Origin of the sequence: Herbaspirillum robiniae (assembly GCF_002213415.1) — a bacterium.
GTDB classification, from domain to species: Bacteria; Pseudomonadota; Gammaproteobacteria; order Burkholderiales; family Burkholderiaceae_D; genus Herbaspirillum; species Herbaspirillum robiniae.
Genome location: NZ_NJGU01000017.1, coordinates 1 through 93,956, shown reverse-complemented (window position 1 = coordinate 93,956; position 93,956 = coordinate 1). Strand labels below are relative to the sequence as shown.

The window sequence follows — 93,956 nt, the reverse complement described above, 5'->3', positions numbered from 1 at the left end:
GCGTAAGCAGCAGGAGAAAAAGACATGACACAGACACTGCTCAAGATCCGCGACGTCAGCAAGCGCTTCGGCGGGCTGCAAGCCCTGAACGGCGTGGGCATCACGATCGAACGCGGCCAAATTTATGGCCTGATCGGCCCCAACGGCGCGGGCAAGACCACCTTCTTCAACGTCATCACCGGGCTGTACCAGCCCGACACCGGCAGCTTCGAGCTGGACGGCAAACCGTACAGCCCGAGCGCGCCGCATGAAGTGGCCAAGGCCGGCATCGCCCGCACCTTCCAGAACATCCGCCTGTTCGGCGAGATGACGGTGCTGGAGAACGTGATGGTGGGTTGCCATGTGCGCACCAAACAGAACGTCTTCGGCGCGGTGTTCCGCCACAAGGCGGCGCGCGAGGAAGAAGCGCAGATCCGCGCCAAGTCGCAGCAGCTGCTGGACTTCGTGGGCATCGGCCAGTTCGCCAAGCGCACCGCGCGCCACCTGTCGTACGGCGACCAGCGCCGCCTGGAAATCGCCCGCGCGCTGGCGACCGACCCGCAACTGCTGGCGCTGGACGAACCGGCGGCGGGCATGAACGCGACCGAGAAGCTCGGACTCAGAGAACTGCTGGTGAAGATCCAGGCCGAAGGCAAGACCATCCTGCTGATCGAACACGATGTCAAACTGATGATGGGCCTGTGCAATCGGATCACGGTGCTGGACTACGGCAAGCCGATTGCCGAGGGCGTGCCGGCGGATGTGCAGAAGAACCCCGCAGTGATTGAAGCCTATTTAGGTGCAGGACACTAAGAACATGACAACGAACATCTTAAAAGTAGACGGCCTGTCGGTGGCCTACGGCGGCATCCAGGCCGTGAAAGGCATCAGCCTGGAAGTCAACGACGGCGAACTGGTGACGCTGATCGGCGCCAACGGCGCGGGCAAGACCACGACACTGAAGGCGATCACCGGCACGCTGCCCAGCAGTAAGGTGGACGGCCACATCGAGTACCTGGGCCATGGTTTGAAGGGCAAGAAATCCTTCGAGCTGGTCAAGGACAAGCTGGCGATGGTGCCGGAAGGGCGCGGCGTCTTCACGCGCATGAGCATCCAGGAAAACCTGCTCATGGGCGCCTACACCAGCAATGACAAAGGCCAGATCGCCGCCGACATCGACAAATGGTTCGAGGTCTTCCCGCGGCTGAAGGAACGCGCGGCGCAGATGGCGGGCACGCTCTCGGGCGGCGAGCAGCAGATGCTGGCGATGGCGCGCGCGCTGATGAGCCATCCCAAGTTGCTGCTGCTGGACGAGCCCTCGATGGGCCTGTCGCCGATCATGGTGGAGAAGATTTTTGAAGTGATCCGCAATGTGTCGGCGCAGGGCATCACGATCCTGCTGGTGGAACAGAACGCCAAGCTGGCGCTGGAGGCGGCGCATCGCGGCTACGTGATGGAATCCGGCCTGATCACCATGAACGGCAACGCCAAGGACATGCTGAACGATCCGCGCGTGAAGGCGGCGTATCTGGGCGAGGGTTGAGTTCTTGCCGCGCACGGCATAGCCACAGGGCCGCATCTTCGGATGCGGCTTTTTTTATTGCCGGTCGGGTGCGACGAAAAACCTTGAGTCCCGGCCTGCACCGGGACGACAGGGAAGAGGGTACTTGAACCCACCGTTGTTCGAATCCATCCCCTGCTTGTCGTCCCGGCGTCGTCAAACCACCTGACAAACACAGGCGAACTCCTCAGCCCCCAACACTGTCCCTTGGATATCAAGCCATCCGGCATGCCGCCAGGCAATGCCGCCACGCCAGGGACAGCCCATGCAAAGAGAACGCTGGATCGACGTCTACCGCGGCATCGGCATCACGCTGGTGGTGTGGGGCCACGTCTATGGCGGCTACAGCTTCGATGTGATCTTCCTGTTCCACATGCCGCTGTTTTTCTTCATCAGCGGCTATCTGTTTCGCCCGGTTGCGGCGCCGGGCGCGTTCTGCCGGCGCAAGGCGGCGCAGCTGCTGATTCCCTACGCGGTATTTCTTGCGATCATCGGCACGCCGCTGGCGGTCCATCTGGCGCTCAGCCAGCCGCGCGGCGCCGGCGCCTTGCCGGCGTTCATCGCCGGCCTGCTGCTGGGCGGCAATCGCTTGTCGGCGTGGCTGGCGGCGTTCTGGTTCGTGACGTCCTTCTACACCGTGCTGGTCATCGAATCGCTGCTGGTGGGCCGTTGTTCGCGCGCGCGCCTGCTGTGGCTGCATGCGGCGATGCTGGCGCTGGCCTATGCCAACGCCTTCTTCGCGCCGGGCCTGCAGGTGCCGTTGGCCGCCAACGTGGCGCTGGCGGCGGCGCCGTTGTTCCATGCCGGTTACCTGTTCGGCCAGTTGCCCGAGGCGCGCCGTCCCTATCGCCTGGCGGCGGCCATCGCCGCGCCGGCGATCGCGGCGGTGCTGGCCAACCATTACTTCGGCTGGCGCCTCAGCCTGGGTGTTGACATGAAGGTCACGCGGTATGGCGTGCCGGTGATCAGCTTCGCCGCGGCGCTGGCGTGCTGCGTCTGCATGGTGCGCATCGCGCGCCTGGTCGATGCGCGCCTGCCTTCGGCCGCGGCCTGGCTGGCCGAACTGGGACGCGCCGCCATCGTCATCATGTTCATGCACATGGTGTTCACCATGGGCGTGGCGGCGCTGGCCGGCGAGCAATATCGCCTGGCGCGGGTGGCCGCCGGACTGCTGGGCAGCTGGCTGCTGTATCGCGCCAGCCTCAACTGGATCTGGAGCCGGGCGCTGCTGCTGGGTTCGGCGCGCGATTTGCTCACGCTGGCCGGGCGTCGGGAGCTAATGCACGGCTGAGCTGGAAAAGCGCGCGGTCCGGGGAAAAGTCATTGAATTTAATTCTGTGTATTAAATATTTAACAAATTAAATATTGGGTATAGGCATTAAATACAGAATTAATATTGGTTATTCGCACATAGAATCCGGATGCGAAAAATCCTTCCCATTACCGCGTTTTCCTAGCGATCCTTACCGACACCCAGGCCCACCATGACTACCGCCGCCCCGACTCCAGTTTCCGCCGCTTCCTCCGGCCTGCCTTTCGGCGCCTTTCACGCCGAGGTGATGCATGCGCCCGACCCGCTGCGCGCGGCCATCACCGCGGCCTATCGCCGCGACGAGCCCGAGGCCGTGCAATGGCTGCTCGGCCAGGTCAAGAGCGAGGCCGCCTGGCAGGAGCAGACCCAGCAGCTGGCCAGGAAGCTGGTGCAGCAGGTGCGCGAGAAGCGCACGCGTTCCTCGGGCGTGGATGCGCTGATGCACGAGTTCTCGCTGTCCTCGGAAGAGGGCGTGGCGCTGATGTGCCTGGCCGAGGCGCTGCTGCGCATTCCTGACCGCCAGACCGCGGACCGCCTGATCGCCGACAAGATCAGCAAGGGCGACTGGCGCAAACACCTGGGCGAGTCGCCGTCGTTGTTCGTCAATGCCGCCACCTGGGGCCTGCTGATCACCGGCAAGCTGGTTTCCACCAGCAGCGAGAGCAGCCTGGGCTCGGCCATCACGCGCCTGATCGGCCGCGGCGGCGAGCCGCTGATCCGCAAGGGCGTGGACCTGGCCATGCGCATGCTGGGCAACCAGTTCGTGACCGGCCAGACCATCGAAGAGGCGCTGGACAACAGCCGCGAAAATGAAAAGCGCGGCTACCGCTACTCCTACGACATGCTGGGCGAGGCGGCGCTGACCATGCACGACGCCGACGCCTATTACAAGTCCTACGAGGATGCGATCCATGCCATCGGTCGCGCCTCCAACGGCCGCGGCATCAAGGACGGCCCGGGTATCTCGGTCAAGCTCTCGGCGTTGCACCCGCGCTATTCGCGCGCCCAGCAGTCGCGCGTGATGAGCGAGCTGCTGCCGCGCCTGAAGCAACTGCTGCTGCTGGCCAAGCAATACAACATCGGCCTGAACATCGACGCCGAGGAAGCCGACCGCCTGGAGCTGTCGCTGGACATGATGGAAGTGCTGGTGGCCGATCCCGACCTGGCCGGCTTCGAAGGCATCGGCTTCGTGGTGCAGGGCTACCAGAAGCGTTGCCCCTTCGTGATCGACTACCTGGTCGACCTGGCCCGTCGCAACAAGCGCCGCCTGATGATCCGCCTGGTCAAGGGCGCCTATTGGGACAGCGAGATCAAGCGCGCCCAGGTCGACGGCCTGGAAGGTTATCCGGTCTACACCCGCAAGGTGCACACCGACCTCTCCTACCTGACCTGCGCGCAGAAGCTGCTGGCCTCGACCGACGTCATCTACCCGCAGTTCGCCACACACAACGCGCACACGCTGGCGGCGATCTGGAACTGGGCGCGGCTGCACAACATCGACGACTACGAGTTCCAGTGCCTGCACGGTATGGGTGAGACCCTGTACGACCAGGTGGTCGGCAAGGAGAACCTGGGCAAGGCCTGCCGCGTGTACGCGCCGGTCGGTTCGCACCAGACCCTGTTGGCTTACCTGGTGCGCCGCCTGCTGGAGAACGGCGCCAACTCTTCCTTCGTCAACCAGATCGTCGACGAAGCGGTGGCGCTGGACAAGCTGGTGGCCGATCCCATCGAGACCGTGCGCGCCCAGGGCGGCCAGCCGCATCCGTCGATCGCCTTGCCGCACAAGCTGTACGGGCAGGAGCGCAAGAATTCTGCCGGCATCGACCTCTCCAACGAAGACCGCCTGCGCCAGCTGGACCAGTTGTTCGCCCGCATGGCCGATCGCCGCTGGCAGGCCGCGCCGCTGATCGCCGGCGCCGTTGCCGCCGCCGACAGGCAGGCCGTGCACAACCCGGCCGACCGGCGCGAGCTGGTGGGCGAGGTGATCGAGGCGACGTTGCCGGACGTGGAAACCGCGCTGGCCGCCGCCACCGACTATGCCCCGCAATGGCAGGCCACGCCGGCTGCCCAGCGCGCCGCGATGCTGGAGCGCGGGGCCGACCTGCTGGAAGACAACATCGCCGAACTGATGGCGCTGGCCGTGCGCGAGGCCGGCAAGTCGCTGCCTAATGCGATCGCCGAAGTGCGCGAGGCGGTCGACTTCCTGCGTTACTACGCCATCGCCTCGCGCCACGACGGCAATGCGCTGGCCTATGGTCCGGTGGTCTGCATCAGCCCGTGGAACTTCCCGCTGGCGATCTTCATCGGCGAGGTCAGCGCCTCGCTGGCCGCCGGCAACGTGGTGCTGGCCAAGCCGGCCGAGCAGACCGCGCTGATCGCGCACCGCGCCGTGCAATTGCTGCACGAGGCCGGCGTGCCGCTGGCCGCGCTGCAATTGCTGCCGGGCCGCGGCGAGACCGTCGGCGCTGCGCTGACCTCGGACGAGCGCGTCAAGGGCGTGATCTTCACCGGTTCGACCGAAGTCGCCCAACTGATCAACCGCACGCTGGCCAAGCGCAATCATGGTGAAAACGGCGAACACGGCGAAGTGCCGCTGATCGCCGAGACCGGCGGCCAGAACGCGCTGATCGTCGACTCCAGCGCCCTGGCCGAGCAGGTGGTGGTGGACGTGCTGTCCTCGGCCTTCGACAGCGCCGGCCAGCGCTGCTCGGCGCTGCGCATCCTGTGCCTGCAGGAAGACATCGCCGAGCGCACCCTCGAGATGCTCAAGGGCGCCATGGCCGAACTGCGCGTGGGTCGCCCCGACCGCCTGGCTACCGACATCGGCCCGGTGATCGACGCCGAGGCGCAGCAGAACCTGCTGAACCACATCGAACGCATGCGCGGCAGCGCGAAATCCGTGCACCAGCTGACGCTGGACGCGGCCTGCGAACACGGCACCTTCGTGCCGCCCACCGTGATCGAGATCGCCGACCTGTCGCAGCTGCAGCGCGAAGTGTTCGGCCCGGTGCTGCACGTGCTGCGCTACCGCCGCGACCAGCTGTCGCAGCTGGTGGACGCGATCAACGCCACCGGCTACGGCCTGACGCTGGGCGTGCATTCGCGCATCGACGAGACCATCGACTTCGTGGCCAGCCGCGCGCATGTGGGCAACATCTACGTCAACCGCAACATCGTCGGCGCCGTGGTGGGCGTGCAGCCCTTCGGCGGCGAAGGCAAGTCCGGCACCGGCCCCAAGGCCGGCGGCCCGCTCTACCTGAAGCGCCTGCAGCGCAATCCGCAACTGCAGGAGGAGCTGACCCGCGCCCAGCCGGCGGCGGTCCCCAACACGCTGCTCGACAGCCTGCTCGACTGGGCCCGCACCCACGGCCATGAGCGCCTGGCCGTCACCGGCCAGCGCTACCACGGCGACAGCCTGTTGCAGCGCAGCCTGCTGCTGCCCGGTCCCACCGGCGAGCGCAACACCCTGGCCTTCGCCCCGCGCGGCCTGGTGCTGTGCGTGGCCGCCAGCGTGGGCACGCTGCTCAACCAGCTGGCCGCGGCCTTCGCCACCGGCAACACCGTGGTGGTCGACGGCGCCAGCGCCGTCTATATCCCGGCCGGCCTGCCGCAGCAGGTGCGCGCGGCGATCCGCCAGTCCGACCGGCTGGAGGGCGAGCCGTTGCAGGCCGCGCTGGTGGACAGCCATTCGGCCCAGGCCTGGCGCGCGAAGCTGGCCGCCCGCGAAGGCGCGCTGGTGCCGCTGGTGGTGTGCAGCGAAGACACCGCGATTGCGCTGTGGCGCCTGCTGGCCGAGCGCGCGCTGTGCGTCAACACCACCGCCGCCGGCGGCAACGCCAGCCTGATGACGATTTCGGTGTAATCCGACGGTATTGTTGCCCTCCTTCGGGCGCCCCGGCAGCGATGCCGCGGCGCCCGTTTTTATTGCGGGCGTAAAATACCGGCCTCCGCGGCGGCAAGCGGCCGTTTCGGCATGGCATTCCGACAATGCCTTGCAATCGGCCCGACCAGCCCCATCTCGACAAAACGCGGGCAGAAGACGCGCCCCGCAGCGGGACGGCGCGGTGCCCGCAGGCAGTACACAACGCACATATTGAACAGAGGCAAGCATGGAACAATTTCACGGCACCACCATCCTTTCGGTCCGTCGCGGCAACCAGGTCGCGCTGGGCGGCGACGGCCAGGTGACGCTGGGCAACATCGTCATGAAGGGCACCGCGCGCAAGGTGCGCAAGCTTTACCACGGCAAGGTGCTGGTCGGCTTCGCCGGCGGCACGGCCGATGCCTTCACGCTGCTCGACCTGTTCGAGGCCAAGCTGGAAAAGCACCAGGGCAACCTGATGCGCGCCTCGGTCGAGCTGGCCAAGGACTGGCGCACCGACCGCATGCTGCGCCGCCTGGAGGCGATGCTGTTGTGCGCCGACAAGGATGCGACGCTGGTCATCACCGGCAACGGCGACGTGCTGGAGCCCAACGACGGCATCGGCGCCATCGGCTCGGGCGGCAGCTATGCGCAGTCGGCCGCCAAGGCGCTGCAGGAGAACACCGACCTGTCGCCGGCCGAGATCGTCAAGAAGTCGCTGACCATCGCCGGCGAGCTGTGCATCTACACCAACCTGAACCACATCATCGAGACGCTGGAGTAAGTGGTGAGAGCTTGAGCCGGCGATCCGCAGTACGGACCCGGCTCTTTTTTCATCCCTCCGACCGCAACGCCAAAAGAACACTGGAACACAGCCATGAACATGACCCCCAAAGAGATCGTCTCGGAACTCGACAAGCACGTCGTCGGCCAGGGCCGCGCCAAGCGCGCGGTGGCCATCGCGCTGCGCAACCGCTGGCGCCGCCAGCAGATCGACGAGCCGTTGCGTCATGAGATCACGCCCAAGAACATCCTGATGATCGGCCCCACCGGCGTGGGCAAGACCGAGATCGCACGCCGCCTGGCCAAGCTGGCCGACGCGCCCTTCATCAAGATCGAAGCGACCAAGTTCACCGAAGTCGGCTATGTCGGCCGCGATGTGGACACCATCATCCGCGACCTGATCGACATCGGCGTCAAGCAGACCCGCGAGCAGGAAACGCGCAAGGTGCGCGCCCGCGCCGAGGACGCCGCCGAAGACCGCATCCTCGACATCCTGCTGCCGCCGGCGCGCGACTTCGGCTTCACGCCGGGCAATGATGCCGGCCCTTCCGGCGAGAAGGACGACAAGAACACCACCCGCCAGACCTTCCGCAAGCGCCTGCGCGAAGGCGCGCTGGACGACCGCGAGATCGAGCTGGAACTGGCCGAAGGCTCGGCCGCCATGGAAATCATGGCGCCGCCGGGCATGGAAGAAATGACCGAGCAGATCAAGTCGATGTTCTCGGGCCTGGGCAACCAGCGCAAGAAGGCGCGCAAGGTCAAGATCAAGGAGGCGATGAAGCTGCTGATCGAGGAAGAAGCCGGCAAGCTGGTCAACGAGGAAGAGCTGAAGCAGAAGGCCATTGCCAATGTCGAACAGAATGGCATCGTGTTCCTGGACGAGATCGACAAGATCGCCACCCGTTCGCAGAACGGCGGCGCCGACGTCTCGCGCGCCGGCGTGCAGCGCGACCTGCTGCCGCTGGTGGAAGGCACGACCGTCAACACCAAGTACGGCATGATCAAGACCGACCACATCCTGTTCATCGCTTCGGGCGCGTTCCACCTGTCCAAGCCGTCGGACCTGATTCCGGAATTGCAGGGCCGCTTCCCGATCCGCGTGGAGCTGGATTCGCTGTCGATCGCCGACTTCGAGCGCATCCTGACCGGCACCGACGCCTGCCTGACCAAGCAGTACGAGGCGCTGCTGGCCACCGAAGGCGTGAAGATCGAGTTCGCCGACAGCGGCATCAAGCGCCTGGCGGAGATCTCCTACTCGGTCAACGAGAAGACCGAGAACATCGGCGCCCGCCGCCTGTACACGGTGATGGAAAAGCTGCTGGAAGAGATCTCCTTCACCGCCGGCGAATCCGGCGCCAGCAATACGCTGAGCATCGACGACGCCTACGTCAACGAGCGTCTGGGCGAGCTGGCCGTCAACGAAGACCTGTCGCGCTACGTGCTGTAAGGCACTCGCGCGAAGCGGCAAGGCGACAAAGGGGCACGGCGATGGCCAACAAGGGACTGGCGACGCGGCAGAAGATGAGTTTTCGCGTCGAGCCTTCGCAGCGCACGGCGCCGCGCAATCCGGTGGCCGTCGCCGCGCAGCAGCGTGCCGGCGGCGCCGGGTCGCATCGCAAGAGCGAAGCCGCAGAGCGGCAGCGTTTGAAATCCGACTTGCTGAAGAAGCTGGTCGGCGGCGAGGGGAAGTAGCCAGGCGTCCTCGGTACCGACCAGGCAAGAAAAAACCTCCGCGGGAGCAATTCCGCGGAGGTTTTTTTTATTGCCGGCCGGACATGACGAACGACGCCGGGGCCCGGCCCCGATACCAGCCGCAGGCTCTCGATTACATGTGATAGCGCAGCGTCAGCGCCACGTTGCGCGGCGCGCCCGGCAGGCTCAGGTTGGGGCTGGAACCGTGGCCGGAGATGATGTAGTTGGTATTGAAGATGTTGCCGATATTGAGCTGGATATCGTACTTGGCGGTGCGATAGGCAGCCATCGCATCGGCCGTTACGTAGCCCGGCAGGGTGACGGTGTTGCCCGGGTTGGCGAAGCGCGCCGCGATGGCGTTGGCGCCGCCGCCCACCGTGAAGCCGCTGCCCAGGTCCTTGGTGACCCACAGGTTGGCGCTGTGCTTGGGCGTGAGGGTGGCGTTCTTGCCCTTGACCGGCACGTTGCCGGTACCCGGCGCGCTGGTGTCGAAGGCGGTGGAGTCGGTGATGACGGCATCCAGGTAGGCATAGCCGGCCATGACCTTCCAGCCGCCCTTGAGGTCCGCGCTCAGGGTGAACTCGGCGCCGTCGGTGCGCTGCGTGCCCACGGGGATCAGGCGGTTGTTGTTGGTCGGGTCGGTGGTCTTGATGTTGTTGCGCTCCAGGCGGAACAAGGACACCGTGGCGCTGGCGCGGCCTTCGAGCAGGTCATACTTGGCGCCCACTTCGGTGTTGCGGGTGGTCTCGGGCGACAGGTCGGCGTTGTTGACGGCCAGCGCAAAGTTTTCGCCGGACGGCTGGAAGGACTTGCTCAGCGAGACATAGTAGGACTGGGTCTCCGTCGGTTGCCACACCAGGCCGACGCGCGGGCTGAAGGCGGTATCGGTGCGCGCCAGGCTGCCCGGCGAGGTGCCGCCGACGATGCGCGACTTCTGCTCGAAGCTGTCGTAGCGCAGGCCGACCAGCGCCTTCCATTGTTCGCTGAAAGCGATGTTGTCCTGCAGGTAGGCGCCGAAGGTGTTGTAGGTGCCGTAGGTCGTGGTCAGGGCGCCCAGCGTGTTGGGGTTCACCACCGGCAGCACGGGATTGAAGATGTTGACGCCGGTCGCTACCGCCACGCCGTTGTAGGTGTAGGCGTCCTTGCTCTGGCTGCCGAACTCGACGCCGTACAGGAACTCGTGCTTCATGCTGCCCAGTTGCAGCTTCTGCGTCAGTTCGCTCTGGTTGAACCAGCCATTCTCGTCGCGCACCAGCTTGGAATGGTTCAGGGTCATCGTCTGGGCGGTTTCATTGACGTTGCCGCTGATGTTGGTCGGATTGCGGTTGAGGTGGTAGTCGTAATAACGGAAGTTGTTCTTGAAGGACAGCGAGTCGTCGATGCGATGCGAGAACACGGCCGAGGTCGAGACCACGCGCGACTGCACGAAATCGGCATCGCGCGCATTGCGCGCACCGTAGTAAGTGCCCGGATCCACGCTCACCGGACGCCCCTTGTACGAGGGAATGCCGAAGTCCATCACGCGGCGGTCTTCCAGGTAGTCGGCCTGCAGCAGCAGCTTGGTGTCGGGCGAGAACTTCAGCTCCATCGACGGCGCGAAGGCGGCGCGGTCGATGAATTGCTGGGCGCGGAAGCTGTCGCCGCGCTCCACGGCGCCGGTCAGGCGCCAGGACACCACGCCGTCGCCGGCGCCGCGTCCCAGGTCCAGTTCGGCGCGGCGGCCGGCGGTGCTGTTGGCGGTGAAGCTGACGTCGGAAACGTCGATGCCCGGCTTCTTGGTCACGCGGTTGATCAGGCCGCCCGAGGAGCCGCGGCCGTACAGCACGGCGGCGGGGCCCTTGATCACTTCTATCGTCTCGACGTTGGAGAGGTCGCGGAAGTACAGCGCATCGTCGCGGAAGCCGTCCACGAACTGGTCGCCGATGGCGGTGAAGCCGCGGATGAAGACCTGGTCGCGCTGGCCGTCGCCGGTCGACAGGCCCAGGCCGGGCACGTTCTTGAGCACGTCCTGCAGCGAGGTGGCGTTCTGGTCGCGGATGACCTGCGCCGGCACCACGTTGATGGTCTGCGGAATGTCGCGCAGCGGCGCTTCGGTCTTGGTGCCGGACACCGCGGTGGGCGCGACGTAGTTGTCATTGACGCGCGAGCCGCTGACCTGCACCTGGGGCAGGCTTTCGGCGCTCTGGGCAAAGGCGGTGGAAACGGCGGCGGGAGCTACGGAAAAGGCGGTCAGCACAGCCAGGCAACCCGGCTTGAGGCGGAACTTCATGAGAGGGCTTTCGTTTTTATTTAAGTTAATGGGAATTGTTTTTATTTATATTTAACCATTAACTGTAAATAAATGTAAGGATTTTGCGAGCCGTTGTCTCGCAAGCGCATCGCTGCCACGCCAGGCTGGCTCCGCTGGTTGTAAATCCCGGTTTGGAAAGATGCGAGTAAAACCCTGTCATTTTCCTGGCGGATAAGAAGATTGCGCGCAGGCATCGCCGCACCCGCTACGCGGGTGTGCTGGAACAAAGCGGGGGAGAGGGGGGCGCCCGGCACGGGCGCCGGTGCACGTCAGTGCAGGCGGATCACGTGCGGGTCGTCTTCGCCGCCGTCAGGGCCGGCCTGGCCGAAGGAGAACAGCTGGAAGCTGCCGCCGTCGTCATCGGCGCCGTATTGGTAAGGGTTGCCCCAAGGGTCGCGCGGCAGGCGTTCGACGTAGCCGCCGACCTGCCAGGCCGGCGCCAGCGGCGCGCGCGTCGGGCGGATCACCAGCGCCAGCAGGCCTTGCTGGGTGCTGGGATAGCGGCCGTTGTCCTTGCGGTATTGTTCCAGCCCGGCGGCGATGGCGCGCAGGTCGGCGTCGACCGCCTGCGCCTGCGGGCCGTGATCATGGGCGATGCGCTCGGCCACGCGCGGCACGCCGATCGCGGCCGCCACCGCCAGCACCGTCAGCACGATGATCCAGCGCAGGCGCGCCAGTCCGCGTTGCAGGAACAGGAAGGCGGGATGTCGCCTGGAGGGCAAAAGGGAACGACGCATGGATGCTGCCGGCTTCAGATCGGCTGATGTAAATAGATGGAAACGGAAAACACGCAAGTATAAGCGGCGCATCGCCCAAAAGGCGACCCGCGCCGCATCATATCCGGATCAGGAGGCGGCCGGCGCAGCGGCGGCGTGCACGCGCACGCCGTGCTTCAGGGCTGCAGGCTGACCTGCACGCCGCCCTGGGCGCTGACGATTTCCGACAGGGCCGCATACAGCTCGGAGCCGTCGCGGGTGTTCTTCCAGTGGGCGCCGTCGTAGCGGTAGTGAAAGCCGCCGGAGCGCGCGGCCACCCACATTTCCTTCATGGGCGCCTGGCTGTTGATGATGATCTTGGAGCCGTCGTTGATGCACTCGACCTCCAGGACATTGCCGCTGCGGCTGCATTCGACGTCCAGGTCGCCCTCGTCGCAGGCCTTTTCCAGCACGGCTTCAATGGTCGACAAGGTCGCGTCCGCCAGGTCCAGGAATTCCGATTCCGTCATGCTAAACTCCAAGTCATTCTAAGATTTCGATGTAATCCGCCATTTTATCGTGAAGTCACACTATTCTCTTGCCCGCCGCGCAGCCGCACTGGCGACGTTCTCGTCGCTCCTGATCCTTGCCGGCTGCGGCCAGAAGGGGCCGCTGTACATGCCCAGGATCCCGCCCGATCCGCTGGTGCAGACCACGCCCAAACCGGCCGATGCGCAGGCCGGCGGCGCCGTCTCGAAACCGGACGCGGCCGACAGCGCCGTCAAGTAAGCCGGCGCCGCCAGGCAAGAGCTTCACGCCGGCGCCCCCATGGCAGGCAAAGGGCGCGCCGGACCCCACAACAGATTTCGCATCAACGACTCCCATGTCCCATTTCAGCTATCGCAACGGCGTGCTGCACGCCGAACAAGTGTCCCTGCAGGCCCTGGCCGCCCAGTTCGGCACGCCGCTCTATGTCTATTCCAAGGCCGCCCTGGTCGAGAACTTCTCGGCCTACGCCGACGCCTGCCGCAAGGCCGGCCGCGGCGATGAAGGCGCGCTGGTGTGCTATTCGGTCAAGTCCAACTCCAACCTGGCGGTGCTGAACCTGCTGGGCCAGCTGGGTTCGGGCTTCGACATCGTCTCCGGCGGCGAGCTGCTGCGCGTGGTGGCCGCCGGCGGCGACGCGCGCAAGGTCATCTTCTCCGGCGTGGGCAAGGGCCGCGACGAGATGAAGCTGGCGCTGGAGCACGACATCCTGTGCTTCAACGTCGAGTCCATCCCCGAGGTGGCGCGCCTGAACGAAGTGGCCGGCGAAATGGGCAAGCGCGCGCGCATCTCGCTGCGCGTGAACCCCAACGTCGACGCCAAGACCCATCCCTACATCTCCACCGGCCTGAAGGAAAACAAGTTCGGCGTGGCCTATGAAGACGCGCTGAACTGCTACCGCACCGCCGCCGCGCTGCCCAACATCGAAGTGGTCGGCATCGACTGCCACATCGGTTCGCAGCTGCTGGACGACTCGCCGCTGCTGGAAGCGCTGGACAAGGTGATCGACATGGTCGACGCGCTGGAAGCCGAAGGCATCCACATCCATCACCTCGACATCGGCGGCGGCATCGGCATCCGCTACGACGACGAGCAGCCGGTCGCCGTCGGCGACTACCTGGCGCGCGTGTTCGCCCGCGTGGACGCCTGGCGCAAGCAAAAGTACGGCGGCCGCCAGATCCAGGTGATGTTCGAGCCGGGCCGCTCCATCGTCGGCAACGCCGGCGTGCTGCTGACCGAAGTGCAGTACCTCAAGCACGGCGAGAGCAAGAACTTCGCCGTGGTCGACGCCGCCATGAACGACCTGATGCGCCCGGCCATGTACGAAGCCTGGCACGGCGTGAAGGCGGTCAAGGAAGACGCCGCCGGCGCCCAGGTCTACGACGTGGTCGGCCCGGTGTGCGAGTCCGGCGACTGGCTGGCGCGCGGCCGCGAGCTGGCCATCGAACAGGGCGACCTGCTGGCCTTCGCCTCGGCCGGCGCCTACGGCATGACCATGGCGTCCAACTACAACACCCGCGGCCGCGCCGCCGAGGTGCTGGTCGACGGCGTGCGTGCACATCTGATCCGCAAGCGTGAGAATCCGTCCGACCTGTTTGCGCTGGAAAGCATCGTCAGCTGATGTGATCTGTTGACGCTCAGTCATGACGGCAGCCGCGGCGACGCGGCTGCCGTTTTGCTTTTGTTGGCCGCCCGGCAACACGCGCCGGTGCTGGGCTGTGGAAATTTCACGGCAAGCGCAAACTTTGATTTGCCTTTCGGAAATTTGGGAGCAAAATAGCCTTCCGTCGAAAAAAATACGCCCGAAGAAAAAACGCTGAACACAGCGACCACGGAGACCGGGCAGAAACACAATCAGACGCAGAAACCCATCCCGCGAAACAGCGTGGGCTTTGCCTTTTCGCGCATCGCCCGGAGGGCGGGTTTCGTGGGGGCGCAACCATTTCCGTCGGGACGGCGGTCGTAGCGAAACACAGGGGAAGGAAATGCAGGTCCTGCATCGCAAAGGGGAAGAGGGCGACAAACCGGCGGCATCGCCAGATGCCGGCCTGGACACGCTCGTGCAACCCGCTCCGGAAGAAAACATCATCGCCGACGACGAGCTGGAAATCCGCGCGTCGCACATCACCGCCGCCGCCGTCGCCGCCGCCTCCGTGACGGCCGCCGTCGTGACCGAGGCGGCCGCGGCAGAAGCCCGCCTGGAATCTGCGCCGTCCGCCGCTCCCGTGAGCACGCGGGAGGCGCCTGTCCTGCCGGACGCGGTGGCCCCGCTGGTCGGCTCCCAGGCGTTCCCGGCGGCCGTGCCGCTGCCGCAACCCCAACGCCAACCCCAGCTCCAGCCGCAACCCGAGACCGCAAGCCCGGCCAGCCGGCCCGCACCGCATGAAGTCGCCGGTTCGGCGCGCGCGGCGTGGCCGGTGTCGCTGCTGACGCTGGCGGCCATCGGCCTGGCCTTGTGGTGGACGTCGCAGGCCTCGTGGCCGCAGCGCGGACTCAAGCCCATGGCGCCGGAGCTGCCCTCGCTGAGGAAGGCGGCGCCGGCCCCGGCCGCCGCAGCGCCCGCTGCCGCCGTCATCGACGAGCCGGCCGAGCAGATGCCGGTGCGCGACGCCATCGCCATCCTCCAGCAGGAATCCGAAGAAAAGGCGCACCTGCTGGCGCAGAAGCGCGCCACCGCCGAGGCGCGCCATCGCCGCGAAGACGCCGCGCAGGCCCTGCGCGAGCAGCGCCGTCGCGAGGCCGAGGCGCAGCTGGCCGCCGCCCGCGCCAAGGCCGAACGCAGCCAGGCCGCGATACCGGAACCCGACGTGGTCGAGGTGGCGCCGCCTTCAGTGGGCGAGCAGGTCCAGCAGTGCAGCGCGCTGTCGCTGTTCGCGCGCGAGAGCTGCCTGTGGAAGCTGTGCAACGGCAAATGGGGCAAGGACGGTTGCCCCGCCTACGAACGCAGCGCCGGCGGCGCCTGAGCCGCGGCTGCGCTTCCGGTTTCCTGATTTCCTGGCTCCCTGAGCCTGCGATCCCGCCCGGGCCGCGGCGCCTTCGTCGCGGCGGCCGCAGCAGCGATATTTCCTCCTGGCACCTCTCCTCGCATTCCCTCCCATTTTCGCTCCGCTGGCGGGAGCGCTTCTTGCTTGCCGACAAGGCCCGCCGCGGCCGACTGTGGCCTGTTGCGGACAGGCGCGTAAATGTCACGCCCAAGCGGCTTGGCGCGCCGAAGTTGCCGCTATAATGCGCGTTTTTCTACCATCCCCCAGGCCTCAGAACAGGTTCTGATTGCAAGGAATAAGGCATGAATGCACTCCTCTGGTTCGTCGTCCTCTATTGGGTCATCTCGGTCGGCATCGGCTTGTACGCCACCAAGTTCGTGAAGAGTTCGAAGGACTACGCCGTGGCCGGCCGCGCGCTGCCGATGTCGGTGGTGACGGCGACGGTGTTCGCCACCTGGTTCGGTTCGGAGGCGGTGCTGGGAGTGTCGTCGACCTTCCTGAAGGAAGGCCTGGGCGGCATCGTGGCCGACCCCTTCGGCTCCTCGCTGTGCCTGATCCTGGTCGGCGTGTTCTTCGCCAAGAAGCTGTACCGCATGAACCTGCTGACCATCGGCGACTACTACAAGAAGCGCTATGGCCGCGCCGCCGAAATGCTGGTCACCATCTGCATCGTGATCTCTTACCTGGGCTGGGTGGCGGCGCAGATCAAGGCGCTGGGCCTGGTGTTCAACGTCGTTTCCGGCGGCTACATCCCCATGCACTGGGGCATGATCATCGGCGCCGGCAGCGTGCTGATCTACACCCTGATGGGCGGCATGTGGGCGGTGGCCATCACCGACTTCCTGCAGATGATCATCGTGGTGGTCGGCATGATCTACATCGGCTGGGAAGTCTCGGGCATGGTCGGCGGCCCCGGCGTGGTGATCCAGCATGCGGCCGAGGCCGGCAAGTTCGACTTCTGGCCTTCGCCCAACGTCAAGGACGTGCTGTGGTTCTTCGCCGCGTGGATCACCATGATGCTGGGCTCCATCCCGCAGCAGGACGTGTTCCAGCGTGTGATGTCGTCCAAGAATGAAAACGTTGCCCGCAACGCCTCGGTGCTGGGCGGCGTGATCTACTTCTGCTTCGTGTTCATCCCCATCTTCCTGGCCTACTCGGCCACGCTGATCGACCCGGCCATGGTGTCGCGCCTGCTGGAGACCGACTCCCAGCTGGTGCTGCCCACGCTGATCATGGAAAAGATGCCGGTGTTCGCCCAGGTGATGTTCTTCGGCGCGCTGCTGTCGGCCATCAAGAGCTGCGCCAGCGCCACGCTGCTGGCGCCGTCGGTGACCTTCACCGAGAACGTGCTCAAGGAAATCCGCCCCTGGAAGAACGACCGCGAGTTCCTCTTCTCGATGCGCGCGGTGGTGCTGATCTTTACCGTCGGCGTGACCTCGCTGGCGCTCAACAGCCAGTCCAGCATCTATGAAATGGTCGAGAACGCGTACAAGGTGACCCTGGTCGCCGCCTTCGTGCCGCTGGCCTTCGGCGTCTACTGGAAGCGCGCCACCCGCCAGGGCGCGCTCATGGCGATGGTGCTGGGCCTGCTGTCGTGGATCACGCTGGAATACGTCGCGCCGGAAGGCCTGTGGCCGCCGCAACTGGCCGGCCTGCTGTTCTCCATCGGCGGCATGGTGGTGGGTTCGCTGATGCCGCAGCTGCTGGCGCCGATGCCGCCCATCCTGGCCGCTGCGCCCGAGGGCAGCGCGCAGTCCTGATCCCCTGCGCCCATCGAACGGCCGCCCGGCATTGCCGCGCGGCCGTTTTCTTTTGTCCGCCGGCCTGGCCATGGGCTAACGCGCACGATGCGTGAAAGGACGGGCAGGATTCTTGTACCTCATCAGAAACTGCGGCGGCGAACGCTGTCAAAGCCTGTTCCGGGCCGTGTTTTTGTGCGGCTATTCGCGTTAATTCGATAGTAAAACGATAAGTTGTTTGATAGGCAATAGGAACTTATTTGCTTTTCATCAACCTGACAGACCATGACAGAGCAAACTCGACATTACGATTTTGCTGCCGATGCGTTATTTCTGGACTTCGACGGAACCCTGGTCGATCTCGCGCCGCAACCCGAAGATATTGTGGTGCCGCCGGAACTGATCACGCTCCTGCAGCGGATACAACAAGAATCGGACGGCGCGCTGGCCATCGTCAGCGGCCGCCCCCTGGACCAGCTCGATTTCTTCCTCGCGCCGCTGCGCCTGCCCATGGCCGGCGTGCACGGCGCCGAGCGGCGCACCGCCGACGGCCGCATCATCCAGCTGCCGGTGGCCGACGTGCATCACCTGCGCGAGCGCCTGTTGCCGCTGGTCACCGCCCATCCCGACCTGCAGCTGGAGTTGAAGCGCGGCGCGCTGGCGCTGCACTACCGCCACGCGCCCCACCTCGAGCAGCGCTGCATCGAGACCATGATGGACGCGCTGAAGCACGAGCCCGGGTTTTCCATGCTCAACGGGAAGATGGTGGTCGAGGCCAAGCCGCATACCAACAAGGGCGACGCCGTGGCCGCGTTCATGAATGAGTCGCCGTTTCGCGGCCGCCGTCCGGTGTTCGTCGGCGACGACGTCACCGACGAGGCCGGTTTCGCCGTGGCGCAGGCCGAGGCCCCTGGTCAGACCGGGCGCGGCCTTGGCATCAAGGTCGGCGCCGGCCCCAGCCAGGCCCGCGTGCGCGTGGGCGACCCGGCTGCCGTGCGCGCGCTGCTGCGCGCAGCGCTGGAGGCCGGCTCGGCCGGCCGCCCCCGGCAGGAAGAAACCGCCGGCTAGCGCCGCAGCAATGCCTTCGCCGTACCCGTCTTTACGCCGTACCGTCTTTAGCAGCACATCGTACTCCGCCAAGAAATCTGCCCAACAGAACACGAGGGAACCATGAGCCAGCCCAGCACCGACCCGCACAAGGAACCGCAGCCGCAGCCGCACTCCCAGACGCAACAGTCCGAGCAGCCGCACCTCGCCGCCCAGGCGCACGACAATCCATCCACCTCTTCGCTGGAGCTTGGGGTGATCGGCAATTGCGCCTTCTCGGCGCTGGTCGACAAGATGGGACGCATCGTCTGGTGCTGCCTGCCGCGCTTCGACGGCGACCCCGTCTTCAATGCCTTGCTCGATCCCAGCGACAACGGCAGCCTGTGGGCCTTCCAGCTGGAGAACTTCTCGCACAGCGAGCAGTGGTACGAGCCCAATACGGCGGTGCTGCGCACCCGCCTGTACGACACGCTGGGGCAGGGCGTGGAGATCACCGACTTCGCGCCGCGCTTCGCCAGCCGCGGACGCTTCTTCCGCCCGCTGCAGCTGGTGCGCCGCATCCACCCGCTGTCGGGCGCGCCGCGCATGCGCGTGATCCTGCGTCCCAAGTTCAACTGGGGCCGCGAGGAGCCGCTGGAGACGCGCGGCAGCAACCACATCCGTTTCGTGGGCGACGAGCAGACGCTGCGCCTGAACACCGACGCCCCGATCAGCTACATCGTCGGCGAGACCGCCTTCGTGGTCAGCCGGCCGTACAACTTCATCCTCGGCCCCGACGAGACGCTGCACGCCGGCATCAACGACACCGCGCGCGACTTCGAACAGGAAACCCTAGCCTACTGGCGCAACTGGAGCCGCGCGCTGGCCACGCCGCTGGAATGGCAGGACGCCGTGATCCGCGCCGCCATCACGCTCAAGCTGTCGGTGTTCGAAGACACCGGCGCCATCATCGCGGCGATGACCACCAGCGTGCCCGAGGCGCCGGGCAGCCAGCGCAACTGGGACTACCGGTACTGCTGGCTGCGCGACGCCTTCTTCGTGGTGCGCGCGCTCAACAGCCTGTCCGAGCTGGGCACCATGGAAGACTACCTGCGCTGGATGACCAACGTGGTGGTGCGCTCCGGCGGCGGCCATGTGCAGCCGCTGTACGGCATCGGCCTGGAAGAGGCCTTGCCGGAGCAGATCCTCGACCATTTGCCGGGCTACCAGAATTTCGGCCCGGTGCGCGTGGGCAACCAGGCCTATGAACACTTCCAGCACGACGTCTACGGCAACATCGTGCTGGGCGCGGCCCAGGCCTTCCACGACATGCGCCTGCACCATCGCGCCGGGGCCGAGCATTTCCAGCATCTGGAGGCGGTGGGCGAGCGCGCCTACGAGGTCTACGACCAGCCCGACGCCGGCATGTGGGAGCTGCGCACCCGCTCGCGCATCCATACCTCGTCGGCGCTGATGAGCTGGGCCGCCTGCGACCGCCTGGCCAAGATCGCCGCGCGGGTCGACCTGCCCGAGCGCGCCGCCTACTGGGGCGCGCGCGCCAAGGAGATCGGCGAGCGCATCCTGACCGAGGCCTGGAACGAGCAGCGCCAGGCCTATGCCGAGAGCTTCGGCGGACGCGACCTCGACGCCAGCGTGCTGCTGATGGTGGAGGTCGGCCTGATCGCGCCGACCGACAAGCGTTTCATCGCCACCGTCGACGCGCTGGAAAAATCCTTGTGCGACGGCCCCTACATGCGCCGCTACGAGGCGCCGGACGACTTCGGCCGGCCCGAGACGGCATTCAACATCTGCACCTTCTGGCGCATCGACGCGCTGGCGCGCATCGGCCGCAAGGAGCAGGCGCGCGAAATCTTCAAGGCGATGCTCGACGCGCGCAACCACCTCGGCCTGCTGTCCGAAGACACGCATCCGGTCACGCGCCAGATGTGGGGCAACTTCCCGCAGACCTATTCGATGGTGGGCATTATCAACTGTGCGATGCGCTTGTCCGCATCATGGGAGGCGGTGATCTGATGGGTAGACTGGTAGTGGTATCCAACCGTTTGGCCGACCCGCGCAAGCCCGCGGCGGGCGGACTTGCGGTGGCGTTGGGCGAGACATTGAGAAGGACCGGAGGCCTGTGGTTCGGCTGGAGCGGCAAGGTGGTCGAAGGCGGTACGCCCGGCGAGGGCGAACTGCACGTGCACCAGGCCGGCAGCGTGACCCTGGCCGAGCTCGACCTGTGCCAGGACGACCACGACGCCTACTACCGCGGCTACGCCAACGGCGTGCTGTGGCCGGTGTTCCATTACCGGCTGGACCTGGCGCACTTCGAGTCGGGCCACCTGGGCGGCTACCGCCGCGTGAACCAGCTGTTCGCCCGCAAGCTGTTCCCGCTGTTGAAGCGCGACGACATCGTCTGGATCCACGACTACCACCTGATCCCGCTGGCGGCCGAGCTGCGCGCCATGGGCTGCGAGGCGCGCATCGGCTTCTTCCTGCACATCCCGCTGCCGCCGCCGCCGATCCTGACCGCGATTCCCTCGCACGAATGGCTGATGCGCGCGCTGTTCGCCTACGACCTGGTGGGCTTCCAGAACCACGCCGACCTGCAGCACTTCGCGCAGTACGTGCAGGCCGAGGCGACCGCCGAGCCGGTCGGCGCCAACCAGTTCCGCGCTTTCAACAGCACCGTGCACGCGGGGGCCTTCCCGATCGGCATCGACGTGGCCGATTTCCAGCGCCTGGGTCGCGCCAAGGAGGCGCGCGACACCTATGAAAGCACCAAGGCCGAATACTCGCGCCGGCGCCTGCTGATCGGCGTCGACCGGCTGGATTATTCCAAGGGCCTGCCGCAGCGCATCCGCGCCTTCCGCGAGCTGCTGCGCCTGTATCCGGAAAACCGCCACAGCGCCACGCTGCTGCAGATCGCCTCCCCCAGCCGCGAGGACGTGGAGGCCTACGGCGACATCCAGCGCGAGCTGGAAAGCCTGTGCGGCTCCATCAACGGCGACTTCGGCGACTTCGACTGGATGCCGATCCGCTACATCCACCGCACCGTGGCGCGCAAGCGCCTGCCGGGTTTGTACCGCGCCTGCGCGGTCGCGCTGGTGACGCCGCTGCGCGACGGCATGAACCTGGTGGCCAAGGAGTTCGTCGCCGCCCAGGACGAGGAAGACCCCGGCGTGCTGGTGCTGTCGCGCTTCGCCGGCGCGGCCGAGCAGATGAAGCAGGCCCTCATCATCAACCCCTACGACACCCACGGCGCCGCCCAGGTGATCCAGCAGGCGTTGCAGATGTCGCTGTCGGAGCGGCGCGAGCGCCATGCCGTGCTGATGGAGAACATCCGCGAGTTCGACGTGCACTGGTGGTGCAGGGAATTTCTCGACACCCTGCGCGCCACCCGCGCCGCGCCGGTGGCGGCCTGAGCTTGCCAGGGGGCGCCTGAGTCGCCTGCCCGGGCGACGGATTTTCCACCGGGAAAGCCGCCTTCGGGCGGCTTGTCAACATATCCACACCCCACCCGTGATGCGCCGCCGCAGGCGGGAAACCACAGCTTGTGGACAAGTCGCCGCAGGGTTCGCAAAAAACACGCCAAAAGCCTTTATAATTCAGGGTTTTGGAAGTTTTTTGCGGAGTTAGTCATGCCGATTTACGCGTATCGCTGCGAAGCGTGTGGTTTTGCCAAGGATGTCTTGCAGAAGATCTCCGACGATGCGTTGACCGTTTGCCCGTCCTGCAGCAAGGACAGTTTCAGGAAGCAGCTGACAGCCGCCGGCTTCCAGTTGAAGGGTTCGGGCTGGTACGTGACCGATTTCCGCGGCAACGGCAGCGGCACGGCCAACAGCGTGGGCGCCACCGGCACCGGCCTGGCCTCGTCCGACGCCGCCGCCACCACTACGCCGCCCGCCAGCGCGCCGGCCGCCGCCGCGCCTGCGGCTGCCCCGGCTCCCGCTGCCGCTCCTGCAGCTCCCGCCGCTTCGACCACTCCGGCTTCCAGCGCCAGCTGAAGAGCCATCAAGGACCCATGCGCAAATACTTCATTACCGGCCTGCTGATTCTCGTCCCCCTGGCGATCACGCTGTGGGTGCTGAACCTGATCATCAGCACCATGGACCAGTCGCTGCTGCTGTTGCCGCCGAGCTGGCGGCCGGAGGCGCTGCTGGGCTTCTACATTCCCGGCCTGGGCACCATCCTCACGCTGCTGATCATCTTCCTGACCGGCCTGGCCGCGCGCAACTTCATCGGCCGCCAGATCGTCTCGGTGTGGGAAGGGCTGCTGACCCGCATCCCGGTGGTGAAGTCGATCTACTCCAGCGTCAAGCAGGTGTCGGATACGCTGTTCTCGTCCTCCGGCAATGCCTTCCGCAAGGCCGTGCTGATCCAGTACCCGCGCCAGGGTTCGTGGACCATCGCCTTCCTGACCGGCACCCCCGGCGGCGAGGTGAAGAACCACCTGCAGGGCGATTTCATCAGCGTCTACGTGCCGACCACGCCCAACCCCACATCCGGTTTCTTCCTGATGCTGCCGCGCGCGGACTCCATCGAACTCGACATGTCGGTCGACGAGGCCCTGAAGTACATCGTCTCGATGGGCGTCGTGGCCCCCGAGATGGCGGCCGACAAGAAAATCATCACCGAACCGGCGGCGCCGCACAATTGACGGGGCGGACGGCGTGACCCACGCCGCCCAGCCCCGCCTCCGCCCGATACCACCCCATTCGAATCAAACAAGAACACTGTCAACGGAATCAGAACCATGTCCATGCGAACCCAATACTGTGGCCTCACTACCGAGGCACTGCTCGGCCAAACCGTCAGCCTGTGCGGCTGGGTGCACCGTCGCCGCGATCACGGCGGCGTGATCTTCATCGACCTGCGCGACCGCGAAGGCCTGGTGCAGGTGGTGTGCGACCCGGACCGCGCCGAAGTCTTCAAGAACGCCGAATCGGTGCGCAACGAGTTCTGCCTGCGCATCACCGGCGTGGTGCGCAGCCGCCCCGAGGGCACCGGCAACGCCAACCTGAAGTCGGGCAAGATCGAAGTGCTGTGCCATGAGCTGGAAGTGCTGAACCCGTCGGTCACGCCGCCGTTCCAGCTGGACGACGACAACCTGTCGGAAACCACCCGCCTGACCCACCGCGTGCTGGACCTGCGCCGTCCGCAGATGCAGAACAACCTGCGCCTGCGCTACAAGGTGGCCATGGAAGTGCGCAAGTTCCTGGACGAGAACGGCTTCATCGACATCGAAACCCCGATGCTGACCAAGTCGACCCCGGAAGGCGCGCGCGACTACCTGGTGCCGTCGCGCGTGAACGCCGGCGAATTCTTCGCCCTGCCGCAGTCGCCGCAGCTGTTCAAGCAGCTGCTGATGGTGGCCAACTTCGACCGCTACTACCAGATCACCAAGTGCTTCCGCGACGAAGACCTGCGTGCCGACCGCCAGCCCGAATTCACCCAGATCGACTGCGAGACCTCGTTCCTGAACGAGCAGGAGATCCGCGACCTGTTCGAAGGCATGATCCGCCTGGTGTTCAAGAAGGCGCTGGACATCGACCTGCCGAACCCGTTCCCGGTGATGGACTTCGCCACCGCCATGGGCATGTACGGCTCCGACAAGCCGGACATGCGCGTCAAGCTGGAATTCACCGAGCTGACCGAGGTGATGAAGGACGTGGACTTCAAGGTCTTCTCGGGCGCCGCCAACAGCGAAGGCGGCCGCGTGGTCGGCCTGCGCGTGCCGGGCGGCGCCGAAATGCCGCGTTCGGAAATCGACGCCTACACCCAGTTCGTCGCCATCTACGGCGCCAAGGGCCTGGCCTACATCAAGGTCAACGAGAAGGCCAAGGGTCGCGACGGCCTGCAATCGCCTATCGTCAAGAACATCCATGACGCGGCCCTGAACGCCATCATCGAGAAGACCGGCGCCCAGGACGGCGACCTGATCTTCTTCGGCGCCGACAAGGCCAAGGTGGTCAACGACGCCATCGGCGCGCTGCGCGTGAAGATCGGCCACAGCGAGTTCGGCAAGAAGAGCGGCCTGTTCGACGACCAATGGCGTCCGCTGTGGGTGGTCGACTTCCCGATGTTCGAGTACGACGAAGACAACCAGCGCTGGGTCGCGCTGCACCACCCGTTCACCTCGCCCAAGGATGGCCACGAGGACTTCATCTCGACCAACCCGGGCGCCGCCATCGCCAAGGCCTACGACATGGTCCTGAACGGCTGGGAACTGGGCGGCGGTTCGGTGCGTATCCACCGCGCCGACGTGCAGAGCAAGGTGTTCCGCGCGCTGAAGATCGACGACGAGGAAGCGCGCCTGAAGTTCGGCTTCCTGCTGGACGCGCTGCAATACGGCGCGCCCCCGCACGGCGGCATCGCCTTCGGCCTGGACCGCCTGGTCACCATGATGGCCGGCGCCGAGTCGATCCGCGACGTGATCGCCTTCCCCAAGACCCAGCGCGCGCAGGATCTGCTGACGCAGGCGCCGTCGGCGGTCGACGAGAAGCAGCTGCGCGAACTGCACATCCGCCTGCGCAATGCGGAACCGGCCGTGAAGGCCTGATCGCCGCAGCGGAGCGGCAAATGAAGAAGGGCGCATGCAGCGATGCATGCGCCTTTTTTCATGCCTGCGCGCGGCGTAAATCATTTCGCACGCATGCATACCCGTCATGGCCGCATGCGCAGATATCATTTCCGGCTCGCTTGCCGCTCCCCCTATCATCGGCGCGTATTCAACATGAGGGGAGATCATGCAAGCCAACACCGTACCGGCCAGCGGGATGCCGCTGGTCAGCAGCAACCAGCGCCGCCGCGCCATCGTCGCCACCGTCATCGGCAACGGCCTCGAGTGGTTCGACTTCACCGTCTACAGCTTCTTCGCGGTCATCATCGCCAAGCTGTTCTTCCCGACCGGCAACGAGCTGACCTCGCTGCTGCTGGCGGTGGCCACCTTCGGCGTGGGCTTCTTCATGCGTCCGGTGGGCGGCATCCTCCTCGGCATCTACGCCGACCGCGTCGGCCGCAAGGCGGCGCTGTCGGTCACCATCCTGCTGATGGCGCTTGGCACCACCATCATCGGTCTGGCGCCGACCTATGAGCAGATCGGCTTGTTCGCGCCGATGCTGATCGTCGTCGCGCGCCTGCTGCAAGGCTTCTCGGCCGGCGGCGAGATGGGCAGCGCGACCGCCTTCCTGACCGAGTACGCGCCGGAAAAGGAACGCGCCTATTACTCCAGCTGGATCCAGGCCAGCATCGGCGTGGCCGTGCTGCTGGGCGCCGCGGTCGGCACCTTCGTCACCTCCAGCCTGGACGCCGAATCGCTGGCCAGCTGGGGCTGGCGCCTGCCGTTCCTGCTGGGCATCGTGATCGGCCCGGTGGGCTACTACATCCGCAATCACCTCGACGAGACCCCGGCCTTCCTCGAAGAAAAGGACAAGACCGACTCGCCGCTCAAGGAAGTGATCCGCAACTTCCCGCGCGAGACCACCGCCAGCTTCTCGATGGTGATCCTGTGGACGGTGTGCACGTATGTGCTGCTGTTCTACATGCCGACCTATTCGATCAAGGTGCTGAAGCTGCCGCAGTCGACCGGCTTCATCGCCGGCATGGTGGGCGGCCTGTGCATCATGGTGTTCGCGCCCATCGTCGGCCGCCTGGCCGACCGTCGCGGTCGCCGCCTGTTCCTGTCCGGCTCGGCCTTCCTGATCCTGGTGCTGGCCTACCCCATGTTCGCCTACATCAACACGGCGCCGTCGCTGGCTTCGCTGCTGCTGTTCCAGCTGGTGTTCGGCGTGCTGATCGCGGCCTACACCGGCCCCATCCTGGCCGCGTTCTCGGAACTGTTCCCGGCCAAGGTGCTGTCGACCGGCTTGTCGGTGGCCTACAACCTGGCCGTGACCATCTTCGGCGGCTTCGCCTCGTTCTTCATCACCTGGCTCATCGCCGCCACCGGCAGCACCATGGCGCCGGCCTTCTACGTGATGATCGCCGCCGCCATCAGCTTCATCGGCACACGCTTCGTGCGCGAGCCGCATTACCTGCAACAAGCTTAATTTCTGCCATGACCAAGATTCTCCTGCAGGGCGGCAACGTCCTCGACCCCGCGCTGGGCAGCCTGTTCCCGCGCCACGACGTCCTGATCGAAAAGGACCGCATCATCGACGTCTCGGCCACGCCGCTGGATGTGCCCGGCGCGCGCGTCATCAACGTCGCCGGCAAGACCGTCATGCCCGGCCTGATCGACTGCCACGTGCACGTGCTGGCCTCGCTGGCCAACCTCGGCCTGAACGCGATCCAGCCCGGTTCGCTGACTTCGATCCGCGCCTTGCCCATCGTCGAGGCGATGCTCAGCCGCGGCTTCACCTCGGTGCGCGACGCCGGCGGCGCCGACTGGGGCCTGGCGCAGGCGATCGCCATCGGCCTGGTGCCGGGGCCGCGCATCTTCCCGTCCGGCAAGGCGCTGTCGCAGACCGGCGGGCACGGCGACTTCCGTCCGCGCTCAGACGTGCTGGAGCCGTGCTCCTGCGCCTTCCGCGCCGGCGCGATTGCGCGCGTGGCCGACGGCGTGGACGCGGTGCGCCTGGCCGCCCGCGAAGAACTGCAGAAGGGCGCCACCCAGATCAAGATCATGGCCTCCGGCGGCGTGGCTTCGCCGACCGACCCGATCGGCAACACCCAGTACAGCGAAGACGAGATCCGCGCCATCGTGGCCGAGGCCGAAGCGGCGCAGACCTATGTGATGGCGCACGCCTATACCGGCCGCGCCATCTCGCGCGCAGTACGTTGCGGCGTGCGCACCATCGAACACGGCAACCTGGTCGACGCCGAGGCCGCCAAGGTAATGCGCGAGCACGGCGCCTTCGTGGTGCCCACGCTGGTCACCTACGATTCGCTGGCGCGCGACGGCGCGCGCCTGGGCCTGCCGGCCGACTCCGTGGCCAAGATCGAGTCGGTGCGCCAGGCCGGCCGCGATTCCCTGCGCATCTACGCCGACGCCGGCGTGCCGATGGGCTTCGGCTCCGACCTGCTGGGCGAGATGCACCAGGACCAGTCGCACGAGTTCATCATCCGCGCCGAGATCCTTGGCAACCTGGAAACCATCCGCTCGGCCACCTCGATCGCCGCCGCCATCCTGCAGCGCGAAGGCGTGCTGGGCACGGTGCGCGCCGGCGCCCAGGCCGACCTGATCGTGGTCGACGGCAACCCGCTGCAAGACATCACGTTGCTGACCGGCCAGGGCGAGCATCTCTCGCTGGTCATGCAGGCCGGCTACATCCACCGCAGCCGCGCGTGATTCCTGCCCGCCGGGACGATGTCAACATCGTTCCCGGCGGGCATGCTTTTCGCTCTAACATTCGGCTTGTTACCGAGACATGTTGGAGCGTCATCCATGCGTATTTCCCCGCTTCCCCCGCTGCCGTCGCTGATCGCCTTCGAGGCTGTCGCGCGACACGGCAGCTTCACGCGCGCCGCCGCCGAACTGCACCTCACGCAAAGCGCGGTCAGTCGCCAGATCGCGCAGCTGGAGCGTTTCCTCGGCAAGAAGCTGTTCCTGCGCGAACCGCGCGCCCTGCGCCTGACCGTCAGCGGCCAGCGCTACGCCGCGTTGGTGCAGCGCCTGCTGGTCGACTGCGCCGAGGCCACCGAAGACGTGATGAAGCGCAAGGGCCACCAGGAGCTGACGGTGGCCTGTTCCTCGGGCGTGGCGGTGCTGTGGCTCACGCCGCGCCTGGCGCGTTTTCGCGCGCTGCATCCGGATTGCCACCTGCGCCTGATCGTCAACGACAGCCTGGCTTTCCTGTCGGAGACCGACTTCGACATGGGCATCTATTTCCTGCGCGACGGACCGCCTTCGGGCATGGCGGCGCGCCGGCTGTATGACGAGGAGGTGTTCCCGGTCTGCTCGCCGTCCTACCTGGCCGGCCGCAAGCTGTCGCCGCAGGACCTGCGCAACGAGACCCTGCTGTTGCTGGAGGACGGCCAGCGCCAGTGGATGTCATGGCAGAACTGGCTGGCGCACAACGGCATGCCGGACGCGCGCATCGAGCACCAGATCCTGTCCAACCAATATCCCATCCTGTTGCAGCTGGCCATGGAAGGGCACGGCATCGTGCTGGCCTGGCGTCACATGATCGACGCCTGCATGCAGGCCGGCCTGCTGGTGCGCGCCTGCGAGGCCAGCGCCAGCCTGGGCGGCGGCTACTACGCGGTATGGCCGCGCGACCGCATCGAGCATGCCGCCGCGCGCAGCTTCCGCAGCTGGCTGGTGGCCGAGAGCGAGCAGGCGGCCTGAGCGCGAAGCGGCTTGCTGCCGATACAATGTGGCTTTCCCGGCGCGGCCGGGTGACCGCATGACGGACACGCAGATGACGCAGACCAAGCCCTACAAGATCCCCGAATCGGTGCTGGTGGTGATCCACACCGCCCAGCGCGAGGTATTGCTGATAGAACGCGCCGACAAGGCCGGATTCTGGCAATCGGTGACCGGTTCCAAGGACGCGCCCGACGAGGTCCTGTCGGAGACCGCCCGACGCGAAGTGCAGGAAGAGACCGGCATTGCCGTTCGCGCCGCAGGCGTAGAATTTGACGGTGATGAGGGAAGATCCGTGCCCGCCGCCAACTTGCGCGACTGGCAACTTTCCAACATCTACGAGATCTATCCGGTCTGGCGGCACCGCTATGCGCCGGGCGTGACGAAGAACACCGAACACGTCTTCGGCCTCTTGGTGCCGCGCGACATTCCGGTCACGCTGGCGCCGCGCGAGCATACGCGCTACCAGTGGCTGCCTTACCGCGAAGCGGCCGACCGCTGCTTCTCGCCGTCCAACGCCGAGGCCATCCTGCAGCTGCCGAGCTACATGGCCGGCGCAAGCTGAGGGCAGGGCGCGGCGCACCGGAAAAGAACAACAGAAAGGTTGCAAAGATGAAGCTGCGCGTGGCGACATACAACATCCACAAGGGCGTGACCTCCTTCGGCGGACGGCCGCGCATCCTGGCGCTGAAGCAGGCCCTGGCCCAGCTCGACGCCGACATCCTGTTCCTGCAGGAGGTGCAGGGCCGGCACGACCTCAACGCGCTGCGCCATGCCTCCAACTGGCCGCAGCAGGGCCAGCACGAATACCTGGCCGGCGACACCCACCATTCCGCCTACGGCATGAACGCCGTCTACGACCACGGCCACCACGGCAATGCGCTGATCTCGCGTTTCGCGATCTCTTCCTTCCGCAACCAGGACGTGTCCGACCATTCCTACGAGTCGCGCGGCATCCTGCATTGCGTGGTGCCGGTGGAAGGCGTCGAGGTGCATTGCTACGTGGTGCACCTGGGATTGTTCGCCGGCGGCCGGCGCCGCCAGACCGAGGCGCTGATCGAGGCGGTGCGCAACTCTTCGCCGCCCGATGCGCCGCTGCTGATCGCGGGCGACTTCAACGACTGGACCAACCAGCTCAGCCGGACCCTGTACCAGAGCCTGGGCGTGGTGGAGGTGTTCGACCAGCCGCTGGGCAACGCCAAGGGCCTGATGAACGGCCTGCGCCGCATGGGCGGGCTGTCGGCGCCGATCCGCCCGGCCCGCACCTTCCCGGCGATGATGCCGTGGCTGCGGCTGGACCGTATTTACCTGCGCGGCTTCAAGGTCAATACCGCGCAGGTGCTCTCCGACGGACCCTGGGCGCGCCTGTCCGACCACGCGCCCATCGTCAGCGAGCTGCACCTGGCGTAGACTGCGGTCTGCCACGCGCCGACACCGGCCCATCCCGACTGAGCGATAACACCATAACAAGTCCTGCATGCGCCATGTCCATTTCACAGACGGCAACGAAATCGCCCTGCTGCACAGCGGCGCGGCCTTCTATCCGGCCCTGATCGCCGCGCTCGACGCGGCGCGGGTGGAGATCTATCTCGAGACCTACATCTTCGCCATCGACGACACCGGCATCCTGGTGCGCGACGCCTTGCAGCGCGCCGCCGCGCGCGGGGTGGTGGTGTATGTGATCAACGACTGGCTGGGCACCGGGCGGGTGCAGACCCGGCAGCTCAAGCAGACGCTGGGCGCAGCCGGCGTGCAGCATCGCGCCTTCAACCCCTGGTTCCGGCGCGGCGTGGCGCGCAGCCACCGCAAGCTGTGCGTGGTGGACCGCCAGGTGGCCTTCGTGGGCGGGCTCAACATCAACGACGACTTCATTTCCGACAGCGGCCACGCGATCCCGCTGCCGGCGCCGCGCTGGGATTTCGCCGTGCGCATCACCGGTCCGCTGGTGCACGACATCTACCGCGAGATGGATGCGCAATGGCTGCGCGTGGGCCACATGAAGCTCAAGGCGCGCTGGGAGAACTTCAAGCGCCTGCGCCATCGCCCGCCGGTGCCGGTGCACGGCGAGACCCAGGCCGCGCTGGTGGTGCGCGACAACTTCCGCAACCGCCGCACCATCCAGCGCGCCTACCTGCAGGCGCTGGGCCGGGCGCGCGAGAGCGCCTTCCTGGCCAATCCGTATTTCGCCCCGGGACGCAAGATGCGCCGCGCGCTGGAAGAAGCCGCCTCGCGCGGCGTGAAGGTGACGCTGCTGTTGGGCGTGGGCCAGTTCGCGATGCAGGATGCGGTGGCGCATTCCTTCTACCCCAAGCTGCTGCGCGCGGGAGTACGCATCGTCGAATACACCAAGACCCAGCTGCACGCCAAGGTGGCGGTGGTGGATGACAAATGGTCGACCGTGGGTTCCAGCAACTACGACGGCCTGTCGCTGTTCGTGAACCAGGAAGCCAACGTGGTGGTGCAGGATCTCGCCTTCTCGCAATACCTGCGCGAGGAGATCGAAGCGGGCGCGGCCACCGGGCGCGTGGTGCACCTGTCGGACTTCCAGCACGTGCGCTGGTACAAGCGCGCCGCCTACGGCGCGGCCTTCCTGCTCTACCGCACGGTGATCCACATCATCACGCTGGGCCAGGACGCCTGAGCCGCACGCCGCATTTGCGGGTAGGTGGCGGCAGTTGAAGACCGATCCGGGCGGGCTGGCCGGTGAAGGCGGAAGTGCCGAAATACCGAAAATCCACCGTATCGCATTCCATGATGAAATGCACTAAGATGGCCGTCCGGGTTTCTGATGGAAGGCCGCGTGCAAAGGCCTTCCTGCCATTTCAATAAAAGGAGCGCATTATGGATGACGTCGTCATTGTTGCAGCACAGAGAACAGCAATCGGCAAATTTGGTGGATCGCTGTCGAAGATCGCCGCCGCCGATCTCGGTGCGCAAGTCATCAAGGCCTTGCTGGCCAAGACCGGCATCAAGCCGGAAGCCATCAGCGAAGTCATCCTGGGCCAGGTGCTGACCGCGGGCCTGGGCCAGAACCCGGCGCGCCAGTCGGTGATCAAGTCCGGCCTGCCCGACATGGTGCCGGCCTTCGTGGTCGGCAAGGTCTGCGGCAGCGGCCTGAAGGCGGTGCAGCTGGCGGCCCAGGCCATCAAGTGCGGCGACGCCCAGATCGTCATCGCCGGCGGCCAGGAAAACATGAGCGCCTCGCCGCACGTGCTCAACAATTCGCGCGACGGCTTCCGCATGGGCGACGCCAAGCTGACCGACACCATGATCGTCGACGGCCTGTGGGACGTCTACAACCAGTACCACATGGGCATCACCGCCGAGAACGTGGCCAAGAAGTTCGAGATCTCGCGCGAAGAGCAGGACGCCTTCGCCGCCGCCTCGCAGAACAAGGCCGAAGCCGCGCAAAAGGCCGGCAGGTTCAAGGATGAGATCGTGCCCATCGAGATCAAGGGCAAGAAGGAAACCGTGGTCTTCGACACCGACGAGTTCGTCAAGCACGGCGTCACCGCCGAGGCCCTGGCCGGCCTGCGCCCCGCCTTCGACAAGGCCGGCAGCGTGACCGCAGGCAACGCCTCGGGCATCAACGACGGCGCCGCCGCGGTGGTGGTGACTTCGGCCAAACTGGCCGCCGAGCTGGGCCTGCCGGTGCTGGCCAGGATCAAGTCCTACTCCTCGGCCGGCCTGGATCCGAGCATCATGGGCATGGGCCCGGTGCCGGCCTCGCAGCTGACCCTGAAGAAGGCCGGCTGGACTCCGCAGGACCTGGACCTGATGGAAATCAACGAAGCCTTCGCGGCCCAGGCGATTGCCGTCAACAAGCAGATGGGCTGGGACACCAGCAAGATCAACGTCAACGGCGGCGCCATCGCGCTGGGCCACCCGATCGGCGCCTCCGGCTGCCGCGTGCTGGTGACCCTGCTGCACGAAATGGTCCGTCGCGACGCCAAGAAGGGCCTGGCCAGCCTGTGTATCGGCGGCGGCATGGGCGTGGCGCTGGCGGTTGAGCGCTGATCGCCTGTTCAGCTTCGCAGCAGTAGTGAAAACGCCGGCGCTTGCCGGCGTTTTTCCTGGGGCTGACAAAACGTGCCGTCATCCCGGCGCGGGTCACTTTCCGGTGACTTTCGTCGTGCTTCGACGGTAGTTTGAACGACGCTGGGTTCTCGCCTTCGCGGGACGATACCGAGGTGTTGCTGATACTTCCGGCTGGTCGAGCTCATCGTCCATTCGTCGTTCCCGCGAAGGCGGGAACCCGGTGTCGTTTGTCGCGCCTGGCCATCGTGGGCAACAGCGCACGCACCATGTGGCGAATCCGTACAATCAAACCTTCACCAACAGCCACAGAACCACCATGGACACCACCCGCATCGACAAATGGTGCTGGGCCGCGCGTTTCTTCAAGACGCGCTCGCTGGCCACTGAGGCCATCGACCGCGGCCGCGTCAGGCTCAACGGCGACGCCACCAAGCCCTCGCACAACGTGAGGGTGGGCGACCGGCTGAAGATCGACAACGGCTCGACCGAATGGGAGGTGCTGGTCACCGGCATCGCCGACAAGCGCGGTTCGGCCGCGATCGCCGCCACGCTCTACGGCGAGACCGAGGACAGCGTGCGTCGCCGCGAAGCCGAGGCCGAGCGTCATCGGTTGTTTCGCGAACCGTCGGCCCAGATCAAGGGGCGTCCCACCAAGCGCGACCGCCGCCTGCTGGACCGTTCCTCGTCCTGAGCCGCGCGTCGCCGCCGGGCTGCAGCGCGGCGGCGCCTCGTTGTAAGATGGCGAAAGATTTCCCCGGCCCGTCTTCTTTCACGCGCGAAGGTGCAGATGTCCCAGGCAGTCCTGTTCCAGCCGTCCATCCGCAAGGAATGCCCGCCCGGCGCGTGCGCGTGCGAGCGTGAGCTGCTGCTGGACAAGCTCGGCTCGGAGTCCGCGCGCATCCTGTTCCTGACGCGCGAGGAAGAAAAACGCCTGATCGAGCGCATCGGCCGCATCGATTCCTATGCCGACCTGCTGCATGTGGGCAAGCTGCTGCAAAAGAACCTGGGCATCGTCCTGCACATCAGTCCGGCGACCGAAGAGGTCCGCACCGTGCGCGGCGGCCTCGACATCCGCCTGGGCGAGCAGCCGGGCCTGTGCAAGAAGACCCGCGAAACCATTCCGGCCGCGATCCGCAAGTGCCTGGAAAACCATCCTTCCATCGTCTACGCCATCCTCGACGCCCACGACCTGCTGGGCGCCGCCGGCCCGGCTGCGCCGCAGCCTCCCGAGGCCTCCTGAACGCTTGCTCGGCGGCAAGCTTCCCGGGCGTTCCCGCGCGCCGATTTTTTGTTTGACATTTGCGGCGCGATGAATAATAGTACGATCGTTCGAATAAATTCCGAGAACAATCTAAACTTCTCAGAAAAGCCGTCCCGGCACAAGAGGGCGCGTATTTATCCGGACCGACCCGCCGTCGGCCAATGCGGCGGATACCAAAGAGACAACGATGACTGAGACAAGCAAGGTGACTACCGCCGCCCGCCCCAAATTCCTGCGCAAAGGCGAACAGACCCGCGCCGCCATCCTCGATGTGGCGCTGGAGCTGGCCAGCCGCGACGGCCTGGAAGGGCTCACCATCGGCCTGCTGGCCGAGAAGATGAAGATGAGCAAGTCCGGCGTGTTCGCCCATTTCGGCTCGCGCGAAGACCTGCAGATCGAAGTCGTGCGCCTGTACCACACCCGTTTCGAGCAGGACGTGTTCTATCCGTCCATCAAGGAGCCGCGCGGCCTGCCGCGACTGGAAGCCATGTTCGCGCGCTGGGTCAAGCAGGTCACCGTCGAAATCGCGCTGGGCTGCATCTACATCAGCGGCGCGGTCGAGTACGACGATCGCCCCGGCGCCATCCGCGACCACCTGGTGGCGATGGTCCAGGCCTGGCGCGATGCGCTGGAGCGCTGCATCAAACAGGCCATGGAAGCCGGCCACATGCGTCCCGACATCGACGTGAGCCAGATGGTCTACGAAATGTACGGCCTGATCCTGGCGCTGCACCACGACGCGCGCTTCCTGCACATCCCCGGCAGCGTCGAGCGCGCCGAGGCGAGCTTTCGCCGCCTGATCGAGAGCTACCGCCCGCAAGGCAGCGACAGCGCCGCATCCGCCCCGAAGAATTCCAAATCGGCTGCAAAAAAAGCAGCGTAACTTGTCCCGGAGACACACATGCCCCAATACAACGCCCCCCTGCGCGACATGCAATTCGTGCTGCACGAACTGCTGAAGGTCGAAGAGGTCTTCAAGGACCTGCCGCCGCACGCCGAGACCAACCGCGAACTGATCGACCAGGTGCTGGAAGAGGGCGGCAAGTTCACCTCGCAGGTGCTGTTCCCGCTGAACCATTCGGGCGACCTCGAAGGCTGCCACTTCGACCGCGAGACCAAGGCCGTGACCACGCCCAAGGGTTTCAAGGAAGCCTACAAGCAGTACGTGGAAGCCGGCTGGGCGGCGTTGTCCTGTGATACCGAATTCGGCGGCCAGGGCCTGCCGCTGACGCTGAACAACTCGTTCTACGAGATGCTCAACTCGTCCAACCAGGCCTGGACCATGTACCCCGGCCTGTCGCACGGCGCCTACGAGTGCCTGCACGCGCACGGCTCCGACGAGCAGAAGGCGCTGTACCTGCCCAAGCTGGTCTCGGGCGAGTGGACCGGCACCATGTGCCTGACCGAAGCGCACTGCGGCACCGACCTGGGCCTCTTGCGCAGCAAGGCCGAGCCGCAAGGCGATGGTTCCTACAAGATCACCGGCAACAAGATCTTCATCTCGGCCGGCGAAAACGACGTCTCCGACAACATCGTGCACCTGGTGCTGGCGCGCCTGCCGGATGCGCCGCAAGGCTCCAAGGGCATCTCGCTGTTCATCGTGCCCAAGTTCCTGCCCAACGCCGACGGTTCGCTGGGCGCGCGCAACCCGATCTTCTGCGGCGCCATCGAAGAGAAGATGGGCATCCACGGCAACGCCACCTGCCAGATGAACCTGGACGGCGCCACCGGCTGGCTGATCGGCCAGCCGCACAAGGGCCTGCAGGCGATGTTCGTGTTCATGAACGCGGCCCGCCTGGGCGTGGGCATGCAAGGCCTGGGCCTGACCGAAGTGGCTTACCAGAACGCGCTGGTGTACGCCAAGGACCGTTTGCAGATGCGCAGCCTGTCCGGCATCAAGGCCGCCGACAAGCCGGCCGACCCGATCATCGTGCACCCCGACGTGCGCCGCATGCTGCTGACTGCCAAGGCCTACGCCGAAGGCGGCCGCGCCTTCACCTCCTACGTCGCGCTGGAACTGGACAAGGAGCTGTCGCACCCCGACGAAGAAGTGCGCAAGGACTCGGCCGACCTGGTCGCGCTGCTGACCCCGGTGGTGAAGGCCTTCCTGACCGACAACGCCTGGACCGCCACTTCCGAGTGCCTGCAGGTCTACGGCGGCCACGGCTACATCAGCGAGTGGGGCATGGAGCAATACGTGCGCGACGCCCGCATCAACATGATCTACGAAGGCACCAACACCATCCAGTCGCTGGACCTGCTGGGCCGCAAGATCCTGATGGACAACGGCGCCAAGCTGAAGAAGTTCGGCGCGCTGATCCAGGCCTTCGTGGAAGAGCACGGCACCGACGAATCCATGTCCGAGTTCATCACTCCGCTGGCCGACATCGGCGACAAGGTCAGCAAGCTGACCATGGAAATCGGCATGAAGTCCTTCGCCAACCAGGACGAAGCCGGCGCCGCCGCCGTGCCCTACCTGCGCGTGGTGGGCCACCTGGTGTTCTCCTACCTGTTCGCCCGCATGGCCAAGATCGCGCTGGAGAAGCAGGATTCCGGCGACAGCTTCTACACCGCCAAGCTGGCCACCGCGCGCTTCTACTTCGCGCGCCTGCTGCCGGAAACCGCGATGCTGATCCGCCAGGCGCGTTCCGGCGCGGGCAACCTGATGGCGCTGGACGCGGACCTGTTCTGAGCGTCACGGCAATTCCGCACTACCCGTAACATCAAAGCATCACCGCGCCGCCGGCCCTGCGCCGGCGGCGGCGTCAAGAAAGAAGCAAACCGCCGGGGAGCGAGTTTCCCGGGCGCAAGACGACGGCAGGCGCGCAAGGGCGTACAGTGTCATCTCGCTGTATTGGTGCCTTGCTACCTTGTCCTGACCGCGCCGCCGTGCCGTCGCCTGCAATCGAACTGTTATCCGATCCGTTTTTGCTTTGCTACCAGGCTTACCTAGAAGGAGACTTGCGTGTCCAATTTCATCGTCAAAAAAGTGGCCGTGCTCGGCGCCGGCGTCATGGGCGCCCAGATTGCCGCCCACTGCATCAACGCCCGCGTGCCGGTCGTGCTGTTCGACCTGCCGGCCAAGGAAGGCCCGAAGAACGGCATCGTGCTGCGCGCCATCGAGAACCTGAAGAAACTCAGCCCCGCGCCGCTGGGCAACAAGGATGACGCCGCCCTGATCGAGGTCGCCAACTACGAGGACGACCTGGCGAAGCTCTCCGGCTGCGACCTGATCATCGAGGCCATCGCCGAGCGCATGGACTGGAAGCACGACCTGTACAAGAAGGTCGCGCCGCACATCGGCGCCAACACCATCTTCGCCTCCAACACCTCGGGCCTGTCGATCAATGCGCTGTCCGAAGGTTTCGACGCCGAGCTGAAGGCGCGCTTCTGCGGCGTGCACTTCTTCAACCCGCCGCGCTACATGCACCTGGTCGAGCTGATCCCGACCAAGTCCACCCAGTCGGAAATCCTGGACAAGCTGGAAGCCTTCCTCACCACCACCCTGGGCAAGGGCGTGGTGCGCGCCTTCGACACCCCGAACTTCGTGGCCAACCGCGTCGGCGTGTTCGGCATCCTGGCCACCGTGATCGAGGCTGAAAAATACGGCCTGTCGGTGGACGTGGTGGACGATCTGACCGGCGCCAAGCTGGGCCGCGCCAAGTCCGGCACCTTCCGTACCGCCGACGTGGTGGGCCTGGACACCATGGGCCACGTCATCAAGACCATGCAGGACAACCTGAAGGACGACCCGTTCTTCTCGTCGTACGCCACGCCGCCGCTCCTGGCCAAGCTGGTTGAGCAAGGCGCGCTGGGCCAGAAGAGCGGCGCCGGTTTCTACAAGAAGGTGGGCAAGGACATCCTGCGCATCGACCCGGCCAAGGGCGACTACGTGCCCGGCGGCGCCAAGGCCGACGACATCATCGCCCGCATCCTGAAGGAAAAGGATCCGGTCAAGCGCATGAAGGCGCTGCACGACTCGACCAACCCCCAAGGCCAGTTCCTGTGGGCCATCTTCCGCGACGCCTTCCACTACATCGCGGTGCACCTGGAGGCCATCGCCGACAACGCGCGCGACCTCGACTTCGCGATGCGCTGGGGCTTCGGCTGGAGCGTCGGTCCGTTCGAGACCTGGCAGGCCGCCGGCTGGAAGCAGATCGCCGAGTGGGTCAAGGAAGACATCGACGCCGGCCGCGCTCTGTCCAGCGCGCCGCTGCCGGCCTGGGTGTTCGACGGCCGCGAAGGCGTGCACAGCGCCAAGGGTTCCTGGTCGCCTTCCAAGAAGGCCGACGTGGCCCGTTCGGAGCTGCCGGTGTACCAGCGCCAGGCCTTCCGCGCGCCGCTGGTCGGCGAAGGCGCGGCCGACGGCAAGACCGCCGGCACCACCGTCTTCGAAGACGAATCGGTGCGCGTCTGGCACCAGAACGACGACGTGCTGATCCTGTCCTTCAAGACCAAGATGCACGTGATCGGTCAGGGCGTGATCGACGGCATGAACAAGGCCGTGGCTGAAGCCGAGAAGAACTTCAAGGGCCTGGTGATCTGGCATCCGGACGCGGCCGAAGGCGGCGCCTTCTCGGCCGGCGCCGACCTGCAGTCGATGCTGCCGCTGTTCATGTCGGGCGGCGTCAAGGCCATCGAGCCGGTGGTGCACCAGCTGCAGCAGGCGCACCAGCGCCTGAAGTACGCCAACGTGCCGGTGATCGCCGCGGTGGCCGGCCTGGCCCTGGGCGGCGGCTGCGAACTGCTGCTGCATGCCGCCAAGCGGGTGGTCTCGATCGAGTCCTACATCGGCCTGGTGGAAGTGGGCGTGGGCCTGATCCCGGCCGGCGGCGGCCTGAAGGAAGCAGCGGTGCGCGCGGCCAAGGAAGCCAAGGGTAACGACATCCTGCAGTTCCTGAAGGACTACATGCTGGCCGCGGCTACCGCCAACGTCTCCAAGTCGGCGCTGGAAGCGAAGAAGCTGGGCTACCTGAAGGACAACGACGTGGTCGTCTTCAACCCGTACGAATTGCTGCACGTGGCCAAGGTCGAGGCGCGCGCGCTGTTCGACGCCGGCTACCGCGCGCCGCTGCCGCCGCAAGTGCCGGTGGTGGGCCGCAACGGCCTGGCCACCATCATGGCGCAGCTGGTCAACATGCGCGACGGCGGCTTCATCTCGGCCCACGACTTCAAGCTGGGCAAGATGATCGCCGAGACCGTGGCCGGCGGCGAAGTGGAAGAGGGCAGCATCGTCAACGAACAGTGGCTGCTCGATATCGAGCGCAAGTTCTTCATGGAATTGCTCAACCACCCCAAGACGCAAGAGCGGATCATGGGGATGATGCAAACCGGCAAGCCGGTGCGCAATTAAGCAAACGAGCAACGACAAAGAGACAAGCCCCAATTCAGGAGCAATAGAATGAGCAAACAACTGCAAGACGCCTACATCGTCGCCGCCACCCGCACCCCGATCGGCAAGGCCCCGCGCGGCATGTTCAAGAACACGCGCCCGGACGACCTGCTGGTGCGCGCCATCCAGTCCGCCGTGGCGCAGGTGCCCGGCCTGGATCCGAAACTGATCGAGGACGCCATCGTCGGCTGTTCCTTCCCCGAAGGCGCGCAAGGCCTGAACATGGCGCGTAACGCCGTGCTGCTGGCCGGCCTGCCCAATACCATCGGCGGCGTCACCATCAACCGCTACTGCGCCTCGGGCATCACAGCGATTGCCATGGCGGCCGACCGCATCCGCGTCGGTGAAGCCGACGTCATGATCGCCGCCGGCGCCGAGTCGATGTCGATGGTGCCGATGATGGGTTTCCACCCGTCCATCAACATCAACGCCTTCAAGGACGAGAACGTCGGCATGGCCTACGGCATGGGCCTGACCGCCGAGAAGGTGGCGCAGCAGTGGAAGGTCTCGCGCGAAGCGCAGGACGAATTCGCGCTGGCGTCGCACCAGAAGGCGATCGCCGCCCAGCAGGCCGGCGAGTTCAACGACGAGATGACGCCGTTCGAGATCGTCGAGCGCTTCCCCAACCTCGGCACCGGCGAGATCGACCTCAAGACCCGCACCGTGAGCCTGGACGAAGGCCCGCGCGCTGACTCCAACATCGCCGCGCTGGCCAAGTTGAAGCCGGTGTTCGCGGCCAAGGGCAGCGTCACCGCCGGCAACAGTTCGCAGACCTCGGACGGCGCCGGCGCGCTGATCATCGTTTCCGAAAAGATCCTGAAGCAGTTCAACCTGACCCCGCTGGCGCGCTTCGTCTCCTTCGCGGTGCGCGGCGTGCCGCCGGAGATCATGGGCATCGGCCCCAAGGAAGCGATCCCCGCGGCGCTGAAGGCCGGCGGCCTGACGCAGGACCAGGTCGACTGGATCGAGCTCAACGAAGCCTTCGCGGCGCAGGCGCTGGCCGTGATCGGCGACCTCGGCCTGGACGCGAGCAAGGTCAACCCGATGGGCGGCGCCATCGCGCTGGGCCACCCGCTGGGCGCCACCGGCGCCATCCGCGCGGCCACCACCATTCATGCGCTGCGCCGCAAGAACCTGAAGTACGGCATGGTGACCATGTGCGTGGGCACCGGCATGGGCGCAGCAGGCATCTTCGAGCGCGTGTAAGCGTCGCCGGAGCAGGCACTTTCAAAGCCGCACTGCAGACGCCGTGCGGCTTTTTTATCGCCATCGATGAACAACAAAGACACAGCAGGAGACCCATGGATATCCAACTGAGCAAGGACAACGGCATCCTCACGATCCACTTTGATCGCGAGGCCAAAAAGAACGCGCTGACCGCCGCCATGTACCAGCAGCTGGCCGACGCCCTCAAGGACGCCGAGGCCGACAGCGCGGTGCGCGCCATCCTCTTCACCGGCAAGGCGCAGGCCTTCTCCGCCGGCAACGACCTGGAAGACTTCCTGAAGAACCCGCCCAACAGCAAGGACGCGCCGGTGTTCCAGTTCCTGTGGCAGATCAGCCATGCCGCCAAGCCGATCGTGGCTGCCGTCTCGGGCGTGGCGGTGGGCATCGGCACCACGCTGCTGCTGCATTGCGACCTGGTCTACGCGGCCGACAACGCCAGGTTCTCGATGCCGTTCACGCAGCTGGGCTTGTGCCCGGAAGCGGCGTCGTCGCTGTTGCTGCCGCACGTGGCCGGCTACCAGCGCGCGGCCGAGAAGCTGCTGCTGGGAGAGGCCTTCGGCCCCGATGAGGCCCTGCAGATGGGCATCGTCAACCGCGTGGTGAGTCTGGACGAGCTGCTGCCGCTGGCGCAGAAGCAGGCCGCCAGGCTGGCCGCGCTGCCGGCGGCGTCCATCCGCGTCACCAAGCAGCTGATGAAGAAGAACCGCGTCGCCGCCACCGAGCAGCAGATGGCGGCCGAGATCGAGCACTTCGCGCAGATGCTGACGGCGCCGGAGGCCAAGGAAGCCTTCACCGCCTTCTTCGAGAAGCGCAAGCCGGATTTCAGCCAGTTCGCCTGACGCATCCGGGCCGTTTGCCCGGCCACGAAAAAGCCCGCCATGCGGGCTTTTTTCATTTCCGCCCGTCATTGTTTTCGACCGGTTTTCCGCTGGAGGAATACAACAAAGTTTTCATTCTGACATCAGTCAATTCCTGAACCGGGACCCGCGCCATGAAAGTCGGCGCACAATCAGCCCATCAACAAGCCAGATTGCGCGCGGGCCGGCCGTGGGGCGCCGGTAGCCGCAACGGGTATCATCCTTACGATTTTTGCAAGAGGAAGACAAATGTCCGGTTTCTTCGTCGACTCGGCAAGCGCAGGCAACCTGATCCAGGGCACGTACAACAGCGGACTGGTGGTGCTGTCGCTGCTGGTGGCCATCTTCTCGTCGACCATGGCGCTGCAGACCGCGTCGGTGGCGCGCCACACCAACCAGCCCTGGCATCGTCACGTGGCGGTGGCCACCGGCGCGCTGGCGCTGGGCGGCGGCATCTGGACCATGCACTTCATCGGCATGCTGTCCTTCGAGCTTTGCACCTCGGTCGACTACACGCTGGGCATGACGGCGCTGTCCTTCCTGCCCGGCCTGGGCGCATCCTGGATCGCGCTGCGCATGCTCTCGCGCATGACGGTGAGCAACACCCAGCTGATCGCCGGCGGCGTGCTGGTCGGCGCCGGCGTGGGCGCGATGCACTATTGCGGCATGGCCGCCATGCGCATGTCGGCTGTGCTCAGCTACGACCCGTTGCTGTTTGCGCTCTCCATCCTGGTGGCGGTGGTGCTGGCCACGATTTCGCTGGGCGTCAGGTTCAAGCTGCGCGGCGTGCGCATGCACAAGGTGACCCGCCTGGTCGTGGCGGGCGCCATCATGGGCCTGGCCATTGCCGGCATGCACTACACCGGCATGGCGGCGGCGCGCTTCATCGGCGAGGCCACGCCGCGCCAGGGTTCCTTCTTCATCGACAGCACCGTGGCTTCGCTGGCGCTGTCCATGTTCACCATCACGATCACGGTGCTGGTCACGGCCACCAACGGCCTGGTGCGCTATCGCCAGACCTTCCGCCAGGTGCGCGAGAGCGAGTCGCGCATCCGCGCCATCGTCGAGACCGCGGTCGACGGCATCATCACCATCAACGGCAAGGGCATCGTGCAGGAGATGAACCGTTCGGCCGAGCGCATGTTCGGCTGGTCGGCGCACGAGGTGGTGGGCAAGAACATCAAGATGCTCATGCCCGAGCCGGACCGTTCGCAGCATGACGAATACCTGAGCAATTTCCTCTCCAGCGGCGTGCCCAAGGTGATCGGCCAGGGCCGCGAGGTCAACGCGATGCACAAGAGCGGCCGCCTGATCCCGGTGCGCCTGGCCGTGGGCCGCGTGGACCTGCCGCGCTCGCAACTGTTCGTGGGTTTCGTCACCGACATCAGCGAGCGCCGCGCGCTGGAAGCGTCGCTGCGCGACTCGGTCCATAACGCCGAACAGGCGGCCGAGGCCAAGACCGCCTTCCTGGCCAACATGAGCCACGAGATCCGCACGCCGATGAACGCCATCATCGGCTTCACCGAGCTGCTGCTCAAGAACGACCTGGCGCCGCAACAGCGCAGCCACCTGTCCATCGTGCACCAGTCGGCGCGCTCGCTGCTGGGCTTGCTCAACGACGTGCTGGACACCACCAAGCTGGAGAAAGGCGCGGTGGCGCTGGAGAGCATCGACTTCTCGCTGCACGAGCTGGCCCAGCAGGTCATCTCGTCGCTGCGCCTGAGCGCGGAAAACAAGAACCTCGATCTCTACCTGGACTACAAGGATGACGCGCTCCAGTACTTCAAGGGCGACCCGCTGCGCATCCAGCAGGTGCTCACCAACCTCCTGGGCAACGCGATCAAGTTCACCCACGCCGGCCATGTCGGGCTGACCATCTTCGTCGACAACGGCATGGTGCGCATGGAAGTCTCCGACACCGGCATCGGCATGAGCGAGGAGCAGCTGCAACGCATCTTCGATCCCTTCTCGCAGGCCGACGCCAGCATCAGCCGCCGTTTCGGCGGCACCGGCCTGGGCACCACCATCGCGCGCCAGCTGATCGAGCTGATGGGCGGCTTCATCCGCGTGCAGAGCAGCCTGGGGCAGGGCAGCCTGTTCATGGTGTCGCTGCCGCTGGAGACCGGCAGCAAGCCGGAGGCGGAGTCGACCTCGATGTCCGACGGCAGGCTGCCGCCGATGCGCGTGCTGATCGCCGACGACGTGCCGCAGAACCTGGAGTTGCTGTCCCATCTGCTCAAGGACGCCGGCCACGAAGTGGTGTGCGCCAACGACGGCGAGGAGGCCGTGGCGCGCTTCGCCGACGGCACGCGCTACGACCTGGTGCTGATGGATGTCCACATGCCGCGCACCGACGGCCTGACCGCCTCGCGCCGCATCCGCGAATTCGAGGCCGGCTCCGGCCGCAAGGCCACGCCCATCATCGCGCTGACGGCCAGCGTCATGGAGTCGGACCGCCAGGCCGCGCGCGCTGCCGGCATGGACGGGTTTGCCAGCAAGCCGCTGGATGTGCCGCGCCTGCGCGGCGAGATCAGGCGCGTGCTTGGTGTGGAAAGCGCCGCGGCGCAAGCCGCCGCCGCTGTGCCGGCGCCGGACGCCGTGATCGACTGGCAGGCCGGCGGCGCATTGTGGGGCAGCAAGCAGCGCATGGTCGGCGCCATCCGCAGCTTCCTGGCCGACCAGCCGCAGCGCCATCCGCTGCCGCCGTCCGGTTCCACGCTGGCGTCGATTGACTGGCATGTCGCCATCCGCAGCCTGCATGGCATCCGCGGCGCGGCCGCCAATCTGGCGCTGACCAAGGTCGCCAAGCTCAGCGCCAGGCTGGAGGCGGCGGCCAAGCGGCGCGACGTCGATTTCCTCACGCCGCTGGCGCAGTTGAAGCTGGAGCTGACGCTGGTGCAGGCGGCGCTGGCGGTGGTCGAGGATGAACTGCCGGACGAGTCGGCGCAGGACCAGATCACCCGCCAGCTGCAGCCGGAGGAGGTGGCGCGGTTGGTGAAGTCGCTCGACGCGCACTTCTCCCGCAGCGAGCTCGATGAAAAGAGCTTCGAACAGTTCTCGGAATGGCTGGGCGCGACCGGGCGGGCCGACCTGCGGCACGCGCTGCAGGGCGCCATTGACATGTTTGATTTTGAATGCGCGCGCGAGCTCCTCGCGCAGTTCGATGCAACCCTGGAAGAAGGCAAGGAAGAAGCATGAAATCGTACCGCGAGACCCGCCATACCATCCTGCTCGTCGACGACGAACCGACCAACCTCCAGGTGCTCAAGCACACGCTGCAGGACCACTACCGGCTGCTGTTCGCCCGTGACGGCGCCAAGGCGATCGAACTGGCCGGGCGCGAGAAGATCGACCTGGTGCTGCTGGACATCATGATGCCGGGCATGTCCGGCTACGACGTGTGCCGGCGCCTCAAGGCCGATCCCGTCACCAGCGGCCTGCCGGTCATCTTCATCACCGCGCTCAGCGACATCGCCGACGAGCAGCTGGGTTTCGAGATCGGCGCGGTCGACTACATCACCAAGCCGTTCAGCCCGGTGATCGTCAGCGCCCGCGTGCGCAACCATCTGTCGCTGGTGCAGGCCGACACGCTGCGCCAGACGCGGCTGCAGATCGTGCAGTGCCTGGGCATGGCGGCCGAGTACAAGGACAACGAGACCGGCATGCACGTGGTGCGCATGAGCCACTACACCAAGGTGCTGGCGCGCGCGGCCGGCTACAGCGAGGCCGACGCCGAGGAGCTGCTCAACGCCGCGCCCATGCATGACGTGGGCAAGATCGGCATTCCCGACGCCATCCTGCGCAAGCCGGGCAAGCTGGAGGGCGAGGAATGGGATGTCATGCGCAGCCATGCCGAGATCGGCGCGCAGATCATCGGCGAGCATGAGGGGGGCCTCCTGCGCATCGCCTCGGTGATCGCCATCCAGCACCATGAGAAATGGGACGGCAGCGGTTATCCCAACGGCCTCGCCGGCGACCAGATCGACCTGGCCGCGCGCATCGTGGCCATCGCCGATGTGTTCGACGCGCTGACCAGCGTGCGTCCCTACAAGAAGGCCTGGGAAGTCGACGACGCGCTCGCGCTGCTCAAGCGCGATGCCGGTTCGCACTTCGATCCCGAACTGGTGCCGCTGTTCATGTCCTGCATGCCGCAGGTGCTGGAGATCAAGGAGCGCTGGTCGGACAAGCCGGGCATGGCGCGTTCGCTGGCGCCGCTGCCGACACCGGTGTTGTCGGCAACGGCGGCCTAGGAATCGTCCTTCGACGCAGCTGGCACAGCCTGCTCGCGATCGGTTTCGGTGACCTGAAGATCGGCCGGCGCGCCCGCTAGCGAAGGCAGCCTGGTGTTGATCAGCGGCAGGTTGGTGCGCAGTGTGCCGTCCGGCAGTACGGCCTGTTCGGCCGACAGCCAGCCGCCCGTGTCCTTGGTCATGCTTGCTCCTTTGCTGGGATGATGGACACAGCTTGGACCTGTCGGCGGGCGGGCTTGTTGATGCATCTCAAACCGGCCGCATTCGCGCCATCGCAACCGGGCCGGGCAAAAAAATGCCGCTGTCGTCGCAGCGGCATTTTTCATGGCGCCGGGAGCGGCGCCGACGTCAGGCGTTGTGCAGGGTGCGACCGTGCTTGCGCAGGTACATCGCCTTGTCGGCCGCCTGCAGCAGCGCGTGGAAGTCGCACATCTCGGACGGCGTCACCGTCGCCGCGCCCAGGCTGATCTCGATGTCGGTGTGCGGCCACTTCACCATGGCCACCGCGCGCTTGATGCGCTCGGCCACCTGATGGGCGCCGATCTCGTCGGTGTCGGGCAGGATCAGCGAGAACTCGTCGCCGCCGTAGCGCGCCAGGAAATCGCTGGCGCGCAGCGGCGAGCGCAGCACGCGCGCCAGTCGTACCAGCAGGGCATCGCCGGCGGGGTGGCCGTAGGTGTCGTTGTATTGCTTGAAATAATCGACGTCCACCATCAGCATCGACAACGGCCGCGCGTTGCGCAGGTGGCGCGTCCATTCTTCGCGCAGGCGCTGGTCGAAGCTGCGGCGGTTGCCGATGCCGGTGAGCGCGTCGGTGAGGGTTTGCTGCTCCAGCTTCTGCATGGTGCGGCGGCTTTCCAGCTGGCTCTCCAGTTGCCGGCCGAGCTTCTGGAAGGCGTCGCGCTGCTTGGCGTCGAGCGTCTTCGGTTGATGGTCCATCACGCACAGCGTGCCCATGATGTCGCCGTTGGACGACACCAGCGGCACCGCCGCGTAGAAGCGGACGTGCGGATTGCCGTTGGCCAGCGCGCTGCCGGAGAAGCGCGGGTCTGCGCGCAGGTCCGCGACTTCGGTCAGCTCGCGCGGACGGCGCGCGGCGAATTCGCACAGCGAGAAATCCACCGCCGTGCGCGACACGCCGGTCTGGCCGGGGAAGCGCCACCACTGGTTGCGCGTATCGCCGCGGCCTTTCACCACCGACACGAAGGGATGCTGCAGGCCGATGTCGGCATGCAGCTGCGTCATGGCGCCAATCTGCGTATTGCAGAGGTTGGCCGCCAGCGAGAGGAAGTCGGCCAGCATGGGCTCCAGCCAGGCGTCGGCTTCGCCGCCGAAATTGGCCAGCTGGATGCGCGATCCCGAGGCGCCGCGGGTGCTCGCCTTGGCGTCCGGCTTGTATGGATTGTGCAGGTCTCGAATAGTCATGTTGGCGCTGTATCGATAGTTGATCTTGGTACGCCGCCGGCACACTTTTTCGTGTGAGGGGGGAGGGCGGCTGTGGGACTTTCAACACAGGTCTGGTTTTTGTTTTTCTTCTTTTCGCAAACGCGTGTTTGTTGCCCTGCGACACCAAATTAGCAGATCGGGTTCCGAAGTAAACGTGTTTGGAACATCCTCTTACAATTTAAACCGCGCTGTAGCAGAAACGATGCCATTCAGATCACAATAAAAGACATTGGCTGATCATCGTGACAATTGACGCTTTGCTACCGCGCGTTCTCGGTGTCGTGACAAGCTCGACGATAAGGCCGCAGGCCATGATCGGGACATCGGACATCGCCGTGACGGCATGTCGGCCAAACGCCGATATTGCGGTGCAGCGACACGCTGATTTTCGTCGCCTGACGGCGACATCGAACTGTCGCCGGCGGGCGACGAGATTAGCGCTTGCCAAGCGGCGCAAGCAAAAATAAACTCTGCCGTTTCGTGTTGTCGAACGAGCCCGCGTCTCGCTGCCACGGCGAGACAAGTTCTAACGTTTTTGAAAGCAGAGATGTCGACCCAGCCCAAAGCAGGCGCAGTCCTGTTCGCCAAAGATGTAGCCCGCCTTGCCGCTTTCTATGCGCAGGTGCTGGCGGTGGTTCCCAAACATGCAGAAGCCGAGAAGGTGGTGATCGAAGCGGAGCAATTCCTGCTGGTCATCCACGCCATTCCCCCGGCCGTGGCTGCCAACGTGCAGATCGTCTCGCCGCCGGTGCTGCGCGAGAACGTGCCGGTCAAGCTGTTCCTGCCGGTGCGTTCGCTGGCGCAGGCGCGCATCCGCGCGCAGAGCCAGGGCGGCGGCCTCAAGCCGGTCGAGGCGGAGTGGAGCGGCCCGGATTTCCGCGCCTGCGACGGCTTCGATCCCGAAGGCAACGTGGTGCAGTTCCGCGAAGCGCAGCCGGCGGACGCGCTGGCCTCCTGAACTTCATTTCCTGATTCGCCCTGCGAAGGTCTGCGCGCAGTCGTTGCGGCTGCGCGTAGGCGCACGTCCCGGTTCGGGCATGCGCGTCGCCGATCGCGCATGAAAAAAGCGGCCCTTGTGGCCGCTTTTTTCATTGGCGCCGATGCGCTTCAGAGCACCTCCTTGCCGTAGATCTCGCGCTGCATGTCGATCACCTCGGCGGTGATCTGCACCTGCGTGCCTTCCGGCCAGCTCTGGCCCTTTTGCACGGTGGCCACCAGCAGGTCGGCGACCTGCTTTTTCACTTCCGGCGTGCGTCCCGAGAGTATGGTCAGGCGCATGTGCAGGAACGCGCGCCTGGCTTGCGGCTGGGTGCCGACCACGTAGTCGTCCAGCCTGATGGCGCGCGCCTTGATCGCGTTCTCGTCGAAGTGGCCGCTGCCGACCAGCGCTTCGTTCAGGTTCAGCAGCGTCTGCCGGGTGTCGACCTTGAGGTTGTCGGTGTATTCGAAGAAGAGATGGGGCATGTCGTTTCCGTTGCGGTTGGGTGAAGGGACGGTAATCAGCCTGCCAGATAGCCGGACAGCTTGCCGAGGTCGACGTTGCCGCCGCTGATGATCACGCCCACGCGCTTGCCCTGCAGTTGCGCGCGCTGCTTGCGGGCGGCGGCGAAGGCCAGGCAGCCGGTCGGCTCGACCACCATCTTCATGCGCTCGGCGAAGAAGCGCATGCAGGCCACCAGTTCCTCGTCGGTGACGGTCAGGATATCGTCGACATCGCGCTTGATCACCCCGAAGGTGAACTTGCCCAGGTGCTGGGTCTGGGCGCCGTCGGCGATGGTCTTGGGCGTTTCGATGTTGACGATGCTGCCGCTGCGCAGCGATTGCTGGCCGTCGTTGCCGGCCTCCGGCTCCACGCCGTAGATCTTGCAATCCGGCGCCAGCGCGCGCGCCGCCAGCGCCGCGCCCGACAGCAGGCCGCCGCCGCCCAGGCAGACGAACAGCGCATCCAGCGGGCCGGTCTCTTCCAGCAGTTCCAGCGTGGCGGTGCCCTGGCCGGCCATCACGTGCGGATGGTCGTAGGGCGGGATGACGGTCATCTTCTTTTCTTCGGCCAGGCGCGCGCAGATCTCTTCGCGGTCTTCCTTGTAGCGGTCGTAGGTGACGATGTTGGCGCCGTAGCCGCGGGTGGCGGCGACCTTGGCCGCCGGCGCGTCCAGCGGCATGATGATGGTGGCCGGGATGCCTAGCAGCTGCGCCGCCAGCGCCGTGCCCTGCGCGTGGTTGCCGGAGGAGAAGGTGACCACGCCGGCCTTGCGCTGCTCTTCATTGAACTGCGACAGCGCATTCATCGCGCCGCGGAACTTGAAGGCGCCCATGCGCTGGAAGTTCTCGCACTTGAAGAACAGGCTGGCGCCGAGCTCGGCGTCGGCGGTGCGCGAGCTCAATACGGGCGTCCTGTGCGCCCAGGGCTTGATGCGTTCGGACGCCAGCAGGACGTCGGCGAAGGTGGGCAGTTCGGTGGCGCTGGAGAGGGGAATCATGGCGGGTTCCTTCTGGATGGAATGGAGGGTGAAATTCGGCGGAGGGAGTTCAGTCCTTCTCGTCGTTGTAGACGGTGGCGCGCGAGACGCCCAGGTGCGCCGCGACGATCTCGGCGGCGCGCCGCACATCCATGCAGCCGGACTGGCGCAGCTCGCGCATCAGCGCGCGCCGGTCGTCGGCCTTGAGGCTGCGCGGCGTGGCCGACAGCCGCGCGGCGAATTCGTCGATCCTGTGCCGCAGCGCCTCGGCGCCGGCCGGCTCCAGCGTTTCGGCCACGCGCACGCCGCTGTCGATGCCGCCGAACTGGCGCAGCATGCCTTGCAGCGCGCCGAACAGGGTCAGATCGATGTTCATGCACAGGGCGGCCAGGTACTTGCCGTCGGCGTCCTTGATGCCGATCGAGGTGCTCTTGGCCTGGCGGCCGTCGGGCAGGGCATTGGCGTAGTTGGCGAGCACCTGCGGATAGGACTCGTCGGCGATGCGCGCCAGCCCCAGCTCGGTGGTGGCGTCGCCCACTTCGCGCCCGGACAGGTTGTTGTGGATGGCCACGATGGAATGGTCGGCGTCGCGCAGGTCGTGCAGCACCACCTCGCAGAACGGCGCGAAGGTCTCGCCCAGGCCCTGGGCCACCTGTTGCAGCTGGGACATCAGCAGCTCGTGGTCGGGGCGGGACGGCTTCTTCCTGCGGGCAGCGGTCTTGGTCGCGGTTTTCATGATGGATACATATTATCTAAAATTAGATTTTATGTATAGATGTGGTTTGCATGGCCGTTTTGGCAACAAACGGGGGGAACAAGGAAACCGCAAAAAGACGGCAAAAAAAACGGCAAGCCCGAAAGCTTGCCGCCGATGTCGTCTCCTGCTGGTTCTTCTTGCCTGGCTGATATTGGCTATTGCTTGCCTTTGACCGGTTTCGGGTATCGGCGCAGCACGTCGATGGGCTCGGCGTAGGGCGAGCTCCAGGTCTGTTCGTGCAGCTCGGCCACGCGCCGCGCCATGTTCTCGTCGTGCAGCACCACTTCCAGGTTGCGCGAATTGTCCAGGTAGCCGCCGGCCCAGTTGCTGGTGCCGATCCAGGCCACGCGGCCGTCGATGCTCATGGACTTGGTGTGGATCACCCGGGCGAACGGGATGAAGCCGGTGGAGGCCGGCGGCAGCGTGACGATGCGGATCTCGACATTGGGCAGCACCGCCAGGCTCTGCAAATAATGGATGGCCGGCTCCTCGGTGTTCCAGTTCGACACCATCAGCTTGATCTTCACCCCGCGCGCGGCGGCCGCGCGGATCGCGTCGTCGATCACCGCGTAGTAGGGGCGGGTGCGGTTGGGGCCGTAGGACAGCGGCGCGTAGTCCAGCAGCTGCACGCGCACTTCCTGCCTGGCCTGGCCCAGCAGGCGCACCAGCTCGCCCTGCGAGTCGCCCACGCCGGGCGGATTGAAGGCGTTGGGGCTGGCCACCAGGTAGTTGCCGCGGCGCTCGTCGGCCATCACGGTGGCGCGGTTGATCGGCACCGGCGGCCGGCCGGCGGCGATCAGCGCCTGCGCCTGCCAGTCGATCTCGAAGATCTGGCGCACCTGGGCCGCGATGGCGGCGTCGGTGATCTTCAACCCGGTCTCATGGATGTGCGAGAACGAGCGCCAGTCGAAGTTCTGGCTGCCCACATAGGCGCTGCTGCCGTCGACCACGAAGTACTTGGCGTGGATGATGCCGTTGCCGGTCATGCTGGAGTAGTCCAGCTCGCGGTAGTCGAGGTTGGGGATGCGCCTGAGCTTGTCGACGGTGGCGGCGTCGGAGGCGAAGCCGCCTTTCTTCTCGCGCAGGAAGCGGATCTTCACGCCGCGCCGGCCGGCCGCCTCCAGGTGAGCGATGATGTCGTCCAGCGCCTCGCCGTCCTGGCCGGCGACGTAGAACTGGCCGAAGTCGATTTCGGTGCGGGCGGCATCGAACATTTCCTTCCACACGGTGGCGGCGTCGCGCAGGTCGGGCGTGGCCAGCGTGGTTTCGCGCGGCACGGTATGCACCAGCTCGAAGCCGGGAATGGCGAATTGCGCGCGGGCCGGGGCGCACAGGGACAGCGCCAGGCCGAGCGCGGCGGCCATCCCGGCCAGCCGGCGCAGGGGTGTCGGTATGGATCGCATGGGGTGGCGGCGAAGATCAGGCGACATGCAGCTTGCCATGCGACTGCTGGGAAGCGGCCTGCTGTTCGGTGCGGCCCACGCAGGCGCGCAGCATCAGCACCTTGAGGTGGTCGTTGATGCGTTCGATGCGTTCCTGGAACAGGTTGAAGAAGAACATGCCGACCACCGCGATGCCGATGCCCAGCGCCGTCGCGTACAGGGCGGTGCCGATGCCGGCCGACACCTGGCCCGGGTCGGACACGCCGGAGCTGGCCAGCGCCTTGAAGGTGTCGATGATGCCCAGGATGGTGCCCAGCAGGCCCAGCAGCGGCGCGGCGGTGACGATGGTGTCCAGGATCCACAGGCGCTGCTGCACCTCGCCGCGCTTGGCGATGTAGACCGACTCGCTGAAATCTTCCAGGTCCTTTTCGGAGTTCAGGTGGTGCTTTTCCGACAGGATGTCGGACACCAGCTCCAGCGGCAGGCTGGGGCGGGCGGTCAACGGCGCCGGCAATTCCTTCACATGCTGCACGGCGTGGGTCATCGCCTTTTCCAGGCCGGTGGCCTGGCGCATCGTGTAGCCGAAGAACAGCCCGCGTTCGACGATGACGAAGATGGCCAGCGCGGCGCAGGCGTACATCAGGTAGAAGGCCAGTTCGTGGAGTAGTTGCATGTTCATGATTGCCTCTCTAGCAGTGTTGCGGTGTTCGTGGCGGCGGCGATGCGGCTGCCGCCGCCACGGGGGACTGGCCGCGATCAGAAGTCCGCGGTCAGGGTGACGGTGAAGGTACGCGGCGCGCCGATATACAGCGACGGCGCAGAACCCGCCGAATTGCCGATGGTGTTGGCGTTGTAGGTGAACTGGCTGCCACTGCTCGAACTCAGGTTCAGGTACTGCTTGTCGAACAGGTTGAACACGTTCAGGCGGATGGTCGGGCTCTTGAGCCAGGAGGTCGACGGGAAGGTCGCGCCCGCGCCGGCGTTGAACACGGTGTAGCCGCCCAGGTTGTCGTCGTTGACCAGCGTGGTGTAGCGGCGGCCGGTGTACTTGGCCTGTCCGAACACGTACCAGCCGTCGCGCTGGTATTGCAGCGCCACGCCGGACAGCCAGTTCGGCGTATCCGGGAATTCCTTGCCGCTGACCGGCAGGCTGGTGCTGGCGTCGTAGCGCAGGTTGTCCTTCATCTTGCTCTTGATGTAGGACAGCGAGCCGTACAGCGACAGGCTGCGGCTCAGCGCATAGCCGGATTCCAGTTCCATGCCCTTGGAGGTCGAGTCGCCGACGTTGGTGTCGATGCGGGTGGCGGTGTTCGGGTCATACGACTGGGCGATGCGGTTCTTGTAGTCGATGTAGAACAGCGAGCTCGAGAAGGTCCACTTGTCGGTGTTGTAGCGGTAGCCGAGGTCGTAGTTCCAGGAGGTTTCCTTCTCCACCGGCACGTTGCGCAGGGTGCCGCCGGTGTACACGCCGTTGACGAAGCTGCCGCCCGAGAGCAGGCCGAAGTACGAGAAGTTGCCCGGCGCCTTGAAGTTCTTGGCGGCGTTGGCGAACACCGATTGCGCCTGGTCCAGCTGGAAGCGCACGCCCACGCTGGGCAGCAGCTCGGAGTAGGACTTCTTGAGCGTGTAGAAGCCGCCGGCGCTCTGGCTCGGGTTGTTGGTGAAGTCGCGGTCGATGGTGGAGTAGCGCGCGCCGACCTGCACGTTGAGCTTGTCGTTCATCAGGCTGATGCTGTCCTGCAGGAAGGCCGACTTGCCGGTGCTGATGGTCATCGTGTCGCGGTACTGCACCACGCTGCCGTCCTGGTTGCGCAGCCACAGCGCCGGGTTGTCCTGCCACATGTCGCTGATGTTGCCGTTGTTGTCGACGGTGGAGAACTGGCCGGTTTGCTGGTGGCGCGCACGCTCGTACCAGTAGCCGACCATCAGCTTGTGGTTGTCGATCTGCTGGTTGTACTTGAGCGTGATGCCGGGGCGGAAGGTGCGGGTGCGGCTGCCTTCGTAGACGAAGACGGTATCGCGCGTGTCGCCGTCGCCGTTGATGTCGCGCACGCCGCCGCCCAGCAGGTTGCCGGCGTTGCCTTCGGTCAGCGTCTGCAGCTGGTTGCCGCCGGTGCCGAAGCCGTACCAGAAGTAGGGGCTGACGTCGACGCTGGCCGTTGGGCTGAACTGGAAGTGGCCGTTGACGGTCGCCAGCCAGTTCTCGAACGGGTTGATGTTGTAGGCGTAGTACAGGTCCTTGTTGCCGTTGTTGATGCCGGCGTTGGGGCCGTAGTTGGTGTCGTTCTGCGCGGTGCCGTTGACGCCCGGCTGGTGCACCGGCACGCGGGTGCCGAAGTCGTAGCCGGTGCCGAACTGGGCGATCTGCGCCTTGGTCAGCGAACGATAGTTGTTGTTGATCGCCTTGTTGTACATGAAGTCGGCGTCGATGAAGCTGCCCTGGCCCAGGTCCAGCTTGCTGCCGAAGTCGATGTGCTGCTTCTCGGCGCCGCCGGCGCCCTTGAACTTGTCGGCGGTGGTCTTCGAATACGAGATGAAGAACTTGAAGCGGTCGTCGAACAGCTTGCCCGAGTCGAAGCGCACATAGCGCTTCCACAGGTTGTTGGAGCCGAAGGCGTTGGTCACGCGGATGCGCTGCTTGTCTTCGGGCGCGCACATGGTCATGCCGATGTTGCCGCCGGTGGCGCCGACGTGGGGCGCTTCGGTGTCGGTCGAGCCCTGGGTGACGAAGATGTCGCACAGGTTTTCGGCGTCGGTGTACTCCTGCGGGTAGACCGCGAAGTTGCCGGAGTCGTTGACCGGCGCGCCGTTGATGGTGAAGCCCAGCTGGTCGCTGTTGAAGCCGCGCACGCGGATGTTGCCGCCGAACAGGCCGCTGCCGTCCTGGTCATAGCTGTTCACGCCGGGCAGCAGGTTGATCATCTGGTACGGGTTGCCGGTGGGCGACTGCTTTTCCATGTAGTCGCGGTTGACCGAGCTGCGCGCCTTGGGCGACTCTTCCTGCTGGATCAGGCCGGTGGCCTGCGGTGTGCCGGCATTGCCCTGCACGGTGACGGTGCCCACATCGGTGGTCTGGGCCAGGGCGCCGGTGCCGGCCGCCATGAAGATCCCGGAAATCAGCAGCGATAGCCGGGTGTGTTTGAGTTGCATGTCATTTCCCCTGAGAGTTTGGAACTGCGCTATTGGAGTTGGGCGCGGCCGCCGGCGGCCGCGCTTTGCTGCGGGCTTGCTTGCAAGATCTAGCCGACCGGGATGAACTCCAGATCGGCGGTGAACCGGTGTGTGCCTTCTCCCGGCCAGGTGCCGTCCGGGAAGGCGGCGAACGTGGCGCGGTTGATGGTCTTGCGGGCGGCGTCGTCGAGCAGCATCGAGTTGGAGGATTCATCGATGCCGACGTCCACCACCGAACCGTCGCGCCTGAGCACGAACCAGACGCGCACCTTGCCCTGCGGCTTGAGCTGGCTGGCTTCGCGGCCGGTGGGGTAGCGCTTGATGCTGTTGAGATGGGCGCGCAGCTTGCCGACGTATTGCGCTTCGACATTGGCGCTGCTGGGCGCAGGCGGCGCGGGCTGTGCCACCGGTTGCGGCGCAGGCGCCGGAGGCGCCACAGGAGTCGGCTGCGGCGCCGGGCGCGCGACCGGCTGGGCCGCAACCGGCGGGGTTTCCGGCGCCGGACGGACCTGTTCGATCGGATTGGGATCGGACTTGGGCGCGGGGCGCGGCGCCGGTACGGGGATGGGCTTGGCGACCGGCCTGGGCGTCTCGACCTTCTTCGGCGGTTCCGGCGGCGGGGTTTCTACCTTGGGCGCGGGCGGCGCTTCCTCGAACAGCGCGATCTGCACCGGCTTGGGATCTTCATGGCGCACCAGGCGCGCGGTCTGCTGCACGCCGGCCAGCACCAGCGCCAGCAGCACCAGCAGCGAAGGCAGGCCGGCCAGCGATTCGCGGAAGCGGAAAAGGAAGGGCGTCTGCATGATCACTGCTTGCGGGTGGCGATCGAGATCGAATCGAAGCCGCCTTTTTTCAGCGTGTCCATCACGTCGACCAGGCGCTGCACTTCCACGCCGCGATCGCTGTTGATGACCAGGTTGAGCTTTTCGCCTTCCTTGCGCAGCGTCTCCAGGCGCGCCACCAGCTTGTCCAGCGGGGTGTTCTCGCCGTCCACCTGCAGCACGTCGCCCTTGGCGATGGTGATGACGGCCTTGCTCTGGGGCTTGAGGTCCTGGGCGGTGGAAGAGCTGGGCAGCTGGGTCTTCAGCCCGAGCGCGGGAATCACGTTCAGGCTGATCAGCACGAAAAACACCAGCAGGAACATCATCACGTCGATCATCGGAATGATCTCGACGCGGGCTTTTCGTTTCTTGGGTTCATCCCAGCTGCGCATGCTGCAACTCCTCGGAAGCTTTGATATAAAAGTCATAACGCTATAGTTTTTATAGCGATGCGCAGCGTAACGAGGAATTGTGTCGTGCGTATTACATCATCGGGGTTTGGGTAAAGACGGGTTGGCGCCGGGCCGTCGTGATGTGAAGAAGATGCGGGATCAGCGGCGCGGCAGCGGCAGGAAGGACAGCAGGAACCTGAACAGGTAGACAACAATGACCGAGCCGAACAGGTCGCCGATGGACATCACCACCAGCCCGCTCCAGAAGTGCGGCGACACCCCGCGCATGACGAACCAGATCAGCTGGAACAGCGGGTTGGTCAGCGCATAGAGCAGGATGCAGGCCATCAGCCGGGTCGAGGTGAGGTTGGCCAGCGAGCGCCGCAGGTCCATGCCCGACAGCGTGAAGCGATAGGCGAGGTAGGGTGCTGCGGCGGAGATCAGGCAATACCCGGCGGCCGTGACCGGATCATGCGGAAACAGGCGGTAGGTGGCGGTGGTCAGCATGGAGCCCAGCAGCAGGCCGGCGCAGCCGGCTTCGGCGAACAGCAGCGTGCAGATCAGCCGGATTCCGGCCGGCAGGTAGATCCAGGCGATGCCCTCGGTGAACTCGGTCTGGCGGAACAGCCACTCGTTGAGCGTGTAAAAAAGGAAATAGAAAACCACGGTCCCTGCCGTCGCGGCAACGTGCGTGCGCAAGGTGGTGCGGGTTGTCGTTGATGCATCCATGGCGGGCGGCGTGGTGGATCCGGAACGGCGCGTATGTTACCGATTTCCATGCTGCTCTGCAGCGCGGCCCGCCGCAGTGTGGTTAAATGATCGCTCCGGCGCCAAGGGGTGGTGCCGGATATTGCGCTCCAGGCGGGGCCGGGCGTATGATCCGCTATCGAATCTGTAACGATAGAGTCAGCTGCGAAGAGCAACATAACGAAAAGAAGACGATCGGGAACGACGTAGCTATGGGTAAAAACAAGAGGCCCGCGGATATCTATCTGCGCTTTCTGCAATTGGCCGATGCAATGAGGGGATTGCCGTCGCTGGCATCGCTGGATCCGCTGGAAGACCGGATCCTGGCCTTCATCGCCCGTGCCGGCCAGGAGCAGCAGCGCCTGTCGGTGCGCGACCTGATGGCGCAGAGCGAGTTCGGTTCGCCGGCGATGCTGCACGCGCGCCTGAAATCGATGCGCGAGAAAGGCTGGATCGTACTGGCCGACACCGAAGACCCGCGCCGCAAGCAGGTCGAGCTGAGCCAGGCCGCCTGGCTGCATTTCGACAAGCTCTCCAAGTGCCTGGTACAGGCCACGCGCAGCAGCGACGACTGAAGCGACGACTGAGCCGGCACTCCCGATTCTCCTGCTCGCCGGCACCTCCGCAACCACCCGCCAAGCTGTCATCGCGCCGACACATCCGGCGTCTAAGCTTGCGCCACCGCCCGCCGTGGGCGGCCCAACTGCCGCTCACACTGATGCGCGCACCGCCCCAACGAATCGCCGCCATCATGCGCCTGACCATCGCCCTGTCGTTCCTGCTTAGCCTGCTCGCCGCGAGCGTCCCCGCCCATGCTGCCAATCCGCATGCGCTGTGGGAAATCGTCAGTGGAAAATGCGTGCCGGGCATGCAGGACAAGGGCGATCCGGCGCCTTGCGCGACGGTGGATCTGGAACGCGGCTTCGTGGTGCTCAAGGACCTCGTCGGGCCGGCGCAATACCTGCTGATGCCCACGCGCCGCCTGGCGGGCATCGAGAGCCGCGAACTGCTGGCGCCGGATGCGCCCAACTATTGGGGCTACGCATGGCAGCAGCGCTTTCGCGTCGCGCAGACCCTGGGTCGTCCGCTGCGCGACGACCAGCTCGGACTGGAAGTGAATTCCGCCGCCGGCCGCTCGCAGCTGCACCTGCACATCCACATCGACTGCATGCGGCGCGACGTCGCCGGGAGCCTGGCCGCGCATGGCGCCGATGCGCCGCGCCGCTGGACGCCGTGGCAGTTCGAAGGCCATCGTTACTGGGTGATGCGCCTGCCGGCCGATGCCCTGCAGGCGGACGATCCCTTCAAGCTGGCCGCCGCGCGCAGCGCCTTCGCCGCGGGCGCGATGGGCGCGCAGTCGCTGCTGCTGACGGCCGCAGCACCCGAGCAGGGCGGCGGCTTCTACCTGATCAACATGCCGGTCAATTTCGACAGCGAAGAGCAAGGCAGCGCCGAAGTCCTGATGGACCACGACTGCCGCTGGTGACGCGCGCCTATCTGGCGCCCAGCGCCTGCGCCAGCGTGTCGAACACCAGCCGCAGGCGCGCCGGCATCGGGCCGCGCTGCGGCCGGTAGAGATACATCTCCCAGGGCTCCGGCTCATAGTCTTCCATCACCGCCACCAGCTTGCCGTCGGCGATATCCTGCTCGACCAGGAAGCCGGCGATCTGGCCGATGGCCTGGCCGCTCTTGACGATCAGGTACTCGGTCTCCGAATCGTCGCACTGGAAGCGCGCGCCGGCCGCGTTCATCTGGCGCTCGCGCGAAAACATCCATGGCCACAGCCGCCCGGTGTCGCGGTCGAGGATGCCGGTGTGCGGCATCGCCTGCAGTTCTTCCACGTTGTTGGGTTTGCCGTGCTTGCGCAGGAATTTCGGCGTGGCCACCGTGTACAGGCGCGCCTTGCCCAGCCGGCGCACCACGAAGCGGTTCTCGCGCAGCACGCCGATGCGCACCCCGATGTCGATCTTCTCTCCCACCACGTCGGCCAGCTGGTCGTTGAAGCGCAGGTCGAAGCGCAGGCCCGGATACGCCGTCGCCAGTTCGTCGATCAGCGGCAGCAGGTAGCGCCGCCCCAGCGCCGACGGCGCGGCCAGCCGCACCAGGCCGCTCATCGGATCCTCCGGCGCGGCGGCGCCGCGCTCGAAGAGGCCGTCCAGCTGGTTCAGGCTGTTGCGCGCCCGTTCGGCAAGCGCCTCGCCGAAGCTCGTGATGCGCACCTGGCGCGTGTTGCGGTGGAACAGCATTTCTCCCTGCAGGCGCTCCAGCTCCTTGACCGCGCGGGTGACCGCCTGCGGCGAGATGCCCAGCCGCACGGCGGCCTCCTTGAAGCTGCCGGCGTCGGCGGCGGCGCAGAAGATGCGGATCATTTCGAGGCGGTTGAGCATGGCGATGATTCCTTTGGGTGGAATTCTGAAATCTTATCATTTCCATTGTTTGGCATAGTCACGGCCACCATACTTTGTCCTGTCGCCGCAGCAAACCAATGCCGGCGGAAAGATTGCCCAACCGAACCCATGCAAAGGAAATCATCATGAACGCAAACATCAAGGACAAAGTCGTCATCATCACCGGCGCCAGCAGCGGGCTGGGCGAAGCCACCGCGCGCCATCTCGGCGCCATGGGCGCCAAGCTGGTGCTGGCCGCGCGCCGCGCCGACCGCCTCGAGACCCTGGTGGCCGACATCGCCCGCGACGGCGGCAGCGCCATCGCCGTGACCACCGACGTCTCCCGCCGCGAAGACATGGAAGCGCTGGCCGCCCGTGCGGTGGAGCACTTCGGCCGCATCGACGTGCTGGTCAACAACGCCGGCACCATGCCGCTCTCGCCGCTGGCCAAGGTCATGGTCGAGGAGTGGGACCGCACCATCGACATCAACATCAAGGGCGTGCTCTACGGCATCGCCGCGGTGCTGCCGCGCTTCGCCGCACAAGGCTCGGGCCATGTGATCAACGTCGCCTCGGTGGCCGGCATCAAGGTGTTCGCGCCGATCGGCACCGTCTACAGCGCTACCAAGTTCGCCGTGCGCGCCATCAGCGAAGGCCTGCGCATGGAAGCGCCGGACGGCGTGCGCACCACCATCATCTCGCCGGGCGCGGTGGCCTCCGAGCTGAAGCTGCACAGCAGCGACAGCGACACCGCCGCCGCCGTGCAGGCCTTCTACGAGGCCAACGAGATCCCGGCCGACTCGGTGGCGCGCGCCATCGCCTACGCCATCGAGCAGCCGGCCAACGTCGACATCAGCGAGATCGTGCTGCGTCCGGTGGCGCAAGAGTTCTGATGGCCTGATCGTCTATCTTCGATCCGGAAAACCGGGGCGGCAGCGATGCCGTCCCGGTTTTTTCTTTTGGCCGCGCGCCGTTGCCTGTTGTCGGCTCGTCAACGGAAAGTATCGGCATTGCAGCAAGGCATGTTGCTTGCTTCAAACGCAACAGGGCGCGCCCGGCAGACAAGCCGGGCTTTCTTCTATATGATTGCCGGCCAAAAAATGAAGGAGTAATCGATGGCGAACGCGTGCGGGGTGGACTTCGGCACCTCCAATTCCACCGTCGGCTGGGTGCGCCCGGATGCAGGCGCATCGCTGCTGCTGCCGCTGGAAGACGGCAAGGCCACACTGCCCTCGGTCGTGTTCTTCAACGCCGACGAGAACGAGTTCAGCTACGGCCGCGCCGGCCTGGGCGAATACCTGGCCGGTTATGAAGGCCGCCTGATGCGTTCGCTGAAAAGCCTGCTCGGTTCCGGCGCCATCGACGGCCAGACCGAGGTCGGCGGTCGCGCGCTGCCGTATCGCGGCCTGCTGTCGCAGTTCATCGGCGAGCTCAGGCAGCGCGCCCAGCGCGCCGCCGGCACTTCGTTCACCAAGGTCGTGCTGGGTCGTCCGGTGCATTTCGTCGATGACGATGCGGCCGCCGACCGGCTGGCGCAGGACACGCTGGAAGAAATCGCCCGCAGCGTCGGTTTCACCGACATCGCTTTCCAGTTCGAACCCATCGCCGCCGCCTTCGACTATGAATCCCGCATCGACCGCGAGGAGCTGGTGCTCATCGTCGACATCGGCGGCGGTACTTCCGACTTTTCGCTGGTGCGCCTGTCGCCGCAGCGCGCCGGCAACGACGAGCGACGCGACGACATCTTGGCCAACGGCGGCGTGCACATCGGCGGCACCGATTTCGACAAGTATTTCAGCCTGTCCTGCGTGATGCCGCTGCTGGGCCTGGGCGGACGCCTGTCGGGCAATGCCGAGGTGCCCTCGAGCTATTACTTCAACCTCGCCACCTGGCACACCATCAACCAGCTCTACACGCGCAAGGTCTGGCAGCAGCTGCAGGACGTCGCCCGGGAAGTGGCCGACCGCGACCGCTTCGCGCGGCTGCTCGACGTGGTGGAGCAGCGCTGCGGACACTGGCTGGCGCTGCAGGTGGAGGGCGGCAAGATCGCGCTGTCGTCGCAGGAGACGGCGGTGCTCGACCTCTCCCGCCTGCGTCCGCCCGAGACGCTGGAGTTGAAGCGCGACGACTTCGATGTCGCCGTCGATCACCTAGTGCTGTCGGTCGAGCAGACCGTCACCGGGTTGCTGAAGCAGGCCGGCCTGCGCGCCTCGGACATCGACAGCGTGTTCTTCACCGGCGGCTCCTCGGGCGTGCGGCTGCTGCGCCAGCGCATCGGCGCGCTGGTCCCGGACGCCAAGCATGTGGAAGGAGACCTGTTCGGCAGCATCGGCAGCGGCCTGGCCATCGACGCTGCGCGCAAGTTCGGCTGAACCGCGCACGGCGCTGCTATACAATGCGCCGATCGTGACTTTCGCCTCCAGCGTCCTGGTGCGCCCTCCATGAAGCCCTCTTCAGAATCCTTCGTGCGCCGCGTGCGCAGCAAGCTCGATGAACTGCCCGCCACCGAGCGCCAGCTGGCGGACTTTCTGCTGGAGTTTCCCGGCGAGCTGGCCAGCTATGCCGGCAACGAGCTGGCGGAGTTGGCCGGGGTGTCGCCGTCGACGGTGAGCCGCTTCATTCGCCACATCGGCTACGACAGTTACGAAGAAGCGCGCCGCCACGTGCGCGAAGAGCAGGAGATCGGTTCGCCGCTGTTCCACAGCGCCGCCGGCGCCGCGCGCCAGGCCAAATCGGTGGCGGCGCATTTCCAGCAGTCCCAGGCCAACCTGGCCGGCACCTTCGAGCGCCTGTCGGACGCCGTCATGGCCGAGATCGCCAAGGCCATCGCCGGCGCGCCGCAGGTGCTGATTTTCGGCAGCCGCAGCAGCCATGCGTTTGCGGTCTACCTGCGCTGGCAGATCATCCAGGTCTTGCCGCGCGTGAGCGCCATCCCCGGCCCCGGCGAGACCGTGGCCGAATACACCGCCGGCCTGGGCGAGCGCGACTGCGTGATCGTCTTCGGCACGCGCCGCCAGACGCGCCAGATGGACCGCGTGCTGGAGGCCGCCACCCGCGCCGGCGCCCGTATCCTCTACATCAGCGACCAGGCCTCGCCCGACTATGCCGGCGCCGAGTGGTCGCTGCAGTGCCAGTGCCGCGGTCCCGGTTCGCTGGACAATCACGTGGCCGTGATGGCGCTGTGCGACCTGTTGTCCACCATGGTCATCGAGGCCGCCGGCGCTGCCGGGCGCAAGCGTCTGGCGGCGGTGGAGCAGGGCCACGACGAGCTGGCCGACTTCGACTGACGGCGGCTCGGCCGCCTTTTGTTCTGAAATAGCAATTTCAGAACACGCAAGATGCGGCTCACCAATTTCTTGCATGCCCCGCACATGACGGGTGCGGCGTCAGCTCCCTCCTCCCCAAGTGAAGGCGGCCACGCTCGCCGCCGCTTGCCCGCCGGCAAGCCGGCGCGCGCGTGGCCGATGTTGCCGCTTCCATCCATCACCCAAGCCCATGGCCGATCTCCGGCCGTCTCTGTCATTCCTGTTGCGCGCCCGCTTTTTCTTTCCAGCCACTGCCGGCGCCTGGCATGCAGATTGCTAAATGATCGTCACGAGTGAAATTTAAATTTCAATAATAAATTTATATTGAAATTAATATTCCATTCCGGGGCACGCTGGACTACAGTGAACGTCATGCGGCGGACAAGCGCCGCCGGGACGCCAGGGCCTTGATGCAGTAGCAACTTTCCACGCAGGATTTTCGTTTGCCGTTTCCACGCACGAGGAGCTGACCATGGCCGGACCCACACTTTCATCGCCCGATACCCCGCGCATCGCCGAGCTGGACGGCGCGCTGGACAAGATCGGCGTCACCCGTTCGCATCACACCATCATCTTCCTGATCCTGATCGGTTGCCTGTTCGACAGCTTCGAGCAGAACGCCGTCGGCCTGGTCGGCCCCATGCTCAAGCAGCAGTGGGGGCTCAGCGCCACCGACATCGGCCTGCTCAATACGGTCACCTTCGCCGCCGCCGCCATCGGGCGCATCGTCTCCGGCCTGGTGGCCGACCGCTACGGGCGCCGCGTGATGCTGAGCCTGGACCTGCTGCTGTTCACGCTGGGCGCCGGCATCTGCGCGCTGGCGCCGGACCTGACGGTGATGGCCATCGGCCGCGCCATCGTCGGTTTCGGCCTGGGCGGCGAGATCGCCATCGCCGTCACCATGCTGGCCGAGTTCTGCTCCAGCAAGTTCCGCGGCACCGCGGTCGGCCTGGTCAACGTCGGCGCCGGCGGCATGGGCAACTTCCTCGCGCCCGCGTTCGGCCTGCTGGTGTTTACGCTTTTCCCGGGCGAGAACAGCTGGCGCTGGCTGTTCTTCTGCCTGATGCTGCCCGCGCTGCTGGGCGCCTTCTATCGCCGCTACATCCCCGAGACGCCGCGCTTTTTGCTGTCGCGCCACAAAGTCGCCGAGGCCAACCAGGTGCTGTCGCGCCTGGCCAGCGGCAGGCTGGGTGGGCCGGCGCCGCAGCCTACCGCCTGGATCGCCGATGACGGCCGCCGTGAAGCTGCCGCGCGCGTGAAGGTACGTTCGATGGAAATCTTCCAGGGCGCGCTGGCGCGCCGCACGCTGCCGCTGTGCATCGCGATCTGGATGACCTACGGCGCGCAGATCTCGGTGCTCACGCTCATGCCCACCGTCCTGGTGAGCCTGGGCTACAGCATGTCCAAGAGCCTGCTGTTCACCATGGTGATGCAAAGCGGCAGCCTGGCCGGCGCCATCGCCGCTTCGGCCTTCGGTTTCCACCTGCCGCGCAAGCGCGTGCTGACCATGGGCGCCATCGGCGCCTGCGCGGCGGCGCTGGCGATCGGCTTCCTGGCTAGCAACATCGCCATGATCCTGGTGGCCGGCGCGATCTTCCAGTGCTTCGTGCTGCTGCTCAATACCACCATCTGGATCTTCGCTCCCGAGCTCTACCCGACCCGCGTGCGCGCCTTCGGCACCGCCTTCATCCTGGCCACCGGCACCGCCGCCGGCGCCTTCATGCCGCTGGCGGCAGGCCGCCTGTTCGACGCCTTTGGCCTGGCCGGCGTGTTCGGCATGATCGCGGCGATGTACGGCATCTTCACCATCGCCGTGCGCACCGTCCCCGAAACCTACGGCAAGTCGCCCGACGCGCCGCTGGAGGCGGTGCCTGAACCGGCGCCGGCCGAGGCGGTCGCGGTGCCGGGCCGCGGCTGAATCCTTATCAAATGTCGAGTTTCCTATGCGCCAACTGCTGCTGATCAATCCCAACTCTTCCAAGGCCACCACCGAGATGATGGTGGACATCGCCGCCGCCGAACTGCCGCCGGGCTTTGCCCTGAGCGGCGTGAGCGCGCGCAGCGGCCCGGGCATGATCGTCAACAGTGTCGAGCTGGAGGCGGCCGCGCCCGAGGTCGAGCGCAACTGGCGTGAATCGGGACGGCAGTGCGCGGGCGTGATCATCAGCGCCTTCGGCGACCCCGGCATCGAGCGCGTGCGCACGGCGGCCAAGGTGCCGGTGGCGGGGATCTGCGAGGCGTCGATGCTGGAGGCGGCGCTGGGCGGCCGGCGCTTCGGCGTGGCCACCGTGACCCCCGAACTCACCGACGCCATCCGGCACAAGGCCGAGCAACTGGGCCTGGACAGGCTGTACACCGGCATTCGCCTGACGCCGGGAGATCCGCGCGCGCTGGCGGCCGACCCGCAGGCGCTGGAAGAGGCGCTGGCCCTGGCCGTGCAGGCGTGCATCGAGCGCGACGGCGCGCAGGCGGTGGTGATCGGCGGCGGCCCGCTGGGGCAGGCGGCGATCGCGCTGGCGCCGCGCTTCTCGGTGCCGGTGATCGCACCGATCCCGGCCGCGGTGCGCGACCTGCTGCGCCAGCTGGCGATCTACGACGCCGCCGCCGGACAGATGGCGGCGATGCGCGCCAAGTTGTCGGCCGCCTAAGGCGGCGGTCGCGGCTTCACATCACAGCATCGCCAGCGGCTGCTTGCGGCGCGGCGGCGGGAAGGCGGAGTCCAGCTCCTTGAGGTCGGCGTCGGTGAGCGCGAAGTCGAGGCAGGCGCGGTTCAGTGCCACGTGCGCCTCGTCGGAAGCCTTGGGAATGGCGATCACCCCGGGGCGCCGCAGCACCCAGGCCAGCGCGATCTGCGCCGGCGTCGCGCCATGGCGCTGCGCCACCGCCGCCAGTGCGGCGTTGTTCAGGATGCGGCCCTGTTCGATGGGCGAGTAGGCCATGACGGGCACGCCGCGTTCCAGCGATTGCGGCAGCAGGTCGTACTCGATGCCGCGGCGCGAGAGGTTGTACAGCACCTGGTTGCTGAGGCACTTGTCGCCGTTTTCTTCTTCCAGCAATTCGTCGATGTCGTCGGTGTCGAGGTTGCTCACGCCCCAGCCGCGGATCTTGCCTTGCGCCGCCAGCGTCTGCATCGCTTCGACGGTCGCCGACAACGGGTGCGAGCCGCGCCAGTGCAGCAGGTAGAGGTCCAGGTAATCGGTGCCCAGGCGCTTGAGGCTGGCCTCGCAGGCGGCGATGGTGCCGCGCCGGGAGGCGTTGTGCGGCAGCACCTTGCTGACCAGGTACAGCCCGTCGCGGCGACCGGCGATGGCCTTGCCCACCACCTTCTCGGCGCCGCCGTCGGCATACATCTCGGCGGTGTCGATCAGCGACATGCCCAGTTCGATGCCGGCCTGCAGCGCGCGCACCTCGGCTGCCGCCTGCGCCGGCGATTCGCCCATGTTCCAGGTGCCCTGGCCCAGCGCCGGGATCAGGTCGCCGTTGCGCAGCTTGATGGTGGGGATGGCCTTCATGCGTCCTCCTCGTCGGTGGGTGTGGAAAGGCATTAGAACCCAAATCCGTCCCGGGTTCATCACGCACTGCACATAGCCGGCATAACGATGCGCGCCGGCAACTTTGCGCCCCGGCGATTGTGGCCGGCCGCAAGTGCTGGCATGATCGCAGCCAAGAAAAAATCCCGGGGGAAAATCCATGTTGCGTCGTCTGCGTCAGGCTTTGGCCAAGTATTGGGCGCGCTGGTTGCTGGCGCTGGCGCTGACCGTCGTGGCCGCGTCGCAGGTCATCGGCGTGCTGCCCGGCGAGTGGGTGGGGCGGCTGGACCTGTTCTTCTATGACTTGCGCATGCGCGTGGTCAAGGCTGAACTCGATCCGCGCATCGTCATCGTCGACATCGACGAGCGCAGCATTGCCGAACTCGGCCGCTGGCCCTGGAGCCGCGACGTGGTGGCGCAGCTGGTGAAGCAGATGACGCAGAACTACCACGCCGCCTCGGTCGGCTTCGACGTGGTGTTCGCCGAACCCGACACCAGTTCCGGCTACTCCCGGCTGGAAGAGCTGGCCAAGGGCGAACTGAAGGATGTGCCGCAGTTCGCGCGCCAGCTGCAGGCCCTGAAACCCGAAATGGATTACGACGCCCGCCTGGCCGATGCCTTGAAGGGCCAGCCCGTGGTGATGGGCTACGCGTTCTCGAACGAATCCAATGCCGTCACCGTCGGGCAATTGCCGGCGCCGGCATTTACCGTGGCGGATCTGGGCGGACGCCGGCTGGAGTCTGTTCAATGGCGCTCCTATGGCGCCAACCTGTCGCAGTTGCAACTGGCGGCGGCCGCCGGCGGCTTCTTCAATCCCATGGTGGATGACGACGGCATGGTGCGCTCCGTGGCGCTGATTTCGCGGCAGGCAGACGGGTTTTACGAATCGCTGGCGCTGGCGACCGCGCGCGTGGCGCTCAATGGCAAGCGCATCAAGCCGATCTTTCTGCGCAACGACATGATGTCCGACGAAGCCGCGCGCGATTATGGCGCGCTTGACTCCATCGCCGTCGAGGTCAAGCCCGACACCCTGTTCATTCCGGTCGAACGACGCATGACGGCGCAGGTGACCTATCGGGGCCATGGCGGGCCGGACGGCGGCGCCTTCCGTTACGTGTCGGCGGTGGATGTGGTGCGCGGCGCCTATCCCCACGACAAGCTCGACGGCCGCATCATGCTGGTCGGCACCACCGTGCCGGGCCTGAAGGACCTGCGGGCCACGCCGGTCAATCCGGTGTATCCGGGGGTGGAAATTCACGCCAACCTGATCGCCTCGATCCTCGACGGTGACTTCAAGCAGCGCCCCGATTTCGCCGTCGGTTACGACATGCTGCAGGTGGTGTTGATCGGCCTGCTGCTGGGCCTGCTGCTGCCGATGCTGGGGCCGCTGTGGTCCATCGTGCTGACGCTGGCCTCGGCCTTCGGCCTGGGCGCCTTCAACTTCTGGCTGTACGACGCCGGCGGCCTGGTGCTGCCGCTGGCGACCGCCTTGCTGCTGGTGGCGGCGCTGTTCATCTGCAACCTGGGCTGGGGCTATCTGTTCGAGTACCGCAACCGCAAGGCCATCGTCAACCTGTTCGGCGAGTACGTGGCGCCCGAGCTGGTGGCCGAGATGGCGGCCAATCCCGAGAGCTACAACATGGAGGGCGAGATCCGCGAGCTGACCGTGATGTTCTCCGACGTGCGCGGCTTCACCACCATCTCCGAGAGCCTGCCGCCCAACGAGCTGCGCGAATACATCAACGTCTACCTGACGGCCATGTCCGAAGACATCCGCAACGACCGCGGCACGCTGGACAAGTACATCGGCGACGCCGTGATGGCCTTCTGGGGCGCGCCGCTGGAAGTGCCCGACCACGCCGCGCGCGCGGTCGCCACCGCGCTGCGCATGCAGCAGACCACGGTGAAGCTGAACGAGGAATTCATCCGTCGCAACTGGCCGCCGCTGAAGATAGGCGTGGGCCTGAACACCGGCCAGATGCGCGTGGGCGACATGGGCTCCAAGATCCGCAAGGCCTATACGGTGATGGGCGACGCGGTCAACCTGTCCTCGCGCCTGGAGTCGATCACCAAGGTCTACGGCGTGGGCGTGCTGGTCGGCCATGCCACGCGAGAGGCGGCGCCGGGCTTCGCCTACCGCGAGCTGGACCGGGTGCGCGTAAAGGGCAAGAACGAACCGGTGCCGATCTACGAGCCGCTGGCGCCGGAGGCCGAGCTGGATCCGGAACTGCGCGCCGAGGTCGGGCAATGGCACGCGGCGCTGGCCGCGCTGCGCGCCCAGCGCTGGGACGAGGCCGAAGCTGCGATTCTCGCTTTGCGGGAAAAGAATGCGCGCGGATTGTACGACCTGTATCTGGAACGCATCACTCATTACCGCAGCGATCCGCCGCCGGCGGATTGGGATGGCGTGACCACCTTCGAGACCAAGTGATCCGCACGATCTTGTAGGACACCCGCGCCGGCATTGAGCTTGTAAAACGCCCATGCCGCGGCGCGCGTTTGCGTCTTTACATCAACGCCCTGAAATTAGTTTCCGCGCGGAAAATTTGGTATGCGCGGAAAGCCTGCAAAGCCAGTCTGGGCGGGCTTTTTGAGCAAATCTTATCGACGCCGGAAAGGCGAGCCCCTATACTTTGCGGACGTCAAGAAACGGCTTCACAGTTGCAGGGAGAGATTGCCGTTTCAGCCGGTCGGCGAAGGCCCGGGGCCATCATCATCGACAGCCGGCAGGACGTTTCGCTTCAGGGGATTCCATCGTTTTGAGCAAGACAATCCGTCGCTACGGAGCGCGCCGCGTGCGCGCCCGGTTTGCGTGGATCGTCGGTGCGGGCGAGGGCATCGGATAGCGAAGGGAAGCAATCGGGCGCCCGCCTTCGGCACGCGGTGGCGGACGCATCAGCATAAAGAGAAACGGGGAGGGTCGGGGCTTCAGGCTACCGCCCGCAGACACGATGAAACAAAGTTTTCAGCAGTACTTCATGGGGATGGCGCTGGCCGCGACGGCGCTGGGCGCCGCGGCGCAGGCTCCATCGCCGGCGCCGGCAGCCGCAGTGGCGCAATCCACCGACGAGCGCTTCGACATCAAGCGCTTCGACGTTCAGGGCAATACCTTGTTGCCGGCCCAGCAGGTCGAGGCCCTGGTGGCTCCCTACACCGGCGCCGGACGTGTCTACGGCGACGTGCAGCGCGCGCTGGAGGCGCTTGAGGGCGAATATCGCAAGGCCGGTTACAGTGCCGTCCAGGTCGTGGTGCCCGAGCAGGAGCTCAATGGCGGCGTGGTGCGCATCCAGGTGATCGAGACCGTCATCGGCAAGATCACAGTCACCGACAACAAGCATTTCAGCGAAGAGAATATCCGCGCCAGCGTCCCGGCGCTGCAACCGGGCGTTTCGCCCAATCTGCGCCGCATCTCGGAGTCGGTGCAACTGGCCAACGACAATCCGGCCAAACAGATCAACGTCACGCTGTCCACGGCCGAGGCCGACGCCGGCATCGATGCCGCCATCGCGGTCACCGACAACAATCCGCTGCGCGTAATCCTCACGGCCGACAACACCGGAAGCGCGGAAACCGGCCGCTGGCGCACCGGCGTGGCGCTGCAGCACTCCAACCTGTTCAACCGCGACCATGTCGCCACGGTGGCTTACACCACTTCGCCGGACAGCCCGTCGGGATCCAAGGTCGACCTGTATTCCCTGGGCTATCGCGTGCCGCTGTATGCGCTGGGCGACAGCATGGATTTCATCTACGGTAAATCCAATGTCACCGCAGGCACTTCGCCGACGCTGGGTTCTCTGTTCGGCTTTACCGGCAAGGGCGATGTCTATGCGCTGCGCTGGAACCATTTCTTCGCCCGTGAGGGGGAAACCACCAGCAAGCTGGTGGTTGGCGCCGACTACAAGAAGACCGATTCCAGCTGCAACTTCGCCGGCATTTCGCTGACCACCTGCCAGCCGTATTCGACCTTGCCGCTGAGCCTGACCTATAGCGCGCAGCGCCAGAGCGTGGGCCAGATCGTCGACTACAACATCGGTGTCGCGCGCAACTGGGCGGTGGGTCCAAACCATACCAGCAGCAATGGCCGCGTCGACCGCTATTCCTTCATCGCCGGCAATCGGGATACCACGGACAACTTCATGATCGCCCGCGGAGGGGCTTCGCTGTTCAAGGGCTTCGCCAGCGACTGGCAGATGCGCCTGGCCACGACCGCGCAATACGCGCCCGATCCGCTGCCGCCGACCGAACAGTTCGGCCTGGTCGGCGCCACCACGGTGCGCGGCTTTACCGAACGCGCGGTGTCCGCCGACAGCGGCATCATCGTCAACGCCGAAGCCTATACGCCGGAGTTGCTGGGCAAGAGCGAGCTCAAGGGCAACCTGCGGCTGCTGGCCTTCTACGACATCGGCCGCGGTTACAACAACAAGACCGCCGGCAGCGCACTGGCGCCGAACATGACCGTTGCCAGCATCGGTTTCGGCGCACGCTACACGCTGGGGCGGGACTTCAACCTGAGGCTGGATGTGGCGCGCGTCTCGATCGCAGGCACATCACAAACGGAAAATCGAGGCGACCTGAACGCCCATCTGAGCGCGACTCTGGGATTCTGACATGACAATCAACGCATCCACATCCACATCCGCCGTCAAGCAGGCGCCGCAAGTCGAACTGCTGCCGCCTTCCATCACCATGCGCGTTGGAAAACGCCGTCTTACGCTGAGCTGGCGTCCGCGCCAGCGTCTTCCTGTGCTGCTGAGCGGCTTGCTGCTGCGTTCCTGGCGCAATCTGCTGGCGCCGGCCCTGCGCGTGTCCGTGACCGCCGCCGCCGTGTGCGGGGCATGGCAGACCCAGGCGCTGGCGGCGGCTCCCGCGCCGGGCACGCTGCCGGCCGGCTGGAGCGTGGTCAACGGCAACGTCACCTTCACCCAGAACGGCAACACGCTCAACATCAGCCAGCTGTCACCGCAGGCCATCGCCAACTTCGCCTCCTTCAGCATCGGCTCCAACGCCGTGGTTGATATCAGCCAGCCGAGTTCGGCGGCGGCGTTCCTGGCCAAGGTGACCGGTGGCGACATTTCGCAGATCTACGGCAAGCTGACCGCGCCGGGCACGGTGGCGCTGTACAACCCCAACGGCATCCTGATCGGTCCGGGCGGCATGGTCGACGTCGGCCGCTTCATCGCCACCACGCTTGCCATCAACGACAACGACTTCCTCGCAGGCAAGCTGACCTTCGCCAAACAAGGCGGCGCCGGTACGGTGGAGAACCAGGGCACCATCAAGTCGGCCACCGGCGGCAGCGTCTACCTGATCGGCAGCAGCGTCACCAACGGCGGCATCATCACCAGTCCGCAGGGCGAGGTGATCCTGGCCGCCGGCGAGACCGTGACGCTGGCCGACACCGCGACGCCGGGCGTGACCGTGAACGTCACCGGCGCCGCCGGCAGCGTGACCAACCTGGGCAGCATCACCGCCGAGGCCGGTCGCATCGGCGTGGCCGCGGGCCTGATCACCAACAGCGGCATCATCAATGCCTCCAGCGTGGTACGGGAAGGCGGCCGCATCTTCCTGCGCGCCACCTCCAACCTGACCACCACGGCCAGTTCCAACATCAGCGCCGACGGCATCGTCGGCGGCAACGTCACGCTGTACTCTTCGGGCAGCGCCTTCATCGACGGCGACGTGTCGGCCACCGGCGCGCCGGGCAAGGGCGGGTTTGTCGAGACGTCGGGCCTGACCCGGCTGGACGTGGTGAAGGTGCCCACCGTGGGCTCCGGCGGCACCTGGCTGATCGATCCGTATGACCTGGAAGTGGTCGCCGGCAGCACCTTCATTTCCTCCGATGCCAGCGGCGGCAGCTGCGGCACGGCCTATGCGGTCACCTCTGTAGGAAACAGCGCGAAGATCGGCGCGACCCTGATCTCCAACCAGCTTAACCAGAGCGTCAACGTCAACCTCAACACGACCGGCATCGGCGGCAGTCAGGGCGGCAACATCACGGTCAGCTCCGCCATTACCAAGGGCAGCGGCGGTGAAGCCACCTTGGCGCTCAATGCCGACGGCAACATCAGCATCAACGCCGACATCACCAGCACCAGCGGCCCGCTTCATCTCAACCTGAGCACAGGTTACCGAGATGATTCCGGCTCGGGAGCGGTGCGTGTGTCTTCCGTCAACTCGGGTGCGCGCGTGATGCTCAATGGCGGAAACATCCGGGTCAGCGACGGTAGCGAAGGATACGGCAACGGCGCGCTGCAGATCGTCAACGGCAGCGTCAGTCTCGACAATTGCGGCACCCTTTCCGCGGGCGCGCTCACCATCGGCAGCGCAGGCAAGCTCAATCTCGGCGACAACGCCCAGGTCAACGTGTCGTCGGTGGACAATAGCGGCACCGTCAACGTCACCGGATACACCACCGTCAACGTCACCGGCAGCGCAACCAACAACGGCACCATCAACATCAGCGCGGCCGGCAGCATCATTACCGATAGCGGTTTCACCAACGCCGCCGGCGGCAAGGTACTGCTGACAGGTGAGGGCACGACCTTCAACACTTCAGGCAACGGCCAGTGGGTCAACAACGGCACCATCAACGTCACCGGCGTCGGCCAGACCCTGTCCATGCGCAACAAGGGCGGCTTGATCAACAACGGCAACCTCACCGTAAGCAATGCCACCGTATCGGTAGGCGGTGAAGTACCGGGAATGCTGAGCAATGACGGTACGGTGACTCTGAACAACGGCACCGTCTCGTTCTACAGCGTCGTCAACAACGGAACGATCTCGGGTAGCGGCACCGTGGGCGGCACCAGTTCCGTGCAGAACAACGGCACCCTGGCTCCGGGTGGCGATGGCGGCGTGGGGAGCATGAGGATCAACGGCACTTTCTCGCAGACCGCGACCGGCATCATCAAGCTCGACCTGGCCTCAGCCGAGAGCTTTGACCGCATCACCTTCGGCGGAGACATGGTCACCTTGGGCGGGACCTTGCAGACCACGCTTCTGGGCAACTATCGACCGGTGGAAGACAGCTTCATTCCCTTCAGCTTCGACCACGGCACGCCTGTCATTGGCAGCACCTATTTCCGCAACGTCACGGGCACCGTCCTCACCATCGATGGCGCCAAGCAGATGATGAAGGCGACCTATAGTGAATCCGGCGTGCGCCTGAGCCTGCAGGGATCCGAGACCTTCTACGCGGCCGGGACGAACAGCGACTGGGGCAGCAAGCAGACCTGGAAAGATGCCGATGGAATGGAAGTCAGCACCTACGTCCCCTCGCAGATCGACACCGTGGTCATCAACAGCAGCGTGTCAGTTCAGCATAGCGACGGCAATGACACGATCGACAAGCTTGTCATCAACGGCGGCGGCACCCTGAACCTGACCGGCGGCAATCTGACGGTGAGTTCGTCGACCACCACCGCGAACAATTCGGCGATGAACGTCTCGTCGAGCAACGGCGCATCGGCGCTGATCCTGAGCGGCGTGAACCAGCTCGCCGGCAACATGTCCATTACCGGCTCCGAGGGGCGCGCGCCCACCGTGACGTTGAACGGCAGTTCCAACATCAGCGGCAACGTGAGCATTCTGGCCGGTACGCTGGCCTTGAACGGCAATACCTCGGGTAACGGGAACCTGACCATCGGCAACATCGCCAACAACCTCAATGACTTCAACGGATTCAACGGCGAGATGGAGGTCTCTCCTGCGACGCCCAATGTGAGCATCGCCAACGCGCTCTCCAACCTGCACGTGAACCTGCAGACGGGCAACCTTACGCTTACCGGCGGCGTGCGGTTCGACAGCCTGAGCGTGAGCAACGGCAGCGTCACAGGCGCCAGCGGTTCGCGCCTGAACGTGGCGGAATCGTTCACCCAGACCGGCGGCAACATGACCCTGGCTGACGCGGCGCTGTCCCAGGCCAGCGGAGCCCTGACGGTGGGCAATATCACGGCCAATAATCTGGTGCTGGAATCGCAGGGCAGCAACATTGCCCAGGCCAGTGGTACTTCGCTGCACGTGAAGAAGCAGTTGATCGCCTCGTCCGTCAGCGGCACCACGCTGACCAATTCGGGCAACCAGATCGCGGGCTTTGCCGCCAACAACAGCGGCACCGGCAACATCTCGCTGACCAACACGCTCAATACGACCGACGCCAGTGTCGTGAGCCTGAACGGCATCAACAACAACAACGGCAATATCGTCATCGACAACACCGGCGGCATGGCGACCACGGCGATCGGTTCCAGCGCCGATTTCCTCGGCAGCCTGCCGGTCAACGCCGACACCAACAACGCGACGGTGAGCGCTTCCAGCAAGCTCTCGACCCTGGGCATCAACAGCACCGGCCAGGTCAAGACCACCAATGGCACGGTCAGTCTGGTTACCCACAGCCCGCTGACCATCGGCTCGGGCGGCGTCAGCGCCAGCGGCACGATCACGCTGCAGGCGGGCTCCACCACCGGATCGAACAGCGTGCTCACGCTCAACGGCACGCTGGTTTCTCTGGGCGGAAACATCACCTTGTCGGCCGGCGACAGCATGACCATCAACGCCAATATCTCCACTTCGCCGCCGGGTGTGGCCTTGTTGTCGGTGGTATCCGGGCAGGTGATCGGCTATGCGCAGGGGGTGACCATCACTGATGCCAACGGTGTCAAGACGCCGGTGCCGTTCACCAATTCGAGCGGCACCAGCCAGGCGGTGCTGGCGGCTTCGCAGCAGCAAAACCAGCAAACGCAGAGTCTCCAGAGCACCATCGACAACGCGCAGGTGGGCGGGGGCACGCAAAGCAGCACCAACGGACTGGTGCAGACCTCGAGTGGCGATGGCCACAGTACCGGCGGCGCTTCAGGCAGCTTCGGCGATGAAGGCGACGGCAAGAAGGCCGTGACGAAGAAGCTGAACATGTGCACCTGACGATGTTCGCTTTCTTGCTGAACACGGACAGGATGATGAAGATCGACCAGGCTGCCTTGCGGCGGCCTACGCAGGGATCAAGAATGAAATTATTGCAAAACAATGGCATCGCGGCACTGGCCAGACAATTGGCGCTGTGGACGCTGGCGATGATCCTCCTGGGTTCGGGAGCCGCTTATGCGCAGGCCCAGCAGACAGTGGTGGGGCAGGTTACCCACCTTTCCGGCGTGCTGACGGTGCGCCACGCCGACGGCACGCGCAAGGTACTTGGCGTGAAGTCGGCGATCCTGGAAGGGGACACGCTGATCACCGAACGCGAGACCTATACCCGCGTGAAGTTCATCGACAATGCCGAGATCGTCCTGCGTCCCGGCAGCGAAGTGGCGGTGAACAAATATGTCTACGACGAAAAGAAACCGGAAAGCGACTCGGTGGCAATCGGCCTGGTCAAGGGCGGCCTGCGGGCCGTGACCGGCCTGGTGGGGAAGCGCAATCACGACGCCGTGAATTTCGACACCCCGACGGCGACCATCGGCATCCGGGGCACCAATTTTGGCGCGCTTTTCTGCCAGAACGATTGCGGCGGCGTTCCCTCGGTTTCCGGGAAGTCGCCTGAAAACGGTCTTCACGTGGACGTGTCTTCCGGAGCGGTGGTCGTATCCAATGGCGGCGGCCAGCAACTCTTCCAGGCCGGCCAGTTCGGTTACGTGGCCACGCCGAACACTCCGCCGGTCATCGTCCCGCCAAGCCAGGGCATCCAAGTCACGATGCCCCCGTCGATTTCACAGAACAACAACACGGGGACGCGCTACATCGGCAAGAACAGCGATCCGCAATGCGTCGTGCAGTAGCAGGCAGCCGGCAGCCGCAAAGCGACGGACAAATATGAAAAGGCGGCTGCATGAGAATGCAGCCGCCTTTTTCATGAGGCGGAAACGGCGGGAAACGCGTTCCTTCAGAATTCCAGTATGGTGCCCGCCGCCAACATGCGCGGCCGATGCACGCTGGCCCCGGCCTCGATCTCATGGGCGATTTGCGCCTGCTGGGTGGGCTTGGCATGCGTAACCAGCACCTCCGGGCGCAATTGCAGTTTTTGCAATTCGTCCAGCAGCAGGCTGGGGCACAGGTGCTTGGACAGCAGCGCCAGGTCGCGCTCGCGGTCGGCGAAGGCGGCTTCGATGATCAGGTAGCGCAGGCCGTCGATGGCATTGACGGCGTCCCAGAGCGGGTCGCAGATGCTGGTGTCGCCGCTGAAGGCCAGCGAGCTGCCGGCGGCTTCGTTGCGCAGATGAAAGCCCACGGCCGGCACCGTATGCGTGGCCGGCAGCGGGGTGATGCTGCGCTCGCCGATGACCACCGGCCGGCCGACCTCGATGGTGGCAAAACGCAGGAACGGGTTCTCGGGCGTGGGGATGACGCTGAAATCGGGCCAGATCTGCCAGTTGAAGATGTGCTTGCGGATGATCTCCAGCGTCTCGGCCGTGGCGTGCATGGTGATCGGGCGCTCGCGCATCTCGCCGACGCTGTCGACCATCAGCGGCAGGCAGGCGATGTGGTCCAGGTGGGCGTGCGTGATGAAGACGTGGTCGATGGCGGCCAGGCGTTCCAGCGACAGATCGCCCACGCCGGTGCCGGCGTCGATCAGGATGTCGCCGTCGACGAGCAGGGAAGTGGTGCGCATGCCGTTTCCGCCGATGCCGCCGCTGCAACCGAGAATTTCTACACGCATTGTGACTTGCCGTTCAATATAGTTGTGCGCCCCGAAATGCCGTCGGAAAACGTTTTCGGGACGATGGTTGCAGCCCGGAAACCCCCGCCGGGACTGGGTTTGCGCAATGTGTGGCAAACTATGCAACAGTCGTTGATGGTAAGGGATTCAAGCCCCTAAATCAATCGGGAGATACCGGATAAAACGTAATCGATTCTTCCATTTGAACCGGAAATGAATCCCCGGGGAAACAGGCGGCGCCGGGCAAGCCCGAGAATTGCAGGCCATTTATCCCCAAGCTCCCCGCAATCCCGCTCCACAGGCCGACATACAATCCGCAGGATGCCGTCAGAGCATCTTTGAAGAACGCCAGATCCGCGCACAGTGCGCGGAAGCAAACCGAAACGCAAACGCAACAGGGGATAGCATGCAAGCAGCAGACAGCCAACCAGCCGGCACGGCGCGCGAAGATCGCGCACCCGCCCGCATGGCGTCGCGCCGTCCCCTTTGCGTGGCGGAGCCTGCCGCATGAACGCACCTGAACTGACGACGACCGCAGCCCCGGCCGCACCGGCCCAAGCGAGTGCCCAGCACCGCGACATTTCCTATCGGCTCGACCGCCTGACCGAGCTGAGCCGCGCGCTCAGCAACAGCCGCGACATCCCGCTGCTGCTGGAACGCATCCTGCTCACCGCCAAGGACATCACCCAGGCCGACGGCGGCACCCTGTACCGCATCGACGAAGCCAGCGACAGCCTGATGTTCTACATCTCGGTCAACGACACGCTGAAGATGCACCAGGGCGGCAGCAGCGGCCAGGCGATCTCGATTCCCAACATCCCGTTGAAGCTGGCCGACGGCCAGCCGAACCTGGCGGCCGTGGCGGCCTATGCCGCCAATACGCGCAAATCGGTGAACATCCCCGACGTGTACCAGGCCACCGGCTTCAACTTCAACGGCATGCGCATGTTCGACGAGAAGTACGGCTACCACTCGCAGTCCTTCCTGACCGTGCCGATGCAGGATCACGAGGGCGAGCTGGTGGGCGTGCTGCAACTGATCAACGCCATCGACCCGGCCACCGGCGCGCCGACCCCGTTCTCGGAGACCGACCAGCACTTCATCGAGGCGCTGGCCTCGCAGGCGGCCATGGCCATGGCCAACCAGCAGCTGATCTATCGCCTGGAGAACCTGTTCGAAAGCCTGATCAAGCTGATCAACATCGGCATCGGCGAGAAGTCGCCGCACACCGGCCGCCACTGCGAGCAGGTGCCCGAGCTGGCGATGATGCTCGCCGAGGCCGCGCACGAGACCACCGAAGGCCCGCTGGCGGACTTCCGCATGAGCGAGGCCGACCGCCGCGAGCTGTGGGTGGCCGGCCTGCTGCACGACTGCGGCAAGATCAGCACGCCCACGCACATCGTGGAAAAGTCGACCAAGATGGAAACCATCTTCGACCGCATCCACCTGGTCGACACCCGCTTCGAGGTCCTGAAGCGCGACGCCGAGATCCGCGTGCTGCAGGAAAAGCTGGCGCTGGGCGCCGCGCTCACGCCGGAGAAGGGCGCCGAGCTGGACGCGCGGCTGCAGGCCGAGATCGCGCAGATGGACGAAGAGCGCGCCTTCCTGCGCAAGAGCAACATCGGCACCGAAGGCATGAAGCCGGAAGACCAGCAGCGCGTGCTGGACATCGCGCAGCACCAGTGGCGCGGCCCGGACGGCCAGACGCGCGCATTGCTGGACGACGAGGAGAGCGGCAACCTGCGCATCCGCGCCGGCACCCTGAACGACGCGGAGCGCCAGATCATCAACAACCACATCGTGATCACCATCAAGATGCTGGAATCGCTGCCCTGGCCCAAGCAGCTCTCGCGCGTCACCGAATTCGCCGGCGGCCACCATGAGCGCGTCGACGGCAAGGGCTATCCCAAGGGACTCTCGCGCGATCAGATGTCGGTGCAGGCGCGCATCATGGCGGTGGCCGACATCTTCGAGGCCGTCACCGCCGCCGACCGTCCCTACAAACGCGGCAACACGCTCAACGAGGCGATCGACATCCTGGCCGGGTTCAAGGCGCGCAACCATATCGATCCGGACCTGTTCGACATCTTCGTCAAGCAGCGCATCTACGAGAAGTACGCCGCCAAGTTCATGCATCCGAACCAGATCGACGAGGTCGACCTGTCGCGCATTCCGGGGGACTGGTCCTGAACCGGTCCAGGCCGCAGGCGGCCGCGGGCGCCGCCGGGCGGGGCCAACGGCGTTGCCGTGGCCGACGGCCGGCAAGTGCGTTATCCTGACGGCTTGCCGGAATCAGCGCATCCAGCATGGATGACCACAGCCCATCGAGGAACCGTAACACGTGTCTCAGGCAGTAACCCGCACCTCCCCATCCGCAGGTAATTTCTTCAGCCGCCACTGGCGCGGCGACTATTCGCTCGCCCGTTCCTACTGGCTGCACACGGTGCTGCTGTCGTCGCTGCTGCCGGCCTTCTCGATCTCCGCGCTGGCCCGCCTGACCAACGACATGCCGGCGCGCTACGGCGTGGCCGGCGTGCTGGGCATCGCCGCCTTCAGCTATGTCGCGTGGATCTGGGGCGTGCGCGGCTGCTGGATGTCGGCCGGCCGGCATGTGGCGCGCGGCGGACGTCGCTGGGCCGAAGTGGCGGTCAAGTTCCTGATCGTGTGCGGCGCCATCAGCCTGGTCTCCAGCACCTTCCGCGCGTCGCACTCGCTGCGCGAGCAGTTCGACATCGCGCGCGGCAAGCAGCTGGGGCCGCCGGTGGTCTACCAGGTGCGGGTGGACGGCAAGTCCATCCTGCTGCAAGGCGGCATGAACGACGGCGCCGCCGACGGCCTGGAGCGCATGCTGCAGGCGCATCCCGCGGTCCAGACCGTGGTGCTGTATTCGGCGGGCGGCTGGGTGCGCGAGGGCAAGCTGGTGGGCGACGTGATCCGCCGCCACCGCCTGAACACCTACGTCGAGCAGGAATGCTCCTCATCCTGCACGCTGGCGTTCATGGCCGGGCGCGACCGCGCGATGGACCCGCGCGCCCACATCGGCTTTCATACCCTGTATACGGTGGGCGGCGACGACCGCATCAACAAGAGCTTCGACCGCAAGCTGACGCTGGACACCTACGGCAAGCTGGGCCTGCCGCGCGACTTCATCGAGCGCATCGCCGACACGCCGTCCGACCAGAGCTGGTATCCCGAGCTGGGCCGCCTGCTGCAGGCCGGCGTGCTCACGCGCCTGGCCTCCGGCGGCGAGACGGCGCAACTGGCCACCATCGCCACCTCGCGCGACATCCTGGAAGAAGAGTTCAAGAAGGGCGCGCTGTTCGACATCATGGCGCGCTATCACCCCAAGGAGTTCGCGCGCATGGTCGACCTGGCCTGGGCGCGCGTGCAGGCGCGGGCCAGCGATGCGGAGATCCTGGCGGTGGGCCGCGAGCAGGTCGGCATCCTGAGCCGCAAGCTGTTGCCGATCGCCTCCGACGCGTCGCTGGCCGAATTCCAGCAGCTGGTGCTGGACCAGGCGGTGGCGCTGCGCGGCATCAGCGCGGCGGCCTGCAGCGAGCTGTTCTATCCGCGTTCGCGCGCCGATGCGATCGCCGGTCGCGAGGCGCCGCAAGCGGCCTTGCCGCAGGAGTTCGCCAACCGCGAGCAGCTGGTGACCCAGCACCTGCTGCGCGACGCCGACCCGGCCAACGCCGGTCGTTTCACGCTGGGCGAACGCACCCGCGTGATCCGCAAGGCGCTGGCGCCGCTGACCCAGGACGAGCTCAAGCTCCTGTCTTCGCCCGAGCGCCGCCAGTCCGATCCCGAAGCCACCTGCGACGCCTCCATCGCCTACCTGCGCGCGGTCAACCAGCTGCCCGATGACGAACGCAAGGCGGCGCTGCGCGTGCTCTATTCACGCAACAACTGAGGCGGCGCGATGCGCCGCTACCTGCCAGTCCCACGCCAATCACGCTAACCGCGCTACTCGGCGATCTCGGCGAACTGCAGCATCTTCATCGGCGGATACAGCCGGAGCGAACGTGCCGCGCGCATGTTGATCAGCACCGAATGGCGCGTCAGCGTGGGCGTGGCCAGATCGCCTGCGCGCTTGTCGTGGAACAGGATCTGCGCCGCCTGGTAGGCCGAGACCTGGCCGATGCCGGCCAGCGGGCTGATCAGGCCGAGCAGGATGTCGCCCTTGCGGAACGCCGATTCGGCCGAGGTGAACATCGGCAGGCCGAGGCCGATGGCGCCCCGGCTGATCGCCTCCACCTGCTGCAGCGTGAAGGTCGAGCCGACGCTGTAGAGGAAGTCCACCTTCTGCTGCGCCAGCGCGGCCAGCGCGCCGGGAATGTCGGCGGCGCTGGGCCTGCCGTCGGCGCCCAGCGGCAGCTTCACCTCCGCCACCTCGATGCTGCGCGACTGCAGGTTCTGGCGCGCCTCGGCCGCCTGCGCCACCGCCGCCGGCTCGTTGGTGTTGTACAGCATGCCGACCTTGCGCACCTTGCGGTAGGCGCTCAGCAGGTTGATCTGCGCGGCCATCGGCACGGCGGTGTTGGCGCCGGCCACGTTGTCGCGGCCGGAGCGGCCGGCCTCGCGCGCCACCTTGGATTCCACCGGATTGCCGACATACATGTAGACCACGGGGATGTCGCTGATATAGCCCTCGCGCCTGGGCGCGTCATAGGCGCCGACCATGGCCAGCGTGATGCCGGTGCCCCAGGTGGCGATCAGGTCCGGGCGCAGGCGGCGGGCTTCCTCCACCAGCGGCGGCATGCGCGAGGTGTCGCCGTCGATGTCGCGCAGGATGAAGTTGACCGGCCCCTGGCTGGCCAGGCTGTGCTGGAAGCTGCGGCAGACCTCTTCGCATCCCCGGTTGGTGATCAGGTAGACCTGCTTGGGCTTGACCAGCACCGCCGCCGCGGCGGCGCCGGCCAGGCTCTTGCCGGCCGGCCAGGCGTTGCCTGCCAGCCCCAGTGCAAGCGTCATCGCCAGCGCCGCGCTGCCGATGGCGCCCCCGACCCTGCGTGTCGTCGTGTTCATTGCATTCTCCTTGCCTTGCTTCATACGCCGTCGTCGGCGACGGTTGCCACGCTCTTGCGGTCGCGCAGCAGCAACCAGCCTTGCAGCAGCGCGCACAACAACAGCAGCGCGCCGATCAGTCCCGAGGTGCCGGCATAGCCGGCGCCGGCCACCATGAGCGCAATCGCCGGCGCGGCCAGCATGGCGCCGATGCGCTCGACCATCCGGTACACGCCGATGGCCACCGTCGGCGCCACGCCGGCCAGGTCATGTTCGCCCAGGCGCAGCACCAGCGCGCCCTGCGCCGGGAAGCCGGCGGCCCAGATCACGCCGATGGCCGCTACCGCCAGCGCGATCGCCGCCGGCGTATCGGCCAGCGCCGCCAGCAAGGCCATGGCGCCGGCCAGCGCCAGGCCCGCCAGCACGATGGCGGCGTGGCGGCCGCTGCGGTCGGCCCAGCGCGCGGCCGGGGCGTTGAGCAGCAGCACCAGGAAGAAATAGGCCATCATCGTCAGGCCGATGAACGAGGTCGACTCGCCCTGGGCCGACAGCGCCAGCGGCGCCCAGTAGAACAGCAGGCCCTGCTGCAGCAGTTGCATCGGCAGGCCCACCAGCACCAGCAGGCCGAGGAAGCGCGGCTGGCGCAGCAGGTGCAGCAGCGCGCCCGACAGCGGCGTGGGCGCATGGGCGGCGTGCGTCTGGCGCGGCATGTGCAGCAGCGACAGCGCCGCCAGCAGCGTGAAGGCGATGCCCAGCGCGAACACGCCCGAAGTCCCGGCGCGATCCACCAGCAGCGAGCCCAGCCCGGCGCCGCAGATGCCGGCGGCGACATAGGCCGCCAGGTAGACCGCCATGCCGCGCGCGCGGGCGCCGCTGCGGCCGATATAGTCGAACGCCGCCACCGTGATGAAGCCCGAGCTGGCCCCGGTCAGCACGCGCGCCACGCACAGCGTGAGCAGCGAATCGGCCAGCAGCGCGGCGACATGGCCGCCCAGCGCCAGCAGCAGGCCGGTGTTGAGCAGGCGCAGCGGGCCGTGACGTGCGCTCTGGCGGCCGGCGAAGGGCGACACCAGGGCGATGGTCAGCAGGAACAGGGAGATCGGCAGCGTGCTGCGCAGGCTCTCCGGCAGCAGCGCGAAGGGCGCAAACCACTGCTCCAGCGGCGTGCCTTCCCACAGGCGGGGCAGGGGCTGCTGCGCCAGCTGTTTGGCCCACATCGGCAAGAAGGCGCGCGCCAGCTCCGAACCGGTGAAGTAGAGGAACAGCGGCAGGCGCAGCCGCGCCAGCATGCGCCCGGCGTCGGCTTGCTCGTGCTGCGAATGGGCGTGGCGGTTGCGCGCCAGCATCCCGTGCAGGACCTCCATGCTGAGCAGCACGCCGATGGCCAGCAGCGTGGCGAACTCGATGCCGAGCTGGCGCGTGCGCTCGGCCAGCGGATTCGGGTCGAGCGACACCACCAGCTGGCCGGCGGTCTCGCCGCGCACCGTCAGCGCGAAGCGGAACACGCTGTCGGCCGTGGCCGCGCGGTCTTCGCCGGCGGCCGGATTGTCGGCCAGGAACAGCGTGCGGCCGTCCTTGTTCTCGATGGCCACGCGGGCGAACTCGGCGCCGTTGGCGAACGCCGGCTGCAGCCAGTCGTTCACCCCGCGCAGGTCTTCGATCGGGATGCCCAGCGCCAGCGCGCGCTCCAGTCCCGGGGTCAGGGTGTGGGCGAAGGTGGCCGCCAGGCGCGGCGCATCCTCGGCGCCGACCTCGCTGAACAGGCCGTAGGCGCGCCAGGCGATGGCGCCCTGCACCAGCATCAGCAGCAGCGACAGCAGCACGCCCAGGCGACGCATGGCGCGCCGGCCCTGTTCGCGCCGGCGTTCGTCGTTCTCTTCGCCGGCGTCTTGTACCCCGCGCGCCATGCGCGGCGCCAGGATGGCCAGCAAGACGATCGCCGCGGCCAGCGCCAGCAGCGCGCCCGGCCACAGGCGGTTGAAAGCCTGGTGCGCCTGTTTCTGCGTGGCGGCCAGGTCGTATTCCAGCACCAGCCAGCCGGCGCGCACGCCGAAGGCGTTCTGCAAGGGCAGCGCCAGACTGCCGGCCTGGCCGCGCTCCGGCATGGGCTGGCCGCTCGCGGCGGCGCGGCGCGCCTCTTCCCACAGTTCCGGCGCACCGGCGCGCGCGTCGCCGGCCTCATCCTGGACCACGATACGGCGTCCGCCGCCGGCGTCCAGCGCGACGATGGCGCGCAGGCGCGCGTCGTGCCGCAGCTCGAGCCGGAAGGCCGATTGCAGCGCGGCCGTGTCCTCCAGCTCCAGTCCCAGCGCCAGGCGCGCTTCCAGCGTCTTGGCCAGGTGCGTGGCCAGCATCGTGTGGCGCGCGCGCTCACGGCCTTCCAGCGTGGAGGAAAACTTGGCGTAGTTCATGAACAGCAGCAGCGCCACCCCCAGCGTCAGCAGCAGGATGCCGATCCACAGCGGTTTGCGGCGGGCGTTCATGTCCGGCTCCGGTAGCGCGCCATGAGGCAGGTGATGTCGTCGGCTTGCGGGCCGCCGGCCTCGAAATGCTTGATGGCCGCCATCACGCGCGCGTTCGCCTCGGCCGGCGCCAGTGCGCGCAGTCCGTCCAGGCAGCCGGCCAGGCGCCGCTCGCCGTACAGCTGGCCGTCGGGATCGGCGGCCTCGGTGATGCCGTCGGTGAAGAGGAACAGGCTGTCGCCCGGCTGCAGCGTCACCGCGCCTTCGCGGAAGGCCATGTCTTCGGCCACCGCCAGCGCGATGCCGCGCGTGCTGGGCAGCGCTTCCACGCCGCCGGCCGCGCGCAGCAGGTAGGGCGGGTTGTGGCCGGCGTTGGTGTAGGAGAGCGAACCGTCGCGGGTGTCGAGGATGGCGTAGAACAGGGTGACGAACATCATCTCCTCGTTGTCCGCCGCCAGCAGGTCGTTGACGCGCGCGATGCAGGACGACGCGCTCTCGGAGAACGGCGCGACCGCGCGCAGCAGCGTACGCGAGATGGCCATGAAGAAGGCCGCCGGCACGCCCTTGCCGGAGACGTCGGCCACCACCAGCGCCACCCGGTGCTGGTCTAGGTCGAAGAAATCGTAGAAGTCGCCGCCCACCTCCTTGGCCGGCAGCATGGTCGCGTGCAGCTCCAGCAGCGGGTGCGAATTGAACTCGCGCGGCAGGATGGAGAGCTGCATCTTGCGCGCGATCTCCAGCTCCTGCTGCAGGGCGATGAACTGGGTCTTGGTGCGCAGCGCCTCGCGCAGCTCGGCCACCAGGCGATCCAGCTCCTGGTACTGCTGGCCGACCCGGCTCACCAGGTTCTGGAAGCCCAGCGCCAGGATGCCGAACTCGTCGACGATGCGTTCCAGGCGCGGATCGTCGGCGGCCACGGCCGCATCGGCCGAAGGCGCCTGCGGGCGGCTGGCGTGTTCGATGCGTTCCAGGTCTTCCAGGATGCCGCGGCGGGCGACGTCATCCAGGCGCTCGGCCAGCTGCATCATCTGCAGCCGGATGAAGCGCGCCTGCCGCTTGCCCTGGCGTTCGCGCGAGCGGCGCAGGGTTTCCAGGGCGTCGATCTTCTCGCCGATGCGGCGCACCACGCGGTACAGCATGCGGCTCTCGCGGTTCTGCTGTTCCGGTTCTTCCTCGTCGGTGTCGCCGTCGGCCAGGCGTTCCAGGCGGCGCGTGGCCTGCGCCAGCGGCGTAAACAGGCCGCGCAGGTAGAACAGCAGCGTGGCCAGCGCGGCCGCCACCAGCGCCAGGCAGGCCAGCACCAGCGCGCCGTCGGCCGCGCCCATCTGCGCCGGCAGCGGCAGGCGCGCGATCAGCGTGCCCAGCGCGTGACCGCTGGGAGCGTTCAGGCCGAGCACGGCCAGCAGCGCGGCCGGTTCATTGCCTTCGCCCACCAGCGCGCTTTGCCGGCCGTGGCGCGTCCATTGCGCCACCAGCGGCGCGTAGGCGTCGGCCAGCGGTTGCCCGCGCAGGTCGGCCAGGGCGGTCGGCGGCGCCTCGCCCGCCGCGGCCTGGGTTTGCTGCAGGCGCCGGCGCAGGCGCGCCAGGCTGTCCTCCAGCGGCCGCGCGGCCATCACCACCAGCTGCTTGTCGGTGTCGCGTTCGTCGAGGTCGATGCGACGCGCCACGCCGCTCTGGTAGACGTGCGCGGCGTTCTGCCACACGCCGTGGATGGCCGCGCCGCCGCGCGCGCCGGCCTGGCGCAGCGGCGCCAGCGTCAGCGGGTCGATGCGGGTGGTCTCGTCCTTCTGGCCGCTGGCCACGCGCGGCGTGCCGTCCAGGTGGAAGATGGCGAACATCAGGCTGGGCGTGGAGGCCTCTTCCAGCACGTCGTCCAGCGCCTGGTCGTTGTCGCCGGCCAGCAGCGCGGCCATGCCGGGATGCTCCATCAGGCGGTTCAGTTCGGCATCGAGCTGCACCCGGTCTTCGTCCAGCGTGGCCTGCCAGGCCTGCTGCAGCACCTGGTTGCCGGCGCCCAGCAGGCGGCGCTCGTCGGCCAGCCGGTATTCGTGATGCAGGCCCCAGGCGCAGGCGCCGATCAGTGCGATGGCCGAGCAGGCCGCCAGCAGCGCGCGCTGCGCTCCGCTGGGCAGGCGCCGTCGCGCCCAGGCCTGTTCGGGCAGCGTCCGGCTGCCGCTGTGCTGGCGGCGCGCCAGCGGGACGGCCAGCTGGTCCAGCGCCTGCACGATGCCGGGATCGAAGTGGGCCGCGCGCACCTCGCCGGCCTTGAGCAACAGGTAGTCGTTGCGGCGACGCAGGCCGTGGATGCGCTCGGCCAGCGAGGCCTGGTATTGCGTGGCCGGGTCGCGCACGCCCACCAGCGGCAGCAGCGGCAGGTCGCCCGCGGCCAGTTGCTCGGCCGCCGCGATGCAGGCCTGCAACGGCCGCTGCAGGCGCCGCCGTACCAGGCCGCGCAGCAACCAGCACACCGCCGCCGCCAGCAGCAGCGCCGCCGCCAGCGACCACAACCAGCCCTGCCAGCCCAGCGGCGGTGCCACGCTGGCCACGTACAGGCGCCCGGCGACGGCGCCGTCGCGCCCACGCACCTCGATGGCGGCCAAGTAGAGCGCCTGGTCCACCATCGCGCCGGCGCCGCCATCCTGCTGCAGCCGTGCGACGGCCGCCTGCAGCGCCGGCGTGGCGCCCACCGCGGCCAGCTGGCGACCGCCGGCGTCGGCCAGCACCAGCGCCTCGAGCATGGCGTTGCCGTCCACCGCCTCGCGGAACCAGCCGTCGACGTCGACCAGGCGGTCGATCGGCACCTGGTAGTTGAGCGCGCGCTCGATCTCGCGCACCAGCGAACGGCCGATCACCTCGGCGGTCTGGCGCAGCTCCGGCGCGGCCAGCCTGGCGGCCGCGCGTTGCGCCAGCCAGCCCAGGCCGAGCGAGGACGCCAGCAGCACGCACAGGGCGAGGACGGTCCAGCTGATCCAGAGTTTGCGCAGGCGGGCATGCATGTCAGCGCGACTCCAGGTTGTCGAGCCGGTCGGCTTCGGCGTCGATGCGGGCGAACTCTTCCTGCATCGCGGCGGCGGCCAGCAAGGCGCCGGCCACCGGGCCGGTCAGGGTGTCGTTGCGGCCGTCGCGCAGGCCGGCCAGGGCGTCGCTTTGCTGCAGCAGGCGGCGCTCGACCGGGCGCAGCAGCAGCCAGCCGAACAGGCCGCCCACCAGCGCCAGCCCGGCCGCCCACAGCAGCGGCAGCAGCCAGAAGCCGCCCAGCTGGCCGAAGGTGCCGGCGCGGTCGTCGAGCCGGTAGCGCAGCGCCACGCCGCCGGCCACCTGGTCGAAGCCGTTGATGACGGCGCCGCACACCAGCCGGCCTTCCTCGTCCACGCCGCTCCAGTTGCCGCGCGCGCGGGTCAGGCAGGGCGCGCGCCAGGCCGCCGGGATCACCGCGCCCACGCCGCCGCTGTCGGTGGTGAAGACGATGTGGCCCTGGGCGTCGAAGATGTCGATGGACAGGATCACGCGCTCCTGCGAGCGGCTCTGTTCGATCAGTTGCTGCGCGCCGGGCAGGTCGGGCAGCAGCAGGCCGACCTGCAGGCCGGCCTCGACGCCGCTGCGGATGGTGTTGAGGCTGAACTCGAAGCGCCCCTCGCGCAGCGCCGCGCCGCGCTGCTCCAGCGTGGCCAGCCAGCCCAGCACGCCGGCGCCCAGGGCCAGCAGCAGCGCGCACGACAGCGCCAGCACATAGAACCGGTTCAGGGTCAGGACCAGGCGGGACAGGCGCAGCCGGTGCTTCATGCGGTGGCCTCGGCAGGGGAGCGCAGCAGGTGGTCGGCGAAGCCCGGGCAGGTCTCGCCTTCGGCCACGAAATGCGCGCCGCCGCACAGTTGCAGCAGCTTGCCGGCGATGCCGTCGAAGCGGATGCGCAGCGCTTCACCGCTGGAGGTGACCACCGTCAGCGGCGAGGGCAGGCCGAAACGGCGATGCGCCAGCAGCGCGGCGGCGGTGGCGCCCGTGCCGCAGCCCAGCGTCTCTTCCTCGACGCCGCGCTCATAGGTGCGCAGGTAGAGCCGGCCCTGATCGAGCGCGACGAAATTGATGTTGGCGCCGCGCGGCATGAAGGCCGCGTGGTGTCGCGCGTGGCGGCCCAGTTCGGCCACCGGGGCGGCGGCCAGCGCGGCGCGCGAATCGACGAACGAGACCGCGTGCGGCACGCCGATGTCGATGGCGTCGAACAGCCAGTCGCGGCCGCGCCAGTGCACCGCGATGTCGTCGCGCGGCGCGCCGGGCGGCGGCAGGTCGAGCACGATCTCGCCGTCCTGGAAGCGCACCTCCACCGCGCCGGCGGCGGTATCGAGCACAAGGTGTTCGCGCGCCAGGCCGGCGCGGCGGATGAAGGCGGCCAGGCAGCGTGCGCCGTTGCCGCACATTTCGCCGACCAGGCCATCGGCGTTGACATACACCATGCCGAAGGCGGGCACGCCATCGGGCGCCGCGCGCGAGGCGGCGCGCAGCACCAGCATGCCGTCGGCGCCGATGCCGAAGTGGCGGCGGCACAGCAGCGCGGCCAGCGGCGATTCGAGGCCGGCCAGTTTCCCGGCGCGGTCGTCGACGATCACGAAATCGTTACCGCAAGCCTGCATCTTGGTGAAGTGCAGCATGCCGTCCCCTTGTTCCTTTTTCTGGTTCGCCGCCGGTTCAGGCCGCCGCGGCTGCGGGCGCCAGCGGCACCGGCGCCTGCGCCTGCGCCGGCAGGTACTGCGCCAGCAGCGCCAGGTAGTCGTCGGTGTCCACCAGGCGCACGCCGCGCTCGGCCAGCGCGGCGAAATCCGCGGGCGTGGGCTTGGGCACGTAATGGCGCTCGGCGTCGACCTGCGGCGTCGACGGCAGTTGCTCGCCGCGCCCCAGCGCATGCACCGCATCTTCGATCATCTGCGCGCCGTTGCGATAGTTGTCGACCCAGTTGGAGAACAGCGAGCGGGTGTAGTCCAGCTGCATCGGCCGCACTTCCAGCAGCGGTCCGGTGTCGATGCCGCGATCTATCCAGTGCAGCGTGCAGGCCGCTTCCGGTTCGCCGTCCTTCATGCACCAGAACGTCGGATTGACGCCGGCATGCCGCGGCAGGGCGCCGGAATGCAGGTTCAGCGCGCCCAGGCGCGGCACGTCCAGCGCCTCGGGCTTGAAGATGAAACCGAACTGGAAGGACACGATCAGGTCGGGCATGACGCCTTCCACCCGGCGCGTCAGCTCGGCGCCCCTTGCGATATGGCCGGCGTCCTGCATCGGCACGCCGTGGCGCCGCGCGAGGGTGTCGAAGGAACACCAGCGGCTGCCGTTGTCGGCGCCGCCGCGCTGGTCCAGCAGCGGGAACAGCAGGCGGTTGGGCAGGTCCTGCTCAAAGAACTTGAGCCAGCCCAGTTCGGCCACCGCCGCCGTCTCGGGGCGGATGCGATTGGCCAGCAGCACCTCGACCTGGTAGCGGTCGGCCAGCGCGGGCAGCAGGCGGTTGAGCATCATGTTGCCCACCAGGTCGCGCTTGGTACACAGTAAGATTTTCACCCTTCACCCCTTTTCGGTTCCCCTGCCGCGCGCCGGCGAAGGCGCGACCCGGCGCCGGCCCTGTTGTTGTTCGTCTGCGGGCGCCGTGGTTTCGGCATGTATTGTAGAACGCATCCGGGCGCGGCGGAACGACTCGCGGGCATTCTCGCCACGCCGGCCTGACGCGTTGGCGCCAGGTCGCCATCTTGCGTGCCGCAGGTGACCGCCGCGTTACATCGGACGGGCATGCCGATGCGCCTTGCGGCCCGCGCGGCGCGTGCTACACTCGCCGCAGAATCGACTGCCGAGGAAGTCCGATGTCCGAACCGTCCGAGCTGTTACTCGAGTTGAACAACGATGTCGCCGAACTGGAGCGGCTGGCCGAGGCCGTCGACGAATTCTGCGGCGAGCAGGGCCTGCCGCCCAAGCTGGCCTTCAACCTCAATCTGGTGCTGGAGGAGGTGGTGGTCAACGTGATCAACTACGCCTTCCCCGACGGCAACGGCGCCGACGAACCGATCTACGTGCGCGTGGCGCTGGAGGGCGGCAAGGTGGTCGGCGAGGTGCGCGACACCGGCATGGCCTTCGACCCGCTGGTGGGCGGTCCGCCGGACTTCGCGCTGGACCTGGACAAGCGCGAGATCGGCGGGCTCGGCGTGCATTTCCTCAAGACGCTGATGGACGAGGTGTCCTATCGCCGCACCGAACGCTACAACATCCTGCGCTTCGCCAAGGCGCTGGATCCGCTCCAATAAGAAGACGGTGCGCCGCGCGGGGTTTGCAGTGATTTACATCATGCGAAAGTTGCCGGACGGCACCGGCCGGGTTCCGTAAAGGCTCCACACAGAGATCCATCATGAACATCACATTCGAGAAAGCCGGCGAGATCCTGCAGGTTGGGCTGGAAGGCAAGATCAGCAGCGTCAACGCCGCCCAGGTGGAGGCCGATCTGCTGGCCCAGATCGCCAAGGGCGAGAGCGACCTGCTGGTCGATATGGGCCGGCTCGACTACATCTCCAGCGCCGGCCTGCGCGTGGTACTGCTGGTGGCCAAGAAGCTCAAGCAATCGGGCGGCGTGCTGGTGTTGTTCGGCATGCAAAGCCAGATCCGCGAGGTGTTCGACATCAGCGGCTTCCTCTCCATCCTCACCGTCACCGATACGCGCGAACAGGCGCTGACCCACTTCTCCCACCTGGGATGAGCCCCGCCCGCAGGCCGCCGTCTAACTGATTTCAGTGATGGCGCGCCTGCCGGGCCGGCGCTACAGTCTCCCATTCCCTGCGCTTGTTCCGGCGGCAATTGTCGTCGGTTTTTTCGCGTGCGCCATCGCCTGGTGCGGCTGCGTTTCATGTCGGTGCGTCGATTGTGACCGCAGGATGAAATAGGCCGGTCGTGCCTTTTTGGCAGGGCCTTCGCGCACGCCGCTGTCATTATTTCAATTGAAATACTGGGGCGGTTTTTTACTGGTTTTTCTTCGATAGGTTTGTATTACTATTTGCCAGACTTCACTGTCTCTACGGAACGGCTTTGACGGTCCGTCCATTTCCGCGCATCGCGCCGCACCCATTTCAGGAGAGTAATCATGGCAGATGGATCAGTAGCACCGAAAGAACGCGTCAACATCGTCTACCGTCCCGCGACCGGCGATGCCAAGTCCGAAGTCGAGCTGCCGCTGAAGTTGCTGGTGATGGGCGACTACACGCTGCGCAATGACGACACCCCGATCGAGGAAATGAAACCGGTCAACATCGACAAGGACAACTTCAACGACGTGCTCAAGGCGCAGAAGCTGTCGCTGGACCTGACCGTTCCCAACAAGCTCGACGACAAGGCCGACCCGGACGCCGTGCTGGCCATGAACATGAGCTTCGAGCATATCAACGACTTCACTCCCGACGCCATCGTCGACAAGGTGCCCGAGCTGCGCCAGATGATCGCGCTGCGCGACGCGCTCAAGGCCCTGAAGGGCCCGCTGGGCAACATCCCCGACTTCCGCAAGAAGGTGCAGGAGCTGATCGAGGATGAAGGCGTGCGCGCCCGCCTGCTGTCCGAACTGGGTATCGAAGAAAAGTAAGCGGAACCGGAACACGAGGGAGAGAACATGAGTGAAGAACAAAAGCAGTCCGCCCCGCAGGCGGCTGACGCACAGGCCGGCGATTCCTTGCTGGACCAACTGATCGAATCGGCCCGCATCAAGCCGGGCGACGACGCCTACTCGATCACCAAGCAGGGCATCCAGGCCTTCATCTCGCAGCTGCTGGAGCCGCAGAACTCGGTGGAGCGCATCACCCAGGCCACGGTGGACAGCATGATCGCCGACCTGGACAAGAAGCTGTGCGCGCAGGTGGACGCCATCCTGCATCACGAGAACTTCCAGAAGCTGGAGTCGGCATGGCGCTCGCTGAAGTTCCTGGTGGACCGCACCAACTTCCGTGAGAACGTGAAGATCCAGATGCTGTCGGTGAGCAAGGACAAGCTGCTGGAAGACTTCGAGGATTCCGCCGACATCACCAAGTCCGGCCTGTACAAGAACCTGTACACCGCCGAATACGGCCAGTTCGGCGGCCAGCCTTTCGGCGCCATCGTCGCCAACTATGAATTCGGCCCCGGCGGCCAGGACATCAAGCTGCTGCAATACGCAGCCAGCGTCTCGGCCATGAGCCACGCGCCCTTCATCGCCGCCACGGCGCCGCAGTTCTTCGGCGTGGACAGCTATGACCAGCTGCCCAACCTGAAGGACCTGGCCTCGATCTTCGAAGGCCCGCAGTTCGTCAAGTGGAACTCCTTCCGCGAGAGCGAGGATGCGCGCTACATCGGCCTGACGCTGCCGCATTTCCTGCTGCGCGTGCCCTACGGCACCGATACCGTGCCGGCCAAGAAATTCAACTACACCGAAGACGTCTCCGGCGGCAACAAGCAGTTCCTGTGGGGCAACGCCGCCTTCGCCTTCGCCACCCGCCTGACCGAAAGCTTCGCCGACTACCGCTGGTGCGCCAACGTCATCGGCCCGCAAGGCGGCGGCACCGTGGGCGACCTGCCGGTCTACACCTACGAGTCGATGGGCGAGATGCAGAACAAGATCCCCACCGAGGTGCTGATCTCCGAACGCCGCGAGTTCGAGCTGGCAGAACAGGGCTTCATGGCCCTGACCATGCGCAAGAACAGCGACAACGCAGCCTTCTTCTCGGCCAACTCGGCGCAGAAGCCCAAGTTCTTCGGCAACACCAAGGAAGGCAAGGAAGCCGAGCTGAACTACAAGCTCAGCACCCAGCTGCCCTACATGTTCGTGGTGAGCCGCCTGGCGCACTACATCAAGGTGATCCAGCGCGAGAACATCGGCACCTGGAAGGAGCGCGGCGATCTCGAGAGCGAACTGAACAACTGGATCCGCCAGTACGTGGCCGACATGGACAACCCGGCCGAAGGCGTACGCAGCCGTCGTCCGCTGCGCCAGGCCGAGATCGTGGTGGCCGACGTGGAAGGCGATCCGGGCTGGTACAAGGTCGACCTCAAGGTGCGCCCGCACTTCAAGTACATGGGCGCATCGTTCACGCTGTCGCTGGTGGGCAAGCTGGACAAGAAGTAATCGCACCAGGTCGCGGGAGGCGAGAGGGGACAGGAGGCGCGTCCCGCGGCCGCAACATCTTCATGGGCAGGACAGGGAGCTGCCCGTCACTGCGGCGCTCGCGCGAGCGGCCGTTCACTCCTCGGCCGCCGTCCGGCGGCAACCCCAGGCGACAACATCAAGCGGCAATTCAAGTAACGGCAAGACATGCAGGGAGGCGCGCCTCCCGTGTTTCATCTGTAACGGAAGCCGGGTCGGGTTGACACGGAACCGTAACGCAACACCCTCAGAATACAACTCATGCACAGACCACATGAGAGGTGAGAGGGGCTGAGCAGAACCGCCGAGGGGAGACCGAGGCGCAAGCAAAACGGTGGCGGGAGACGGCATGGCGCTGTCCCGGCCGACGCTAAACAACGTTCATCAGTGATTAAGGAAACCATCATGCCAATGCCCTGCTACCTGATCCTCGAAGGCCAAAACCAAGGCAAGATCGAAGGCTCGACCAAAGTCAAAGGCCACGAGGGGAAGATTCTCGTGCAAGCCGTGGA

At 66.3% G+C, this 93,956-nt stretch carries 74 protein-coding genes and 1 pseudogene; 52 read left to right on the top strand and 23 right to left on the bottom strand.

What is annotated here, in order from left to right; translation table 11 throughout:
* Positions 1-24: 24 nt before the first annotated feature.
* From CEJ42_RS23215 to CEJ42_RS23185, 7 genes are all read left to right on the top strand, one after another.
* Positions 25-792 carry an ABC transporter ATP-binding protein gene (locus tag CEJ42_RS23215; RefSeq protein ID WP_079216175.1) on the top strand — a complete coding sequence of 256 codons (768 nt, stop codon included), beginning with the start codon at positions 25-27 and terminating at the stop codon, positions 790-792.
* Between the two features lie 4 nt (positions 793-796).
* Complete coding sequence (locus CEJ42_RS23210) at positions 797-1,522, top strand: ABC transporter ATP-binding protein (protein ID WP_088752710.1); 726 nt, start codon at positions 797-799, stop codon at positions 1,520-1,522.
* A 283-nt stretch (positions 1,523-1,805) separates the two neighbouring features.
* Positions 1,806-2,831: an acyltransferase family protein gene (locus CEJ42_RS23205; RefSeq protein WP_165774493.1), complete on the top strand. Its 1,026-nt coding sequence runs from the start codon at positions 1,806-1,808 to the stop codon at positions 2,829-2,831.
* Positions 2,832-3,024: 193 nt separating this feature from the next.
* Positions 3,025-6,714 (top strand): trifunctional transcriptional regulator/proline dehydrogenase/L-glutamate gamma-semialdehyde dehydrogenase, encoded by a 3,690-nt coding sequence (putA, locus tag CEJ42_RS23200; protein ID WP_088752708.1) that lies wholly within the window; start codon positions 3,025-3,027, stop codon positions 6,712-6,714.
* Between the two features lie 247 nt (positions 6,715-6,961).
* The gene (gene hslV / locus CEJ42_RS23195; RefSeq protein WP_088752707.1) at positions 6,962-7,498 is read left to right on the top strand and encodes an ATP-dependent protease subunit HslV; all 537 of its coding nucleotides are present in this window, start codon (positions 6,962-6,964) and stop codon (positions 7,496-7,498) included.
* Positions 7,499-7,591: 93 nt separating this feature from the next.
* Positions 7,592-8,944 carry an ATP-dependent protease ATPase subunit HslU gene (hslU, locus tag CEJ42_RS23190; RefSeq protein ID WP_088752706.1) on the top strand — a complete coding sequence of 451 codons (1,353 nt, stop codon included), beginning with the start codon at positions 7,592-7,594 and terminating at the stop codon, positions 8,942-8,944.
* 41 nt (positions 8,945-8,985) lie between these two features.
* A complete protein-coding gene (locus CEJ42_RS23185; RefSeq protein ID WP_088752705.1) occupies positions 8,986-9,189 on the top strand; it encodes a hypothetical protein in 204 nt (67 codons plus the stop codon).
* Positions 9,190-9,322: 133 nt separating this feature from the next.
* Here the strand turns inward: CEJ42_RS23185 and CEJ42_RS23180 are convergent, their stop codons facing one another.
* The 3 genes from CEJ42_RS23180 to cyaY form a co-directional block, all read right to left on the bottom strand.
* Complete coding sequence (locus CEJ42_RS23180) at positions 9,323-11,458, bottom strand: TonB-dependent receptor (protein ID WP_088752704.1); 2,136 nt, start codon at positions 11,456-11,458, stop codon at positions 9,323-9,325.
* A 290-nt stretch (positions 11,459-11,748) separates the two neighbouring features.
* Entirely contained in the window at positions 11,749-12,216 is a 468-nt protein-coding gene (gene gspG / locus CEJ42_RS23175; RefSeq protein ID WP_079217220.1) for a type II secretion system major pseudopilin GspG, read from the bottom strand.
* A 155-nt stretch (positions 12,217-12,371) separates the two neighbouring features.
* Positions 12,372-12,704: an iron donor protein CyaY gene (gene cyaY / locus CEJ42_RS23170; protein ID WP_088752703.1), complete on the bottom strand. Its 333-nt coding sequence runs from the start codon at positions 12,702-12,704 to the stop codon at positions 12,372-12,374.
* 49 nt (positions 12,705-12,753) lie between these two features.
* Between cyaY and lptM the strand changes: the two genes are divergently transcribed.
* From lptM to CEJ42_RS23040, 26 genes are all read left to right on the top strand, one after another.
* Complete coding sequence (lptM, locus tag CEJ42_RS23165) at positions 12,754-12,963, top strand: LPS translocon maturation chaperone LptM (protein WP_088752702.1); 210 nt, start codon at positions 12,754-12,756, stop codon at positions 12,961-12,963.
* Positions 12,964-13,057: 94 nt separating this feature from the next.
* Positions 13,058-14,341 carry a diaminopimelate decarboxylase gene (gene lysA / locus CEJ42_RS23160; protein WP_079217217.1) on the top strand — a complete coding sequence of 428 codons (1,284 nt, stop codon included), beginning with the start codon at positions 13,058-13,060 and terminating at the stop codon, positions 14,339-14,341.
* A gap of 439 nt (positions 14,342-14,780) precedes the next feature.
* Positions 14,781-15,683 (top strand): phage tail protein, encoded by a 903-nt coding sequence (locus tag CEJ42_RS23155; RefSeq protein ID WP_243397939.1) that lies wholly within the window; start codon positions 14,781-14,783, stop codon positions 15,681-15,683.
* Between the two features lie 323 nt (positions 15,684-16,006).
* Positions 16,007-17,464, top strand: coding sequence for a high affinity choline transporter 1 (locus CEJ42_RS23150; protein WP_088752700.1), 1,458 nt, complete (start codon positions 16,007-16,009; stop codon positions 17,462-17,464).
* A 264-nt stretch (positions 17,465-17,728) separates the two neighbouring features.
* Positions 17,729-18,511: a trehalose-phosphatase gene (gene otsB, locus CEJ42_RS23145; protein WP_088752699.1), complete on the top strand. Its 783-nt coding sequence runs from the start codon at positions 17,729-17,731 to the stop codon at positions 18,509-18,511.
* Between the two features lie 102 nt (positions 18,512-18,613).
* Positions 18,614-20,503 (top strand): glycoside hydrolase family 15 protein, encoded by a 1,890-nt coding sequence (locus CEJ42_RS23140; protein WP_079217213.1) that lies wholly within the window; start codon positions 18,614-18,616, stop codon positions 20,501-20,503.
* A complete protein-coding gene (gene otsA / locus CEJ42_RS23135; RefSeq protein ID WP_088752698.1) occupies positions 20,503-21,897 on the top strand; it encodes an alpha,alpha-trehalose-phosphate synthase (UDP-forming) in 1,395 nt (464 codons plus the stop codon). Before CEJ42_RS23140 ends, otsA begins: the two co-directional genes overlap by 1 nt.
* 216 nt (positions 21,898-22,113) lie before the next feature.
* Positions 22,114-22,479 carry an FmdB family zinc ribbon protein gene (locus CEJ42_RS23130; RefSeq protein ID WP_079217211.1) on the top strand — a complete coding sequence of 122 codons (366 nt, stop codon included), beginning with the start codon at positions 22,114-22,116 and terminating at the stop codon, positions 22,477-22,479.
* 17 nt (positions 22,480-22,496) lie between these two features.
* Positions 22,497-23,132 (top strand): DUF502 domain-containing protein, encoded by a 636-nt coding sequence (locus CEJ42_RS23125; RefSeq protein ID WP_079217210.1) that lies wholly within the window; start codon positions 22,497-22,499, stop codon positions 23,130-23,132.
* 96 nt (positions 23,133-23,228) lie between these two features.
* Positions 23,229-25,034, top strand: coding sequence for an aspartate--tRNA ligase (aspS, locus tag CEJ42_RS23120; RefSeq protein WP_079217209.1), 1,806 nt, complete (start codon positions 23,229-23,231; stop codon positions 25,032-25,034).
* 187 nt (positions 25,035-25,221) lie between these two features.
* A complete protein-coding gene (locus CEJ42_RS23115) occupies positions 25,222-26,523 on the top strand; it encodes an MFS transporter (protein WP_079217208.1) in 1,302 nt (433 codons plus the stop codon).
* Between the two features lie 8 nt (positions 26,524-26,531).
* Positions 26,532-27,764 carry a metal-dependent hydrolase family protein gene (locus CEJ42_RS23110; RefSeq protein WP_088752697.1) on the top strand — a complete coding sequence of 411 codons (1,233 nt, stop codon included), beginning with the start codon at positions 26,532-26,534 and terminating at the stop codon, positions 27,762-27,764.
* 96 nt (positions 27,765-27,860) lie between these two features.
* Positions 27,861-28,763: a LysR substrate-binding domain-containing protein gene (locus CEJ42_RS23105; protein WP_079217206.1), complete on the top strand. Its 903-nt coding sequence runs from the start codon at positions 27,861-27,863 to the stop codon at positions 28,761-28,763.
* Positions 28,764-28,836: 73 nt separating this feature from the next.
* Entirely contained in the window at positions 28,837-29,346 is a 510-nt protein-coding gene (nudB, locus tag CEJ42_RS23100; protein ID WP_079219233.1) for a dihydroneopterin triphosphate diphosphatase, read from the top strand.
* 47 nt (positions 29,347-29,393) lie between these two features.
* Positions 29,394-30,191, top strand: coding sequence for an endonuclease/exonuclease/phosphatase family protein (locus tag CEJ42_RS23095; protein ID WP_079217205.1), 798 nt, complete (start codon positions 29,394-29,396; stop codon positions 30,189-30,191).
* 67 nt (positions 30,192-30,258) lie between these two features.
* Entirely contained in the window at positions 30,259-31,422 is a 1,164-nt protein-coding gene (clsB, locus tag CEJ42_RS23090) for a cardiolipin synthase ClsB (RefSeq protein ID WP_088752696.1), read from the top strand.
* Between the two features lie 200 nt (positions 31,423-31,622).
* Complete coding sequence (locus CEJ42_RS23085) at positions 31,623-32,798, top strand: acetyl-CoA C-acetyltransferase (RefSeq protein WP_079217203.1); 1,176 nt, start codon at positions 31,623-31,625, stop codon at positions 32,796-32,798.
* Between the two features lie 337 nt (positions 32,799-33,135).
* The gene (locus CEJ42_RS23080; protein WP_079217202.1) at positions 33,136-33,510 is read left to right on the top strand and encodes an RNA-binding S4 domain-containing protein; all 375 of its coding nucleotides are present in this window, start codon (positions 33,136-33,138) and stop codon (positions 33,508-33,510) included.
* Positions 33,511-33,606: 96 nt separating this feature from the next.
* On the top strand, positions 33,607-34,059 hold the full coding sequence (locus tag CEJ42_RS23075; protein WP_079217201.1) for a hypothetical protein: 453 nt from the start codon (positions 33,607-33,609) through the stop codon (positions 34,057-34,059).
* Between the two features lie 208 nt (positions 34,060-34,267).
* Entirely contained in the window at positions 34,268-34,963 is a 696-nt protein-coding gene (locus tag CEJ42_RS23070; protein WP_079217200.1) for a TetR/AcrR family transcriptional regulator, read from the top strand.
* 18 nt (positions 34,964-34,981) lie between these two features.
* Entirely contained in the window at positions 34,982-36,772 is a 1,791-nt protein-coding gene (locus CEJ42_RS23065) for an acyl-CoA dehydrogenase C-terminal domain-containing protein (protein WP_088752695.1), read from the top strand.
* Between the two features lie 273 nt (positions 36,773-37,045).
* The gene (locus CEJ42_RS23060) at positions 37,046-39,433 is read left to right on the top strand and encodes a 3-hydroxyacyl-CoA dehydrogenase/enoyl-CoA hydratase family protein (RefSeq protein ID WP_088752694.1); all 2,388 of its coding nucleotides are present in this window, start codon (positions 37,046-37,048) and stop codon (positions 39,431-39,433) included.
* 48 nt (positions 39,434-39,481) lie between these two features.
* Positions 39,482-40,678 carry an acetyl-CoA C-acyltransferase gene (locus CEJ42_RS23055; protein WP_088752693.1) on the top strand — a complete coding sequence of 399 codons (1,197 nt, stop codon included), beginning with the start codon at positions 39,482-39,484 and terminating at the stop codon, positions 40,676-40,678.
* 95 nt (positions 40,679-40,773) lie between these two features.
* Positions 40,774-41,538, top strand: a complete 765-nt coding sequence (locus tag CEJ42_RS23050) for an enoyl-CoA hydratase (protein ID WP_088752692.1) — start codon at positions 40,774-40,776, stop codon at positions 41,536-41,538.
* A 267-nt stretch (positions 41,539-41,805) separates the two neighbouring features.
* The gene (locus CEJ42_RS23045; RefSeq protein WP_088752691.1) at positions 41,806-44,754 is read left to right on the top strand and encodes an MHYT domain-containing protein; all 2,949 of its coding nucleotides are present in this window, start codon (positions 41,806-41,808) and stop codon (positions 44,752-44,754) included.
* On the top strand, positions 44,751-45,806 hold the full coding sequence (locus CEJ42_RS23040) for an HD-GYP domain-containing protein (RefSeq protein WP_088752690.1): 1,056 nt from the start codon (positions 44,751-44,753) through the stop codon (positions 45,804-45,806). Before CEJ42_RS23045 ends, CEJ42_RS23040 begins: the two co-directional genes overlap by 4 nt.
* Here the strand turns inward: CEJ42_RS23040 and CEJ42_RS23035 are convergent.
* Positions 45,803-45,988, bottom strand: coding sequence for a hypothetical protein (locus tag CEJ42_RS23035; protein ID WP_088752689.1), 186 nt, complete (start codon positions 45,986-45,988; stop codon positions 45,803-45,805). The genes CEJ42_RS23040 and CEJ42_RS23035 overlap by 4 nt on opposite strands.
* Positions 45,989-46,154: 166 nt before the next feature.
* Positions 46,155-47,231 (bottom strand): sensor domain-containing diguanylate cyclase, encoded by a 1,077-nt coding sequence (locus tag CEJ42_RS23030; RefSeq protein ID WP_088752688.1) that lies wholly within the window; start codon positions 47,229-47,231, stop codon positions 46,155-46,157.
* Between the two features lie 568 nt (positions 47,232-47,799).
* Here CEJ42_RS23030 and CEJ42_RS23025 point away from each other — a divergent pair.
* Positions 47,800-48,210, top strand: a complete 411-nt coding sequence (locus tag CEJ42_RS23025; protein WP_088752687.1) for a VOC family protein — start codon at positions 47,800-47,802, stop codon at positions 48,208-48,210.
* Positions 48,211-48,359: 149 nt separating this feature from the next.
* On the opposite strand, the gene CEJ42_RS23020 is transcribed toward CEJ42_RS23025, so the two are convergent.
* The 9 genes from CEJ42_RS23020 to CEJ42_RS22980 all read right to left on the bottom strand — a co-directional run bounded on the left by CEJ42_RS23020 (position 48,360) and on the right by CEJ42_RS22980 (position 56,900).
* Positions 48,360-48,716 carry a 5-carboxymethyl-2-hydroxymuconate Delta-isomerase gene (locus tag CEJ42_RS23020; protein WP_088752686.1) on the bottom strand — a complete coding sequence of 119 codons (357 nt, stop codon included), beginning with the start codon at positions 48,714-48,716 and terminating at the stop codon, positions 48,360-48,362.
* Between the two features lie 35 nt (positions 48,717-48,751).
* On the bottom strand, positions 48,752-49,732 hold the full coding sequence (locus CEJ42_RS23015) for a threo-3-hydroxy-L-aspartate ammonia-lyase (RefSeq protein ID WP_088752685.1): 981 nt from the start codon (positions 49,730-49,732) through the stop codon (positions 48,752-48,754).
* Between the two features lie 49 nt (positions 49,733-49,781).
* Positions 49,782-50,447: a helix-turn-helix transcriptional regulator gene (locus tag CEJ42_RS23010; protein ID WP_079217188.1), complete on the bottom strand. Its 666-nt coding sequence runs from the start codon at positions 50,445-50,447 to the stop codon at positions 49,782-49,784.
* 176 nt (positions 50,448-50,623) lie between these two features.
* Positions 50,624-51,871, bottom strand: a complete 1,248-nt coding sequence (locus CEJ42_RS23005) for a phospholipase D-like domain-containing protein (RefSeq protein WP_088752684.1) — start codon at positions 51,869-51,871, stop codon at positions 50,624-50,626.
* A gap of 16 nt (positions 51,872-51,887) precedes the next feature.
* Complete coding sequence (locus CEJ42_RS23000) at positions 51,888-52,529, bottom strand: MotA/TolQ/ExbB proton channel family protein (RefSeq protein WP_088752683.1); 642 nt, start codon at positions 52,527-52,529, stop codon at positions 51,888-51,890.
* Positions 52,530-52,606: 77 nt separating this feature from the next.
* The gene (locus CEJ42_RS22995) at positions 52,607-55,000 is read right to left on the bottom strand and encodes a TonB-dependent receptor (RefSeq protein ID WP_088752682.1); all 2,394 of its coding nucleotides are present in this window, start codon (positions 54,998-55,000) and stop codon (positions 52,607-52,609) included.
* Positions 55,001-55,089: 89 nt separating this feature from the next.
* Positions 55,090-55,824, bottom strand: coding sequence for a TonB family protein (locus tag CEJ42_RS22990; RefSeq protein ID WP_088752681.1), 735 nt, complete (start codon positions 55,822-55,824; stop codon positions 55,090-55,092).
* Between the two features lie 2 nt (positions 55,825-55,826).
* On the bottom strand, positions 55,827-56,234 hold the full coding sequence (locus CEJ42_RS22985) for an ExbD/TolR family protein (protein WP_088752680.1): 408 nt from the start codon (positions 56,232-56,234) through the stop codon (positions 55,827-55,829).
* Between the two features lie 159 nt (positions 56,235-56,393).
* Positions 56,394-56,900: a hypothetical protein gene (locus CEJ42_RS22980; protein WP_237772380.1), complete on the bottom strand. Its 507-nt coding sequence runs from the start codon at positions 56,898-56,900 to the stop codon at positions 56,394-56,396.
* A gap of 293 nt (positions 56,901-57,193) precedes the next feature.
* Here CEJ42_RS22980 and CEJ42_RS22975 point away from each other — a divergent pair, with 293 nt between their 5' ends.
* Complete coding sequence (locus CEJ42_RS22975) at positions 57,194-57,556, top strand: MarR family transcriptional regulator (RefSeq protein ID WP_079217182.1); 363 nt, start codon at positions 57,194-57,196, stop codon at positions 57,554-57,556.
* A gap of 143 nt (positions 57,557-57,699) precedes the next feature.
* Entirely contained in the window at positions 57,700-58,467 is a 768-nt protein-coding gene (locus CEJ42_RS22970; protein WP_243397936.1) for a CDP-diacylglycerol diphosphatase, read from the top strand.
* A gap of 7 nt (positions 58,468-58,474) precedes the next feature.
* On the opposite strand, the gene CEJ42_RS22965 is transcribed toward CEJ42_RS22970, so the two are convergent.
* Positions 58,475-59,368 (bottom strand): LysR family transcriptional regulator, encoded by an 894-nt coding sequence (locus CEJ42_RS22965; RefSeq protein ID WP_079217180.1) that lies wholly within the window; start codon positions 59,366-59,368, stop codon positions 58,475-58,477.
* A 146-nt stretch (positions 59,369-59,514) separates the two neighbouring features.
* On the opposite strand from CEJ42_RS22965, the gene CEJ42_RS22960 reads away from it, so the two are divergent.
* The 5 genes from CEJ42_RS22960 (at position 59,515) to CEJ42_RS22940 (ending at position 65,321) form a co-directional block, all read left to right on the top strand.
* Complete coding sequence (locus CEJ42_RS22960; RefSeq protein ID WP_088752678.1) at positions 59,515-60,261, top strand: SDR family oxidoreductase; 747 nt, start codon at positions 59,515-59,517, stop codon at positions 60,259-60,261.
* A 222-nt stretch (positions 60,262-60,483) separates the two neighbouring features.
* The gene (locus tag CEJ42_RS22955) at positions 60,484-61,740 is read left to right on the top strand and encodes an Hsp70 family protein (protein ID WP_079217178.1); all 1,257 of its coding nucleotides are present in this window, start codon (positions 60,484-60,486) and stop codon (positions 61,738-61,740) included.
* Positions 61,741-61,809: 69 nt separating this feature from the next.
* Positions 61,810-62,655: a MurR/RpiR family transcriptional regulator gene (locus CEJ42_RS22950; RefSeq protein ID WP_079217177.1), complete on the top strand. Its 846-nt coding sequence runs from the start codon at positions 61,810-61,812 to the stop codon at positions 62,653-62,655.
* A 490-nt stretch (positions 62,656-63,145) separates the two neighbouring features.
* Positions 63,146-64,591, top strand: a complete 1,446-nt coding sequence (locus CEJ42_RS22945; protein WP_088752677.1) for an MFS transporter — start codon at positions 63,146-63,148, stop codon at positions 64,589-64,591.
* 25 nt (positions 64,592-64,616) lie between these two features.
* Positions 64,617-65,321 carry an aspartate/glutamate racemase family protein gene (locus tag CEJ42_RS22940; RefSeq protein ID WP_088752676.1) on the top strand — a complete coding sequence of 235 codons (705 nt, stop codon included), beginning with the start codon at positions 64,617-64,619 and terminating at the stop codon, positions 65,319-65,321.
* Positions 65,322-65,342: 21 nt separating this feature from the next.
* Here CEJ42_RS22940 and CEJ42_RS22935 read toward each other — a convergent pair whose 3' ends face one another.
* Positions 65,343-66,185, bottom strand: coding sequence for an aldo/keto reductase (locus CEJ42_RS22935; RefSeq protein WP_088752675.1), 843 nt, complete (start codon positions 66,183-66,185; stop codon positions 65,343-65,345).
* Positions 66,186-66,363: 178 nt separating this feature from the next.
* On the opposite strand from CEJ42_RS22935, the gene CEJ42_RS22930 reads away from it, so the two are divergent.
* The 4 genes from CEJ42_RS22930 to CEJ42_RS22915 all read left to right on the top strand — a co-directional run bounded on the left by CEJ42_RS22930 (position 66,364) and on the right by CEJ42_RS22915 (position 75,973).
* Positions 66,364-68,634 carry a CHASE2 domain-containing protein gene (locus CEJ42_RS22930; protein ID WP_088752674.1) on the top strand — a complete coding sequence of 757 codons (2,271 nt, stop codon included), beginning with the start codon at positions 66,364-66,366 and terminating at the stop codon, positions 68,632-68,634.
* A 520-nt stretch (positions 68,635-69,154) separates the two neighbouring features.
* A complete protein-coding gene (locus CEJ42_RS22925) occupies positions 69,155-70,810 on the top strand; it encodes a ShlB/FhaC/HecB family hemolysin secretion/activation protein (protein ID WP_243397934.1) in 1,656 nt (551 codons plus the stop codon).
* Position 70,811: 1 nt separating this feature from the next.
* Positions 70,812-75,122 (top strand): beta strand repeat-containing protein, encoded by a 4,311-nt coding sequence (locus CEJ42_RS22920; protein ID WP_088752673.1) that lies wholly within the window; start codon positions 70,812-70,814, stop codon positions 75,120-75,122.
* A gap of 83 nt (positions 75,123-75,205) precedes the next feature.
* Positions 75,206-75,973 (top strand): FecR family protein, encoded by a 768-nt coding sequence (locus tag CEJ42_RS22915; protein ID WP_088752672.1) that lies wholly within the window; start codon positions 75,206-75,208, stop codon positions 75,971-75,973.
* 104 nt (positions 75,974-76,077) lie between these two features.
* On the opposite strand, the gene CEJ42_RS22910 is transcribed toward CEJ42_RS22915, so the two are convergent.
* Entirely contained in the window at positions 76,078-76,851 is a 774-nt protein-coding gene (locus CEJ42_RS22910) for a 3',5'-cyclic-nucleotide phosphodiesterase (protein WP_088752671.1), read from the bottom strand.
* Positions 76,852-77,358: 507 nt separating this feature from the next.
* Here CEJ42_RS22910 and CEJ42_RS22905 point away from each other — a divergent pair.
* Both CEJ42_RS22905 and CEJ42_RS22900 read left to right on the top strand, forming a co-directional pair.
* Positions 77,359-79,041: an HD family phosphohydrolase gene (locus CEJ42_RS22905; RefSeq protein ID WP_079217169.1), complete on the top strand. Its 1,683-nt coding sequence runs from the start codon at positions 77,359-77,361 to the stop codon at positions 79,039-79,041.
* Positions 79,042-79,192: 151 nt separating this feature from the next.
* Positions 79,193-80,761: a COG3904 family protein gene (locus CEJ42_RS22900; RefSeq protein ID WP_088752670.1), complete on the top strand. Its 1,569-nt coding sequence runs from the start codon at positions 79,193-79,195 to the stop codon at positions 80,759-80,761.
* A 53-nt stretch (positions 80,762-80,814) separates the two neighbouring features.
* Here the strand turns inward: CEJ42_RS22900 and CEJ42_RS22895 are convergent, their stop codons facing one another.
* The 6 genes from CEJ42_RS22895 to CEJ42_RS22870 are packed head-to-tail and all read right to left on the bottom strand — an operon-like array spanning position 80,815 to position 89,861.
* The gene (locus CEJ42_RS22895; protein ID WP_165774492.1) at positions 80,815-81,876 is read right to left on the bottom strand and encodes an ABC transporter substrate binding protein; all 1,062 of its coding nucleotides are present in this window, start codon (positions 81,874-81,876) and stop codon (positions 80,815-80,817) included.
* 20 nt (positions 81,877-81,896) lie between these two features.
* The gene (locus CEJ42_RS22890; protein WP_088752668.1) at positions 81,897-84,338 is read right to left on the bottom strand and encodes an MFS transporter; all 2,442 of its coding nucleotides are present in this window, start codon (positions 84,336-84,338) and stop codon (positions 81,897-81,899) included.
* Entirely contained in the window at positions 84,335-87,313 is a 2,979-nt protein-coding gene (locus CEJ42_RS22885) for a PP2C family protein-serine/threonine phosphatase (RefSeq protein ID WP_088752667.1), read from the bottom strand. The genes CEJ42_RS22890 and CEJ42_RS22885 overlap by 4 nt, the downstream gene beginning before the upstream one ends.
* A 1-nt stretch (position 87,314) precedes the next feature.
* On the bottom strand, positions 87,315-88,100 hold the full coding sequence (locus CEJ42_RS22880; RefSeq protein WP_079217164.1) for a hypothetical protein: 786 nt from the start codon (positions 88,098-88,100) through the stop codon (positions 87,315-87,317).
* Positions 88,097-88,963 carry a diaminopimelate epimerase gene (gene dapF / locus CEJ42_RS22875; RefSeq protein WP_129587823.1) on the bottom strand — a complete coding sequence of 289 codons (867 nt, stop codon included), beginning with the start codon at positions 88,961-88,963 and terminating at the stop codon, positions 88,097-88,099. The genes CEJ42_RS22880 and dapF overlap by 4 nt, the downstream gene beginning before the upstream one ends.
* Before the next feature lie 37 nt (positions 88,964-89,000).
* Positions 89,001-89,861 (bottom strand): formyltransferase family protein, encoded by an 861-nt coding sequence (locus tag CEJ42_RS22870; protein WP_088752665.1) that lies wholly within the window; start codon positions 89,859-89,861, stop codon positions 89,001-89,003.
* 296 nt (positions 89,862-90,157) lie between these two features.
* On the opposite strand from CEJ42_RS22870, the gene CEJ42_RS22865 reads away from it, so the two are divergent.
* The 5 genes and pseudogenes from CEJ42_RS22865 to CEJ42_RS25330 form a co-directional block, all read left to right on the top strand.
* Positions 90,158-90,595, top strand: a complete 438-nt coding sequence (locus CEJ42_RS22865; RefSeq protein WP_088752664.1) for an ATP-binding protein — start codon at positions 90,158-90,160, stop codon at positions 90,593-90,595.
* Positions 90,596-90,696: 101 nt separating this feature from the next.
* Positions 90,697-91,041 carry an STAS domain-containing protein gene (locus CEJ42_RS22860; protein WP_079217160.1) on the top strand — a complete coding sequence of 115 codons (345 nt, stop codon included), beginning with the start codon at positions 90,697-90,699 and terminating at the stop codon, positions 91,039-91,041.
* Between the two features lie 378 nt (positions 91,042-91,419).
* Entirely contained in the window at positions 91,420-91,914 is a 495-nt protein-coding gene (tssB, locus tag CEJ42_RS22855) for a type VI secretion system contractile sheath small subunit (protein ID WP_088752663.1), read from the top strand.
* A gap of 27 nt (positions 91,915-91,941) precedes the next feature.
* Positions 91,942-93,426: a type VI secretion system contractile sheath large subunit gene (gene tssC / locus CEJ42_RS22850; RefSeq protein ID WP_088752662.1), complete on the top strand. Its 1,485-nt coding sequence runs from the start codon at positions 91,942-91,944 to the stop codon at positions 93,424-93,426.
* Between the two features lie 423 nt (positions 93,427-93,849).
* Positions 93,850-93,956, top strand: a pseudogene (locus tag CEJ42_RS25330) (type VI secretion system tube protein Hcp); the annotation flags it as partial.

Coding starts and splice junctions, on each gene's coding strand:
- putA (WP_088752708.1), top strand. CDS start 3,025: ATGACTACCGCCGCCCCGACTCCAGTTTCCGCCGCTTCCTCCGGCCTG.
- CEJ42_RS23055 (WP_088752693.1), top strand. CDS start 39,482: ATGAGCAAACAACTGCAAGACGCCTACATCGTCGCCGCCACCCGCACC.
- CEJ42_RS23125 (WP_079217210.1), top strand. CDS start 22,497: ATGCGCAAATACTTCATTACCGGCCTGCTGATTCTCGTCCCCCTGGCG.
- CEJ42_RS22970 (WP_243397936.1), top strand. CDS start 57,700: ATGCGCGCACCGCCCCAACGAATCGCCGCCATCATGCGCCTGACCATC.
- CEJ42_RS23140 (WP_079217213.1), top strand. CDS start 18,614: ATGAGCCAGCCCAGCACCGACCCGCACAAGGAACCGCAGCCGCAGCCG.
- lysA (WP_079217217.1), top strand. CDS start 13,058: ATGTCCCATTTCAGCTATCGCAACGGCGTGCTGCACGCCGAACAAGTG.
- CEJ42_RS22910 (WP_088752671.1), bottom strand. CDS start 76,851: ATGCGTGTAGAAATTCTCGGTTGCAGCGGCGGCATCGGCGGAAACGGC.
- CEJ42_RS23030 (WP_088752688.1), bottom strand. CDS start 47,231: ATGACTATTCGAGACCTGCACAATCCATACAAGCCGGACGCCAAGGCG.
- CEJ42_RS22945 (WP_088752677.1), top strand. CDS start 63,146: ATGGCCGGACCCACACTTTCATCGCCCGATACCCCGCGCATCGCCGAG.
- CEJ42_RS22950 (WP_079217177.1), top strand. CDS start 61,810: ATGAAGCCCTCTTCAGAATCCTTCGTGCGCCGCGTGCGCAGCAAGCTC.
- CEJ42_RS23075 (WP_079217201.1), top strand. CDS start 33,607: ATGTCCCAGGCAGTCCTGTTCCAGCCGTCCATCCGCAAGGAATGCCCG.
- CEJ42_RS22985 (WP_088752680.1), bottom strand. CDS start 56,234: ATGCGCAGCTGGGATGAACCCAAGAAACGAAAAGCCCGCGTCGAGATC.
- CEJ42_RS22895 (WP_165774492.1), bottom strand. CDS start 81,876: ATGAACACGACGACACGCAGGGTCGGGGGCGCCATCGGCAGCGCGGCG.
- CEJ42_RS22925 (WP_243397934.1), top strand. CDS start 69,155: ATGAAACAAAGTTTTCAGCAGTACTTCATGGGGATGGCGCTGGCCGCG.
- CEJ42_RS22940 (WP_088752676.1), top strand. CDS start 64,617: ATGCGCCAACTGCTGCTGATCAATCCCAACTCTTCCAAGGCCACCACC.
- gspG (WP_079217220.1), bottom strand. CDS start 12,216: ATGCGTCGTTCCCTTTTGCCCTCCAGGCGACATCCCGCCTTCCTGTTC.
- otsB (WP_088752699.1), top strand. CDS start 17,729: ATGACAGAGCAAACTCGACATTACGATTTTGCTGCCGATGCGTTATTT.
- CEJ42_RS22965 (WP_079217180.1), bottom strand. CDS start 59,368: ATGCTCAACCGCCTCGAAATGATCCGCATCTTCTGCGCCGCCGCCGAC.
- CEJ42_RS23010 (WP_079217188.1), bottom strand. CDS start 50,447: ATGAAAACCGCGACCAAGACCGCTGCCCGCAGGAAGAAGCCGTCCCGC.
- CEJ42_RS23110 (WP_088752697.1), top strand. CDS start 26,532: ATGACCAAGATTCTCCTGCAGGGCGGCAACGTCCTCGACCCCGCGCTG.
- CEJ42_RS23020 (WP_088752686.1), bottom strand. CDS start 48,716: ATGCCCCATCTCTTCTTCGAATACACCGACAACCTCAAGGTCGACACC.
- dapF (WP_129587823.1), bottom strand. CDS start 88,963: ATGCTGCACTTCACCAAGATGCAGGCTTGCGGTAACGATTTCGTGATC.
- CEJ42_RS23045 (WP_088752691.1), top strand. CDS start 41,806: ATGTCCGGTTTCTTCGTCGACTCGGCAAGCGCAGGCAACCTGATCCAG.
- CEJ42_RS22860 (WP_079217160.1), top strand. CDS start 90,697: ATGAACATCACATTCGAGAAAGCCGGCGAGATCCTGCAGGTTGGGCTG.
- CEJ42_RS23000 (WP_088752683.1), bottom strand. CDS start 52,529: ATGAACATGCAACTACTCCACGAACTGGCCTTCTACCTGATGTACGCC.
- CEJ42_RS23205 (WP_165774493.1), top strand. CDS start 1,806: ATGCAAAGAGAACGCTGGATCGACGTCTACCGCGGCATCGGCATCACG.
- CEJ42_RS23210 (WP_088752710.1), top strand. CDS start 797: ATGACAACGAACATCTTAAAAGTAGACGGCCTGTCGGTGGCCTACGGC.
- CEJ42_RS23080 (WP_079217202.1), top strand. CDS start 33,136: ATGGACACCACCCGCATCGACAAATGGTGCTGGGCCGCGCGTTTCTTC.
- CEJ42_RS22865 (WP_088752664.1), top strand. CDS start 90,158: ATGTCCGAACCGTCCGAGCTGTTACTCGAGTTGAACAACGATGTCGCC.
- CEJ42_RS23150 (WP_088752700.1), top strand. CDS start 16,007: ATGAATGCACTCCTCTGGTTCGTCGTCCTCTATTGGGTCATCTCGGTC.
- CEJ42_RS22935 (WP_088752675.1), bottom strand. CDS start 66,185: ATGAAGGCCATCCCCACCATCAAGCTGCGCAACGGCGACCTGATCCCG.
- aspS (WP_079217209.1), top strand. CDS start 23,229: ATGTCCATGCGAACCCAATACTGTGGCCTCACTACCGAGGCACTGCTC.
- CEJ42_RS23105 (WP_079217206.1), top strand. CDS start 27,861: ATGCGTATTTCCCCGCTTCCCCCGCTGCCGTCGCTGATCGCCTTCGAG.
- CEJ42_RS22920 (WP_088752673.1), top strand. CDS start 70,812: ATGACAATCAACGCATCCACATCCACATCCGCCGTCAAGCAGGCGCCG.
- CEJ42_RS23050 (WP_088752692.1), top strand. CDS start 40,774: ATGGATATCCAACTGAGCAAGGACAACGGCATCCTCACGATCCACTTT.
- CEJ42_RS22990 (WP_088752681.1), bottom strand. CDS start 55,824: ATGCAGACGCCCTTCCTTTTCCGCTTCCGCGAATCGCTGGCCGGCCTG.
- CEJ42_RS23025 (WP_088752687.1), top strand. CDS start 47,800: ATGTCGACCCAGCCCAAAGCAGGCGCAGTCCTGTTCGCCAAAGATGTA.
- CEJ42_RS23130 (WP_079217211.1), top strand. CDS start 22,114: ATGCCGATTTACGCGTATCGCTGCGAAGCGTGTGGTTTTGCCAAGGAT.
- hslV (WP_088752707.1), top strand. CDS start 6,962: ATGGAACAATTTCACGGCACCACCATCCTTTCGGTCCGTCGCGGCAAC.
- CEJ42_RS22955 (WP_079217178.1), top strand. CDS start 60,484: ATGGCGAACGCGTGCGGGGTGGACTTCGGCACCTCCAATTCCACCGTC.
- hslU (WP_088752706.1), top strand. CDS start 7,592: ATGAACATGACCCCCAAAGAGATCGTCTCGGAACTCGACAAGCACGTC.
- CEJ42_RS22995 (WP_088752682.1), bottom strand. CDS start 55,000: ATGCAACTCAAACACACCCGGCTATCGCTGCTGATTTCCGGGATCTTC.
- CEJ42_RS23085 (WP_079217203.1), top strand. CDS start 31,623: ATGGATGACGTCGTCATTGTTGCAGCACAGAGAACAGCAATCGGCAAA.
- CEJ42_RS22975 (WP_079217182.1), top strand. CDS start 57,194: ATGGGTAAAAACAAGAGGCCCGCGGATATCTATCTGCGCTTTCTGCAA.
- CEJ42_RS22960 (WP_088752678.1), top strand. CDS start 59,515: ATGAACGCAAACATCAAGGACAAAGTCGTCATCATCACCGGCGCCAGC.
- nudB (WP_079219233.1), top strand. CDS start 28,837: ATGACGCAGACCAAGCCCTACAAGATCCCCGAATCGGTGCTGGTGGTG.
- CEJ42_RS23035 (WP_088752689.1), bottom strand. CDS start 45,988: ATGACCAAGGACACGGGCGGCTGGCTGTCGGCCGAACAGGCCGTACTG.
- CEJ42_RS22880 (WP_079217164.1), bottom strand. CDS start 88,100: ATGAAGCACCGGCTGCGCCTGTCCCGCCTGGTCCTGACCCTGAACCGG.
- tssC (WP_088752662.1), top strand. CDS start 91,942: ATGAGTGAAGAACAAAAGCAGTCCGCCCCGCAGGCGGCTGACGCACAG.
- CEJ42_RS23180 (WP_088752704.1), bottom strand. CDS start 11,458: ATGAAGTTCCGCCTCAAGCCGGGTTGCCTGGCTGTGCTGACCGCCTTT.
- CEJ42_RS22905 (WP_079217169.1), top strand. CDS start 77,359: ATGAACGCACCTGAACTGACGACGACCGCAGCCCCGGCCGCACCGGCC.
- CEJ42_RS23095 (WP_079217205.1), top strand. CDS start 29,394: ATGAAGCTGCGCGTGGCGACATACAACATCCACAAGGGCGTGACCTCC.
- CEJ42_RS22890 (WP_088752668.1), bottom strand. CDS start 84,338: ATGAACGCCCGCCGCAAACCGCTGTGGATCGGCATCCTGCTGCTGACG.
- CEJ42_RS23005 (WP_088752684.1), bottom strand. CDS start 51,871: ATGCGATCCATACCGACACCCCTGCGCCGGCTGGCCGGGATGGCCGCC.
- CEJ42_RS22930 (WP_088752674.1), top strand. CDS start 66,364: ATGTTGCGTCGTCTGCGTCAGGCTTTGGCCAAGTATTGGGCGCGCTGG.
- CEJ42_RS23215 (WP_079216175.1), top strand. CDS start 25: ATGACACAGACACTGCTCAAGATCCGCGACGTCAGCAAGCGCTTCGGC.
- CEJ42_RS23070 (WP_079217200.1), top strand. CDS start 34,268: ATGACTGAGACAAGCAAGGTGACTACCGCCGCCCGCCCCAAATTCCTG.
- CEJ42_RS22915 (WP_088752672.1), top strand. CDS start 75,206: ATGAAATTATTGCAAAACAATGGCATCGCGGCACTGGCCAGACAATTG.
- CEJ42_RS23115 (WP_079217208.1), top strand. CDS start 25,222: ATGCAAGCCAACACCGTACCGGCCAGCGGGATGCCGCTGGTCAGCAGC.
- cyaY (WP_088752703.1), bottom strand. CDS start 12,704: ATGACGGAATCGGAATTCCTGGACCTGGCGGACGCGACCTTGTCGACC.
- clsB (WP_088752696.1), top strand. CDS start 30,259: ATGCGCCATGTCCATTTCACAGACGGCAACGAAATCGCCCTGCTGCAC.
- CEJ42_RS22885 (WP_088752667.1), bottom strand. CDS start 87,313: ATGCATGCCCGCCTGCGCAAACTCTGGATCAGCTGGACCGTCCTCGCC.
- CEJ42_RS23015 (WP_088752685.1), bottom strand. CDS start 49,732: ATGATTCCCCTCTCCAGCGCCACCGAACTGCCCACCTTCGCCGACGTC.
- CEJ42_RS23040 (WP_088752690.1), top strand. CDS start 44,751: ATGAAATCGTACCGCGAGACCCGCCATACCATCCTGCTCGTCGACGAC.
- CEJ42_RS23185 (WP_088752705.1), top strand. CDS start 8,986: ATGGCCAACAAGGGACTGGCGACGCGGCAGAAGATGAGTTTTCGCGTC.
- CEJ42_RS23065 (WP_088752695.1), top strand. CDS start 34,982: ATGCCCCAATACAACGCCCCCCTGCGCGACATGCAATTCGTGCTGCAC.
- otsA (WP_088752698.1), top strand. CDS start 20,503: ATGGGTAGACTGGTAGTGGTATCCAACCGTTTGGCCGACCCGCGCAAG.